Source organism: Streptomyces angustmyceticus, assembly GCF_019933235.1.
In the GTDB taxonomy this organism is placed as follows: domain Bacteria; phylum Actinomycetota; class Actinomycetes; order Streptomycetales; family Streptomycetaceae; genus Streptomyces; species Streptomyces angustmyceticus.
Genome location: NZ_CP082945.1, coordinates 4,828,225 through 4,943,567 on the forward strand (window position 1 = coordinate 4,828,225; position 115,343 = coordinate 4,943,567).

Below are 115,343 nucleotides of genomic sequence, written 5' to 3' on the forward strand. Positions count from 1 at the left end.
CCGCGGTTCTGTTCGGCTGGATGCCTACCGGTACGGGTTGTCCTCGTTGCAGCCCGGGACGGCACCCTCGGTCAGCATCTCCAGGTCCTCCAGGAGGACGACTCCCTCGGGCTCGTCCTGGGCCTGGGGCCGGGGCGTGATCTCCACCGTGACAGTGGTCATTGCGCTTCCTCTCTTCCGTGCCGGCAGTAGGTGTTCAGTGGTGCCTTCGCCTCCTGGTAGGCCTTGGCGAGCGGTCGGCAGACCCGGCAGGTGCCGGAGAGCTGACAGCCGCCGCAGCCACCGGTGCGAAGCATCTGGGCATCAGCGATGCCGGGCAGGCGGAGGAATCCGTCCATGCCCTCGGTCATGAGGTCGATGGGGTTCTCGCGGCCGACCTTGCACATGGTCGCCAGGCCGTGCGGATCGACGTGGAAGAAGGTGTGGCCGGCGGGGCAGCCCTTGAAGACGCTGGTGCCGTTCAAGAAGCCCGGGGCCTGCGCGGCCAGGGGGTCGGGGGTGCCCGAGTACGTCGGGGAGATTGTCCCGTACTCGGTGCGGCCGGCCCCGTACCGGTCGGCGAGGGCTCGCATGGCGTCCAGCTCGTGCGCGTTGTGCTTGGTGATGATCAGAGCCAGTTCGAGGGCGATCCCGGCCTTGCTCGCGGCGCTGAGCCCTTTCTCGACCAGCTTGAACGCCCCCTTCTTCCGGGTGAGGGAGTCGAAGCTGTCGGACGTCGCGCCGTAGAGGGAGACGGTCACCTTGTGCGGCGGAAGCTCCCGCAGCATCTCGATGACCTCGGACCGGTGAAGCCGGGAGCCGTTGGTGAGGATCTCGATCAGCATCCCGGACCGGTGCGCGAGCACGTACGCGTCCATGAAGTCGCGGTCGATCAACGGCTCGCCGCCGGTGAACTGCAACCACAGCACCCCGGCATCCCTCAGCAGGCGCAAGAGCCGGGCCTTGCCCTCCCACGGCAGGCCCTCGAACTTCCGCTCCGCGAGGTAGCAGTGCTCGCAGTTGAAGTTGCAGCCTTTGTTGATCTCGTACGTCGCACGGCCGTAACCGAGCCGGGTCTCCGGGCGCACCAGGACTGCCTCCCGCATGGGCACGCCCGCCAGGTCCAGACCCCACGCGGTTCGGGCGCCGTCGAGAAGCCAGTCGGGCAGGGAGCTGCTGCTCCCAGCGATCGAGGCGAGCTGCGCGTACATCGCTCGGGGGATTTGCATGCCGGCCCGGGCGCCGGGCCGGGCGACGAGGAACGTGCCGTTGTGCGGACTCGCGATCAACTGGTGCACGAGGCCTCCTCCACGGTGTCTTCCCAGGTGTGCTGTTCGGAGTGGTCGGCGAACAGACAGCAGCCCTCCCGGTCAGGGCCGGGGCCGGTCACCGGACAGTCCGGCAGCACGACCAGATCCACGTGGGCACCGCCCCAGCGGAACCACAGCGCGGTGCCGTACTCCAGATCGTCGAGCAGGCCGTAGTGCTCGCCGTCCTCGTGTGCGCACAACTGGCACTGAACGGCACTGTCGACGCATTCCGTGGCCGACCTCCCCCGCGCTTCCCGCGCCAGGCCCAGTGGCAGTCGGCGCCGGTGCGCGCACCTCATCACGACACCACCCGAGGGGAAGCTCCGACGCGCGGCTTATGACCGGTGCAGCGCCGGCACATACATGGTGGGAACCGGCCAGGGTTGTCGAATGTCGCCGGATGTTCTTCCTCCCGCACCTCCCTCACCGGGCCCCACGTCCGGCCGGAGTCATGGGAGATCCTGAGTGTCATGAGGACGCGCTGTTCGGTACCCAGGCCCGGAATCCGCGCATCGTCGTCCGGCTCGTGCGTCAGAATCTCGCCGCTCGTGGTCATGACCGAACTCCTCTGTGGATCTGTGCTCGTTCGGGGCAACATCCAGAAAAGCCGGAGGAGTTGGAGTTCTCCACGGCATCGGTGCGGCAGTCTTGACGCAGATCCGTGCACGGACTTCGAACAGGCCGGACTACGGGAAGGGCCGATCATGGGACTGGCGAGAAGGCGCAGGACCCTGGGCTACAGTCAGGAGAAATTGGCCCAGTTACTCGGCGTGGACCGCACAACGGTCGGACGCTGGGAGAGCGGCAGAATCGCCCCTCAACCACCCCAGCGACGAGCCTTGGCCACCGCCCTTGACGTCAGCCTTCACGAGCTGGATGCCCTCCTGATGCCGCCAGGAGCAACAAGCAAGGAGAAGCCGGGGCAGCAGCCCAGTGACCCCCCGAACGCGGGAGAGCCTGACGACATGATCCGCCGCGAATTCCTGCGCATACTCACCGTCAGCGGAGCTCTGGCCGCTCTCCCGGCCGAGGAGGCGGAAGCCCTCACCGCAGGAGTCTGCCGGGGAACTCCCGCCGATTTCGCCCGCATGAACAGCCACCTCTGGCAGGTCTACCAACTCGCGCGCACCAAGGGTTCCGTCTACCCCGTCGTCCGCGAGCAGCTGACGACGCTCAACGAAGCCCTGGCGGGGAAGCGCGGCAACGCCCGTCCGCTCCTGAACGCGGCAGCAGATCTCTTTCAGCTGGCCGGCGAGGTGGCATTCGACGCGAACCGGTACGCCGAAGCCGCTGCCTCATATGCGCTCGCGGCATCGATCAGCAAGGACACCGGAGCGTACGACCTGTGGGCCTGCGCCCTGGTACGGCACGCCTACGTCGACATGTCGGAGCACCGATACCGCCAGGCGGCACAGATGCTCGGCGTGGCCGAGAGGCTCGCCGGGCGTGGGGACAAGACGCTCTCGACCCGTCATTGGGTTGCCTCGGTCCAAGCGGAGGCGCACGCCGGCCTGGGCGATCTGCAAGCGTGTGAGCGCGCATTGGGGCGCGCTGAGGAAGTCCGGGAACTTACCCCGGACAGTGCCAATGGCGGATGGCTCAGGTTCGACGGATCCCGGCTCGCAGAGGAGCGTGGTGCGCGCTATGCCCGACTCGGGCGCCTGGACCTGGCGGAGGCAACGCTGCGGGAGGCCTTGCAGCACACGGCCTTGGCGTCCGGACAGTCGTTGCGGCGAAGGGGCGCGGTGCTGACGGACCTGGCGGCCATCGGCGTGAAGCGGCGCGATCCTGAGCAGGCGGTCTCCTATGGCAGAGAAGCGGTCGAACTGGCTCGCGCCTCATCTTCGGGGTACATCGCCCGTAGACTCCGAGACCTGTGCGACGAGTTCGGCCCCCTGAGCCGGGACCACCGGGTGGCCGAGCTGGGGGCGGAGATCGCCACGCTCAGCACGCCGTGACGAGAGGGGTTGGCATGTCGCAGACCGAAGGCGCACGACTGTTCCGGGAAGCCTGGATCGCGGGAGTGCACCAGCACTTCCCCGGCGAGCCGAAGGCCGGCTACGTGACCCCCTGGGCGGACACCCCGCAGTGGGAACGCGAGGCCGCCGGGTCCGTCTACGAGCAGGTGCGCCAGTTCGTCGAGGCCAGTGACGGGCGCACGTCCCGGCTGTCCCGGGAGCAGAAGAGCCGTTTCGTCGCGACCTGCTGGACGGCCCAGATGTTCAAGCACTTCGACGACCCCAAACCGGGATACGTCGCGGACTGGTCCGGCCTCCCGGCCTGGCAGCAGGAGACCGACGCCGACATCTTCGAGGCCATCGAGAAGTCGCTGAGCTGACCGCGCAGGGGCGGGGCCGGGGGCGACGGGCACCCGGTGATCGGGTCAGTGCGGGCCGCCGCCGGACCACGAACAAAGGGTGCTAAGCCGAACCCTCTGCCCCGACCTCGCCCTCGCTCCCGCCCCCGCTCCTCGCGGCGTCGGCCAGCACCCGGGCCACCACCTGCCCGGCCCGTACCGCGTGCTCCGCGGTCGTCGGGACGCAGCGGTCCGCCGCCGGGTCGTACGCGGTCATGATCACGCCCGCGTGGTCGCTGTCCAGTTCCTGGAGCGTCACGGTCCGGCCCGCCGACCGCAGCGTGTCGGCGAGGTCGCGGGAGTACCGGGCGTCCAAGACGGTGTCGCGGGCCCCGTGCACCAGGTGGACGGGCACGCCCGGCTCCCGCCCCGCGGCGAGATCGTCGAGCGGTGCGGTCCCGGTGGTCCGGGCGGTCAGGTCGTAGCGGCCCGCCACCCCCACCACCGCGTTCGGCCGCCACCCGCCCACGCTCTCGGGCCACAGCGCGACCCCCAGCGCGGCTCCGGCCCCCGCCGACCATCCGGCCAGCACCAACGACTCCCCGTCGCCGCCCAGCCCGCCCGCTTCCTCGCGGGCGAAGGCCAGCGACTCCAGCAGGTGCGCCCGGCCCCCGTCGGCAGCGTCCGAGCGCCAGTCCGGTACCAGGACCAGCAGGCCCTGCGCCGCCGCGGTGCGCCCCAGCGGTTCGAGGACGTCCCGCTCGTCGGGACCGATGCCATGCCACAGCAGCACGACGGGCAACGGCCCGGGCGCGCCCGCCGGCCGGTGCACATCCAGCCGCTTCCCGCTCGGGCCGTAGACCAGCCCGCGTACCGTCTCCACGGCTGTGCCCGCGGGGTCCGCCATGCCCATGTCCGGTGCCATGACGGCACGTTACAACGAGGGCGTGGAGTCTCAGGCGCCCGTGCTTGCTGTGGAGCACCCTCCGTGCATCCGGCACTGCCGCACACCGGGAACGGCTTCCCCGCCGAGGCAGTAGGGCCATCGGGCCATACGGCCGGTGCTATGCCCTGATTTGGCCGCGCAAGCGTGCAGGCTTCGATTGGCGCCATAACGCGTCGATATGCGCTAGCGAGATATGGCGTGAATGCTGTGCTTTCGCAGCCCGGTTGTTCAGAGGTTTTGCGTCGGCCGGTGCATGGCGGGCAGCATGTGGCGGGATTCATGGCGTCAACGGGGAAGGGCTACGTGTGGCTGACAGCGAGTCATTTCGTTGATCATGCTGAGCTGGTAAAGCTGGCAAAGAGTTTCGAAGGGCACTCCTACGACCTGGAGTCGACCCTCAAGAAGTTCGTCGCGGAAACCGGGGAAGAAGCCATCAGTGACGGTTTCGGCGTCCTGACCGAATCCGAAGAGGTCACCTCGGCGTACATCGAGTACTCCAGAGACGTCGCCAGTGCCATGAAGTCCATCTACGGCCACCTCGACGCCATCGGCGCAGGTTTGCGACAGGTCACCACGAACACGGACACCAATGACCAGGGTGTCGGTGCGCTCTTCGGCGAGCACGGGGCAAGTGATGAGTGGTAACGAGTCCGTCGGCGAGGAGATCGTCGAACTCGGAATTGAAATTGTTCATCCGGGAGGTCGACCGGACGAGCTGAGAGAGGCAGCCAGGCAGTGGCGTCACCTAAAAACCGAGGTCGAACACATCTTCGGCGCTCTGGACAAACAGGTGAACGCCACGGTCGGACACACCTGGCGGGGACCGGCTGCCGAGGCATTCCATAAGCACTGGAACGAGTGCAAAAAGGCCACAGATCACGTGACCGAGCACTTCGATGAAGCTGCCGAAGGTCTCGACAAGGCAGCGAAGGCCATCGAAGAGGTCAACAAGGAAATCGAGGACATCTACCTCGAGATCGGGATCTCCGTAGGTGTCTCGATCGGTATGTCCTTCCTGACCCTCGGTGTCTCCGCCGCGGTCGGTACGGCGCGGGTGGCGATGTTGGCCAAGAAGGCCGTGGACGCGGCCGGCATGCTGGGCCGGATGCTTCGGGCGGTTGCCAACGCGTACAAGGCGTTCAAGAGCATCAACACCTTCACGGCCACCGTTGCGAAAATGGTGTCGTCCTTCGCGCTGAACACCACGACCGGTACCGCCGGCGGCGTGGCCACGAGCCTTATCAGCGGCAAGGGCCCCGAGTGGCGGACGAACCTCATGGGCGGAATCGGGGGCGCGACCGTCGGTACCGGCGCGGGCGCGCTCGCCGGCCGTCTGGGTGCCGGCGAATTCGTCGGCGGGGCCGCAAGCGGCGCGGCCGGCGGTGTCGCCGGCGATGCCCTGGACTCCTGGCGCAAGGGCGAGGATCTCGACATGCGGCAGACTGCGATCACCGCCATCTCCGGCGGCGCGGCGGGTGGTGCCGGAGGCACGCTGCGCGGCGTCGACAAGGGCATGCGCGATATCGCGAACGATCTCAGGGGCACCCATACCCCCGAGAGCCACGACATCGGCAGGGACACCGCTTGGGGCACCACCGTCCCCATCGCCGGTGGTGTCGCGGCGAACGACGGCAAGGACGGCTGGGGAGACGTGGACGACCACAACAAGGATGTCCAGTCGGGCGCCGAGCAGGGCACCAGGACCCGCGATGAATCAGCGACCGACGAGGTGCGACATGTCTTCGGCTGACCCGACCACAACCGGCGCCGTGCCCGCCCTTCGCCGGGTGGGCACGGCGCCCCGGCGGGCCGGGGCATTGTTCGGCGCACTGGGGTTGGCAGCAATCCTGCCCGTGCTGCCGCTGTGGCTCTTCTGCTCGGATCCGGAACCGCGCCGGACGGCGATCCTCATCGCGCTGGGTTGCGCACTGGCCAGTCTCGGCGGCATCGCCCTTTTCCAGCGCGCGGCAGGGGGACGGCGGTCGTACGCCGAGGTCGCTGTCGCCGAGTTCTCGGCAACGACGGAGCCGGGCGGGCCGGGCGCCGCAGGGCCGGACCAACCGCCCTCGGTGCTGCCCTCACGCCGTGGCATGCAAGCTCGTTCCCTCGTCTGGTACTTCGGGGTCTGCACGGTGCTGGTGAGCCTTCTCGCCCTGGTGATGGGTGCGCCGCAGCGGCCGGAGCGTATGCAGCGGATCGTGGACGCCGGGGCCGAGTTCGCGAACGTGCCGGTCGAGAAGGTGAGCGACGTCCGGCTCCACGATCCGAGCAAGGGGCACGACTACTACACCTCGACCGTGGTCGTCCGGCTCGCCCCGGGCTCGGGCGCGGAGGGGGATCCGGTGACGGCCAGGGTCCACCCGGTGACGCACGACCGTCCGCACGTGGGCGGCAAGGTCTCGGTTCTCTACGCCCCGGACCGTCCCGCGCTGGGCGCCCTCGCGGGGAACGAGCGCAGCCTCGGTGACGCGTTTGAGGGCTCCACGATGACGACCGGTCGTACCTGGATCGTCGGCATCGCCTGGGCCGCCGGAATCGTCCTCTCGGTCATCGGTCTTTCCCTGCGCCATGGATTCCGTTCCTTCTCACGGCTGGGCGGCGCTGACATGGCCGTACGCGGGACATGTCTGGGGGCCGGTTTCTGGCAGCGGGACTCCCGTAAGGAGCAGTGCCTGAAAATCGTCACGGCGTCCTCCCGCACCGCCCACTTCCTGGTCCCTGTCACGGAGGATCAGGTACCCGCGTCCCTCAAGGGGCAGCATCTGTGGCTGTGCTGGGAAGCCCCACGCGGCGCCGAGAACGGACAGTCCGCCGCGGGCGGCACCGTGGCGGCACTGGTGTCCGACGACGGCTGGGTGATGCACGGGAAACTGAAGGCCGACGACGCGCGGATGATGGCCGCCGAGGGCGTCTCCGTCGACAAGGCCGCGGCAGGGCACAGCGAGTCCCGCGTCCTGCGGCTCTGGAATCCACACTCCGCATGGCCCCTTTACCTGGCACCGTCCGCCTTGGCGCTCGCGGCGGCGCTCATCGGCTGCGCCGCGCTGCTGACCCTCGACATCACGGGCACCTGGCGCTGGATGATCGGGCTGGCCGGAGCCGTCATCGGACTGACTCTCGCCTACGCCGCGATGAAGGCCCCGTACCTGTCGAATGCCGGAGACCCGGAAGCAGCGTCCTAGCCGCTCGCGACGGCGAACGACACCGCCCGGAAACGAGCAGCAGCCCGGAGCGGCCAGCAGGCATCCCCGCCGGGCAGTGCCCTTCCGCTCATGCCCACCACCGCCGTCAGGGCGGCCACGAAGGCGGCGGCGAGGGGAAGGCCCACGGCGACCCGGGCCACGGCGAACCCGTCACCCAGGGTGCCGTATCGCGCACGGAAGTGGTGGGCGGCGCCGGGGCATTGATCATGCGGGCCGCGCCAGGAGCGCCCGCAGCCCCGTCCGCCCGTGCGGATACTCATCTCCCGGCGGCCGTCCTCCCCGCGCCGACTAGGCTGGGCAAGTCGATCGATCTGACGTGCAGGTCGGAAGTGCAGGTCTGAGTGCAGGAGTGAGATGGCCGTCAACCTCGTCAATCTGGAAGCCGTCGGCAAGGTCTACGGAACCCGTGCCCTGCTCGACGGTGTCTCGCTCGGCGTCAACGAGGGGGACCGGATCGGCGTCGTCGGGCGCAACGGCGACGGCAAGACCACCCTGATCCGGATCCTCGCCAAGCTGGAGGGCGCGGACGACGGCCGGGTCACGCACAACGGCGGCCTGCGCCTCGGCGTCCTCACCCAGCACGACTCCCTCGACCCGGCGGCCACCATCCGGCACGAGGTCATCGGCGATCTCGCCGACCACGAGTGGGCCGGCAACGCCAAGATCCGCGACGTCCTCACCGGCCTCTTCGGCGACCTCCACCTGCCGGGCTTCACCCAGGGCCTGGACACCGTCATCGGCCCGCTCTCCGGCGGTGAGCGCCGCCGGATCGCGCTCGCCAAGCTGCTGATCGCCGAGCAGGACCTGATCGTCCTCGACGAGCCCACCAACCACCTCGACGTCGAGGGCATCTCCTGGCTGGCCGGGCACCTGCGCGCCCGCCGCTCCGCCCTCGTGGTCGTCACCCACGACCGGTGGTTCCTCGACCAGGTCTGTACGCGGATGTGGGACGTCCAGCGCGGCGCGGTCCACGAGTACGAGGGCGGCTACAGCGACTACGTCTTCGCGCGGGCCGAACGGGAGCGGATCGCCGCCACCGAGGAGGCCAAGCGGCAGAACCTGATGCGCAAGGAGCTGGCGTGGCTGCGGCGCGGCGCCCCGGCCCGTACGAGCAAGCCCCGCTTCCGCATCGAGGCCGCCAACGAGCTGATCGCGGATGTCCCGCCGCCGCGCGACAACGCCGAGCTGATGAAGTTCGCCAGCTCCCGCCTCGGCAAGACCGTCTTCGAGCTGGAGGACGTCAGCATCCAGGCCGGGCCGAAGGTCCTCCTCAAGCACCTGACCTGGCAGCTGGGCCCCGGCGACCGGATCGGCCTGGTCGGCGTCAACGGCGCCGGCAAGACCTCGCTGCTGCGGGCGCTGGCCGAGGCGGCCCGCACCCAGGGCGAGGCGCAGCCGGCCGCCGGCCGCGTCGTCGTCGGCAAGACCGTCAAGCTGGCGTACCTCTCCCAGGAGGTCGCCGAACTCGACCCGGCGCTGCGGGTGCTGGAGGCCGTCCAGCAGGTACGCGAGCGCGTCGACCTGGGCAAGGGCCGGGAGATGACCGCCGGCCAGCTCTGCGAGAAGTTCGGCTTCACCAAGGAGAAGCAGTGGACGCCGGTCGGCGACCTCTCCGGCGGTGAGCGCCGCCGCCTCCAGATCCTGCGCCTCCTGATGGACGAGCCCAACGTCCTCTTCCTCGACGAGCCCACCAACGACCTCGACATCGAGACCCTGACCCAGCTGGAGGACCTCCTCGACGGCTGGCCCGGCTCCCTCATCGTCATCAGCCACGACCGCTACTTCATCGAGCGCACCACCGACCGCGTGCACGCCCTGCTCGGCGATGCCACGCTGCGGATGCTGCCGCGCGGTCTGGACGAGTACCTCGACCGCCGCCGCGCGGTCATCGAGGCCGCGACACCGGCCCCCGCCCAGCAGACCGCGGCCCCCAAGAAGGCCGCCGCCGTCAACCGCGCCGCCCAGAAGGAACTCCAGAAGATCGAGCGCCAGTTGGACAAACTCGGCGACAAGGAGACCAAGCTCCACGCCCAGATCGCCGAGAACGCCACGGACTTCGAAAAGGTCGCCGGCCTCGACGCCCAACTCCGCGAACTGAGCGCGGAGAAGGACGAGCTGGAGATGCGGTGGCTGGAGTTGGCGGAGGAGGCGTAGGGGCAGTCTTGAGGCGTTCCACAACACCTCCGTGGTGCCTGCCGCGCCGCGGCCGGTGTCCGGTACCTGGGGGCCGGCAACCAACCTGGTTCCGGCCAGATCGTCGAGCTTCCAGTGGCTCGTGGGACGAGCGGCAGCACCGAGCCGTGTGATGCCTGGCGCCCGCTCCTTCCCGCATCGCGAATGCCCGCGCCGCCCCGCACCCCCCAGGACGCCCATCGGCCCCGAATGGCCGGGATTCCAGCATTCCGGGGGGCTTCTTCCCGGTAGGGGGCGCGCTATCGCAGCCGAGCGTGTAGCTTCCCGGGGACGAGCGGCCCGGTCGGGGGCCGCGCCGGGGCCCGCCGGGGTGGAGGGGGTTGCTCGATGGGCGTGCGGCTCATGGTGGTGGACGATCACCGTCTGCTCGCGGAGGCGCTCGCTTCGGCGCTGAAGCTGCGTGGGCACCGCGTCCTGGCGGCGGCCGCGCCGAGCGCCGGGGCCGCGGAGCTGGTGGTGAGCCGGGCGCCCGAGGTGTGCCTGCTCGGTACCGCCGCGCCGGCCAGGCCGGGCGCCTTCGACCCGGTCGTACGGATCAAGAAGGAGCGGCCGCAGGTCGCGGTGGTGGTGCTGGGGCCGGTGCCCAGTCCGCGGGGGATCGCCGCCGCGTTCGCGGCCGGGGCCTCCGGGTACGTCCGCAACGACGAGCGGATCGAGGGTGTGGAGCGCGCCATGATGAAGGCGCGGGCGGGGGAGTCGGCGGTCGCCCCGCAGTTGTTGCAGCAGGCCTTCGAGGAGCTGCTGCACCCCGCGGCGCAGCCGGACGATGAGGGGGCACGGCTGCTGGAGCTGCTCACCCCGCGGGAGGTCGAGGTGCTGATGCGGGTCGCGGACGGCGAGGACACCCGGCTGATCGCGGCGGGGATGGACATCGCGCCGAGCACCGCGCGGACGCATGTGCAGCGGGTGTTGATGAAGCTGGAGGTGGGGTCCCGGCTGGAGGCCGCCGCGCTGGCGGCCCGCACCGGACTGCTGGACCGGGCGGCGGGCGGCCGCGCCGCGCGCACCGCGGCGGGAACGGAGGCGGCGGAGGGGGCCATGGCGGGGCCGGGCCGGTTCACGGTGGGGCCGGACCACACCACGGCGGGGCCGCATCAGGCCGATCCGGCCCCACCCCCGCAGTAACAACCCCGGCCCCCGTAAACAACCTCCGTGCCCCGCATTAACCACCCCGCTCAGCCCCCGCTGAGCCCCCACTCGCCCCCGCTCACCCCTCCCCGGATTCCTCCCCCGCCCCGGCCCGTAGTTCCTCGGCCGTCGGCGGGACCGCCGGGCGCAGCTTCAGCCAGACGAGGAAGAAGAGGCCGAGGGCGAGCATGCCCATGCCCGTCCAGAGGTTGATGTTGATGTCCTGGGCCTTCTTGAGGTCGGCGTCCGAGGCCGTCAGGCCGGCGATGGTGACGATCACGCCGTAGACGACGAACAGGCCGCCGATGATGCGCCGTACGTCGAAGAGCCGCGCGGCGGTCGCGGACTCGCGCTCCAGCTCCTCGACCTCGTGCTGGTAGTCACTCATGGTGCGTCAACTCCGCTGGTTCAGGCAGGTTCAGAAGGAGAACGGGATGTAGCAGACGGCGGCGAGGATCAGCGCTCCCCAGCCCAGCAGGGCCGGCTTGCGGTACCACGCGTCGTCGCCCTCGGCCGGCAGGTCCTCCATGCCGGGGGACCGGGAGCCGTAGACCAGGCCCGCCAGCGACGCGGCCGGCTTGGGCTTGGTGACCAGGGTGACGAGCACCATCACCAGCGCGCCGACGACGAACGCCACGATCGAGGAGACGAAGTTGGCGCCCTGCTCGGAGGGGATCGCGATGACGCCCTGCTTGTAGAGCCCGAAGTAGTTGACCATCGCGGCGAGCGTGCCGGTGAGCAGGCCCCAGAAGCCGGCCGCCGCGCTGGTCCGCTTCCAGAACATGCCGATGATGAAGACGACGAACAGGGGCACGTTGAAGAAGGAGAACAGCGTCTGGAGGTAGTTCATGATGTTGCTGAAGGACGAGGCGATGAAGGCCGTGCCCATGCCGATCAGCACGCCGACCGCGGTGACCACGCGGCCGGTCTTGAGGTAGTAGCGGTCCTCGCGGCCCTTCTTGAGGTACGCCGCCCAGATGTCGTTGGTGAAGACGGTGTTGAAGGACGAGACGTTGGCGGCCATGCCCGCCATGAACGCCGCCAGCAGACCGGTCACCGCGATGCCCAGCACGCCGTTGGGCAGCAGGTCCCGCATCAGCACCGGGATCGCGTCGTTGTACTGCAGCCCGTCCTTGGACTTGCCCAGCGTCGGCTCCATGACCAGCGCGATCAGGCCCGGGACGACCACGACGAGCGGTATGAAGATCTTGGGGAAGGCCGCGATCAGCGGGGTGCGCCGGGCGGCGGAGAGGTTCTTCGCGGACAGCGCGCGCTGCACCTCGGCGAAGTTGGTGGTCCAGTAGCCGAAGCTCATCACGAAGCCGAGGCCGAGGACGATGGTGAGCCAGTTCGCGCCGAGCGGGTTGGCCTCGCCGATGCCGGTGCCCTTCCAGGCGGTCAGGAACGCGTCGCCGTGCGAGGCGTCGAGCGAACTGGTCAGGCCGTCCCAGCCGCCGACGCGCTTGAGCCCGACGATGGTCAGCGGGATCAGCGCGGCCAGGATGACGAAGAACTGCAGCACCTCGTTGTAGATCGCCGAGGAGAGGCCGCCGATGGTGATGTACGCCAGGACGAAGACGCCGGCGACGACGATCGCGACCCACTGCGGCCAGCCGAGCAGCGCCTGCAGCACGATCGCCATGGCGTACAGGTTCACGCCCGCGATCAGCACCGACGACACGGCGAAGATGACCGACGAGAGCAGGTGCGAGGAGGGGCCGAAGCGGTGCAGCAGGAACTCGGGCACCGAGCGGACCTTGGAGCCGTAGTAGAACGGCATCATCACCAGGCCCAGGAAGACCATGGCCGGGATGGCGCCGATCCAGTACCAGTGCACGGTGTAGGCCCCGTACTGCGCCCCGTTGGCGGCCATGCCGAGGATCTCGGTGGCCCCGAGGTTGGCGGCGACGAAGGCGAGGCCGGTGACCCAGGCGGGCAGCGACCGCCCGGAGAGGAAGAAGTCCAGGCTCGTCTTCACGCTGCGTTTGGCCGCGAATCCGATGCCGAGGACGACGACGAAGTAGATGGCCAGGATCGTGTAATCGAGCCCGTTGGTGGGGAGCCGTAGCCCCTCGGCCAGGGTGATCATGGGCGACTCTTTTCGCGGGTCGGGAGCGCGGCCCCCGGAGGACACATCTTTGTGCGATCGGAACGCACAAAAAGCTACGCGCGGACCTCAGGAAACTGAATACTTTTGTTTGGTTCAGTTTCGCTTTCGTGAGCGAGGCATCCCCTATGTCAGGAATGTCCGGGCGCACTTCGCCCGGAACTCGCCCTGGGGCCCGGCGTTGACGCAACTGTTTAGTTGTGCTTCATTGTGTTTGTTTGTGTTTGGTCGCAGGGTGAGGAGCGCCCGTGAAGAAGACGTCGACCCGGCTCGCGGACGGCCGGGAGCTCATCTACTACGACGCGCGCGTCGACGTCGTACGCGATGCCGTCGACCGCCGCCCCCTCGACCCCGTGGCCACCGCCTCCGAGATCCGCCACGACCGGCTCCTCGGCGACGACGTCGCCATCGCCTCGCACCGCCAGGCCCGCACCTACCACCCGCCGGCCGACGAGTGCCCGCTGTGCCCCTCCCGCGAGGGCCGCCACTCCGAGATCCCCGCCGCGGACTACGACGTCGCCGTCTTCGAGAACCGCTTCCCCTCCCTGGCCGGCGACAGCGGCCGCTGCGAGGTCGTCTGCTTCACCTCCGACCACGACGCCTCCTTCGCCGACCTCACCGGCGAGCAGGCCGCCCTGGTCCTTACGGCGTGGACCGACCGCACCGCGGAGCTGTCCCAGCTCCCCGGCGTGGAGCAGGTCTTCTGCTTCGAGAACCGCGGCGCCGAGATCGGCGTCACCCTCGGCCACCCGCACGGCCAGATCTACGCGTACCCCTTCGTCACCCCGCGCACCGCGCGCATGCTCACCTCGCTCGCCGCCCACCGCGCCGCCACCGCCGGCGGCAACCTCTTCGACGAGGTGGTCGCGGACGAGCTGGCCGACGGCCGCCGGGTCGTCCTCGACGCCGAACACTGGGTGGCCTTCGTCCCTCACGCCGCCCACTGGCCCTACGAGGTGCACCTCTACCCCAAGCGCCGGGTCCCCGACCTGCTCGCCCTCGACGACGCCGCGCGCACAGAGTTCCCACAGGTCTACCTGGAAGTCTTGCGGCGCTTCGACCGGATCTTCGATACGGGGACGAGCCCGGGACCCCGGGCGGCCGGCGCCGCCCGCACGCCGTACATCGCCGCCTGGCACCAGGCGCCGCTGCGCGCCGAGCACCGCGAGGAATTCGCACTCCACCTCGAGCTTTTCACCATCCGACGCACTTCCGGCAAGCTGAAGTTCCTCGCGGGTTCCGAATCCGGCATGAACGTGTTCATCAATGATGTGCCGCCGGAGGCCGCGGCCCAGCGACTGCGAGAGGTAGCGAGCGAGTGAGCAAGAAGTACCTGGTCACAGGTGGCGCGGGATACGTCGGAAGCGTCGTCGCGGCACATCTGCTGCAGGCCGGTCACGAGGTGACCGTGCTGGACGACCTGTCCACCGGCCACCGCGAGGGCGTCCCCGCCGGAGTCCGCTTCATCGAGGGCCGCATCCAGGACGCGGCGAAGTGGCTCGACGCCTCCTACGACGCGGTGCTGCACTTCGCCGCCTTCTCCCAGGTCGGCGAGTCCGTCACGGACCCCGAGAAGTACTGGCGCAACAACGTCGGCGGCACCATGGACCTGCTCGCCGCGATGCGCGACGCCGGTGTCCGCACCCTCGTCTTCTCCTCCACCGCCGCCACCTACGGCGAGCCGAAGACGACCCCGATCACCGAGTCCGCCGAGACCGCGCCCACCAGCCCGTACGGCGCCAGCAAGCTCGCCGTCGACCACATGATCAGCGGGGAGGCCGCGGCCCACGGCCTGGCCGCCGTCTCGCTGCGCTACTTCAACGTCGCCGGCGCCTACGGCACCTGCGGCGAGCGCCACGACCCCGAATCGCACCTCATCCCGCTCGTCCTCCAGGTCGCCCGGGGCAAGCGCGAGGCGATCTCCGTCTACGGCGACGACTACCCCACCCCCGACGGCACCTGCGTCCGCGACTACATCCACGTCGCCGACCTCGCCGAGGCCCACCTCCTCGCCCTGGACGCGGCCACCGCCGGCGAGCACCTGATCTGCAACCTCGGCAACGGCAACGGCTTCTCCGTCCGCGAGGTCATCGAGACCGTCCGCAAGGTCACCGGACACCCCATCCCCGAGATCACCGCCCCGCGCCGCGGCGGCGACCCGGCCGTCCTGGTGGCCTCCGCCCGGGCCGCGACCGACCGCCTCGGCTGGCGCCCCAGCCGCGCCGACCTCGCCGACATCGTCACCGACGCCTGGCGGTTCGCGCAGCACCTCGACCGGACCAAGGAGTCCTGATGGCCGCACACGGAACCGCCGCCCCGACCACCGGGCGCCCGCACGGCGCCCGGCACACCGCCGAGACCTTCGCCGCGGTGTACGGCGCCGCCCCCTCGGGCACCTGGGCGGCGCCCGGCCGGGTCAACCTGATCGGTGAACACACCGACTACAACGACGGTTTCGTGATGCCGCTCGCCCTCCCGCACACCACCCTCGCCGCCGCCTCGGCCCGCACCGACGGGGTGCTGCGGCTGCACTCCGGCGGCGCCGACGGCGGCATCGTCGAACTGTGCCTGGACGCGCTGCGGCCGGCGCCCCAGGCGGGCTGGGCCGCGTATCCGGCCGGGGTCGTCTGGGCGATGCGGGAGGCCGGGCTGCCCGTCGGCGGCGCGGACCTGCACTTCGACAGCACGGTGCCCACCGGCGCCGGACTCTCCTCGTCCGCCGCTCTGGAGATCGCCACCGCGCTCGCCCTCAACGACCTCTACGCCCTCGGGCAGGAGCCGCAGCACCTGGCCCGGCTCGCCCAGCGGGCCGAGAACGCCTTCGTCGGCGTGCCCTGCGGGATCATGGACCAGACCGCCGCGGCCTGCTGCACCCAGGGCCACGCCCTCTTCCTCGACACCCGCGACCTCGGCCGGCGCCAGATCCCGTTCGACCTGGCGGGGGAGGGCCTGCGGCTCCTCGTCGTGGACACCCGGGTGAAGCACGAACTCGGGGACGGCGCATACGCGGAGCGCCGCGCCGGGTGCGAGCGCGGCGCGCGGGCGCTCGGGGTGCGGGCCCTGCGCGACGTGCCGTACGCGCAACTGCCCGCGGCCCTCGCCCGGCTGGCCGACGAGCCCGCCGTCCAGGCACTCGTCCGCCACATCGTCACCGAGAACCGCCGTGTCGAAGAGGTCGTCGCCCACCTCGACGCGGGCCGCACCCGCGCCATCGGCCCGCTCCTGACGGCCGGTCACGCCTCGCTCCGCGACGACTTCAAGATCTCCTGCCGGGAGCTCGACCTCGCCGTCGACACCGCCAACGCGGCGGGCGCCCTCGGGGCCCGGATGACCGGCGGCGGCTTCGGCGGCTCGGCGATCGTGCTCGTCGAGGAGGCCGCCGCCCCCGCCGTCGGCGCCGCGGTCACCGCCGCCTTCGCGGCCGCCGGCCACGCCGCCCCGCGGATCTTCGAGGCCGTCCCCGGCCCGGGAGCGCACCGCGTCGAGTAGGGCGCACCCGGCGGCGCGCGGCCACCGGACGGGCCTCGGACGGCCCGGGTGGAGGGGCAGTTTCGTCAATCACCTTCCCTTGCCGCAACCCGTCCGTACGCTGGGATCCTGCACCGGTGGGGGCCGGTGCCGATCAGGGGGCGAGACCGTTCGGGTACGGCGCCCGGGGTGGAGCAGCCATGTCGGCACGGCGGCGGCCGTGCGGCTGAGGCGATCTTCAATCCGGGCGTCGTGCCCGCTATGGTCCGTTCACCGAGACAGGGGGTCTCTGTGCAACGCATCCGGGTTCTGGTGGTCGACGACCACCGCATCTTCGCCGAATCCCTGGCGGCCGCGCTCGCCGCGGAACAGGACGTGGACGTCGCGGCCGCGGGCAGTGCCCCCGCGGCGCTGCGCAATCTGGACCGGGCGGTCACCGACGGCCGCCGGTTCGACGTGCTGCTCGCCGACGCCGACCTCGCCGCGCCGCTGCTCGCGGTGCCGGCCCAGGGAGCGGTCCGCGAGGCGGTGCCGCGGGCCGTGCCGCGCGACGGCATCGCGCTGGTCTCCGGCCTGCGCACCAGCCATCCGTATCTGCGCACGGTCGTCCTCGCCGACCGCGACGACCCGCGCCGCGCGGCCGCCGCGCTGCAGGCCGGCGCCTCCGGCTGGGTCGCCAAGGACTGCTCGCTCTCCCGGCTGCTCGCGGTCATCCGCGGCGTGCTGCGCGACGAGACGCATCTGCCGCCCGCGCTGCTGACCGGCGTCCTGCGGGAGCTGACGGCGGCCCGCAAGCACCGCTCGGAGAGCGAGCGGCTGGTGGAGTCGCTGACCCCGCGCGAGCGCGAGGTGCTGCGCTGCATGGTGGCGGGCCTGGGCCGCAAGGCGGTCGCCGAGCGGCTGTTCCTCTCCCCGCACACGGTCCGCACCCACATGCAGAACGTGCTCGGCAAGCTCGGGGTGCACTCCACCCTCGCCGCGGTCGCGCTGGCCCGCCGGGCCGGGGTCGGCCAGGTCGAGCTGGAGGCGGCGGCCGCGGCGGCTTCGGTGCCGGTGCCGTGAGGGGCTGAAGCGCTGCGGGGCGAGGCGCCGGCGCCCGGTGCTCCTACGTGCCGGGATCCGTCAGGACCGCCACGCCCCGGGGCCTCAGCGTGACCCGCCCGACGGCTCCGCCCGCCGCGCCCGCCCCGTCCACCGCCGCCAGCGCGTCCCGCATCGGCGCCGGCAGCGCGACGTCCACGGCCTCCGCCCCGTGGTTGAGCAGGAAGACGTACCGGCCGCCGGCGCCTTCGCGGACGGTGGCCTGGACGCCCGCCGGCAGTCCCGGCAGCACGGGCGCGACCCCGGCCGCCGCCCGTACGTCGTCCAGCAGGGCCCGCATCAGTGCCGGGGCGAGCCGGGTGCCCGCGTACCAGACGGTGCCCCGCCCGTAGGAGTGCCGGGTCAGCGCGGGGCGGCCGGCGAGGTCCCCGTCCGTGAAGCGGGCGAGCGCCTCGGCCCCTTCGAGGTCGATCGCCTCCGACCACAGGTCCGCCCGCCCCGTGTAGGCCCCGCCGCCGACGCCCACCGACCGGCCCTCGTCCAGCGGCCAGAACTCCTCCACCCGCAGCCCCAGCAGCTCCCGCAGCGCCCCCGGATACCCGCCGGGGTGCACTCGGTCGTGCGCGTCGACGATCCCGGAGAAGAACGACACCAGCAGGTGCCCGCCGTCGCGGACGTAGGCGGCCAGCCGCTCGGCGTCGGGGACGGCGAGCAGGTACAGGTTGGGCGCCACGACCAGCCGGTAGCCGGACAGTTCACGCCGCGGCGGCACCACGTCGCAGGCCACGCCCGCTTCGAACAGCGGCCGGTAGTGATCCAGCGCGATCCGGGAGTGGTCCAGCGCGGTCGACGGCTTGGAGTCCAGCTCCAGTGCCCACCAGCTGTGCCAGTCCGCCAGCAGCGCCACCGCGGCCCGCGACCGGGTCCCCTCGATGCCCGGCACCGCCGCCAACTCCCGCCCCAGCTCCGATACTTCGCGGAAGACGCGGGTGCCGGTCCCGCCGTGCGGCAGCATCGCCGAGTGGAACTTCTCCGCGCCGCCCAGCGACTGCCGCCACTGGAAGAACAGCACCGCGTCCGCGCCCTGGGCGACGGCCTGCCAGCTCCACAGCCGCATCGCGCCGGGCGGCTTGGGGCCGTTGCGGGGCCGCCAGTTGACCGCGCCGGGCGCCTGTTCCAGCAGCATCCAGGGCTGTCCGGAGCGCGCCGAGCGCATCAGGTCGAAGACGTAGCCGGCCCGGACGTGGTCGTCGCCGGCGTACGGGTCCTGGTAGAAGTCCAGCGCCATCGCGTCCAGGTACGGGGACCAGGCGAACGCGTCGACGGGCTTGTGCTGCGGCATCAGATTGGTGGTGACCGGAATGGCGGGGGTCAGGCGCTCCAGCACCTCCTTTTCGGCCAGATAGCAGGCGCGCAGGGCCGCGTCGCCGAAGCGCAGGTAGTCCAGCTGCTGGGCGGGGTTGGGGAAGGTGGGCGCGGTGCGGGGCGGCAGCACCTCGTCGAAGTCGCCGTAGGTCTGCGACCAGAAGGCCGTCGACCAGGCGGCGTTGAGCGCGTCGATGCCGCCGTAGCGTGCGCGCAGCCAGCGCCGGAAGTCCTCGGCCGACACATCGCAGTAGCACTGCCGGGTGTGGCACCCGTACTCGTTGCCGACGTGCCACAGGGCCAGCGCCGGGTGGCCGGCGTAACGGGCGGCGAGCTGTTCCACCAGGCGTACGGCGTGCGCGCGGTAGACGGGGCTGGAGGGACAGTAGTGCTGCCGGCCGCCGGGCCAGCGCCGCCGCCCGTCGGCGTCCTCGGGCAGGATCCGGGGGTGCGCGCGGGAGAGCCACGGCGGCGGTGAGGCGGTCATGGTGGCCAGGCAGACGGCGATCCCGGCGCCCGCCAGCCCGTCCATGACGCGGTCGAACCAGCCGAAGTCCCATGCCCCGGGCCGGGGTTCGACCCGGGCCCAGGAGAAGATCCCGGCGGTGACCATGGTGACGCGGGCCGCCTTCATCAGCTCCAGGTCCTCGGCCCACACCTCCTCGGGCCACTGCTCGGGGTTGTAGTCGCCGCCGAATTGGATGCCCATGGATCCCCCAAGGATCGAAGCCCGGACGGGGCACTGCGCCCCGCCGTCAGCAGGACCGGCTCACGAGGAGTTCTTGTACACGCTCCAGCCGCCGTCGACGACGAGGCTCGCGCCCGTGACGAAGGACGCCTCGGGGGAGAGCAGAAAGGCGATGGCGGCGGCGACCTCCTCCGGCCGCCCCAGCCGCCGCGCCGCCGTCTGCGCGGCGCTGGCCCGCCGTTCCTCCTCCCCGATGCCGTCCCACGCCGCCGTCAGCACGGGCCCCGGCAGCACGCTGTTGACCCGCACCTGCGGCCCGTACTCGACGGCCAGCTGGCGCCCCAGCCCGGTCAGCCCGGCCTTGGCGGCGGCGTACGCGGGGCGCCCCGGCAGCCCGATCAGCGCGTGCACCGACGAGGTCAGCACCACCGCGCCGTGGCACGCCCGCAGATCGTCCAGTGCGGCGCGCACACCGAGGAACGAGCCGGTGAGGTTGACCGCCAGCTGCCGCTCCCAGTCCGCGAGCGGGGTGTGCCCCGCGGACGCCACGAACGGCAGAAAGGCGTTGCTGACCAGCCCGTCCACCGGGCCGTAGCGCCGCCGCGCCGCCTCGACCGCGCGCTGCCAGTCGTCCTCGACGGCCACATCGCAGTGCTCGTAGGAGGCGTGGCCGCCGGCCGTCCGGATGCGCCGCGCGGTGTGTTCGCCGCGCGCGTCGTCGATGTCCAGCAGCAGGACGCCGGCGCCCTCGGCCGCCAGCCGGTCGGCGGTGGCCGCCCCGATGCCCCCGGCGGCCCCGGTCACCAGGACCGTACGGCCCTCGAACCGCTTGCCGTACGGCCCGTTCGCCCGGTGCGGTGCGCGCTGCTGGCTCATGGCGCGATCCAAGCCCACGGGGCGAGTGGCGGGCAAGGGGACAGGGGAGCAGAGGGGCGCGTGCGGGCCCAGGGGGCGCGCGAGCCGCTCACGCGTCGTCAGATATGGCGCGGGCCGCTTCCCGGCGCACGGTTTCCGGCCGCGGACGGAAACCGGCCGGCGGACGGCAGTGCTCGCGGGGCGGGCGGAGCCGGGCGGCAGGCCCTAGCCGGGGATGTTGTCGAACGGGCCGGTCAACCGCCGCAGCAGCCCGGCCAGTTCCCCGCGCTGCTGGCGGGAGAGCTCGGCGAGGATGGCGCGCTCCTGGATCAGCAGTCCGGCCAGCGAGCGGTCGGCCTTGTCCCGGCCCTCGGCCGTCAGCCTGACCAGCACCCCGCGCCGGTCGCTGGGGTCCGGCAGGCGCTCGACCAGGTTCTTCTTGGCGAGCCGGTCGATGCGGTTGGTCATCGTCCCGGAGGTGACCAGGGTCTGGGTCAGCAGCGCCCCGGGGGAGAGCTGATACGGCGCCCCGGCGCGCCGCAGCGCGGTGAGCACATCGAATTCCCAGGGCTCCAGGCCCACCTCGGAGAAGGCGATGCGGCGGGCCCGGTCCAGGTGTCTGGCCAGCCTGGAGACACGGCTGAGGACCTCAAGTGGCTCCACGTCGAGGTCCGGGCGCTCGCGACGCCAAGCTGCGACCAGTCGATCGACCTCGTCCTCCATGACGATCAGTGTAGAGGGTCTGTCGACATGAAGTCTCTTGACGTCGAGATATATTTCGCTGGACTATGGGGCATCGTCGGCGGGGGCTCGGTTTCCAGCCGAGACGGCCCGAATCCGACCGTGCCAGCTTTGCATCAGCCCTGCATCGACAAAGGGGTTTCGATCATGCATGACGCACCAACCTGGGATCCGCAGCAGTACCTCCGCCACTCCGGGCACCGCACCCGCCCCTTCCACGACCTCCTCGCCCGGATACCGGACCTGCCCCGCCACGGCCGCTCCGCCCGCATCGGCGACCTCGGCTGCGGCCCCGGAAACGTCACCGCCGAGCTCGCCACCCGCTGGCCGGACGCGCACATCACCGGATACGACAACTCCCACGAGATGCTCAAGGAAGCCGAGACCTACGCCGGACCCACCCCGGGCGGCGGCCACCTCGACTTCGCCCTCGCCGACGCCGCCGACTGGGCACCCGAGGAGACCTACGACCTGATCGTCTCCAACGCCGCGCTGCAATGGGTCCCCAACCACCCGGACTCCTTCGCCCGTTGGATCGACGCCCTCGCCCCCGGCGGCACGTTCGCCTTCCAGGTCCCCGGCAACTTCACCTCCCCCAGCCACGCCCTCCTCGGCGAGCTCTGCGACGCCCCCCAGTGGCGCGAACGGCTCCCCACCCACGGCCGCCGCTACGTCCACATCCTCGAACCGGCCGGATACCTGGAACTCCTCGCCGACCTCGGCTGCGCCACCGACGTGTGGGAGACCACCTACGTCCAGCTCCTGCAGGGCGACGACCCGGTCCTCGACTGGGTCAAGGGCACCGCCCTGCGCCCCGTCCTGACCGCCCTGGAGGACGACCCGGCCGCCCGCGAGGCGTTCGTCGCCGAATACCGCGACGCGCTGCGCCGGGCCTACCCCACCGGCCCGCACGGCACGGTCTTCCCCTTCCGCCGCATCTTCGCCGTCGCCCGCAAGCCCGCGGCCGGCTGACGCCCCGGCCCGTCGCCCCGCCACCGCCCTCCGGCCCGACCCTCCGAGGTGACAACGCCGTGATCACCGGCCTCGACCACATCCAGCTCGCTGCACCCCCCGGCACCGAGGACGCCCTGCGCGCCTACTACGCGGACGTCCTCGGCATGACGGAGGTCCCGAAGCCCCCGGCGCTGGCGGCCCGAGGAGGATGTTGGTTCGAGGCCGGCACGGCCCGCCTTCACCTGGGCACCGACCCCGGCTTCCGCCCCGCCCGCAAGGCCCACCCCGGCCTCCGCATCCACGACATCGACACCTTCGCCACCCGCCTGACCGCCGCCGGCGCCCCTGTCACCTGGGACGACCACCTCCCGGGCCACCGGCGCTTCTACTCCGCCGACCCGGTGGGCAACCGGCTGGAATTCCTGGAGGCGGCCGACGGGAAACAGACGGGACCGGCCGGGGAACGGACGGAACCGGCCGGCACCTAGGCGCGGCCGGGAACGCGCCACCGGGAGCGCACGCCGGACACCGTCGTCACCGGGGTCCGGGCCCGTCCGCCCCCTCAGTTCTTCCGATGCCCTATCAACCGCGGCCTCGCCTCCAGGTTGCCCAGGCCGTGCCAGGCGAGATTGACGAGGTGGGCGGCGACCTCGGCCTTCTTCGGTTTGCGGGTGTCCACCCACCACTGGCCGGTGAGGGCGACCATGCCGACCAGGGCCTGGGCGTAGAGCGGGGCGAGTTTCGGGTCGAAGCCGCGGGCCTTGAACTCCAGGCCGAGGATGTCCTCGACCTGGGTGGCGATGTCGCTGATGAGGGAGGCGAAGGTGCCCGTGGACTGGGCCACGGGGGAGTCGCGGACCAGGATGCGGAAGCCGTCCGTGAAGGTCTCGATGTAGTCGAGGAGCGCGAACGCGGCCTGTTCGAGGAGCTCACGGGGGTGGCCGGCGGTCAGCGCGCCGGTCACCATGTCCAGCAGCTGCCGCATCTCGCGGTCCACGACCACCGCGTACAGACCTTCCTTGCCGCCGAAGTGCTCGTAGACCACCGGCTTGGACACCCCGGCCTTCGCCGCGATCTCCTCCACCGAAGTGCCCTCGTAGCCCCGCTCGGCGAAGAGCGTGCGACCGATGTCCAGCAGCTGCTCCCGTCGCTCCGCGCCGGTCATCCGGACCCGGCGGGCCCGCCGGGTGCCCGCGGCCGGGGAGGGCTTGCCCTTGCTGTTGCTCGTGCTGCTGCTGTCGATCGCCACCCGTCAATGATGCCTTCCCCGCCTACCGCCGGGAGGTACCCCCGGTGGCCGGCTCCGCGCGTCGGGCCTCGATACGGGACGCGTCCGGCCACCGGACGTCGTACGCCCAGCCCGCCTTCTCGAACCAGCGGATCAGCCGGGCGCTGGAGTCCAGCTGCCCCTTCATCACGCCGTGCCGGGCGCAGGTGGGGTCCGCGTGGTGCAGGTTGTGCCAGGACTCGCCGCAGGACAGCACGGCCAGCCACCACACGTTCCCGGACCGGTCGCGGGACTTGAAGGGGCGCTTGCCGACCGCGTGGCAGATGGAGTTGATCGACCACGTGACGTGGTGCAGCAGCGCGACGCGGACCAGGGAACCCCAGAAGAACGCCGTCAGCGCGCCCTGCCAGGACCACGTCACCAGGCCGCCCACCAGCGGCGGGATCAGCAGCGACACCGCCGTCCACAGCACGAACTGTCGGGAGACCCGGCGGATCGCCCCGTCCTTGATCAGGTCCGGCGCGTACTTCTGCTGCGGCGTCTGCTCCTCGTCGAACATCCAGCCGATGTGCGCCCACCACAGGCCCTTCATCAGGGCCGGCACCGTCTCGCCGAAGCGCCACGGCGAATGCGGGTCGCCCTCGGCGTCGGAGAACTTGTGGTGCTTGCGGTGATCGGCGACCCAGCGCACCAGCGGACCCTCGACGGCCAGCGACCCCATGATCGCGAGCGCGATCCGCAGCGGCCGCTTCGCCTTGAACGAACCGTGCGTGAAGTAGCGGTGGAAGCCGATCGTGATGCCGTGGCAGCCGATGTAGTACATCGCCGCCATCAGCCCCAGGTCCAGCCAGCTCACCCCCCATCCCCAGGCCAGCGGGACCGCGGCGACCAGTGCCACGAACGGGACGGTGATGAACAGCAGCAGCGTGATCTGCTCCAGCGACCTGCGCTGCTCGCCGCCCAGCGTCGCGGACGACGTCCCGGCGGCCGGAGGGGCAGAGGTATCGGCAGGAATCGGGGGATCTTCTACGGCTTCAGGACCAGCGGTCATGGTGTCCCTCGTCGGGGGGCTCGGGGGCACGGCTACGGCTACGGAACCGTAACCTACGGTCTCGTAAGTATGGCAGTGCCGCCGTCACGGGCAAGGCCGTGACAGGCGCCACACCCACCCCCTGTGACGCATCTGCCCACCCAGCGGACGGTGTGATCTGCTGACGCTGGGCAGACCTATCCTGGGGACGTCGGACAGCGCGGTCCGCAACCCGCCCGCATCAGACCTGCCCAACCCGTCGCCGCCGGCCCCCCTCCCATGAGCCGCGGTACGACGCCCCTGATCGCTGCAAGGAGCCGCACCTGTGAGCAGTGCCGACCACACTCCGGCCGAGACCGCGTCCATCGAGAGCCTCGACCCCGGTTCGAGCGACAACGTCGCCCTGCGCGCCGACATCCGCCGCCTCGGCGACCTCCTCGGCGAGACCCTCGTCCGCCAGGAGGGCCCCGAGCTCCTCGACCTCGTCGAGCGTGTCCGCGCGCTGACCCGCTCCGACGGCGAGGCCGCGGCGCGGCTCCTGGGCGACACCGACTTGGCCACCGCCGCCAAGCTGGTGCGCGCCTTCTCCACGTACTTCCACCTCGCCAACGTCACCGAGCAGGTGCACCGCGGCCGCGAGCTGGGCGCCAAGCGCGCCGCCGAGGGCGGCATCCTCGCCCGCACCGCCGACATGCTCAAGGACGCCGACCCCGAGCACCTGCGGGAGACCGCCCGCAACCTCGGTGTGCGCCCCGTCTTCACCGCGCACCCCACCGAGGCCGCCCGCCGCTCCGTCCTCACCAAGCTCCGCAAGGTCGCCGAGCTGCTGGACAGCCCGGACGCCGAGCGCCGCCGCGCCGACCTCCGCCTGGCCGAGAACATCGACCTCATCTGGCAGACCGACGAGCTGCGCGTCGCCCGCCCGGAGCCCACCGACGAGGCCCGCAACGCCATCTACTACCTCGACGAGCTGGGCCGCGGCGCCGTCGGCGACGTCCTGGAAGACCTCGCCGCCGAGCTGGAGCGGGCCGGCACCGAGCTGCCCGCCGGCACCCGCCCGCTCACCTTCGGCACCTGGATCGGCGGCGACCGCGACGGCAACCCCAACGTCACCCCCCAGGTCACCTGGGACGTCCTGCTCCTCCAGCACGAGCACGGCATCACCGACGCCCTGGAGCACGTCGACGAGCTGCGCGGCGCGCTGTCCAACTCCATCCGCAACTGCGGCGCCACCGAGGAACTGCTGGCCTCCCTCCAGCACGACCTCGACCTCCTCCCCGAGATCAGCCCCCGCTACAAGCGGCTGAACAGCGAGGAGCCCTACCGCCTCAAGGCGACCTGCATCCGCCAGAAGCTCGTCAACACCCGCGAACGCCTCGCCGGCGACACCCCCCACGTCCCCGGCCGCGACTACCTCGGCACCACCGAGCTCCTCGACGACCTGGCCCTCATCCAGACCTCGCTGCGCGAGCACCGCGGCGGCCTGGTCGCCGACGGCCGCCTGGAGCGCACCCTGCGCACCATCGCCGCCTTCGGCCTGCAGCTCGCCACCATGGACGTCCGCGAGCACGCCGACGCCCACCACCACGCCCTCGGCCAGCTCTTCGACCGCCTCGGCGAGGAGTCCTGGCGCTACGCCGACATGCCGCGCGACTACCGCCGCAAGCTCCTCGCCAAGGAGCTGCGCTCGCGCCGCCCGCTGGCCCCCACCCCGGCCCCCCTCGACGAGGCCGGCGCCAAGACCCTCGGCGTCTTCCGCACCATCGGCAAGGCCAAGGAGACCTTCGGCCCCGAGGTCGTCGAGTCCTACATCATCTCCATGTGCGCCGGCTCCGACGACGTCTTCGCCGCCGCCGTCCTCGCCCGCGAGGCCGGCCTGATCGACCTACACGCCGGCTGGGCCAAGATCGGCATCGTGCCGCTGCTGGAGACCACCGACGAGCTGAAGATCGCCGACCAGCTGCTCGACGAGATGCTCTCCGACCCCTCCTACCGGCGCCTGGTCGCCCTGCGCGGCGACGTCCAGGAGGTCATGCTCGGCTACTCCGACTCCTCCAAGTTCGGCGGCATCACCACCTCCCAGTGGGAGATCCACCGCGCCCAGCGCCTGCTGCGCGACGTCGCCCACCGCCACGGCGTCCGCCTGCGCCTCTTCCACGGCCGCGGCGGCACCGTCGGCCGCGGCGGCGGCCCCTCCCACGACGCGATCCTCGCCCAGCCCTACGGCACCCTCGAAGGCGAGATCAAGGTCACCGAACAGGGCGAGGTCATCTCCGACAAGTACCTGGTGCCCTCGCTGGCCCGGGAGAACCTGGAGCTGACCGTCGCCGCCACCCTCCAGGCGTCCGCCCTGCACACCGAGCCCCGGCAGTCCGACGAGGCCCTCGCCCGCTGGGACGCCGCCATGGAAACCGTCTCCGAGGCGGCCCACGGCTCCTACCGGCGCCTGGTCGAGGACCCCGACCTGCCCGCCTACTTCTTCGCCTCCACGCCCGTCGACCAGCTCGCCGAACTCCACCTCGGCTCGCGCCCCTCGCGCCGCCCCGACTCCGGCGCCGGCCTCGACGGACTGCGCGCCATCCCGTGGGTCTTCGGCTGGACCCAGTCCCGCCAGATCGTGCCCGGCTGGTTCGGCGTCGGCACCGGCCTCAAGGCCGCCCGCGAGGCCGGACTCGACAGCGTCCTCGACGAGATGCACGAGCACTGGCACTTCTTCCGCAACTTCCTGTCCAACGTCACCATGACGCTGGCCAAGACCGACCTGCGGATCGCCCAGCACTACGTCGACACCCTCGTGCCCGACGAGCTCAAGCACGTCTTCGACGTCATCCGGGCCGAACACGAACTCACCGTCGCCGAGGTCCTGCGGGTCACCGGGGAGAAGACCCTCCTCGACTCCAACCCGGTCCTCAAGCAGACCTTCCACATCCGCGACGCCTACCTCGACCCGATCTCCTACCTCCAGGTCTCGCTGCTGGACCGCCAGCGCGGCGCCGCCGAGCGCGGCGAGGACGCGGACCCGGTCCTCGCCCGTGCCCTGCTGCTCACCGTCAACGGCGTCGCCGCCGTCGTGCGCCTACAGCGCGGCGAACGCCGCGCCCAGCAACACCGCCCCCAACAACCCCATCACCCACGCCGTACGCCGCAGCCGCATGCCCCCGGCCACCACCAGCGCCGCCAGCAGCAACGACCCCGCGAACGGCACCCACGCGTGCAGGATCCCCGCCGGCCCGATCCGCACCGCACGCGCCGTCCCCGGCTCGACCGTCACCTCGACCCGCTCGCCCTCGTCCGGCGCCGCCGCCTGCGCGATCGTCACCTTCGACCGCGGCCGGCCGTCACCCCCCGCCGGCACATACCCACCGGTGCACCGCTCGTCCTCACACGCCGACACCGTCATCGTCCCGCGCTCCCGCGCCTTGACGAGCATCGCGTACTGCGCCGTGTGCCACGACGTCCACACCCCCGCCACCAGCAGCAGCAGCGCCAGCAGACCCATCACCCCCGTCCGGGCGAGCAACAGCGCTCCATAGGCACTCTCACCGACCCGCCGGGTACGACTCCGTCTGACCGCCTTGGCGCGCGTACTGCTTCTGGGCATGGCGGCGATCCTTGGCCATAACCCGCACCCGGTCAACCTCGGACCACGGTTCGTCAGAGCCTGACCCCCGCCGTCCCATTCAGGAGTTGTACGTGCTCTGCGCCCGTTCCAAACCGTCCACGATCAGCGTCTCCACCGCATCCGCCGCACGGTCCACGAAATAATCCAGCTCGCGCCGCTCCGCCGACGAGAAATCCTTCAGCACGAAATCCGCCACCTGCATACGACCCGGCGGACGGCCGATCCCGAACCGCACCCGGTGATACTCCGCACCCAGCGACTTCGTGATCGACTTCAGACCGTTGTGGCCGTTGTCGCCGCCCCCCAGCTTCAGCCGCAACGCACCGTAATCGATATCCAACTCGTCATGAATCGCCACGATGTTGCCGACGGGCACCTTGTAGAAATCCCGCAACGCCGTCGTCGGCCCGCCCGACAGATTCATGAACGACAACGGCTTCGCCACCACGACACGACGACCCGACGGACCCGGCGCGCCACAACGCCCCTCCACCACCTGCGCCCGCGCCTTGTGGGCCTTGAAACGGCCCCCCATCCGCTCCGCCAGCAGATCCGCCACCATGAAACCCACATTGTGGCGATTACGCGCATACTCCGGGCCCGGATTACCCAGCCCCACCACCAGCCACGGATCAGCGTCCGCCATCTCAGCCACTCCCACATCCGCCGGCGACTGCGCACCGGCCCCGACCACAACTGCCCAGGAAACAGGCCAACCGCCACCCCGCACCCCAAGGCGCGCGGCAGCGGCTGGACCACTCGCCGAGAAAAACCCTCAGCGGAAAACGACTCAGGCCTCGGCGCCTTCGCCCTCACCCTCGGCGGCCTCCTCGGCCGGAGCCTCGGCCTGCGCCGCGACAACCTGCAGCACGACCGCGTCGTCCTCGACGGCCAGCGCCGAACCCGACGGCAGGGCGATGTCCTTGGCCAGCACCGAAGCGCCCGCCTCCAGGCCCTGGACGGACACCGTGACCGACTCGGGGATGTGGGTGGCCTCGGCCTCGATGGGCAGCGCGTTCAGCACGTGCTCCAGAACGTGCTGGCCCGGCGCCAGGTCGCCCTCGACGTGGATCGGCACCTCGACGGAGACCTTCTCGCCCTTCTTCACGGCCAGGAAGTCCACGTGCACCAGGAACTGGCGGATCGCCTCACGCTGCACGGCCTTGGGGATGACCAGCTCGCTCTTGCCGTCGAAGTCCAGACGGATCAGGGCGTTCGGCGTCTTCAGCGCCATCATCAGCGCGTGGTTGTGGATCGCCACGTGCTGCGGCTCCGCGCCGTGACCGTAGATGACAGCCGGAACCAGGTCGGCGCGGCGCGCACGACGGGCGGCACCCTTACCGAAGTCGGTACGAACCTGGGCGGTGAGCTTGACCTCAGCCATAACGGCACTCCTCGTATCGCAGAAAACATCTGGTGGGCGTCACCCGGCCCACGACAGACCTGCTACGAAGAGCGCGTCGATAACGGACAGCCACCACAAAAGGGCGGCCTCCCTCGCCGAGCAACTCGATGAGTCTACCCGGCCGGAAGGCCGCCCCAAAGTCGATCAGCCCCGTACTACCTCACAGGGCCGCCCGAGAACCCGCGCTCACTGCTCCTCGAAGAGGCTCGTCACCGAACCGTCCTCGAACACCTCACGGATCGCACGGGCGATCGTCGGCGCCATCGACAGCACCGTGATCTTGTCCAGCTCCAGCTCCGAAGGCGTCGGCAGCGTGTTCGTGAACACGAACTCGCTCACCTTCGAATTCTTCAGCCGGTCCGCCGCCGGACCCGACAGCACACCGTGCGTCGCCGTCACGATCACGTCCGACGCACCGTTCGCGAACAGCGCGTCCGCCGCCGCACAGATCGTGCCACCGGTGTCGATCATGTCGTCGACCAGGACACACACCCGGTCCTTCACATCACCGACGACCTCGTGCACCGTGACCTGGTTCGCCACGTCCTTGTCGCGCCGCTTGTGGACGATCGCCAGCGGCGCACCCAGACGGTCGCACCAGCGGTCCGCGACCCGCACCCGGCCGGCGTCCGGCGAGACCACCGTCAGCTTGTCGCGGTCCACCTTCGCGCCCACGTAGTCCGCGAGGACCGGCAGCGCGAAAAGGTGATCCACCGGGCCGTCGAAGAAGCCCATGATCTGATCCGTGTGCAGATCCACGGTCACCACACGGTCCGCACCCGCGGTCTTCATCAAATCCGCGATCAGCCGCGCCGAAATCGGCTCACGGCCCCGGTGCTTCTTGTCCTGCCGCGCATAGCCGTAGAACGGCACGATCACCGTGATGCTCCGGGCCGAAGCCCGCTTCAGCGCATCAATCATGATCAGCTGTTCCATGATCCACTTATTGATCGGAGCCGTGTGGCTCTGAATCAAAAAGCAATCCGCGCCACGCGCCGACTCCTGATAGCGGACATAGATCTCACCGTTGGCGAAGTCGAAAGCCTTCGTCGGGACCAGGCCCACACCCAGCTGATGCGCGACCTCCTCCGCCAGCTCGGGGTGGGCGCGGCCGGAGAAGAGCATCAGCTTCTTCTCGCCGGTCGTCTTGATCCCGGTCACAGCAAATCTCCTCGAATCACAGTTTGCGTGCGCTCATCACGGTACGCCCCGCACGGCGCACCCCTTGCACGGTCACCGCTCGCCCTCGGAATCCTGGCGAGCAGCCGAAGCCGCCTGCGCGGCGGCGCTTCCGGGCCGCTTCCGCGCGACCCAACCCTCGATATTCCGCTGCTGGCCACGCGCGACCGCCAGCGAACCCGGGGGCACATCCTTGGTGATGACCGAGCCCGCCGCCGTATAAGCGCCGTCCCCGACCGTGACCGGAGCCACAAACATGTTGTCCGACCCCGTCTTGCAATGCGACCCGACCGTCGTGTGGTGTTTCGCCTCACCGTCGTAGTTCACAAAGACACTCGCCGCACCGATATTGGTGAACTCACCGATCGTGGCATCTCCCACATACGAAAGATGCGGCACCTTCGTGCCCTCGCCGATCGACGCGTTCTTCATCTCCACATACGTGCCGGCCTTCGACTTCGGACCCAGATCCGTACCCGGCCGCAGATACGCGTACGGACCGACACTCGCCCCCGCACCGATCCGCGCACCCTCGGCCACCGTGAACGACACCACCGCGCCCGCACCCACCGACGTATCCGTCAACCGGGACTGCGGACCCACCTCGACGCCCGTCGCCAGATGCGTGGCACCCCGCAGCTCCGTGAACGGGTGCACCGTCACGTCCGGCTCGAACGTCACCGACACATCCACCCACGTCGACCCCGGATCCACCACCGTCACACCGGCCAGCATCGCCCGCTCCAGCAGCCGGTCGTTCAGCAGCCGGCGCGCCTGCGCCAGCTGCACCCGGTTGTTGATCCCCAGGATCTCCCGGTGATCCGCGGCCACCGCCGCACCGACCCGGTGCCCGGCCTCCCGCACGATCCCCAGCACATCGGTGAGGTACTCCTCGCCCTGGCTGTTGTCCGTCCGTACCTTGCCGAGCGCGTCCACCAGGAGCTGCGCGTCGAAGGCGAAGACCCCCGAATTGATCTCCCGGATCGCCCGCTGACCCGCCGTGGCGTCCTTGTGCTCCACGATCGCGGTCACCGCGCCGGTGCCCGCCTCGCGCACGATGCGCCCGTAGCCGGTGGAGTCCGGGACCTCGGCGGACAGCACCGTCACGGCGTTGCCGTCGGCCGCATGCGTCTCGCTGAGCAGCCCGAGCGTCTCGCCGGTCAGCAGCGGGGTGTCGCCGCAGACGACGATGACGGTGCCGTCGAGGGCGACACCGCTGTCGCGCAGCTCCTCCAGGGCCGTACGGACCGCGTGCCCGGTGCCCTTCTGCTCGTGCTGCACCGCGGTGCGCGCGGCGGGATCGACCTCGGAGAGGTGCGCCCGCACCTGCTCGCGGGCGTGGCCGACGACCACGACGAGATGCTCGGGATCCAGCTCTCGGGACGCGGCGACGACATGGCCGACGAGAGAGCGGCCGCAGAGGGCGTGCAGGACCTTGGGGGTCGCCGACTTCATGCGGGTGCCCTCACCCGCTGCGAGAACGACGACGGCTGCCGGGCGGTTGGCGCTCACGGGGATGCCCTTCGGCTTCTTGGCTACTTCGGGTGGTGGTCATCCGAAGGATACCGGTGCGTATAGCAGCCGAAACGCGGGCGGGTCCCGACGAGGTGGTCGAGACCCGAAATGTGCCCGGTGGATGGTGGCTCCCCCGAGAGGACTCGAACCTCTAACGATCGGACCAAAACCGACTGTGTTGCCAATTACACCACGGGGGATAGTAAAGAGGATCAAACCGGACATCGTGTCAGGCTGATCGCTCAGCACCCAACACTATGCCGTACCACCAGCCTTCGATGCGACGGTATAGCTCCGCGCTTTGTGAAACGTGGATCATCAGGCAGCCGTGGTAGTCCTCCCCGACGTTCTTGCGGACCGTCTTGGGGTTGTGCTTCTTGAGTGTGGTCTTGCCGAAGGACGACGGGTCGACGCCCGTCAGGTCGGCCCAGAAGCGCTCCGCGGCCGCTACGTCGGCGGACTCGTGGATGTGCACATAGAACCGCAGCCGCTCACCGGCCACGCCCAGCAGCCGGAGCCACGCGAGGTAGACCCGGATCATGTCGGGGTCGCTGTTGATGAAGATGGCGCGCTCGCTACGGCGGTGGGGCTTGCTCTTGCTGCCCTCCGACCAGTACAAGCCGACGCCGATCAGGAACAACTCCCGGTCGGTGAGCGTGCCGATCTCGCTCGTCGCGGCCTGCTTGGTCCGCTGCCGTTCCTCCTCGCGCCGCTTGAGCGTCGCCTCCCAGCCGCGGCGGGCGATGGCCGAAGCCTCCTCCGGGGTGCGCGGCGGCGGTTTCGGCAGGTCCCGGACCCACAGGGAGATCGAGCTCTTCGAGCAGCCCAGTTCGATCTGGATCTCGTCGTAGGTCCGGCCCTGCCTGCGCAGTTCGCGGGCGCGGGCGCGCAGGTCGTCCTTGGCGTTCGGGTGGCGGGGCCGGTCGGGGGCCGGGGCGCCGTCGAGGAGGCGGTTGAGGATGTCGTTGTTGTGGACGTGGAGCCGGTCGCGGATCTGGCGGCGGCTGAGGCCGGCGCGGCGCAGGGCGACGACCTGGGGACGTAACGCTTCGTAGTCGGAATGGTCCCGACGGGTGTGCGGCATGGGAACAGGTTGCCTGGTGGAGGTGTGGGGAAGTGTCGAAAATGTGGGCGATTCAACAGTTCGAGGAGTAACCCCAGGTAAGGGCTGGTAATGGGCCTGGTCTATGACTCGATATGGGGCGGGGAATCGGGGGCGGGCGCCCGTAGGCTGGGCGGTATGACCGCGACGGGGGCAAGTGAAGGTGTGGGCGCGCGGGGTGCGCCGGTGAGTAACGGGCCGTGGTGGTGGGCCCGGCGGCGGAGCGCCGTGCTGGACGTGTTCCTGGCGGCCGCTTCCGCGGTGGAATGTGTCGTCGAGGGCTCGGCTTTCGCGCACGAGGCGCAGGTGCCCGAGCTGCTGGGGATGCTGCTCGGCCTGCTGGCGGGGCCGGTGCTGCTGGTGCGCCGGCGGTGGCCGGTGGTGGTGGTGCTGGTCTCGATCGCGGTGATGCCCGCGGAGATGGGCGGCCTGCTGAGCGTGGTGGGGCTGTACACGCTGGCCGCGTCGGATGTGCCGCGCCGGATCACGGCCCTGCTGGCGGGCATGACCGTCACGGGGACGCTGGTGACGACCTTCCTCAGCCTGCGCGAGGACGTCGCCACCCAGCAGGACTTCCATTCGCCGATGTGGTTCGTGCCGTTGACGGCGCTGGCGGTGGGGCTGGTGCTGACGGCGCCGCCGGTGCTGTGGGGGCTGTACATCGCGGCCCGGCGGCGGCTCGTGGAGAGCCTGCGGGAGCGGGCCGACGGTCTGGAGCGTGAGCTGTCGCTGCTGGCGGACCGGGCCGAGGAGCGGGCCGAGTGGGCGCGCAACGAGGAGCGGACCCGGATCGCGCGGGAGATGCACGACGTGGTCGCGCACCGGGTGAGTCTGATGGTGGTGCACGCGGCCGCGCTCCAGGCGGTGGCGTTGAAGGACCCGGAGAAGGCGTCGAAGAACGCGGGCCTGGTCGGCGACATGGGGCGCCAGGCGCTGACGGAGCTGCGGGAGATGCTGGGCGTGCTGCGTACGGCCGAGGGGGCGGCGGGGCGCGGTGTCTCGGCGTCGGGTGCGCCGGAGCGGCTGGCGGCGGTGGCGTCGCAGGCGGGGGCGAAGGCGACGGCGCGGGTGCCGGCGCCGTCCGCGGACGGGAAGCCGGCGTCGGCGCCGGCCGGTGGTTCGGCTTCCGTTGCGGTTTCCGGCTCCGGTTCCGGCTCCGGTTCCGGTTTCGCGGCGGCGGACGCGGACGCCGAGGGGCCGTCTCTGACGGAGCTGGCGGATCTGGTGGGCCAGTCCCGGGCGGCCGGGATGGTGGTCGAGCTGATGGTGGACGGCACCGCCGAGGAGGAGTCGGACGCGGGGCGCCGGTACGCGGCGCGGGTGGAGCGGACCGTGTACCGCGTGGTGCAGGAGGCCCTCACGAACGTGCACAAGCATGCGCCGGGGGCGCGGGCGCGGGTGCGGCTGGCGCACCGTGACGGTGAGCTCGCCGTCCAGGTCGAGAACGGGCCCTCCGAAGGTGGTGCGGCCGATGCGGGGTTGCCTAGCGGCGGCAATGGCCTGGTGGGGATGCGGGAGCGGGTGACGGCGCTGGGCGGCGTCTTCGTTTCCGGGCCGACCGAAGCGGGTGGGTTCCGGGTCTCGGCGGTGCTCCCGGCCGCAAGGCCGGCCATCGGTTGAGGGGACGCCCCCCACGGTGCCCGCCTGTCGGCGGGGTGGGTTGTGTGGGGTGGGGCCCCGCGTTTGTGGTGGGTGGCGGGTTCGGGGCCTGCGGGGTGGGTTGTCGGACTGCTTCGCTTTACGTCCGACAACCCACCCCTCCGGCCCCGCCCCCTCCCGCCGTTTGTGGGGCCCCACCCCGGTGGGGGTGCAGCAAAAACAAGAGACCAGTAGCTCGGCCCGCAGCACGATGCGGGCCGGGCTACTGGTTTTGAAGACCTTCACCCCCACTGGGCGGGGGTCGCTGTCCGGGCGGGGAGGTGGTGGGCCGGAGGGGCCTGTGTGGTGGACGTAAAGCGAAGCAGTCCACCACACAGGCCCCGGAGGCCCGCCACCGGCACCCACCGCACAGCAGAAGCGGCCCCGCCCGAACAACCCCACCCCCGCCGGAGGCGGGACCCGTCCACGACCACCTCCGCTCCCGCCGAAGGCAGGGAAGACCCCACAGACGAACCGCGCCGCGTCAGTCGGCAACGTGCGCTGTAATCCCGAGCCGCAACGGCCGAGTGCCCAGCACCAACGTCCCCAGGGCCGTATCGAGGTCGGGCCCGAGGTACCAGTCGCCGGTGTGATCGAGGCTGTAGACGCGGCCCTCGGCATCGATGGCGAGGGTCGCCTGGGTGTAGGTGGTGCCGTCGGTGGTGAGCTCTTCGCGGCCGAGGGGGGCGACGTCGGTTTCCAGGGCGCGGCCGAGGTCGCCGAGGGTGCGGGCGAGGTGGAGGCCGTGGAGGGGGTTGATGGCGAAGGGGGTGGGGGCGATGTGGCGGCCGGGTCCGGGGCCGGTGAGGTGGAGGTCGCCGAATTCGGCCCAGGCCTCGACGGCGGCGGGGAAGACGGTGTGGCGGTGTCCGGCGGGGGAGGCGTGGGCGCGGAGGGTGTCGGCCCAGTGTTCCGCCTGCTGTATGTCCCAGCGGCCGGGCTGCCAGCCGGCTTCCTGGAGGGCGACGTCGACGGCGGCGGGGAAGCGGGTCGAGTCGGCGCGGTCGTGGGCGGGGGTGCGGGGGCCGGGGGTGGTGGGCGGCATGGTGGCGGTCAGCTTCCTGTGGGCGTGGTGCCGCTGATGGGCATGACGCCGAAGTGGGCGAGGAGGGCGTCGCAGGAGCGGCAGGGCGGGGCGTAGCTGCCGTGCTGGGGGTCGCCGTCCTCGCGGATGTGGCGTGCGGTGATCTTGGAGTGTTTCAGGGAGCGGCGGGCTTCGCCGTTGGTGAGGGGTTTGCGGGAGGCGCGTTTGCCGCGGTTGCCCTCGACGGCGGTGAGGTGGCGGGAGAGCAGGACGGCTTCGGGGCAGCGGCCGGTGAAACGTTCGCGCTGTGCGGTGGCGAGGGTGTCGAGGAAGTCCTGGACGAGCGGGTGCAGGACGGGGGGCTGTTCCGCCTTGCTCGCGGTGCAGGTGAGGGTCTGTCCGCGTACGGAGAGGGCGGCGCCGACGGTGGGGAGGATGCCGTCGCGGCGGTGGTGGAGGGCGGGCGCGCGATCGGCGTCGGCGGTGCCGCTCCAGCCGATGCGGGGGTCGCCGGCGGCGGTGCGGGGGTCGCCTGCGGCTGCGTTGTGGTGGTGTGCGGTGGTGCTCATGGTGGTGCTTTCCCTCCCCGAATCCCCGTTGTGCTGGGGGTCCCCCCGCCGAAGGTGGGGGAGGGTCAGCCTGCCAAATGTGCTGGGTGTTGCGGTAGTCGGGCGGCCTGTCGGCGATGTCACGGTGAGCTGACGGGGCGTCGGCCGGGGCGGAACGGGGCTGGTCGGCGGGGTGGTGCGCGGGGGGCTCGGGGGTGGTGTGCCGGCGGGTGACGCCGGTGTGTCGCGGGGCTGACGTGTGGGGGCGGGCGGGCGGGGGCGGGTGTTGCGGTACGGCATAGGCTGTGCCCCAAAGCCAGCTTCAGCCAGGGGGCAACCGCGATGACGACAGGTCGGCAAGGGCTGGGGGCACACCCCGGCCCCCAGGTGGCGGGGGACACCGCCCCACCGAATGCGGCCTATGCCGGACAGGTCGTGCATTTTCCGGACCCGGTCCGTGCCACGCGGTACCCCGCCGGCGTGCGGATGGACGCGCGCGGTTTCCCGGAGTTCTCGCCGTACGCGCGTGCCGCGGCGGAGATCGCCGAGCCGCCGGAGGGCTTCGGGGTCGACGAGCTGCGGCTGACGGACTATGTGTCGGCGAACGCGGCGCTGCACGCGCAGGGCCACGAGCTGTGGATAGACGTGCCGGCCGTGGCGACGCCGCACGGCTGGACCTGGCATCACGTGGCCGGCACCCGGCGGATGGAGCTGATCCCGGTCGAGGTGAAGGCGCTGCTGCGGCATCACGCCGGGCTGGCGACGGCCGCGGTGGCGCACGACAGGCGCGGTACCCGGCCGTTGCAGGAGACCCGGCCGGTGCACTTCGGGCTGCCGCACCGCGACCTGTCGGTGGGTGAGGAGCAGGTGGCGCAGGCCGAGGAGGCGCTGGGCTATCGGCTGCCGGGGGCCTACCGGTCGTTCCTGAAGGCCGCGGGCGGCTGTGCTCCGGTGGGCGCGGCGCTGGACGCGGAGTTGGGGCTGCTGGTCGACCAGCCGTTCTTCACGGTGCGCGACGACGCGGCGGTCAACGATCTGATCTATGTGAACAAGTGCCTGCGGGACCACTTCACCAAGGACTACCTGGGCGTGGCGTTCGTCCAGGGCGGTGTGATCGCGGTGAAGGTGCGCGGCGAGGCGCTCGGTTCGGTGTGGTTCTGCGCGTACGACGATGCGCGGGACCGGGACGGGTGGACGGTGCAGGAGCGGGTGGAGCGGCTGTTGCTGCCGTGCGGCGCGGACTTCGACGATTTTCTGCAGCGGCTGGCGGGCAATCCGCCGGAGCTGGACACCGTGGCGAACCTGATGGTCGACGGCGGTTTCGCGTACGCGGTTGCGGTGGGGGGCTGAGCACGGTGGTGACGTTCGCGCAGGCGCAGGAGCGCGCGGAGCGGTGGGTGAACGGTGACGTCCCGGCGCCGCTGCACCGTGAGGTGCGGGTGCGGGAGTTCGATCTGGGCTTCGTGGCCTGGGCCGAGGACCGGGAGGGCGGCCCGACGACGGAGGGCGGCCGGTCCCGGCTGGTGATCGCGCGGGACAGCGGGGAGGCGACGCTGTGGCCGGGGCTGCCGGTGGGTGAGGTGATCCGGCGCTTCGAGGAGGAGTACGGCGCCCCCGCGGACGGCGGGTACGCGCCCGAGGTGCCGCCGCAGCGGATCGACCTGGAGGCCACGTCGTTTCTGCTGACGCCGCCGGAGTGGCTGCAGGAGGCGGCGGACACGATCGGCGGGGCGGTCCGGCCCCGTGCCGGGGGCACGGGGGCCGGGAGTTCCGCGGGCCCTGTGGGATCTGCCGGTGAGGCCCCGGGGGTGTCGGCGGCTCCTGCTGCCGCTGCGTCCGCGCCCGCTGCCGGGGCGTCGGCCTCGGATGCCTGGGCCGAGGTGAGTGTGAACGGCACCGGCGGCGGGGCGGCCGGTGCCGGTGCGCAGGCGGGCGCCGGTGTGTCCGGCGCGCCGGAGCCGTGGGCCGGGGCGGACACGACCGACGGTGCGGGGAGCGAGGACCGGTCGGTGGGGCTGCCCCAGACGGTCTTCGCGCCGCCGCTGGCCGGTTCCGACGAGGAGGACGACGCCGCGCGCACGCCGCGCGTCCGGCCCGAGGCCAGGACCGAACTGCTGCAGGGCGGCAGCCAGTTGCCGCGTACGCAGGTGGCGCCCGCGCTGGACGTGCCGGACGGGGCCGGGCAGGAGCGCCCGGCCGGCGGGCCGGCCGGGGTTCCGCTGCCGCCGCCGATGCCGCCCGCGCCGCCGACGGGCGCGGGGCTGTCGGATCTGCCGCCGCCGTCGGGGCCGCCGGTTGTCGACGTACCGCCGCCCCCGGGTGTCGCCGTGCCCGGTGCCGGTGCGCCCGCCGCGGCCGGACCCGGCGTGCCCGGTCCCGGGACGCCGCCCGCGGCCGGTGGGGTGCACGCCGCGGCCACGATGCTGGCCGACGGTTCGGCGCTGCCCGGGAACGCCGCCGCGGGACCGCCGCCTCCGGGCGTGCCGGGTCCGCCCGGCGCGGGCCCGGACGGTGTGCCGCAGGACCCGCCGCAGGCCGCGCGGGACGGGGCGGGCGGCCCCGTGGCGTCCGGCCCGGGTGCGTCCGGTGCGCCGGCCGGTGGCTACGTACCGACGCAGATGGTCTCGCAGCTGGACGCGGTGGATCTGGATCTCAGCGCGGTGGACGGGCCGGGCGGGACGGGTGCGGCCGGTGGTACCGACGAGGCCGGTGCCTCGGGTTCCGGTTCCGGCGGCACGGATGCCTCCGCTTCCGGCCCTGCCTCCGGCGGCCCCGGCCCCGGTGGGGTGCACGCCGCGGCGACGATGCTCGCCGACGGCGCGTCCCTGCAGGCCGGGCTCGCGGGCGCGGCGGGGCCGGACGGCGCGGCCGGCGGCCCCGGCGTGGCGCCGCCCGGTCCGCCCGGCCCCCCTGGCGCGCCCAGGCCCCCCGGTCCGCCCGGTCCCCCCGGTCCGCCCGGGGCTCCCAAGCCGCCCGGTCCGCCCGGCAGGCCCACCGCGTCCGCGGGCGGCCGGGGCTCCGGCGGCCAGGACGGTCCGCCGCCCCCGCCCTCCGCACCGCCCGCCGCCGGCGGCACCGGTGGCGGGGTGCATGCCGCGGCGACCATGCTCGCCGGTGGCGCGGCGCTGCCCGGCGACGGTCCGGGCGGCCCCGCCGTGCCCCCGTCGGCCGGTCCCGCCGCCCCGCCCCAGGCCCCGCCCGGTCAGCCCGGCCCGCCGCAGGCTCCGCCGGGCCCGCCCGCCGCGCAGGGCGGCGGCCAGGCGCCCGGTGGCGGCTACGGCTATCCGCAGGCGCCCGGCGGTCAGCCGACGGTCGGCCCGGGCTACATGGCCGTGCTCAGCTACCGCGCGCCGGACGGCTCCGAGCAGAAGATCGTGCGGCGTTCGGCGCCGGGTACGCCGCATCCGGAGTGGCAGCTGCTGCACGAGCTGCGCGGGATGAACGTTCCGCCGCAGCAGGTGCTGGAGCTGCACACGGAGCTGGAGTGCTGTGATCTGCCGGGCGGCTACTGCGCCCGGATGATCCGGGACAACTGGCCGCAGGTGCGGATCAGCCACACCGCCGCGTACGGCAGGGACCACGCCTCGCGCCAGCAGGGCGTACGGCACCTCGTCGAGCACCAGGGCGAGTTGCACCAGGTCGCGGACGGTCCGGCGCGGCCGGCTCCGGTGCGGGCGCCGTTGCCGCATCCGTCGCAGGTGCAGCCGGTGCCCCCGGTGCCGCCGCAGCTGATCGGGCAGGAGCTGGAGCAGGCGTTCGGGCCGCAGGGGATCTTCCGGTTCGACCAGCGGGCGGTCTCCCGGCACGGGGTGCCCGACGTGGTGGCGCAGACCCTGGTGTGGTCCGGGCTGCCGGTCGACTTCGGGCCGTTCTTCTGGGCGCAGGCGCAGCCGGGCCGTCCGGTGCCGACGCTGGCCGAACTCGCGGCGGAGCGGATGGTGCAGCCCGCCTCGGACGCCGGGTCGTACCTGGTGATGGGCAATGACTTCGGCCGTCAGCTGTGTGTGCAGTACGGGACCGGGCACATCGTGGCGGTGCCGTTGGAGGCCGGTCCGGGCGGTGTGCCCGCGACGCCGCAGTTCGTGAACTCCGGGCTGCCGGAGTTCGCGCGGTGTCTGGCGATGCTGGGGCGGATGTGGCGGCTGCGCTACGGGCTGACGCCGGAGCAGGCGGGCCGCTGGACGGTCGACTTCCAGGCGCAGCTGGTCGCGCTGGACCCGCCGGCGCTGGGGTCGCCGGAGACCTGGTGGTCGGTGCTGCTGGAGCAGATGTGGGACGGGCTGCTGTAGGAGCGGCGGAGGAGGGCGGCCGGGCCCGCTGAGGGGCCCGGCGCCGGCGCGCTCGACCTGCGGGACGGGGCGGGTGCCCCGACCATGCCTGTATGGGCCGCCCGATACCCCCGCTGTCGCAGTCGTCGCCCTCGACGACCGCGTACGGTCCGGGGCGCCCGCGCTGGTGGCACCGGCGGCGGACGGCTCGGTCGTTGCGCGGGCCGGGCCCGCCCCGGCGGCGCTGGGCGTGGCTGGTGTGGCTCCTGGTGGCGCTGCTGGTGCTGGTCGTCGCGGTGGTGGCGGTCGGGGCCTGGCTGTACGCCTCGGCGGGGCGGCAGTTGCGGCACATGGACGCCCTGGGCGACTACCCGGGGCGGCCGTCCGCGGGCAAGGGCACGAACTGGCTGCTGATCGGCTCGGACAGCCGTACCGGGCTGACCCCGCGGCAGCGCAGGGACCTGCACGTCGGCAACAACGACGTCCGCAACACCGACACCATCATGGTGCTGCACTACGGCGACCACGGGCCGACGCTGGTCAGCCTGCCGCGCGACAGCTACGTCCCGATACCGGGTCACGGCAACCGGAAGATCAATGAGGCCTTCGCGGACGGCGGGCCCCAGCTGCTCACCCGAACGGTGGAGCAGGCGACCGGTCTGCGGATCGACCACTACGCCGAGGTGAACTTCCTGGGCTTCGTGCGGGTCGTGGACGCGGTGGAGGGGGTGCGGCTGTGCCTGGACAAGCCGCTGCGGGACGAGCGGTCGGGGGCCGACTTCCCGGCGGGCTGCCGGCGGATGAACGGCACTCAGGCGCTGGCGTACGTACGGGCCCGGTACGCGGACCCCGAGGGTGACCTCGGACGGGTGAAGCGCCAGCGGCAATTGCTCGGTGCGGTTGCCGACGAGATGGCCTCCCCGGACATCCTCCTGGACCCGACGCGGCTGCAGCGCGTGCTGGACGCCTCGCTGGCGGCGCTGCGGGTGGACGACGGCACGGACCTGGCGCGGGTGCTGGATATGGGCTGGTCGATGAAGCAGATCGCCGGGGGCGAGGGGAGTGCGACGACGGTTCCGGTGCTGCGTCCCGGGGTGATGGTGAGCGGTGTCGGGTCGGTGCTGCGGTGGGACGGGACCGCGGCGAGTCGGCTGTTCCAGGCGCTGCGCGCAGATGATCGGATTCCGACTTCTGACACCAAATAACGCATCCTGGTGGGTGGACGGGGTGGAGTGCCGTGAGCGTGCGGCGTCGGCCCGGTCCCGGCGAGTGCGCGTCACGGCACGGTGCCGCACGGAAGCACGCGGATGGAAGCGGAACGCTGCGGGTCGCGCGCCTGCTGTGCGCGGCGGAGAGGGGCTTGAGGGATGAGTGCATCGGTTTCGCCTCACGGGTTCGAGACCGTACGAGGGCGTGGCTACCGGCCGGAGGACGTGGACCGCCGGGTCACGGGGCTCTCGATCGACCGCGACTCCTGCTGGGAGCGGGCCGCACGGCTCACCGTCCTGTCCAACGAGATGGAGGCCGAACTCGCGCGGCTGCGCGCCTATCTGGCGCAGCAGCCGCCGCAGACGTACGAGTCGCTCGGCCGCGAGGCGCGGCTGATCCTGACGACCGCGGAGTCCGAGGCGGCGCGGCTGCGGACCGAGGCGGAGGAGGCGGCCGGGGAGTTGCGGGACGCGGCGGCCGGGCACGCGGACGAGGTGCGGGACGCGGCCGAGCGGGCGGGCGAGGAGGTGCGGGCCGAGACGGAGACCCGGGCCCGGCGGACGGACCGGGCGGCGCGCGGCGAGGCCACGGAGCTGGCGGCCGTGGCGGCCGAGGAGGCCGAACGGCTGCGGAGCGAGGCGGCCGAGGGGCTGGCGGAGGTGCGCCGGCGCACCGCGCAGTTGCTGAGCGACCAGGAGAAGCGGCAGACGGAGGAGTGGGAGGCGGCCGGGCGGGAACTCGCGGCGCTGGAGGAGGAGACGGACCGGCGGGTCGCGGAGCTGGACGCCCGCGGGAAGGCGGTCCGCGCCGACGCCCGGCGGCAGTACGCGGAGGCGGAGGAGACCGCCCGGCACCGCCAGGAGGACGGCGAGGACCGCGCCGCCGGGCTGCTGGCGCGGGCCCGTGCGGAGGCGGAGCGCCTGGAGCGGGGCACGGAGCGGATCCTGCGCGCCCACGAGACGGAGCGCGAGGAGGTGCGGGTCCATATGACGCACGTCCGCAACAGCCTGGCGGTGCTGACCGGGAAGGCGCCGGTGGCGGAGGAGGACGAGGAGGGCGCCGGGGAGCCGCGGGACGGCGCCGCCGATGAGGCGGACACCCTGGAGACCCAGCTGCCCCGCCGGGGCGGCGGACCGGACGCCTGAGGTCACCGGCCGCCGCGCGGCGCCGGCTTCCCGGCGGGCTCGCCGTCGTCCGTACCGCGGGCGTCGGCGTGCACCGGGAAGCGGCGCGGCGCGAGCAGCAGCAGGGCGGCCAGGGCGAGGGCGGCGGCCGCGGCGGCGCCCAGGTAGACGTGGTCGACCGTGGTGGCGACGGCGCCGCGGAGGTAGTCGGTGGCGCGGGCGGTGAGGGCGCCGGGGTGCTGGAGGGTGTGCGAGACCGCGTCGAGGTCGCCGGGCAGGCCGGGGCGGATGTCCGAAGGGGCGTGCGCGAGGCGGTCGTTGAGGGTGGCGTTGGCGAGGGCGCCGAAGAGCGCGGCGCCCAGCGACTGGCCGACCTGGCGGCAGAAGAGTATGGAGGCGGTGGCGGTGCCGCGCTCGGCGTAGCCGACCGAGGACTGGACGCCGATGATCAGCGGGAGCTGGAAGAGGCCGAGGGACGCGCCCAGCGCCAGCATGATCAGGGCGGGCTGCCAGGCGGCGCCGGGGTGGGGCAGCAGGGGAAAGGCGAGCAGGACCAGCCCGGCCGCGCCGATGCCGAGCGCCGCGCAGGTGCGGATGCCGAGGCGGTTGTAGACGTGGCTGCTGAGCGCGGCCGAGACCGGCCAGCTCAGGGTCATGACGGAGAGCACGAAGCCGGCCGCCGTCGGGCCCAGGCCCAGTACCGCCTGGGCATAGGTCGGCAGGAACACGGTGGGGGCGACCATCAGCAGGCCGAGGGCGCCGAGCGCGACGTTGACGGCGGAGATGGTGCGGCGGCGCCAGACCCAGCCGGGGATGATCGGCTCCGCGGCGCGGCGCTCGATGAGGACGGTGAGCGCGGCGCACAGCGCGCTGCCGGCGAACAGCAGCAGCGACGGCGCGGAGTGCCAGGACCAGGCCACGCCGCCCTGGACGAGGGCGGTCAGCAGCAGCCCGCCGCAGGCGAAGATCGCCAGCGCGCCGGGCCAGTCGACGCGGGGGCGGCGGGCCGCGGCGTCCGCTGCTTCCCGGGCCGGTTCGGAGAAGTGCCGCACGATCAGCCAGAGGGCCACCCCGCCCACCGGCAGGTTGACCAGGAAGATCCACCGCCAGCCGGCGTAGGCGGCGAGCAGACCGCCCAGGGCGGGTCCGGCGACCGCCGAGGCGGCCCAGACGCTGGAGATCCTGGCCTGGATCTTGGGGCGTTCCTTCATCGGGTAGAGGTCGGCGGCGATGGTCTGGATGGTGCCCTGGAGGGCGCCGCCGCCCAGGCCCTGGACGATGCGGAAGGCGATCAGCGAGGCCATGTTCCAGGCGCCCGCGCAGGCCAGGGAGCCGGCCAGGAAGAGCGCGATGCCGGTGAGCAGGACGGGCTTGCGGCCGAAGGTGTCGGAGAGCTTGCCGTAGACGGGCAGGGTGACGGTGACGGCGAGCAGGTAGCCGGAGAAGAGCCAGGAGAAGACCGCGAAGCCGCCGAGGTCGCCGACGATCTGCGGGATGGCGGTGGCGATGATCGTCGAGTCGAGGGCGGCCAGCGCCATGCCGAGCATCAGGGCGGCGACGACGGGGCGCCGCCGTGGGTCCGCGGGCGCCGGGCCCGTCGTCCGTACGCCGTCGCGTTCGCTGTGGCCGGCAGGTCGCGCGCTGTGGCTCACCGTTCCCCCTCCGCAGGTCCTTGTACGGTGCACCCTTCCATGCGGCGGCGGACTGCGGAACCGCGCCGCCGGCCGCGGGGCGGCGCGACGGGCGCCGCGGCGCGGTGGTCCGGCGCCCGCGGGCGGGGCGTGCGCCACCTCACAGCGGGGCCGGGCGCCGGGGATCCGGGGTGTCGAGGCCGTGGTCCCGGCGCGTGCCCGGCCGACGCGTGGGGGCCGCTGCGGGCTTGTGGCCCGCTCGGGTGACGGCCGGGCGTACGCTTGGCAACCCCGGCCCGTGCGACGTGTCGGGCTGCTGTGTTGTTCGCCTCGCTGGGACGGGAACCTTCTGATGAGCCTGACTGGTCTGCTCGACGCCGTCGTACGGGACCCGGCGCTCGCCGAAGCGCTGCAGGCCGCGGCCGACGGCAACCGGCCGCACGTGGACCTGGTGGGCCCGCCCGCCGCCCGCCCGCTCGCGCTCGCCGCGCTGGCCCGCCGGGCCGGCCGCCCGGTGCTCGCGGTGACCGCCACCGGACGCGAGGCGGAGGACCTCGCCGCCGTCCTGCGCAGCCTGATGCCGGCCGGCGAGGAGCACTCCGTCGTGGAGTTCCCGTCCTGGGAGACGCTGCCGCACGAGCGGCTCTCGCCCCGCTCGGACACCGTCGGCCGGCGCCTCGCGGTGCTGCGCCGGCTCGCCCACCCGCGCGCCGACGACCCGACGGCCGGCCCCGTCTCCGTCGTCGTCGCCCCCATCCGCTCGGTGCTCCAGCCGCAGGTCAAGGGGCTGGGCGACCTGGAGCCCGTCAGCCTGCGCACGGGGCAGACCGCCGACCTCGAAGAGATCGTCGACGGTCTGGCGGCGGCCGCCTACGCCCGCGTCGAGCTGGTCGAGAAGCGCGGCGAGTTCGCGGTCCGCGGCGGGATCCTGGACGTCTTCCCGCCGACCGAGGAGCACCCGCTGCGGGTGGAGTTCTGGGGCGACGACGTCGAGGAGATCCGCTACTTCAAGGTCGCCGACCAGCGGTCCCTGGAGGTCGCCGAACACGGCCTGTGGGCGCCGCCGTGCCGTGAGCTGCTGCTGACCGACCCCGTCCGGGAGCGGGCCGCGGCGCTCGCCGAGCAGCACCCCGAGCTGGGCGAACTGCTCGGCAAGATCGCCGAGGGGATCGCCGTCGACGGCATGGAGTCGCTGGCCCCGGTCCTGGTGGACGACATGGAACTGCTGCTGGACGTGCTGCCGGCCGGGAGCATGACGGTGGTGTGCGACCCGGAGCGGGTGCGCACCCGGGCCGGCGACCTGGTGGCGACCAGCCAGGAGTTCCTGCAGGCGTCCTGGGCGGCCACTGCCGGCGGCGGCGAGGCGCCGATCGACGTGGGCGCCGCCTCGCTGTGGGGCCTCGCGGACGTCCGGGACCGGGCGCGCGAGCTGGGCATGATGTGGTGGTCGGTGAGCCCCTTCGCGGCCGGCGAGGCGCTGGAGGGCGACGGCGACACCCTCAAGCTGGGCATGCACGCCCCCGACACCTACCGCGGCGACACCCAGCGGGCGCTGGCCGACACCAAGCAGTGGCTGGCGGACGGCTGGCGGACGGTCTTCCTCACCGAGGGGCACGGCCCGGCGGCCCGCACCGTCGAGGTCCTCGGCGGCGAGGGCATCCCCGCCCGCCTGGACGCCGACCTCCCCGAGCTCTCCCCGTCCGTCGTCCACGTCTCCTGCAGCTCCCTCGACAACGGCTTCATCGACCCGGAGCTGCGCCTCGCCGTCCTCACCGAGACCGACCTCTCCGGCCAGAAGGCGGCCGGCAAGGACGGCGCCCGGATGCCGGCCCGCCGCCGCAAGACCATCGACCCGCTGACCCTGGAGGCCGGCGACTTCATCGTGCACGAGCAGCACGGTGTCGGCCGCTACATCGAGATGGTGCAGCGCACGGTCCAGGGCGCCACCCGCGAGTACCTCCTCGTCGAGTACGCGCCCGCCAAGCGCGGCCAGCCCGGCGACCGCCTCTACATCCCCACCGACCAGCTCGAACAGGTCACCAAGTACGTGGGCGGCGAGGCCCCCACCCTGCACCGGCTCGGCGGCGCCGACTGGACCAAGACCAAGGCCCGCGCCAAGAAGGCCGTCAAGGAGATCGCCGCCGACCTCATCAAGCTCTACTCGGCGCGGATGGCGGCGCCCGGTCGCACCTTCGGCCCGGACACCCCCTGGCAGCGCGAGCTGGAGGACGCCTTCCCGTACGCGGAGACGCCCGACCAGCTCTCCACCATCGCCGAGGTCAAGGAGGACATGGAGAAGTCGGTTCCCATGGACCGGCTGATCTGCGGCGACGTCGGCTACGGCAAGACCGAGATCGCGGTCCGCGCCGCCTTCAAGGCCGTCCAGGACGGCAAGCAGGTCGCGGTCCTCGTCCCGACCACCCTCCTCGTCCAGCAGCACCTGGGCACCTTCACCGAGCGCTACGGCCAGTTCCCGGTCAATGTCCGGGCGCTGTCCCGCTTCCAGACCGACACCGAGGCCAAGGCCGTCCTCGAAGGGCTGCGCGACGGCTCCGTCGACCTCGTCATCGGCACCCACCGGCTGTTCTCCTCCGAGACCAAGTTCAAGGATCTGGGCCTGGTCATCGTCGACGAGGAGCAGCGCTTCGGCGTCGAGCACAAGGAGCAGCTGAAGAAGCTGCGGGCCAACGTCGACGTCCTGACGATGTCCGCCACCCCCATCCCGCGCACCCTGGAGATGGCGGTCACCGGCATCCGCGAGATGTCGACGATCACCACCCCGCCCGAGGAGCGCCACCCGGTCCTCACCTTCGTCGGCCCCTACGAGCAGAAGCAGATCGGCGCCGCCATCCGCCGGGAACTCCTGCGCGAGGGCCAGGTCTTCTACATCCACAACCGCGTCGAGTCGATCGACCGGGCCGCCGCCCGGCTCCGCGAGATCGTGCCCGAGGCCCGCATCCAGACCGCGCACGGGCAGATGGGCGAGTCCCAGCTGGAGCAGGTCGTCGTGGACTTCTGGGAGAAGAAGTTCGACGTGCTGGTCTCCACCACCATCGTCGAGTCCGGCATCGACATCTCCAACGCCAACACCCTGATCGTCGAGCGCGGCGACAACTTCGGCCTCTCCCAGCTCCACCAGCTGCGCGGCCGGGTGGGCCGCGGCCGCGAGCGCGGCTACGCCTACTTCCTCTACCCGCCGGAGAAGCCGCTGACCGAGACCGCCCACGAGCGGCTGGCGACCATCGCCCAGCACACCGAGATGGGCGCGGGCATGTACGTCGCCATGAAGGACCTGGAGATCCGCGGCGCGGGCAACCTCCTCGGCGGCGAGCAGTCCGGCCATATCGCGGGCGTCGGCTTCGACCTCTACGTACGGATGGTGGGCGAGGCGGTCGCCGACTACCGCGCCTCCCTGGAGGGCGGCGTGGAGGAGGAGCCGCCGCTCGAAGTCAAGATCGAGCTGCCCGTCGACGCGCACGTCCCGCACGACTACGCCCCCGGCGAGCGGCTGCGCCTCCAGGCCTACCGCGCCATCGCCTCCGCCTCCTCGGAGGAGGACATCGCGGCCGTCCGCGAGGAGCTGGTCGACCGCTACGGCAAGCTGCCCGAACCCGTCGAGAACCTGCTGCTGGTCGCCGGACTGCGGATGCTCGCCCGCTCCTGCGGCGTCACGGACATCACCCAGCAGGGCTCCAACATCCGCTTCGGGCCCGTGGAGTTGCGCGAATCGCAGGAGCTGCGGCTCAAGCGGCTCCACCCCCGTACGGTCCTCAAGCCGGCCACCCACCAGATCCTGGTGCCGCGCCCGGCCACCGGCAAGATCGGCGGCAAGCCGCTGGTCGGCCGCGAACTGCTGTCGTGGGTGGGGGAGTTCCTGGCCACCATCCTCGGCTCGTAGGGCAGGGCCCGTGGCGCGCGGGGCGTAGGCCCGGGGCCGGCGGGAGCAACGGCCGGGCGGTGGTCCTTCGATACGGATCGACGGGCCGCCGGCCGGCCGTTACGCGTTCTGGCGCGGGCGCCGATTGTCAGTGGTACCGGCGAGAATGGTCGGTATGACGCGGACGGTTCGCACGGAAGCCGGACGCCGTCCCCCGCGCGCCCGCGGGGGCGGCGGCCATCGCCTTTCCATCGATTCTTCCGCCGATGTCCGACCGTGTCTGAGTATCCGTCACTCTCCTGCGCCGTTGGCGGATGATGCACCGTCAACCCCTTCGTCATCGCAGGTCAGTTGGTGTCTGCTGAGGTCGGGAAGAGTCCCGCGAACTAGGTACGACTACTCATGCGGGGCCGCTCGCGGGGATGTGACGGTGGTGGTGACGGGGGAGCGGGACCGGCGCGGGACGACACGGACCGGCCGGTGCGAAGAGTCCGGGGCGGCGAGGAGCCGCCCGGCACCGCGCCCTCGGCGGAACACCGGGAGACAGGAGGTGCTCCCGGCGAAGGAGGCCCGGGTGTGGCGGCACCCGGGCGCGCGACAGCGGCAGTGGGACGGGACGGGGCCCCGGACCGGGGGACGGTGCCGGACCACTGACGCGCCATCAGGGCCGGGCGCGGCGGTGTTCCGCCGTGCCGGGCCCGGACCAGGGGGAAAAATGAAGACGTCCTTGCGCGCAAGGAACGGCATGCCGTGCCCGTACCAGGAGTCGGACGACGGCCCGCTCGAAGGGCCGGTGGATCTCAGCCGGCTGACCGCACGGGAGCGGCAGGTGCTCCTGCTTCTCGGCGGCGGCCCGTCCAACGGGGAGTTGTCCCGGCGGCTGAGGATCTCCGAACGCACGGTCAAGGCGCATATCTCGCGCATCCTGATCAAGACCGGTCAGAGCACCCGGCTCCAGGCCGCCATGGTCTCCGCACTCCATCACGATCAGCTGTGCCCGTCGCCGGACTGCCGCTGGAGCCTCGCGGCGGGCTCGCCGCCCCATGACCCGGGGGCCGGCGAGGTGTCCGCCGCCTGACGGGTTCCCCGGCCGGACGCGGGCAGTCCCCTCGCCCGAGGGGGCGTCCGGTCCGGCCAGACCGGGGCGGGGGAAGGCGTCAGCGGGCGGAGGTCCGGTGCAGGACGAGGAGGTCGGAGGCGCCGCCGAGGATGACGTACGTGGACCGGGGGTGGCGGGCGGTGGCGTCCGCCAGTGCCTGGCGCGGGGTGTGGCCGTCGCGCAGCTGCACGGCGACGTAGTCGGGCGCCAGCCCCCCGGTGTCGCCGGTCCAGAAGACCCGGGTACGGCCGGTGAGGCGGCTCAGCGGCCGGATGTCGGACTCCACGCTCGCCCCGTCCGGGATCCGGTCCAGCAGCTTCCCGGCGGCGACGGCGTCCGGCGGGGTGCGGTAGGTGGCGGCCTCGGTGAGGCGGGCCAGCGGCAGCGTGGTCGTCAGCGCGAGGGCCACGGACACCACGGCGGCCGGCAGGTGGTGGGCGTAGGAGCGCAGCCAGGGGCGGGCGGAGACCCGGGCCCGGGGCAGGGCGTCGATCAGGGCGAGGAAGACCACCGGCATCAGCACGGCGTTGTAGTGCCAGTCGATGCCCCAGTAGTGGGGTTCGTGGGACAGGAAGCGCCAGCCCAGGGTGGGCAGCGCGACCAGGAGGAGAGGGGAGCGCAGCGCGAGCAGGCCGGTGGTGGGCAGCAGGACCCACAGAGTGGTGCGCAGGGCCGTGTCGAGCGGGATGGTGAGCCCGCCGCCGTCGGCGCCGAACTTGCTCCAGTAGTCGTACGAGCCGGAGCCGTTGAACCCCGGTATGAGCACGCCGAGGGTGACGGCGGTGGCGGTGATGCCGAAGGCCACCAGGGCGATGGCCAGCGGGCTGGCGCGCCGGGTGCGTATCAGGGCGAGCGCCCCGATGACGGCCGCGGTCACCCCGAGATCCTCCTTGACCAGCACCAGGGGCGCGGCCCAGCACACCACCGCCGTCCACCGTCCGCGCAGCACCGCTTCGAGGGCGAAGGCGATCAGCGGCAGCGCGAAGGCGATCTCGTGGAAGTCGAAGTCGACGGCCTTCTGCACGCCCCAGGACGTGCCGTAGGCGAGGCCGATCGCCAGGCCGGGGACGCGGCCCAGCGTGCGGGCGGCGGCGCGGGCGACCGGTATCGCGGACACCGCGAACAGCGCGGCCTGCGCGATCAGCAGGGTCAGCGACGAGGGGAACAGCCGGTAGAGGGGGGCGAGCAGGATCAGCACGGGGCTGAAGTGGTCGCCGAGGATGTTGGTGCCGGGCCCCTTGAGGTCCACGATCGGGGCCTGGAAGTGGGCGTAGCCGCGTATCGCCTGCTCGAATATCCCCAGGTCCCAGGAGGACGTGGACAGCGTACGGAAGCGGCAGACGGCCAGCACCGCGTAGGCGACGAAGAAGAGGCCCGCCGTCCAGTAGGGGTCGAGGCGAGGGGCGCGCAGGGGAGCGGTCCGGGTGCGCAGGCGGTGCGCGGCGCGGCGCAGGCGTCCGGGCAGGTCCGGCGGAGGTGTGCCGGTGCCGGCCGTCTCGGCGTCGTCCGGCCCGGCGGACCGCGGCGCCGGTACGGTCCCGGCCGGGGCGGCGGTCCGGGGCGGTGGCACGGCGCCGGTGTCCTCCCCAAGAATCCGTCCGGGGGCACCCCCGGCCGTTACTGCGGCCGTGTCCATGCGGATCCTCACTCTCAACTGTCGAAAAGATACTCGAAGCGGAGCCCCGGACCGCCCGGCGGACGAGGTGCTGCGACGGCGGGGTGGCAGTGGGTCAGACGCCGGTGCGGGCCGGTCCGTTCCCCGGGAGGGAAGGGCGGCGGGTGGCAGGGGAACGGCGGGGTACGGCGCGGTGCGGCGGTCGACCGGGACGGGCCGGCGGACCGGAATCGGCACCTCCGAGCACCAGAAACCGAGCCCGCCCCAGATCGTTGGCCGAAGCAGTGGCCTGGGCCACGCCGACTCCATAGCATCGATCCACCAAGGTCGAGACTCCGTCGCACGATCTGCCGGGAGGCCATGTGTTCCGCCGTAGGACAGCGCTCTCCGTATCCGCCACCGCCGCCCTGCTGGGCGCGGCCCCGTTGCTCGCGGCCTGCGGCAGCGACGCCCACCCCGGGGCCGCGGCCCTCGTGGACGGGAAGCGGATCACCGTCTCGCAGTTGCAGGCGAAGGTGAAGGACGTGCGCGCCGCGCAGGCCAGGTCCCCGCAGGGCAGCCAGCTCATCATGAACACCGGCCGGCTCAGCCTGGCCACCCTCAACGGCATGATCTTCGACGAGGTGCTGGCCCGCGGCGCCCGGGACGCCGAGGTGACGGTCACCCGGGGCGACGTCCAGCGCTGGCGGGCGCGCGCGGAGCAGCAGGCCGGCGGCGCCGCGCGGCTGAAGGAGATGTGGCTCCAGCAGGGCGTCGCCCCCGACGAGATCGACGCCATGGTCCGCAACCAACTGCTGCTCGACGGCGTCGCCCGGCACCTCGGCGCGGACCGCGGCAAGCCGCAGGGCCAGCAGAAGCTCGCCCGCGCACTGGCCAAGACCTCCCGGTCCATGGGAATCGACGTCAATCCGCGGTTCGGCAAGTGGGACGACCAGCAGGTCATCCTCGGCGAGACCAAGGACCCGTGGATCACCCGGGAGTCCGCGAAGCAGCAGGCCTGAGAGGAGGTGGCCGGGGCCGGCCGGGGGCGGCCCGTACGGGGCGGGCGGCGCGGCGAACAGGGCGTGTCCGGGCCGTCGCCCACCGGCGCCGGGCCGTCCGGCGGGGTGCGTTACGTTCGAGACGTGAACGCTGACGCCTCTGCCGCCGACACCGGCGCCGAAGCCCGCCCCGAGGGCACCGGCACCGGACGCCTGGTCCTGCTCACCACCAGCCACCGGGTCGCCCCCGGGCTCCTGTCCTGGCCCGCCTGGCAGATCCTGCGCGGGGCGGACCGTGTGCTGTGCGCCGACCCCGACCACCCGCAGCTGCCGTATCTGCGGGAGGCCGGCATCGCGGTGGAGACGGCCGCCCCCGCCGCCCGCGAACTGGTCGACTACTGCGTGCCGGGGGGCCGTACGGCCGTCGTCCTGACCTCGGCGGACGGCGAGAGCACGCTGACCGACGGCCTGGCCAGGCTGGCCGGCTCCGGCCGCGAGACCATGCCGGACCTGGAGCTGCTGCCCGGCTCCTACGACCTGCCCGGCGCCCGGCTGCTCGACCTCGTCCAGGTCATGGACCAGATCCGCGCCGCCTGCCCCTGGAGCGGCATCCGTACGCACCGCGACCTCGCCAAGTACGGCATCGAGGAGGCGTACGAGCTGGTCGAGGCCATCGAGGAGGGGGACCGCGAGGCGCTGCGCGAGGAGCTGGGCGATGTCCTCCTCCAGGTCGTCTTCCACGCCCGGATCGCCCAGGACGACCCCGACGAACCGTTCTCCCTCGACGACGTCGCGGGCGGCATCGTCGACAAGCTGATCCACCGCCACCCCCATGTCTTCGGCGACGCGGACGCGGCGACCCCGGACGACGTCCGGGCGCACTGGCTGCGGACGAAGGCCGAGGAGAAGCGGCGCGACTCGGTGACCGAGGGCATCCCGCTGGCCCAGCCCGGCCTGGCGCTGGCGGCGAAGCTCTCCTCCCGCGCCCGCACGGCCGGACTCGATGTCGCGCCCCCGGCCGGGGAGGGCATCGGCTACGAACTCCTGGCCCTGGCGGTACGGGCCGAGGCGGACGGTGTGGACCCGGAGGCCGCGCTGCGGGCGGCGGCCCGCGCCTACCGGGACGCGGTGATAGCCGCCGAGGGCGGCGCCGGCGCGTGAGGCTCCGGAGCGGCGGGGGCGCGTTCCCCGCCGCGGGGCCGGGGCGGCATCGCGGCGGCGGCGCCTGACCGGGCTCGGGGTGGATGCGGCGTGGTGCGGCGCCCGCGGGGGCCCGGCAGGTGCGCGGGCGCGCTCCGGCGCGCCCACCGGTTACGGTCGGAAGGTGCACGACAAGCCCCACGCCCCCGCCGCCGACGCCCCCGCGGGCTGCCCCGCAGCCGCGCCCGCCCCCGCCCTGTTCACCTGGGAGTTCGCCGCCGACCCCTACCCGGCGTACGCCTGGCTGCGGGAGCACGCGCCGGTGCACCGGACCGAGCTGCCCAGCGGCGTCGAGGCATGGCTGGTGACCCGCTACACCGAGGCGCGGCAGGCGCTCGCCGACGGCCGGCTGTCGAAGAATCCGGTGCACCACAGCGAGTCCGCGCACGGCAAGGGCAAGGTCGGCATCCCCGGCGAGCGCAGCGCGAACCTGATGACGCATCTGCTCAACATCGACCCCCCGGACCACACCCGGCTGCGCCGGCTGGTCTCGAAGGCTTTCACCCCGCGCCGGGTCGCCGCCTTCGCCCCGCGCGTCCAGGAGCTGACCGATCACCTCATCGATCAGTTCGCGGCGAAGGGCGAGGCCGACCTCATCCACGAGTTCGCCTTCCCGCTCCCGATCTACGCGATCTGCGACCTGCTGGGCGTGCCGCGCGAGGACCAGGACGACTTCCGCGACTGGGCGGGCATGATGATCCGGCACGGCGGGGGACCGCGCGGCGGGGTCGCCCGGTCCGTGAAGAAGATGCGCGGCTATCTCGCCGAGCTGATCCACCGCAAGCGCGAGTCGCTGGGGGACACCCCCGAGGCGGACGAGGACCTGATCTCCGGCCTGATCCGGGCCTCGGACCACGGCGAGCACCTCACCGAGAACGAGGCCGCCGCCATGGCCTTCATCCTGCTCTTCGCCGGTTTCGAGACCACCGTCAACCTCATCGGCAACGGCATCTACGCGCTGCTGCGCCACCCCGCCCAGCGCGAGCTGCTGCAGAAGTCGATCACTGCGGGTGACACCGGCCTGCTGACCTCCGGCATCGAGGAACTGCTCCGCTACGACGGTCCCGTGGAGCTGGCGACCTGGCGGTTCGCGACCCAGGAGCTGACCCTGGGCGGGCAGCGGATCGCGCAGGGCGACCCGGTCCTGGTGGTGCTGGCCGCCGCCGACCGCGACCCGGCGCGCTTCGACGAGCCGGACGTGCTCGACCTGACCCGCCGTGACAACCAGCACCTGGGGTACGGGCACGGCATCCACTACTGCCTGGGCGCCCCCCTCGCCCGGCTCGAAGGGCAGACGGCTCTGGCGACCCTGCTGACCCGCCTCCCGGACCTCCGGCTCGCCGCGGAACCCGACGCGCTGCGCTGGCGCGGCGGGCTCATCATGCGCGGATTGCGGTCGCTGCCGGTGGAGTTCCCGCCCGAGCGCCCTGACCAGCGACAAGGTCAGAAGTGACGCAGAGTCAGGTGCGTGACCTTTACGTGATCCGCGCTACACCGACTTGTGACTACCCGTGACCCCGGCTACCTTTCCACCGACGATCGACGGGCTTCACCCGATCGGCCGAAGCGGTGATGTGGGGGACCGGTAGAACGGTGCGCCTCGTGCGCGTCGGCCGGGCGGGTGACCCGTCGAGCAGCTCGACGAGCTCGTCGTACAACTCAACCGCCGCGCGAAAGGCATCCGCATGCGTTCCGGGACCGGCCGACACCGTCGCCCCCGTCAGGCACCGGCCATCTTTGTCACGGCGGGAGTGACCGGCGCAGGGTTCGCCCTGCCGCTGCTCGCCGCGAGCGGCGCGCACGCCGCCGACACCACGACCTGGGACAAGGTCGCCCAGTGCGAGAGTGCCGGCGTCTGGAGCGCGGCCTCGGGCAACGGCTACTACGGCGGGCTGCAGCTCACCCAGGAGATGTGGGACACCTACGGCGGCGCGGCCTACGCCTCGCGCCCCGACCTCGCCAGCCGCTCCCAGCAGATAGCGGTCGCCGAGTCGATCCTCGACCACCGCGGCCCGGAGGTCTGGTCGGGCTGTGCCGACGGCGCCGGCCTGGTCAAGGACGGCCGCGCGCCCGAGGTCGACCCGGGCAGCACCGCCACTCCCTCCCCCGCCCCGTCGGACGACTCCGCCGACCCCTGGGACTCCTCCGGCACGCCGGGCGGCCAGGGATCCGCCGGTCAGGACTCCGGCCAGGACTCCTCCGGGGCGCACGACGAGACCGGCGGCAGCCAGGCCGATCCGGCGCCCTCGCCCGAGCCTTCGGACTCCGCCGGCTCCGACGACGGCCCCGGCAGCCGGCAGCCGTCGGGCTCCGCGACCCCGGGCGACCGGGACGAGGACCCGTCGCCGTCCGCCGACCCGTCCGAGGGCGGCAGCCGTCCGGACACCACCGGCACCCCGCACAAGGCGCCCACCCAGGGCAAGCACCGCGGCGACGCGGGCGACCAGGGCGCCGGCGACGACGACGGCCGGTCGGCCGGGGGCCGGCACGCCTCCCGCGGCGACGGCGCGCGGACGGACCCGGCGGCGGACGGCGCGTACACCGTGCGCCCCGGTGACACGCTGTCAGCCATCGCCTCGGCGCACCGGCTGCCCGGCGGCTGGCCCGCCCTCTACGACCGCAACGAGGGCGTCATCGGCACCGACGCGGACCTGATCAAGCCGGGCCAAAAGCTCGATCTCGGGCACAACGAAGGGTAATTCGCCTCCCTTCGCCCTCTTTTGGGAAAGTGAGACAAGGGTCTCGTTGACCGCGCTGAACCCCGGTGCGTCCGCCCTCGGCAAACCGGGGTTCACCTGCGGGTATGTGTCCGATCCGTGATCAAAAACGGTCAACTTGGTTCAGATGATGGGGTTTGAACCCCAAGGGCATTACTGCTTAACGTCAGGACCGCTCGCCAAAGCGGGCCCTTCGATCACACGCCGAATCCTGCCGGTGGTCGGAGGCAGCTGACGCGCAAGCGCCGAAGGCAGGAGCGGGGGACCCAAGGTACGTGCCGGCCCCGCCCGTGAAAGCGGGTCAACCGGCTTGGGGTGAAGCCACGTGCGCACGCGCACGCGGCCGGGCGATTTCTCACAGCCCGAACCCGACAGCTCACCTCGTAGGCGTCGGTGAGGAAACGAACGAACCATGCTGATCATCAAGGGCAAGCACCGTCGTCCGTCCAAGGCCGTCCGCGTCGCCACCCTCGCCGGCATCGCCGGTGCTGCCGTGGCCGTCCCGCTGATGGGCGCCACCTCCGCCTCCGCCGCCTCCGTCGCCACCTGGGACAAGGTCGCCCAGTGCGAGTCCGGCGGCAACTGGTCGATCAACACCGGTAACGGCTACTACGGTGGCCTGCAGTTCTCCAACTCCAGCTGGGCCGCCGCCGGTGGCACCCAGTACGCCCCGCGTGCCGACCTGGCCACCAAGTCCCAGCAGATCGCCGCCGCCGAGAAGCTCCTCGCCATCCAGGGCCCGGGCGCCTGGTCCTGCGCCGGCGCCGGCAACCTGACCGCCGGCGGCCCGGCCGCCGACGTCGACACCTCCGGCTCCTCCGCGCAGACCAAGTCCGCGCCCCAGCAGGACCAGGGCTCCACCAAGGCCGAGACGAAGAAGGCCCCGGCCGCCCCCGAGCAGCACGCCTCCCGCTCCACCGAGCGCAAGTCCATGGGCCACGGCAACTACACCGTCAAGGCGGGCGACACCCTCGCCAAGATCGCCAAGGCGCACGGCAGCGACTGGAAGTCCGTCTACAAGGCCAACAAGTCGGTCATCGGCGGCAACCCGAACCTGATCTTCCCCGGTCAGAAGCTCAACGTCTGAGTCCATCCCTCACCGGGAGGTGAGCGGGCCCGAGAGCGGCGGGCCCCCTCGCTCCGTGAGACCGGCCCCGCCCGGCGCGCCCTTCCCCCGAGCGCGCCGGGCGGGGTTCTCGCGTCCGGGCCCGGTGACCGGCGCGGTTCCACGCCCTTTCCCGTTCGGCGAACAATGTCCCAAAGGTCCGGTGAGCTGGTCCTTTGGGCTCTTCATTCCGTAATTCCGTCCCACGGAGCGGGCCAAGCGCAGGCGGACGACCCCGGGGCCGTTAGGCTCATGCGCAGAACGCCAGACATCCACGAAGGAGACAACGTGCCGTCCATCGACGTCGTCGTAGCCCGCGAAATTCTCGACTCGCGAGGTAATCCCACGGTCGAGGTCGAGGTCGGCCTCGACGACGGCAGCACCGGCCGTGCCGCCGTGCCGTCCGGCGCCTCCACCGGCGCCTTCGAGGCCATCGAGCTCCGTGACGGCGACCCCAACCGCTACCTGGGCAAGGGCGTGGAGAAGGCCGTCCTGGCCGTCATCGAGCAGATCGGCCCGGAGCTCGTCGGCTACGACGCGACCGAGCAGCGGCTGATCGACCAGGCCATGTTCGACCTGGACGCCACCGACAACAAGGGCTCGCTCGGCGCCAACGCCATCCTCGGCGTCTCCCTCGCCGTCGCGCACGCCGCCTCCGAGGCCAGCGACCTCCCGCTGTTCCGCTACCTCGGCGGCCCGAACGCGCACGTCCTGCCCGTCCCGATGATGAACATCCTGAACGGCGGCTCGCACGCCGACTCCAACGTGGACATCCAGGAGTTCATGATCGCCCCGATCGGCGCGGAGTCCTTCTCCGAGGCGCTGCGCTGGGGCGCCGAGGTCTACCACACCCTCAAGAAGGTCCTGAAGGAGCGCGGGCTGTCCACCGGCCTCGGCGACGAGGGCGGCTTCGCCCCGAACCTGGGCTCCAACCGCGAGGCCCTGGACCTCATCCTGGAGGCCATCAAGCAGGCCGGTTACGCCCCCGGCCAGGACATCGCGCTCGCCCTGGACGTCGCCGCCTCCGAGTTCTACAAGGACGGCTCGTACGAGTTCGAGGGCAAGACCCGCTCGGCCGCCGAGATGACCGAGTACTACGAGGAGCTGGTGGCGGCCTACCCGCTCGTCTCCATCGAGGACCCGCTGTTCGAGGACGACTGGGCCGGCTGGAAGGTCATCACCGACAAGCTCGGCGCCAAGGTCCAGCTCGTCGGCGACGACCTGTTCGTCACCAACCCCGAGCGCCTCGCCCGCGGCATCGAGGAGGGCTCCGCCAACGCGCTGCTGGTGAAGGTCAACCAGATCGGCTCGCTGACCGAGACCCTGGACGCCGTCGAGCTGGCCCAGCGCAACGGCTTCAAGTGCATGATGTCGCACCGCTCCGGTGAGACCGAGGACGTCACCATCGCCGACCTCGCCGTCGCCACCAACTGCGGCCAGATCAAGACCGGCGCCCCGGCCCGCTCCGAGCGCGTCGCCAAGTACAACCAGCTGCTGCGCATCGAGGAGATCCTCGACGACGCCGCGGTCTACGCCGGCCGCTCCGCCTTCCCGCGGTTCCGCCACGGGAGCTGACCGACGGCGGCCCGCCGCCCCGCCGGACCGGGTCGGCAAGGGCTGAACGGGCGAGACAACCGCCCAGCACCCCGTACGTCCCCGGCAACGGTCCCGTACCGTTGCCGGGGACGCGTCTGCTTCAGCAGTCAGGCGTCCGTCAGTGAAGGGGAGACGACGTGCCCGCGGACCGGTTCTCGACCGCGACCCGACTCAAGGCGCTCGGCGAGCAGGCCGCCGCCCGCGTCTACCGAGCCCGCCCGCCCCGCCGCAACCGCCTCACCGGCCGTGCCGCCCTGCTGGCGCTGGTGATGTGCTCCCTGGTCGTTGCCCTCGCGTACCCGATAAGGCAGTACGTCTCCCAGCGCTCCGACATCGCCGACCAGCGCCGCAGGGCCCAGGACGCGGGCGCCGCCCTCGACCGGCTGCGCGAGCAGAAGGCCCGCTGGCAGGACCCGGAGTACGTACGCCAGCAGGCCCGCCGGCATCTGCACTACCTCATGCCGGGCGAAACCGGCTACATCGTCCAGGACGGCTCCCGCGCGGGCGCCGCGCCGAAGGGGCCGCAGGCGGCGCAGCGCCCCTGGTACGACAATCTGTGGGGCACCGTCGACGCGGCGGACAAGCGGTAGCCCCGGCTGCCCGTACCGCCGCCGGACGCCGGCCCGTAGTGTCGGGACCCGGCGGCCCGCCCCGCCCCGCCCCGCCACCTCACCACCCACCTCACCGAAAGCGCACATGGACACCCCCCCGCCCCAGACCGAGCCCACCGAGCCCACCGACGCGGACATCGCCGCCTTCAAGCAGCAGCTCGGCCGTCCGCCGCGCGGCCTGCGCGCCATCGCGCACCGCTGCCCCTGCGGGCAGCCGGACGTCGTCGAGACGGCGCCGCGCCTGGAGGACGGCACGCCCTTCCCCACGCTCTACTACCTCACCTGCCCCCGCGCGGCCTCCGCGATCGGCACGCTGGAGGCCAACGGCGTGATGAAGGAGATGACCGAGCGGCTGGCGGCCGACCCGGAGCTCGCCGCCGCCTACCGGGCCGCCCACGAGGACTACATCCGGCGGCGGGACGCCATCGAGGTGCTGCAGGGCTTCCCCAGTGCCGGCGGCATGCCGGACCGGGTCAAGTGCCTGCACGTCCTCGTCGGCCACTCGCTGGCGGCCGGACCGGGCGTCAACCCGCTCGGCGACGAGGCGCTGGCGATGCTGCCGGAGTGGTGGAAGAAGGGGCCGTGCGTGACCCCCTGCCAGGACACCTCCGAAGCCCAGGACGCCCCCGAGGGAGACGCCACGTGAAGCGGGTCGCCGCCATCGACTGCGGTACGAACTCCATCCGGCTGCTGGTCGCGGACGCCGACCCGGCGACGGGCGAGCTGAAGGACCTCGACCGCCGGATGCAGATCGTCCGGCTGGGCCAGGACGTGGACCGCACCGGGCGGCTGGCGCCCGAGGCGCTGGAGCGCACCTTCGCGGCCTGCCGGGAGTACGCCGCGGTGATCAAGGGCCTGGGCGCCGAGCAGGTCCGCTTCGTGGCGACCTCCGCCTCCCGGGACGCGGAGAACCGCGAGGACTTCGTCCGCGGCGTGGTGGACATCCTGGGCGTGGAGCCCGAGGTGATCACCGGCGACCAGGAGGCGGAGTTCTCGTTCAACGGCGCCACCAAGGAACTGCTTGGAATGGGGGCTGCAGGCGCGGAGCGACTTCCCGGGAAGGGTGGTGGCGGGCGACGGGTGGGCCTGGCGCGGCCGTTCCTGGTCGTCGACATCGGCGGCGGCTCGACCGAGTTCGTCCTCGGCGACGCGTCGGTGCGCGCCGCGCGCTCGGTCGACGTCGGGTGCGTGCGGATGACCGAGCGGCATCTGGTGCACGGGGGAGAGATCAGCGACCCGCCGACCCCGGGGCAGATCGACGCCATCAGGGCGGACATCGCCACGGCGCTGGACCGGGCCGAGGAGACCGTCCCGCTGGGCGAGTCCGCCACCCTCGTGGGCCTGGCCGGCTCGGTGACCACGGTCGCCGCGATCGCGCTGGGCCTCGACCGGTACGAGTCCGAGGCCATCCACCACTCCCGTGTCCCGCTGGCGAAGGTCCGCGAGATCACCGACCGGCTGCTGTCCTCCACCCACGCCGAGCGGGCGGCCATCCCGGTCATGCACCCGGGCCGGGTCGACGTGATCGGCGCGGGCGCGCTCGTGCTGCTGTCGATCATGGAGCGGACCGGCGCCGAGGAGGTCGTCGTCAGCGAGCACGACATCCTCGACGGCATCGCCTGGAGCCTGGCCGGCTGACGGCGCGTACCCACTCGGCGGAGGTCGGCAACGGCCTCTGCCGAGTGGCTTTTTGAGCGGGCGGTATGCCCGTCCGAGCGCCCTTCAGGGGGCTTCGGGAGGCCCCGCGGAGGGATCGGCGAAGAAAGTTCGTGAAATCCTTCACATGAAAAAGCCTCCCGTTGGGCGAACAATCTGATCGTCCGACCCTCATTCGAAGGCTCAGGGGCGTCTCGACCCGGAAAATGCCCGGCGGCTGTCGCGGGGGCCGCGCACTCGCCGAGGCGGTGGTCCGGCCGTCCGGCGGACGACAATCCCTGATCAACAGGGGTCTCCAACGCTCCGTGGCCTACGGTGGTTCCGCTTCACGCTATGGCGTCGGTCACGAAGGCGGCGGAGTGTAGCAGATGCCCCTTGCTTGCTTGTGAAGGGGCTCACGAGCGACCCCCCATGTGGGGGTGGATACTCGATTGCATGAGCACCACGGAGCGTCCCAGGATCCTCGTTGTAGGCGGTGGGTACGTAGGCCTGTACGCGGCACGCCGCATCCTCAAGCAGATGCGGTACGGCGAGGCGACCGTCACGGTCGTCGACCCGCGCTCGTACATGACGTACCAGCCCTTCCTCCCCGAAGCTGCAGCCGGCAGCATCTCCCCCCGCCACGTCGTGGTGCCGCTACGACGCGTGCTGCCCAAGGCGGAGGTCCTCACCGGCCGGGTCACCACCATCGACCAGGACCGCAAGGTCGCCACGATCGCCCCGCTGGTCGGCGAGGCGTACGAGCTGCCCTTCGACTACCTGGTCATCGCGATGGGCGCGGTCTCCCGCACCTTCCCGATCCCGGGCCTGGCCGAGAGCGGCATCGGCATGAAGGGCGTGGAAGAGGCCATCGGCCTGCGCAACCACGTGCTGGAGCAGCTGGACAAGGCCGACTCCACGACCGATGAGGACGTCCGCCGCAAGGCGCTCACCTTCGTCTTCATCGGCGGTGGCTTCGCGGGTGCGGAGACCGTCGGCGAGGTCGAGGACATGGCCCGGGACGCCGCGAAGTACTACAACAACGTGAAGCGCGAGGACATGCGCTTCCTGCTGGTCGACGTCGCCGACAAGATCCTCCCCGAGGTCGGCCCGAAGCTCGGTGCCTACGGCAAGGAGCACCTCGAGGGCCGCGGTGTCGAGGTCTACCTCAAGACCGGCATGGACTCCTGCGTCGACGGTCACGTGAAGCTCAACAACGGCCTCGAGGTCGACTCCAACACCATCGTGTGGACCGCGGGCGTCAAGCCGAACCCGGCGCTGGCCCGCTTCGGTCTGCCGCTCGGCCCGCGCGGCCACGTCGACACCGGCACCACCCTCCAGGTGCAGGGCACCGACTACATCTGGGCCGCCGGCGACAACGCCCAGGTGCCGGACATGGTCGGCCGCAAGAACGGCAACGAGAACGCCTGGTGCCCGCCGAACGCGCAGCACGCGCTGCGGCAGGCCAAGGTCCTCGGCGACAACGTGCTCTCCGGCATGCGGGGCTTCCCGCAGAAGGAGTACAGCCACGCCAACAAGGGTGCGGTCGCCGGTCTGGGCCTGCACAAGGGCGTCGCGATGATCGTCGTGGGCAAGATGAAGATCAAGCTCAAGGGCCGTCTCGCCTGGTACATGCACCGCGCGTACCACGGCATGGCGATGCCGACGTTCAACCGGAAGATCCGGGTCTTCGCCGACTGGACGCTGGCGATGTTCCTCAAGCGCGAGGTCGTCTCGCTCGGCGCCATGGAGAACCCCCGCGAGGAGTTCTACGAGGCCGCCAAGCCGGCGCCGGCCCCGCCGACCGCCGCCGAGGCCGGGGACAAGACCAAGGCCAAGGCTTCCTGAACCTCCGGTCGGGTACTCCGACCAGCCCGAAGGGCGTCCGCCATCCGTGGGGCGGGCGCCCTTTGGCGTGTCCGCAGGTGTGTCCACTCTGGCGCAAACCGTGCGGTGTGCGGTTCTCTTGCGTGTGAACGGGACTAACTGGGCGCCCCATTGGCGTTTACGTGGTGGGTGAAACTTCTTTGCCCGACTCGTCAACACGGAGGTGTGCGACATGGCCGACGCCGCGGGACGGCTCACCAAGCTCGCCGAGGAGGTGCTGGGGGTTCCGCTCCCGGTGCGTATCCGCGCCTGGGACCGCAGCGAGTCGGGCCCGCCGGGGGCACCCACGCTCGTCATCCGCCACCGCAGGGCGCTGCGCCGGCTGTTGTTCAAGCCGGGCGAGCTGGGCCTGGCCCGCGCCTGGGTGGCCGGCGACCTCGACATCGAAGGCGATCTCTACGAAGCGCTGGACCGGCTCGCCGGACTGATCTGGGAGCGCGGGGAGACCGCCAAGCCGCACCGCGCCGCCGCGCTGCGCGCGCTGGCCCGCCCCGAGGTCCGCGCCGCCGCCCGGGAGCTGCTGGCCCTGGCCGGCGCTCCGGTGCCGCCCACCCCGCCCGCGGAGGAGGTCAGACGCCGCCGCGGCCCGCTGCACACCCTGCGGCGCGACAAGGAGGCCATCAGCCACCACTACGACGTCGGCAACGACTTCTACGCGCTGGTGCTCGGCCCGTCCATGGTCTACTCCTGCGCCTACTGGGGGACCGCCGAGGACGGCGTCGCCACCCTGGAGGACGCCCAGCGCGACAAGCTCGACCTGATCTGCCGCAAGCTCGGCCTCCGCGAGGGACAGCGGCTGCTCGACGTCGGCTGCGGCTGGGGCTCGATGGTGCTGCACGCGGCCCGCGAGTACGGCGTGCGCGCGGTCGGCATCACCCTCTCCGAGGAGCAGGCCACCTTCGCCCGCAAGCGCATCGCCGAGGCCGGGCTGGCCGACCGGATCGAGATCCGGGTGCAGGACTACCGCGAGATCCACGACGAGCCGTTCGACGCCGTCTCCTCGGTCGGGATGGCCGAGCACGTCGGCCGGACCCAGTACGCGGAGTACGCCGCCGCCCTGTACGCGCTGCTCAAGCCCGGCGGGCGGCTGCTCAACCACCAGATCGCCCGGCGGCCGGTGCCCGACGAGGAGGCGTACCACGTCGACGAGTTCATCGACCGCTATGTGTTCCCGGACGGCGAGCTGGCGCCGATCGGCCGGACCGTCGGCCAGCTGGAGGAGGCCGGGTTCGAGGTGCGGGACGTGGAGGCGATCCGGGAGCACTACGCGCGCACGCTGCGGCAGTGGGTCGCCAACCTGGAGGAGCACTGGGACGAGGCGGCGCGGCTGACCTCGGTGGGCCGGGCCCGGGTGTGGCGGCTGTACATGGCCGCGTCCGCGCTGTCCTTCGAGCGCAACCGCATAGGAGTCAACCAGGTGCTGGCCGTCCGGACGCCGGAGCCCGGGGAGTCGGGCCTGCCGCTGCGGGCGCGCGACTGGCGCGCCGCAGGACGCGGCTGACCGCGGCCCGCCCGCCCGCTGCCGTGACGGAGCGGGCGGGCGGGGCGGGGGGCCGGTGCCGGGGGCGTTATTCGGCCTTGATGGCGGCCAGCGTGTTCAGCCGCGCCGCCCGCAGCGCCGGCCACAGGGCGGCCAGGACGCCGACGAGCGCGGCCAGGCCGAGGAAGACGCCCATCCGGGCCCACGGCAGCACCAGTTCGTAGGTGGGCAGGTGGGCGCCGATCAGCTTGCCGACCGCCCAGCCCATGAACACGCCGAGCCCGATGCCGAGCACCCCGCCGAACAGCGAGATGACCAGCGACTCCAGCCGCACCATCCGCTTGATGCCGCGCCGGTCCAGGCCGATCGCCCGCAGCATGCCGATCTCCTGCGAGCGCTCGAAGACCGACATCGCCAGGGTGTTGACGACCCCGAGCACCGCCACGATCACGGCCATGGCCAGCAGGCCGTAGAGCATGTTCAGCAGCAGGGTGAACATCGAGGCGATGGCGTTCGAGACGTCCTTCTTGTCCGCGACGGTGACCGCCGGGTTCTTGCCGAGCGCCTCGACCAGGTCGTTCTTGTGCGCGTCGGTGGCGCCGCCGGACATCTTGACCAGCAGCTGCTTGTCGCTGGGCTGCTTCTGGTGCGGTGCCAGGGTGCGGTTGTCCAGGAAGACGCCGTTGAGCATCTGGTTGCCCCGGTAGACGCCCGAGACGGTGAGGGTGGCGGCCTTGCCGTCCTCGAACGTCACCGGGAGCCGCGAGCCGGCCCGCCAGCCGTGGCGGGAGGCGGTGTCCTCGTCCACCAGGATCCGGCCGCCGCGCAGGGTGCCGAACGAGCCCTCGCTGATGTCGGGCCGCACGAGCGCGCCGAACCGGTCGCCGTCCACACCGGTCAGCGGGGTCGGCTGCCGGGCCGCGGAGCCGCTGCCGATCGTCGCCATGCCCTTGCGCAGCGGGGTGACGGCGGTGACGCCGGGGACCTCGCGGACCTTCTGCTCGGTGCTGGTGGGCAGTTGGGTGTCGCCCTGCATCGAGAGGGTGTAGTCGGCCTTCAGCGAGTCGACGGCCAGCTTGTCGATGCCCTTCTGGGTGCCGTTCGCGATCACCGTCATGCCGGTGATCAGGGTCAGTCCGATCATCAGCGCCGAGGCGGTGGTGGCCGTGCGGCGCGGGTTGCGCAGCGCGTTCTGCCGGGCGAGGAGGCCGGCGATGCCGAAGGCCCGCAGGACGGGCGCGGCCAGCGCGATCAGCGGCCGGGACAGCAGCGGCGTCAGGATGAACACCCCGATCAGCAGCAGCATCCCGCCGCCGCCCAGCAGGTACCGGCTGGTGCCGTCGCCTTCGTACCCGGCCGTGGCGACGAGCACCGCGGCCGTGCCGGCGCCCGCGACGAGCGCACCGAGGGTGTTGCGGATCAGCAGCGACTTGGTGGTGGCGACGGCGTGCACGCTGTTCATCGCCGCGACCGGCGGGACCTTCGCGCCACGCCGGGCGGGCAGCCAGGCGGCCAGCACCGTGATGACGGTGCCGATGCCGAGGGCGGTGACGGCCGTGGCGGGCGAGACCACCAGCGGCCCCTCGGGGAACTTCGCGACGAAGCCGTTCAGCAGCGCGCGCAGCAGGGCGGCGATGCCGATGCCGGCGGCGAGGCCCGAGACCCCGGCGATCGCGCCGACGACGAACGCCTCGGCCAGCACCGAGCGGGTGACCTGGCGCCGGCTCGCGCCGACCGCCCGCAGCAGCGCCAGCTCCTTGGTGCGCTGGGCGACCAGCATGGTGAAGGTGTTGGCGATGAGGAAGATGCCGACGAAGAGCGCGACGGCGGCGAACGCCAGCAGCGCGATCCGCATGCCCTGCGTGTTCTCGTCGATCATCTTGGCCTCGCGGTCGGCGAGTTCCTTGCCGGTGGCGGTGGTGGCGCTGCCGTGGGGGAGCGCCTTGTCGACCGCCTGGCGCAGGGCTGCCTGGGAGGTGCCGGCCGCGGCCTCGACGTCGATCTCGTGGTATCCGCCGGCCGTCTTGAACAGCTTCTGCGCGGTCCCGGTGTCGAAGAGGGCCAGCGAACCGCCGGCGGCGACCCGGCCGTCGTCGGTGGTGAAGATGCCGGTCAGCTTCTGCTCCCGGACCGGCCCGTCGGCGGAGATCCGGACGGTGTCGCCGACGTGGTAGCCGCCCTTCGCGGCGGTGCCCGCGTCCAGCGCGAACTCGCCGGCGCCGGTGGGGGCCGTGCCCTGCCGCATCGGGTAGCGGGCGTCCTTGCCGTTCTTGCCGGGGACGTAGTTGCTGCCGCGGCTGCTCCGGCCCTGGGCGATCGGCTTGCCGTCCTTGTCGCCGATCGCGGTGAAGCCTTCGACGGTGCCGGTGACGGAGGCGGCGCCGGGGAGCCGGGCCAGGGTGCCGAGCACCTTGCCGTCGAGCCGGGGTCGGGCGGCGCTGTCGGCGCGGGCGGCGCCGGGCCCGTCGGGGGACGCGGGCTGTACGGCGACGTCGACGTGGTCGAGGCTCTTGTGGGAGCTGGTGCGGAAGGCGTCGGAGATGGTCGAGGTGAAGACCAGGGTGCCGGAAACGAAGGCCACGCCGAGCATCACGGCGAGGACGGTCATCAGCAGCCGGGCCTTGTGCGCGAGCACATTGCGCAAGGCGGTACGGAACATGGTGGCTCAGTCCTGGAGGAGAGGTCCGAAGTGCGGGCGGCCGCTGGTCAGTTGGTACGGCCCTTGGCGTCGAAGCCCTTCATGCGCTCCAGCACCAGGTCGGAGGTCGGGCCGGCCATGTCGTCGACGATCCGGCCGTCGGCGAGGAAGACCACCCGGTCCGCGTAGGAGGCGGCGACCGGGTCGTGGGTCACCATCACCACGGTCTGGCCCAGTTCGCGCACGGAGTTGCGCAGGAAGCCGAGGATCTCGGCGCCGGAGCGCGAGTCGAGGTTCCCGGTGGGCTCGTCGGCGAAGATGATCTCGGGCCGGGAGGCCAGCGCGCGGGCGACCGCGACGCGCTGCTGCTGGCCGCCGGAGAGCTGGCCGGGCCGGTGCTTGAGCCGGCCGGCCAGGCCCACGGTCTCCACGACGCGGTCCAGCCAGGCGCGGTCGGGCTTCCGGCCCGCTATGTCCATGGGCAGGGTGATGTTCTCCAGGGCGCTCAGGGTCGGCAGCAGGTTGAACGCCTGGAAGATGAAGCCGATCTTGTCGCGCCGGAGCCGGGTGAGGTTCTTGTCCTTCAGCCCGTTCAGTTCGGTCCCGCCGATCCGCGCGGAGCCGCCGGAGATCGAGTCCAGCCCGGCCATGCAGTGCATCAGGGTCGACTTGCCGGACCCGGACGGGCCCATGATCGCGGTGAATTCGGCCTGCCGGAACTCGACGGAAACCGCGTCCAGGGCGACCACCTGGGTCTCGCCCTGTCCGTAGACCTTGGTGAGGTCCGTGGCGCGGGCGGCCGCCGTGGTGGTGCGGGGGGCGGTGGCGACGCCGGAGTGGGTGGTGGTCACGGGAAGGGTCTCCTGTCGGGACGAAGGGCGATCGGTCCGCGGCGGCCACGAGGGCGGCTGCCGCAGGCGGAAGCGGACCCTTCCATCGTGGGACAGCCCGGGGGACGTGGACGTCAACCCCTGTGCCCGTCCTGCGCCACACCTGGGAGGTAGCCGCGGGGTGCGGGTCATCCCTGGGGAGGAGCCGGACCCTGAGGGGCGCTACTGCGTACGGAGTGGCCGGGCGTCCGGCGCCGGGGCGGCGGAGGGGGTCCGGAGGAGGCGTCGAGTTTCCGTCAATTCGGGCACGGAATTGTGTTGCGGCGCGTCCTGGCGAAGGTGGGCTTCAGGCATGTGCCCGAGGCCCGTACCCGGCGCTGATGCTCCCTCAGTTGCCAATAAAATAAGACAACCTCGGGAAGAGCGGCCGAACCCTGTGGTGCGCTGCGGGCTACGCTCGTGCTGCCTCTTTGAGGTGGCATGGGGGATCCCAGGCCCGGATGGTGGAATGCAGACACGGCGAGCTTAAACCTCGCTGGCCTACGGGCCGTGCCGGTTCAAGTCCGGCTCCGGGCACTGCGCAGCCGCAGCTTTGAGACCTTGAACAAACAACCATATAGATCCGGGGCTCCTGCCGCTCGCCCGAACACGCGGAGAACGCATGTGCCTTTGACGGTGTGCGCGTGCGAGTCCGCGGTGGAATGCCGTGCCGGAAATATCATGGGTTACCGAGTGAAGTGCGGCGATGCCGTCCCCCGGAAAATGCTCCGGAAGTCCGCGGGCCCGTCCGGGCGAAACCGTCCGGACCTGCTGAAACAGTGTCAACTCGGCAGCATTGCACCGTTCTTCGCGAGGCGTTCCGGTAGTGCGGGGGGGTGGGGAAGTGCCGCAGGGGCGGCGGTCGGCCGCGCGGCGGGTTCCGGCCTTCGCGATGCGGTGTGCGCCTCGCGCGGACACCGAGCCGCCTACCCGGGATGCCTACCCGAGGTAACTTGAATTTTGGATTTTTCTGCCGCCGGTGCGTGCGGAAACCCAACGCGGCGCACTTCCTCTCCGACGCCCCTCGCCTGCCCGCCCGGCGGCTCCCCATTCTTTCGCCGTAAGCCGGCCCGTCGCCGGGCGGAATCCCCGTGAACGCACCGGGAGTCGCGCGCCGGGCGCCGCGTGCCGGGCGTCGCGCTTTCGTGAAGTTCCGCGGCGCGAAAGGAAAGTGCCGAATCGCGCTGAGGAGTGGCGCTGCGGCGGCGGGTGTGCGACGGAGAGGGCGCGCGGCGAGGGCGGTGGGCGAGGGCGCGAGTGTGCGCGGGGATAGCGGGATACGGGGCCGCGCCGCCGGAACGGACGGGCCGGGCACACTTCCGCCGGGCGTCCGGAACCCACGCGCGATTGTGGAATGCGTACAACTCCCCGACGCCGAAATCGGTCTGCCTCTCGCCTGTTTGCCGAGCTGATGACTGAGATGATCTCTGCGGGATCATCAAGGGTTTTTGTGCAGTTTCCATGAGATCAGAGGAGGCGGAGATGACCGAGAACGGTCAGGTGCTGGTGACGGGTGTCGGAGCGAGGACCCCCGTCGGCGCCGACGCGTCATCGTCCTGGTCGGCGCTGCTGGCGGGGAAGTCCGGGGTGCGCGCCCTGGAGGAGGAGTGGGCCGCGGACCTCCCGGTGAGCGTCGCGGCCGGACTCACCGAGGACCCGGCCGCCGCGCTGCCGCGTACCCGGGCCCGGAAGCTGGACCGCAGCGAGCAGCTCGCGATACTCACCTCCCGCGAGGCCTGGCAGGACGCCGGCGCGCCCGAGGTCGAGCCCGAGCGGCTGGCCGTGGTCATCGGTACCGGCACCGGTGGTGTGCTCACCACCCTCGGCCAGGACGACCTCTTCGAGCAGTCCGGGGCGCGCCGGCTCTCGCCGTTCGCGGTCCCGATGCTCATGCCCAACGGGCCGGCCGCCTGGGTGAGCATGGACCTGGGCGCCAAGGGCGGGGCCAGGACGCCGGTCAGCGCCTGTGCCTCCGGTGCCGAGGCGCTGGCGATGGGCCTCGACCTGCTCCGCGCCGGGCGGGTGGACGTGGTGGTCGCGGGCGGCGTCGAGGCCTGTCTGCACCCGTTCACCCTCGCCGCCTTCGCCCAGATGAAGGCGCTCTCCCCGCAGTTCGAGGACCCGGAGTCGGTGTCCCGTCCGTTCGACGTGGCCCGCAGCGGCTTCGTGATGGGCGAGGGCGCGGGGATCATGGTGCTGGAGCGTGCCGGCTTCGCCCGCGCCCGCGGCGCCAGGACGTACGGCGCGCTGGCCGGCGCCGCCGTGAGCTCCAGCGCGAACCACATCACGGCCTCCGACGCGGCGGGCCAGGTCCACGCCATCGAGACGGCCCTGCGGGACGCGGAACTGACCCCGCGGGACATCGGCCATGTGCACGCCCACGCCACCTCCACCGAGTCCGGCGACCTGGCGGAGGCCGAGGCGATCGGCCGGGCCGTGGGCACCCATGCCGCGGTCACCGCCACGAAGTCCATGACCGGCCACATGCTGGGCGCCTCGGGCGCGGTGGGCGGGCTGGCGGCGCTGCTGGCGCTCCGGGACGGGGTGGTGCCCGCCGTCCGCAACCTCGACACCCTCGACCCGAGGATCGAGCTGGACGTGGTGCGGGGCGAGCCGCGGACCGGCCGGTGGCACGCCGCGCTGGCCAACTCCTTCGGCTTCGGCGGCCACAACGTGAGCCTGGTCTTCACGGCGTGAACCGCGTGAACCGCGTGAACCGCGTGGCCGGGCGGCCGGGAGGTCACGCCCCCACGTGATCAAGCGGCCCTGACCACGCGGGAGCCGTCCGTGCGAGAAGGGCCGCCGGGGACGGCCCGGCGGCCCTTCTCGCACGTCCGCGGGCGCCCCGGCGCCCCGGGGCTCAGCGCTCCACGAGGGCGAAGAGGCTCTCCCAGCGGGCGACGACCTCGTCCGTGGAGAACCGCTGGATGTTCTCGCGGGCGGTGTCGCCCATGGTGTCCCTGAGGTCCTTGTCGGACATCAGGGTGTCGAGGTGGCGGGCGAACTCGGTGATGTTCCCCGGGGGAGCGAGGAGGCCGTCCACGCCGTCCGAGATGATCTCGTGGACGCCGGGCGCCACATCGAACGCCACACACGGCACGGCCGTCGCCATGGCCTCCATGGGGGCCAGCGGGAAGCCCTCGCCGCGGGAGCTGAGCGCGAAGACCGCGCTCTCCCGCAGGGCGCCGGGCACATCGGCCGTACGGCCCATCCAGGCGACCGAGTCGGCGATCCCCAGCTCGGCGGCCTGCTTGCGCAGCGCCTCTTCCTCCTCGCCGGAGCCGTAGATCCGCAGCGTCCAGTCGGGGTGCCGCGGTGCGACCTTCGCCCAGGACTCCAGCAGCAGGTCCACGCCCTTCTCCTCGTGGAGCCTGCCGATGCTGACCACGCACTTGCGGGAGCGGTCCGAGGGGACGTCGGGGAAGAACGGCAGCGGGTTCGGCATGAAGCCGACGTTGTCCATCCGCTGCCGGATCCAGCGGTCGGCGTCCTCCCGGGTGAGCGTCAGCATCCGGTCGACGTCCGCGTAAAACCGCTTGACCCGGCCGAAGCGCGACGACTTGCGGCAGGTGTCGAACGACTCATGGCTCATACCGATCACCGTCAGCCCGGCGGTGTCGGCCAGCGCGACCCATTCCATGGCCCACACCTGCGTGACGATCACCACGCCGCCCGGCTTCGCCGCCCGGAACAGCGCGCTCATCTTCGCCGCCTGCTCCCGCATGCCGGCCTCGCGGGCGGCGCGGCGGCGCTGCTCGACGAGGTTGAGCCGGCCCTTGAGGCCCCGCGCGGGGCGGACGGCCGGCGGATGCTCGGCGTAGAGGGTGGTCGTCCCGAACGGCAGGTCGTCCGCCAGCTCGTGGACCCGCCCCTCCGGCGGCGGCACCACACCGATGATGTGCACCCGGTGGCCCCGCTCGCTGAACAGGCGCGCCATCTGGTGCGACCAGCTGGTGATGCCGCCCATCTCGTTGACGCTGTTGGAGACGAAGAAGATGTCCCGCGGCTCGGCTGCGTACGACTCGGTCATCAACGGCTCCACTGCGCGAAGAACTGATCGACGATGCTCTGGGCGGCGTTGCCCTGGTCGAATTCGCCGAACTTGGCGACGAATTCCTTGCGGCTCCCGGCGTATTCCGCGGACTGCGACTCGAACGACTTGATCGCCTGGTGGAAATCCTCCTCGGTGCGGACCACCGGGCCCGGAGCGTGCTCCAGCAGATCGAAGTAGGTGCCCCGGCCCTCGTGCACATACTCGTCGTAGTCGTAGGTGAAGAACACCAGCGGCCGGTCGAGCAGCGCATAGTCGAACATCACCGAGGAATAGTCGGTGATCAGCCCGTCGGCCAGCTCCAGCAGCGGCGTCACATCGTGGTGCGCCGATACGTCGATGACCCGGCCCTCCACGGTCGGTGGCAGCACCACGTGATTGAGGTAGTGCGAGCGCACCAGGAGGACATAGCGGTCGCCGAACCGGTCGGCGAACCGCTCCACGTCGAAGGGCAGGGCGAAGCGTCCGTGCCGGCCGCCGGCCTTGCGGAACGTCGGTGCGTAAAGCAGTACGGTCTTGTCGGCGGGAATGCCCAACTCGGCAGCCAGCGCTCCGCGTTCGCGCTTTCCGAGGGCCGTTTCCCGCTCCCGGGCGCGGACCAGCGCGTCATTGCGAGGGTAGCCGACCCGCAGCAGGGTCTCCGGCTTGAGCCGGAAGGCCTTGGCGAGCGTGCGCACATCGTGCTCGGAGCGGATCAGGAACCGGTCGAAACGGTCCAGCGAGCGCTGCTGCTCCTCCTGCTGCCGACGGGTCTGCGCCTTCAGCGCCGGCTGGTCGAAGCCCATGTTCTTCAGCGCGGAGCCGTGCCAGGTCTGGAGGTAGGTGGTCTCCGGACGCTTGGTGAGCTTGAGCGGGTAGCTCTGGTTGTCCACCCAGAACTCCGCCTGCGCCAGCGCCTTGAGGTAGGGCAGCGACCAGCGCCGTACGAGCGTGACGCCCTTCGGGAAGTTCTTGGGGGACCCGGCGTACGACCAGATCGCCTCGAACTCCAGGCCCTGCCGGCGCATCTCCTCGTAGATCGCGCGCGGGCTGTCGCTGTACTGCTTGCCCAGGTGGCTCTCGAAGACCACCGTGCGCTTCTTGACCGGCAGCCGGCTGAACACCTCGTGGTAGGCGCGGAGCTTGTTGTCGCCGGAGGTGACCTTCTTGCGCAGCTCCTTCGCCTTGCGGTAGCCGGTCTTTGCCAGTGTCCCCGGCCTGCCGTGCACCCCGCGGGTGATCAGGTCCTGGACGCGCTCGGCGTTGCGGTTCTCGCTGACCAGGCGGAACGCCAGGTGGCCCTTGGCCGAGACATGCGGTTCGAGGTGGTCGGCGACCATCCGCGACAGCCGCGGCCGCACCGGCAGCCCGCCGGACAGCTCGGTGTCGGCGACGGTGAGCCGGGTCGTGGTGCGCACCCCGTCGACGTCCAGGCGCAGCCGGACGTCCCAGATGGTGTCCACGATGCCCAGCGGGCGCAGCTTGGCGGTGAGGTCGGCGGTGGTCTCCCAGTGGACGGTGTCGCCGTCGTGGCGCAGCATCCGCACCGGGAAGTGGAAGGACTGCAGGCTGCGCCGCCGGGCGCTGAACTCCAGCTCGCCCTTGAGCCGCGCTCCGGGCGGGATGATGCCGAGCGGGTTGGTGATCCGGCCGGTCAGTGACACGGACCTGCCGGACACGTCGAAGCCGGTGAGCTGGTTGCGCAGGAAGAGCTGGTTGACCGACTTCTCGTGGTAGCCGATGTCGGTCACGTCCAGCACGTCGCGCCCGAACGGGTCGTCGGTGTAGCCGTCGCACCAGAAGATCCGCCCGTCGTGCTCGGCGAGCGGCGAGGAGAGCTTGTCGCGGTTGATGAGCGTGTCGACGGCCGGGATCAGGTGGTCCCAGTCACCCTGCTGGAGCAGGTACGCACAGATGGCCTGTATCGGCTGCACCCGCTCGTACGCCTCGGGCGCGATGCTCGCGAGGTATTCGCGGGAGAGTTCGGCGAACTCCCGGCGGTAGGCATCGTCGCGGAACGGCAGGTCCCGCAGATGCAGCACCAGGTCGTGCTTGAGGAATTTGACGTCCTTGGCGAGTTTCATTTCGCTCAGCCCGCGGGCCGCCAGCAGGGCGTCGATACGCCGGTGGATTTCCAGCCGGTGGGCGTAGTTGCTCATTTCGTGGCGCCGGTTCGTCACCGACTTCACGGCGGCCCGCTCATGAACGTGCCAGAAATAGACCTGATTGGGGATCAGGGTGATGCGCCGGGCCGCCAGATATGCGTCGGCGATAAACATCAGGTCCTCGTAGAACATCCCCTTGGGGAATCGGAGATTGTTCTCGATGAGGAAATCGCGGCGGTAGCACTTGTTGGTGGAAAGGGTGTCCCACACGAACAGGTCCGGCAATTCCGTGACGGATTCCAGCGTACGGGTCGTGGAATACAGCCAGGCGTACCACTCGTCCCGCTTCTGGTTGCGGGTGTCCAGATGCAGCCGGACGCACAGACCGGAAACGATGTCCGACCCGGTTTCCTCGGCCGCCTCCAGCATATTCCGGCACGCATTGTGTTCCAGGACGTCATCGCTGTCCAGGAACATGACGTACCGGCCCTCGGTGTGCTGGATTCCGGCATTCCGCGGCTCGCCTCCCGCACCGCTGTTCTCCGGCAGCTGGAAGGCTCGGACCCGCCCGGGATGACCGGCCGCGAGGTGCTGCGCCACTTCGAAAGAACGGTCGGTGCTGCAGTCGTCGACGATCACCACCTCGACGTCCCGGAGCGTCTGGTCCAGCACGGACTGGACCGCGGTCGGCAACCGGTCGGCGTCGTTGTAGACGATGACGACTACTGAGACGTCAGGCACAGGCACCTCAACCCTCTTTCGCTACTGTTTCCCGCCAGAATAGCCCTGTCTGTCCCCCAGGATTACAACCGATCGCGTCCGTGACACTACGGACCGTGAGTCACGGAGGTATCGGGAAGGGCGCTTCGGCGTTCGGATCGTGACCACGCGTCAGCCTTGTGATCCGCCTGCCCGGGCAGGCTCCGGCCAGCAGGGAAGACGGGTGCCCCCGCGAATCGGTTGCCTGCCGGGCCCGGGTGGCGCGTGTTGCGATCAGACATTTATCGGATTCCGTGCGAAGCGAGCGGGAAGGCGCCCCCGGAGAAGCGGAAGGAAATGACAGTTCGAGCACGGGGGAAGCGTGCGACGGCAACGGAAGAGAACAGACACGGGCAAGGCGGCGGCAGGAGAGTGGCAAGCGGACGGCAAGAAGGCGGCAAGAGCGCGGTGAGAACACGGCGCGGCAACGGTGAGAGCACGGCCGGGGATCGAATTCCCGCAATGGCGGCGCCGGGGCCGCGCGACGGTGCAGTGGCAGGAGTGCCGGCCGGCCGCGCGCGCCGCCCCCGGCACCCGGCCGGGCACCTCTCCGCCCTCCCGTACGTCCTCCTCATGGAGGAGGTGCCGGCGCGAGTTCGGGGAAAGATCCTGCTCAAGAACTAGCGACGCCCCTTTGCCAAGCCATTACGCTTGCCGTCAAGGCCGCGCACGGCGGCCATGGAGGAGTGAGATGAGGAGCAGCAACCCGGTCTTCTCGCGTCGGGGGTTCAGCCGCGACACCGGCTACGCGGGCTTCAACGCGCCGCCGCAGGCCGGGGGCGCCGCGAACCCGTACGCCGGGACGAACCCCTACGCACAGGGCGGCAACCCGTACGCCCAGGACCCGCAGCAGGCCACCCAGGCGCCGCCGCAGTACGCGCCGCAGACCCGCCCCATGACGATGGACGACGTCGTCGCCCGTACGGGCATGACGCTCGGCACGGTCATCGCGGGCGCCACCGTCGGCTGGCTCTTCCTGACCGAGAACCTCGGCTTCGCCGTCGGCGCCGGTCTGGTCGCGATGGTGCTGGGCTTCGTCCAGTCCTTCAAGCGCAAGCCGTCGCCCGCGCTGATCCTGGCGTACGCGGCCCTGGAGGGAATCTTCCTCGGCGCGCTCAGCGGCTACATCAACCTGCTGCCGAACATGAACGGCGCCCCCATGCAGGCGGTGCTGGGCACGATGGCGGTGTTCGTGGCCATGCTGGTCGCCTACAAGACGCGGATCGTGCGGGTCACCGCCCGCTTCACCCGCTTCGTGATGATCGCGGCCCTGGGCTTCGTCCTGCTGTCGCTGGTCAACGTCCTGTTCATGGCGTTCGGCGGCGGTGAGGGCCTCGGCTTCCGCAGCGGCGGCCTGGGCATCGTCTTCGGCATCGTCGGCGTGGTCCTCGGCGCGCTCTTCCTGGCCCTGGACTTCAAGCAGGTCGAGGACGGCATCGCCTACGGCGCCCCGCGCGAGGAGTCCTGGCTCGCGGCGTTCGGCCTGACGCTGACGCTGGTGTGGATCTACATGGAGATGCTGCGGCTGATCTCGATCCTCCGGGGCGACTGACCCGGAGCGGCGCCGGGCACTCCGCGCGCCGCACGAGCCGTACGAAGGGCCCGCGGGCATTGCGCCCGCGGGCCCTTCGGCGTGGTGAAACGTGGTGAAACGTGGTGAAAGAGGAGTGTCCCGAGCCGGACCGGGGCGGGGCCCCGTCACCGGGGCTCAGAACTTGCGCGCTGCGCGCCTGAGATCGTGTTCATGGACGATTGCCTTGGCGTGCCCGTAGGCGAGATTGTGCTCGCCGCGGAGCCAGCTGACCTTTTCGTCGAAGCGGAAGAGAGCGGGACCCTCCTCAACGGTGCGGAGCCAGTCGGAGATTTCCCGGCCGGTGCAGTGCGGGATACGAGAGAGCATGTTCCGGTGGGTCTCTTCGGAGAAGAGCTGAGACATCGGCGCCTCCGGACGCGGTCGATGCTGGTTCTTCAGCCCACCGTGCCTGAGCGTTCGGGCGTTGGCAACCACCCCGGGGTGGCGCATAGGCTCACGGCGTGCTTGACGTGACCCCCTTGCAGACCGCCGTCGACGCCCTCGCCGACCGCCTCAGGTCGCTGCCGCAGAGCAGGCTCCACCGCGGTGCCGCGGCCGAAGGGCTGGCGCTGGCCCGGCGGTTGGCGACCCGGGCGCAGCTGATCGAACGGCCGGGGGAGCCCCCGCGCGAACTGCCGGACGCCGGCGTGTTCGCGGTCGGCGACCAGCTGGCCGTGGCCGGCCACGACCTCGTCGAGGCGCTGCGGGCCGCGGCGCTGAGGATGGCCGACGGAACGGGGGATTCTGACGCGAAAGCGGCCCCCGCCGACGAACTGGCGGAGGCCGTGCGAGAGGTCCGGGCGGCGGCGGAACGCTGCTGACGCGCGCCGCCGCGCCGGGTCAGAGCGAGGCGATGACGCGGTCCGCGAGGACGTAGACGCTCTCCTCGCGGCTCTCGCCCCAGGAGAAGGTCAGCGCGTACGCGCCGGAGATGCCGGAGCCGCCCAGCAGCACGGGGGCGTGCCCCGCGTGCAATGCGCCGGCCACGCGCTCCGCGGTGTCGCGCTGCCCCGGGGTCAGGCAGAGCGTGGTGCCGTCGGTGAAGACGTAGACGTCCAGGGTGCCCAGCGGGCCGGGGCGGACGTCCGCGAGCGGGGTCGCCTGCTGGGCAAGCTCCTCCAGGCGCGCGACGGTGCGCTCGTGATCGCTGACCGCCGGGGACGGGGAGAAGTCGGGGTGCGAGGGGTGGCGCCGGCGCGCGGCGGCCAGCTCGGCGGATTCGGTCTCCTCGACCGGCTCCAACTCCGGCGCGTCCAGGGCGTCCATGGACTCCAGCGCGTCCATCGCCTCCATGGCGTCCGGGCCCAGCAGCGGTTCGAGCCCGGCGAGGTCCGCCTGGCGGGGCAGGAACGGCTGGATGTCGAGCCGGTCGGAGTCGCGCTCGGGCAGGTCGCGCTGGTCGGCGCGGGCGTCGAGCAGTCCCTCGTCGCCGAGGCCGACGAGGCCGCCCAGCAGCGACGGGGCGTCGGCGGCGTCCCGCGCCTCCTGCGCGGCCCAGAAGGCGCGGGCCTCGGCGAGTTCGCGCTCCCGCTCCTCGGCCAGGGCGTCGGCGACGGCGGCGCGTATGTCGGCGAGCGGGGTCTCGGCGGCCGGGCTGGTGCGGGCGGCCGGGATGGCCGCCGCGGCCGGGTGCGCACCGGCGCCCGCGGCGGCGTCCTGGCGGGCCGCGCCGAGCTCGGCGTGCAGCTCGGCGATCTGGCGGCGCAGGGCGCGGGCGGTGTGCAGGGCGGCGGCGCCCAGCGCCACGGCGACGGCCGCGGCCACTAGCAGGACGAGGGTGGTGACGCTCATGCCGAAACCTCTCTCCGTTCGGTCCCGCATGCGCGAGACGCGCGCCGTTCGATGCCTCGCCGGTGGCGCTCGCTCATGCGTCCTCCCCACTTCGCTCGGCGGCCCTCTTCGCGCGGGCCGCGCATCGGTTCGCGGACCGGCCCCGGCCCGCGGCCGGGATGGCCCCCTTGATGCGCTCGCTCACGGGATCACTCCAGGTAGCGCGTCGCTGACCGGCGTACTCCCGTTAGCAGAATGTTCTCCGACTTCCTACATCAGGCTGCCGGGGGTCGGCGACCGCTCCGGGTGCGCTATGTCCCGAAAAGGCGGGGAGGTGGGGCTCCCCGCGCCGGGGCTTCCCCCTGCTGACCTGCAAGAACGCCTCTCCCCCAGGGCGTTGGTCACAATCCTGGGGGAGATTGGGTCGCGATCTCGTTAACGAGTGGCGCGGGTCACGCCGTGTCGCCGCCCGTATCCGGACGACAGCGAAGGGTGTGCGCCGGGCGGCAGTTGGTCCTTTTTGCCGCGCTCCGGTGTGAGCGGGGCGGGGGAGCTGCGATGGGGGAGGGGGTCGGGGTGCGCGGTACGCGGACCCCGACCCCCTCCGCTGCGGCTCAGCTCAGCCGCTCGTGTTCGTGGTCGCGCTGAGCTTCGCTTCCGCTGCGGGTAGGTGCCGGGTACTCGTACCTCGCACCCGCCCCCTACCCTCCGCTACAGCTCAGCTCAGCCGCTCGATGACCATCGCCATGCCCTGGCCGCCGCCCACGCACATCGTCTCCAGGCCGAACTGCTTGTCGTGCCACTGGAGGGAGTTGATGAGGGTGCCGGTGATGCGGGCGCCGGTCATGCCGAAGGGGTGGCCGACGGCGATGGCGCCGCCGTTGACGTTCAGGCGGTCCAGGTCGATGCCCAAGTCGCGGTAGGACGGAATGACCTGGGCGGCGAACGCCTCGTTGATCTCGACCAGGTCGATGTCGGAGACCGAGAGGCCGGCCCGCCGCAGCGCCTGCTTGCTGGCCTCGACCGGGCCGTAGCCCATGATCTCGGGGGAGAGGCCGGAGACGCCGGTGGAGACGACCCGGGCCAGCGGGGTCAGGCCCAGCTCGCGCGCCTTGGTGTCGGACATGACGACCAGCGCGGCGGCGCCGTCGTTCAGTGGGCAGCAGTTGCCGGCGGTCACCAGGCCGTCGGGGCGGAAGACCGGCTTGAGGCCGGAGACGCCCTCGACGGTGACGCCGGCGCGGGGGCCGTCGTCCTTGCTGACGACCGTGCCGTCGGGCAGCGTGACCGGGGTGATCTCCCGCTCCCAGAACCCGTCGTTGATCGCCTTCTCGGCGAGGTTCTGGGACCGGACGCCGAATTCGTCCATGTCCTGGCGGGTGACGCCCTTGAGGCGGGCGAGGTTCTCCGCGGTCTGGCCCATCGCGATGTACGCGTCCGGGATCAGGCCGTCCTCGCGCGGGTCGTGCCAGTCGGAGCCCTCCTGCTCGGCGCGGGCCGCGGTGCGGGCCTCGGCGTCGGCGAAGAGCGGGTTGTGGGTGTCCGGCAGGCCGTCGGAGCTGCCCTTGACGCTGCGCGAGACGGTCTCGACGCCGGCCGAGATGAAGACGTCGCCCTCGCCGGCCTTGATGGCGTGCAGCGCCATGCGGGTCGTCTGGAGCGAGGAGGAACAGTAACGGGTGATGGTGCAGCCGGGGAGGTGGTCCATCCCCATCTGGACGGCCACGATGCGGCCGAGGTTGTGGCCCTGCTCGCCGCCGGGGAGGCCGCAGCCGAGCATCAGGTCGTCGATGTCCTTGGGGTCCAGCTCGGGGACCTTGGCGAGGGCGGCCTCGATGATCTTCGCGGTCAGGTCGTCCGGACGCAGGTCCTTGAGCGAGCCCTTGAAGGCGCGGCCGATCGGGGAGCGGGCGGCTGAGACGATCACGGCTTCGGGCATCACACGGCTCCAAGTGCGCGGGAAAACGGCGGACTGTGAGGGAAGTTACCTGCACGTAGCGCTGAGGTCACGGGGTCCGCGCTGTGATGCGGGCCTCTTTTCTAAGCGCGCGCTTATGGCAACGGCGAGGGGCCGCGGGGTATTCCCGCGGCCCCTCGGCCGGTGATCGGGACGCCGCCCCGGGGCGGCGTCGGTCAGCCGGTGACCGACGAGGGGTCCGCCGGGTCCGGCACCGGCAGCTGGCGGCGCCTGCGGTGTTTGAGCAGGGCCCAGGGCGCACGGGAGGCGGTGACCTCCGTGCCGCCCTCGGACGCCGCCTCGGCGGCCGCCTGCTCGACCGGCAGCAGCCCCTCGCCGCGTGCGGGCTCCGGCTGCTCCTTCTCCGGCCACAGGCCGAGCGAGGCGCACAGCGTCGGCAGGACGGCCATCGCCGCGGTGGCGTAGCCCTCGGCCGACGGGTGGTAGTTGTCCGGTCCGAACAGCTCCCGCGGGTTCGCCTCGAACTCGGGGCCGAGCAGATCGCCGAGCGAGACCGTACGGCCGCCGCTCTCCACCACCCCGATCGTCTGGGCGGCGGCGAGCTGCCGGGAGAGCCGCCGGGCCACCCAGCGCAACGGCTGGTAGACCGGTTCGATGGTGCCCAGGTCGGGGCAGGTGCCGACGACCACCTCGCAGCCCGCGGCGCGCAGCGTGCGCACCGCATCGGAGAGGTGGCGCACGGACTGCGCGAGCGGCATCCGGTGGGTGACGTCGTTCGCGCCGATCATGATCACGCAGACGTCCGGGACGTCCGCGCCGTCCGCGAGCATCAGCTCCACCTGGCGGGGCAGGTCGTCCGACTGCGCGCCGGGCAGCGCCACGTTGCGGAAGTCGACGGGCAGCTCGGACAGCGCGGCCAGGCCCGAGGCGAGCAGCGCGCCGGGGGTCTGGCGGGCGCGGTGGACGCCCTGGCCCGCGGCGGTGGAGTCGCCGAGGAAGCCCAGCCGCAGCGGCCGGCGGTCGGTGCGGTGGTCGAAGGCGGCGCCGTAGCGGCCGTCGGCGCACGGCGGAATGTCGCTGGAGCCGCCGACCGTACGGCGCGCCAGCCGGACCTCGGTCAGCAGCACACCGACCGCGGCCACCCCGAGCAGCCCGATCCCGCCGCCGCCGACAGCGGCGGCGGTCGCGATCCGCCGGGCCACTCTGGCCCTGGACATCGTCATCGGCATGGGCCGGGCACCTCCCCGCGCAGTGCGGGCGCGCCCCGGCCCGCGGCCCGGACGCGCTCATCGATCGGCACGAACTCCTACAACAGGGTGTTGCCCGTTCCCGCACGGAACGCAACGCACCCTTCCTCTAACGGACCCGGGCAATAGGCTGGCCGCACGGGCGCAGGAGAGCGTGCCCCCGACCGCGGAGACCACCGTGCAGTTTTACGATTCGATGATTGAGCTAGTCGGCAACACCCCGCTCGTGCGGCTCAACAACGTGACCAAGGGAATCCAGGCCACCGTCCTGGCGAAGGTCGAGTACTTCAACCCCGGCGGGTCGGTCAAGGACCGGATCGCCGTGCGGATGATCGAGGCCGCCGAGCAGTCGGGTGAGCTGCAGCCGGGCGGGACCATCGTCGAGCCGACATCCGGCAACACCGGTGTGGGCCTGGCGATCGTCGCCCAGCAAAAGGGTTACAAGTGCATCTTCGTCTGCCCGGACAAGGTGTCCACGGACAAGATCAACGTGCTGCGTGCCTACGGTGCCGAGGTGGTGGTCTGCCCGACCGCCGTCGACCCCGAGCACCCGGACTCGTACTACAACGTCTCGGACCGGCTGGTGCGCGAGACGCCCGGTGCCTGGAAGCCGGACCAGTACAGCAACCCGAACAACCCGCGCTCCCACTACGAGAGCACCGGTCCCGAGCTGTGGGAGCAGACCGGGGGCCGGATCACCCACTTCGTGGCGGGCGTCGGCACCGGCGGCACGATCAGCGGCACCGGCCGCTATCTGAAGGACGCCAGTGACGGCAAGGTCAAGGTGATCGGCGCCGACCCGGAGGGCTCCGTCTACAGCGGCGGCTCCGGGCGCCCGTACCTGATCGAGGGCGTCGGCGAGGACTTCTGGCCGACGGCCTACGACCGCACCGTCGCGGACGAGATCGTGGCGGTCTCGGACAAGGACGCCTTCCAGATGACCCGGCGGCTCGCCAAGGAGGAGGGCCTGCTGGTCGGCGGCTCCTGCGGGATGGCCGTGGTGGGCGCGCTGGAGGTCGCGGCGAAGCTCGGCCCCGACGACGTGGTGGTCGTGCTGCTGCCGGACAGCGGCCGCGGCTACCTCTCCAAGATCTTCAACGACGAGTGGATGGCCGACTACGGCTTCCTGGAGGAGGGCGGCGCCGCCGCCCGGGTCGGCGAGGTGCTGGAGCACAAGGAGGGCGCGCTGCCCTCGCTGGTCCACATGCACCCGGAGGAGACCGTCGGCGAGGCGATCGAGGTGCTGCGCGAGTACGGCGTCTCGCAGATGCCGATCGTCAAGCCGGGCGCCGGGCACCCCGACGTGATGGCCGCGGAGGTCGTCGGCTCGGTCGTCGAGCGCGAGCTGCTCGACGCGCTGTTCACCCAGCGCGCCTCGCTGACCGACCCGCTGGAGAAGCACATGTGCCCGCCGCTGCCGCAGGTCGGCTCCGGCGAGCCGGTCGCCGACCTGATGGCGGTCCTGGAGAGCGCGGACGCGGCGATCGTCCTCGTCGAGGGCAAGCCGAAGGGCGTGGTCAGCCGGCAGGACCTGCTGGCCTACCTGGCGCGCGAGGCCGGCAAGTAGCGGCGGCTCCGGCGGCCGGGGCGCGGGGCGGCGACTGCCCCGCGCCCCGGCCGCCGGCCGTTTCGCGCACCCGGCGCGGCGTCAAGTGGCCGCCGGGAAACGGTCCGTCGGCGCACGGTGTACGGAGGCGTCATCTGCGCGCAGCACGGGCTTAACACGCGTCGGGCACAGTGAGGACACGGCGACAAGGACCTCCGGAGCGGCTCCCGGACCTCCGGTCGCCACCGGATGCGACGACCGGCTTCACCCCGGTACGCGTCCCTTGCGGGGACCGCCGTCGTCCCGCCCCCGGCAGCGCCGGGGTGCGGCGGTCCCCGCAACATCCGGCTCCCGCCGCGGACTTCAGCCCGCCGGGCCCCGCGGGTGCGGTGCCGCGCCGTCGCGGCTCGTGCCCGGGCGCGGCAGCCGGCGCGCGCCGCCGCTCTGTACGGCGTTGACGCCGACGATCCCGGCCCAGCACAGCAGCAGCCCCACGTCCCCGGCGTACGCCGCGGCGATCGCGGACAGCGGCACCGCCAGCACCAGCGAGAACGCGGCGAACCCGAAGCGTTCCCACATGCCCCGGGCGTCGCCGCCGGGGCGCGGCGGCCGGGCGCCGCGGGCCACCTGCACCTGCTGCTCGGCGAGTTGCCGGCGCACCCGCTGCTCGACGCCGCGGTCCAGCTTCTCCAGGAAGGACTCCAGGAGTTCCGCCTCGTACTCCGGCCCCAGCTCCTTGCGCGTCTGGAGGGTCGCGTCGAGTTCCTTGCGCAGCTCGGGGTCGTGTGTCGCCATGCCGCCGAGAATACGGACGCCGGGCGCCGGGCGCGGTAGGGCTAACCCCCGGATCCGACGGTGTGCGGGTCCTCCCGGGGCGCCGCCGGCCATGCGGTGCGCGCGGTGTCGCGGCGGGCGGTGAGCCAGTACAGGACGGCCGGCACGGCGAGCCCCACCAGCCAGGAGACGTCGGCGCCGCCGAGCGGTTCGACCAAGGGGCCGGTGTAGAAGTGCGTGGCCAGGAACGGGAGCTGGGCGAGCACCCCGGCGGCGTAGACCGCCAGCGCCGGGACGTTCCAGGCGCCGTAGCGTCCCGTGGGGTCGCTGAGCGCCGGGATGTCGTAGCGCTCCTTGGAGATCAGGTAGTAGTCGACGAGATTGACGGCCGACCAGGGCGTGAAGAAGGTCAGCAGGAAGAGCAGGAAGTCCTTGAAGGACGTCAGGAACGAGTCCTTGCCCAGGAGGGCGACCGCCGTGCCGGCCACCATGATCCCGGCGATGTACGCGGAGCGGCCGCGCGGGGAGAGGGTGCGCTGCCCGCGGAAGCCGCTGACGCTGGTGACCAGCGACATGAACCCGCCATAGGTGTTGAGGATGTTGATGGTGAGTTTGCCCAGGGCGATGACGAAGTAGAGGCACGAGGCGATCAGGCCGGTGCCGCCCAGGCCGACGAGGTAGCCGACCTCGTGCCCGACGAACGCCCCGGGCGCCGCGGCGGCGGCCAGCGCGCCGAACGTCATCGACCACTGCGAGCCGAGCACCGAGCCGGACAGCGTCCACCAGAACGTGGCGCGCGCCGAGGTGTGCCGCGGCAGGTAGCGCGAGTAGTCGGCGACGTACGGGCCGAACGCCAGCTGCCAGGAGGCCGACAGCGAGACGGCCAGCAGGAAGACCGGCAGCCCGAAACGGTGGTCGGCCAGGAGCGTGCCGAGGTCGGTGCGCTGCAGCAGCCGGATGCCGAGGTAGACGAAGGCCAGCGCGCAGATCAGGCCGGTGACCCTGCCGAGGGTGTGGATCAGGCGGTAGCCCACCGCCGCGGCGACGGCGGTGACCGCGGCGAACAGCACGATGCCCGGTGTCTCGCCGAGGTGCGTCAGCTCGCCGACCGCCTGCCCGGCCAGGACGCTGCCGCTGGCGAAGAACCCGATGTACATCACGATGACCAGCGCCAGCGGGACCACCGCGCCGCGCACCCCGAACTGAGCCCGCGAGGTGATCATCTGCGGCAGGCCCAGCCGCGGCCCCTGGGCGGAGTGCAGCGCCATCACCGCGCCGCCCAGGAGGTTGCCGAGCAGCAGCCCGATCAGCGACCAGAAGGCGTTCGCCCCGAAGACGACGGCCAGCGCGCCGGTGATGACGGCGGTGATCTGGAGGTTGGCGCCCAGCCAGAGCGTGAACTGGCTGACCGCGCTGCCGTGCCGTTCGTCGTCGGGGACGACGTCGATGGAACGCCTTTCGACCACACCTGCCATGAGCCCGCCTCGCGTCGCCGCTGTATGGATTCATGCAGGATCGATGGCGATGAATGGAAGGTCAATAGGCGGTGGCCGATTCGTGGTGACGGGGCCGGTCAGACCGTGGCCGGCCCGCCGGCCGGGCGGAGTTCGTCCGCGTACGAGACCGAGACCCGCCGCATCAGACCGTCCTCGGTGATGTCGTACTGGCCCAGCCGCCACAACGGCGGCGAGTAGGCGTGCACCGACACCGCGTCGTCGCTCGCGCCGGTCAGCCGGTGGATGTGGTCCGGGCCGAAGCAGAAGGAGGCGCCCGCGCCGACCGTGGTGGCCAGGTGCGCGCCGCCGATGCGGGGGTTGGACTCGGTCAGCTCGCCCTGGACCACGCGGACCGCCCCGGAGGAGAGGTCGTGGTCGTGCCAGCCGGTGTCGTTCCGCCGGGTCCAGCACAGCAGCCAGACGTCCACGAACTCGTCGCGGTGCAGGGAGGCGTAGTGGCGCTCGGTGTCCGAGAAGGCGACCTGTTCGCGCCACAGGTCCGGGCGGGTGGCGAGCGCCTCCACCAGGGCCTGCAGCTCGCGCTTGTCGAGGTTGCGTGCGGGCAGTGCGGAGAACGGCTCCTCGCCGTCGGGGACCTCGCGGGCGGTGGCGGCCAGGGAGGTGCGGTACGTCATGGGCGGGCTCCTTTCGTCGGGCCCAGCAGGCGGGCCGGGTTGGCGGTGCGCAGGGCGTGGAGGGCGGCCCGTGCCCCGAGGTCGGGGAGGACGGGCTCGGCGTAGGGGCGGTCGCTGCCGCTGACGACGACGTCGATGCCGGCGGCCCGGACGAGCGCGTCGACCGCGCGGGTGCCGTACGACGACGTCTCGTAGAACGCCCGGCAGTCCACCCGGGCGCGCTCCCGGCCGCCGCCGCGGGCCACCAGCCGCTCGCCGTGCAGCGGCGCCAGGCCCGCCAGGGCCGCGAAGCAGACCCGCAGCTCCGGGTGGCGCGGCCGGCCGAAGGCGCGGAAGGCGAACCAGGAGGCGTGCAGCTGCTGGACGTACGGGACCAGGGCCGGCCACCAGGCGGGCGCGTTCCCCTCGGCGGGCGGGGCCGGGCCGGGGTGGACGAACAGCGGCGCGTCCTGCTCGGCGGCGGCGTCCAGCAGCGGCGCGCAGCGGGCCCATCCGGCGGCGTCGAGCAGGGCGGTGGCGGGCAGTTGCAGGCCCACGCAGCCGCGGGCCAGCTCGCGCCGCAGCGCGTCGGCGTCCGGTTCCGGCGCGGACAGGCAGGCGGCGGCCCAGACGCCGAAGGGCGCGGGGAGGTCCAGCGCGCCGTCGTGGAACGCGGCGAGCAGCGGCGCGGCCTCCGCGGGCGGCAGGTGTTCGATGCCGAGCGGGCTGGAGAGCGAGATGAGGGCCAGGTCGAGGCCGTCGGCGCGGGCGAGCCGGGCGCGGGCCGCGATGTCGTGGTCGGCGGGGTCGACGGCGTACGGGGGTTCGCCCGGCAGGTGCAGCGTCCAGCCGTCCAGCCGCGGCGGCGCGCCGCGGGCCCGCAGCAGCGCGAGGAACTCGGGCGGCCAGAGGTGCTGGTGGACGTCGGTGGGCACGGGCCTCCCTCGGGGCGCGGGGCGGTCGTCGGGGTGGCGCGGGTGGGGTCTCCCGTGCCTTGAACCGTTTCACTTAACCGCTTAACTGATACGTTTAAGTGAAACGGTTAACCGAGGGTGCTGTCAAGGTCCTGCCGCGTCCCCGGGCGGGGCCGCCGGGGCCCCGCGCCGCCGGGGAGCCCGGATCGTGCCCGGCTGGCGGGCCCTCCTTGGGTAGGCTTCCGGGCATGGCCAGGCCCAACAAGCGCACCACCCTCCGCGAGGTGGCCGAGGCCACCGGCCTCTCCACCGCGGCCGTCTCCTACGCGCTGCGCGGCAAGCACGTCTCGAAGGAAACCGAGGAGCGGGTGCGCAAGGCCGCCGCCGAACTCGGCTACGAGGCCGACCCCATCGCCCGCGCCCTCGCCAGCGGCCGTACCAGCACGGTCGGGGTGCTCGCCGGCGATCTGCAGGACCTGTGGCAGCAGCAGCTGATGGCGGCGATAGGGCGGGAGCTGCTGGCCGGCAACCGCTACGCGCTGATCCTCGACGCGGGCGGCGACCCCGGACGCGAGCTGTCCCTCGCCAAGCAACTGCGCGACCAGCGGGTGGACGGCCTGCTGGTGTCGCCCGTCGACCCGTCCGCCGAGGGCTGGTCGAAGATCGCCGACGCCGTGCCGGTGGTGTCCATCGGCGACGCCCTGAGCCGGGCCCGTACGGCGGGCGAGGTGCTCTTCGACAACCGGGCCGGCATCGACGCCGTCCTCGACTACCTCCGCGGCCTGGGCCACCGCCGGGTCACCGTGCTGACCCCCACCGGCCCCTCCACCCCCGACCGCCCCGCCGACGTCTATGTGCGCGAGGCCGCCGACCGGCTCGGCATCGAGGCCGTGGTCCTGCCCTGCCCGCAGGAGCTGGGCGAGGCGACGGCGATGGCCCGCCGGGTCCTGACCAACAGCCCCGACGGCCGCCGGCCCGCCGGTCCCGCCCCGGCCACCGCCGTCTTCTGCTTCTCCGACTCCATCGCGTACGGCGTCTACGCGGCCGCCGCCGAGGCCTCCCTCACCGTCGGCCGCGACCTCTCCGTCGTCGGCTTCGACGACCACCCCGTCTCCCGGGTCCTCACCCCGCCGCTCACCACCGTCGACTGGGGCCTGACCGACATCGCCAAGGAGGCCGCCCGCCTGGCCGTCGCCGCCATCGAGGGCCGCCGCGTCCGCCGCAAACGCATCCTGTGCGCCCCCCGCCTCTCGGAACGCGGCTCGGCGGCGGCACCGCGGGGGTAGGGGCGTCCTCGCGCCGAACCCCCGTCCGGGCTCCGGTCCCGGCTGCGGGGCACCGGGCCGGGGAGCAGACTGGTGCCGGATGCTCCGGTAGCGTCGGGCGCGCGTGCCGGTGGTCGGCCGACGGGCGGAGGTGCGGGTCCTCGATGAAACGGTCCTCGACGAGCGGAACCACGGCGGACGGCGGGGCGGTGCCCGCCGACGGCGGCGCGGGGGGCGCGCCGCGGGAGCCGGTGGACCTGCTGGAGGCGTACCGCACCGAACTGACCGGCTACTGCTACCGGATGCTGGGCTCCGCGTTCGAGGCCGAGGACGCCGTGCAGGAGACGATGGTCCGGGCGTGGCGGAGCTACGACCGGTTCGAGGGGCGGTCCTCCCTGCGGTCCTGGCTGTACCGGATCGCCACCCATGTGTGCCTGGACCTGCTCAAGGGCAGTCAGCGCCGGGCCCGGCCGATGGACCTCGCCTCCCCGTCGAGCGTGGACACCCCGATCGGCACGGGGCTGCCCGAGACGACCTGGATCGGGCCCGTACCCGACCAGCGGGTGCTGGCGTCGGCGGGGGACCCGGCGGAGACCGCCGTCGCCCGGGAGACGGTGCGGCTGGCGTTCGTCTCCGCGCTGCAGCGGCTGGCGCCCCGGCAGCGGGCGGTGCTGATCCTGCGGGAGGTGCTCAGCTGGTCGGCGCGGGAGGTCGCGGAGCTGCTGGACAGCTCGGTGGCCTCGGTCAACAGCGCGCTGCAACGGGCCCGCGCGACCCTCGCCGCCTCCGGTGACACCGCCGCCGACACCGCGCCGCAGCCGCTGGACGACGCCCAGCAGGCGCTGCTGCGGCGCTATGTCGACGCCTTCGAACGGTTCGACATGGACGCGCTGACGGCCCTGCTGCACGAGGACTGCACGCTGTCCATGCCGCCGTACGCGCTGTGGCTGCGCGGCCGCGAGGACCTCGTGAAGTGGCTGCTGGGGCCGGGCTGCGGCTGCGAAGGGTCGCGTCTGGTGCCGGTCGCGGCCAACGGCCGGGCGGCGTTCGGGCAGTACCGCGCGGACGGCACGCCCTGGGCGATCCAGGTCATCGAGACGGCGGACGGCCGGATCGGTGCGCTGCAGTGCTTCCTGGACACCGAGCGGCTGTTCCCGCTGTTCGGACTGCCGGCGCGGTACGGCGGCCCGCCGCCCGCGTGAGGCGCGCGGCGGCGCCGGGCCTCAGCCGGCCACGTGCTTCTTGAGCCAGGCGTCGGCCACCCGGTCCGGGTCCTGCTTCTCCTTGTCGACCAGGCGGTTGAGCTCGGTGAGGTGGGCGGTGGTGAGGGTGTTGCCCAGGCGGGCCAGCGCCTTGCGGACCTTGGAGTCGGCCTTGCGGGCGGCGATCAGCGGGACGATGTGCTGCGCCGGGATCAGGTGCTCGGGATCCGCCAGCAGGACCCAGCCGTTCTCCGCGGTGTCGACGTCGGTGGTGAAGACGTTGCCGACGTCGATGTCGCCCTTCTTCAGCGCGCCCTTGACCAGCGGCCCGGAGGAGTCCAGCGCCTTGAACTCCTTGAATTCCACGCCGTAGGCGTCCTTGAGACCGACCAGCCCGACGACCCGCTTCTTCATCTCGGCGGCCGCGCCGAACACCAGCTTGCCGTTGACCTTGCGCAGGTCGGCCAGCGTCTTCAGGCCGTAGCGGTCGGCGGTCGCGCGGGTCACCGCGAAGCTGTCACGGTCCTCGGCGGCCGCGTACGGCAGGACTTCGAGACCGTCGGGGAGCACGGCGGCCAGCGCGTTCTGCATCGCGCCCGCCTCGGTCTCGGTGGCCTTCTTGTCGAGGTAGAGCAGCAGGCTGCCCTGGTACTCGGGGAGCAGGTCGATGTCGCCGGAGCGCAGCGCGGGGACCACGATCTCGCGGGAGCCGAGGTTGGGCTTGACGGTGGCCTTGACCCCGGCGGCGGTCAGCACGCCCGCGTAGAGGTAGCCGAGGATCTGGTTCTCGGTGAAGTTGGCGGTGCCGATGACCAGCCCGCCGGAGCTGCTCCCGCTGTCGCCGCCGGCGCCGTCCCCCTTGAGGGAGGTGATGCCGGAGGAGCAGGCGGCCAGCAGCGGGGCCGAGGCGCCGGCGAGGAGGGTGGTCAGGGCGGTACGGCGGTTCATGGGCGGGCTCCTCGGTGCGTACGTAGGGGCGGGGCGGCGGGCGCTCAGCGGGCGGTGGCCGGGCGGCCGCGGAACAGCAGCCGCGTCAGGCCGCCCAGGGCCAGGTCGGCGACCACGGCGAGCACGGCGACCAGGGCCGCACCGCCGAGCACCTGCACCAGGTCGCGCTGCGCCAGCCCGTCGAAGACATAGCGGCCCAGCCCGCCGAAGCTGACGTAGGCGGCGATGGTGGCGGTGGCGACGACCTGCACGGTCGCCAGCCGCACACCGGTCATGATCAGCGGGAGGGCGAGCGGGAGTTCCACCTGCCACAGGACCTGGTGGCCGCGCAGCCCCACGCCCTTTGCGGCGTCCTTGACCTCGGGGTCGACGGCGGCCATCCCCGCGTACGTATTGGTGATGATCACCGGCACGGCGAGCGCGACCAGCGAGACGTACACCGGCCACACGCTCAGCCCGCCCGCGAGGAACACCAGGGTGACCAGGCCGACGGTGGGCAGCGCCCGGCCGAAGGAGGAGAGGTTGACGGCGAGGAAGGCGCCGCGGCCGGTGTGCCCGATGAGCAGGCCGACGGGCAGCGCGATCACGGCCGCGGCGAGGGTGGCGAGCAGCGAGTACTCCAGGTGCTCCAGGACGCGGGCGGCGATGCCCTCGGGGCCCGACCACTGGGCCGGACTGGTCAGCCAGGTGAGGAGGTTCTTCAGCAGTTCGAGCATCGGTGCGTCACGCCGCCTTCCGCCGCATGAAGGTGCGCTGCCGGGAGGTGCCGCGCCGCCAGGGCGTGCACAGCCACTGGACGGTCACCAGCAGCGCGTCGGCGACCAGGGCGAGCAGCAGGGTCAGGGCCACCCCGGCGACGACCGGGGTGGGGAAGTTGCGCTGGAAGCCGTCGGTGAAGAGCTGGCCGAGACCGCCGTAGCCGATGTAACTCGCCACGCTGACCAGGGAGATGGACATGACGGTGGCGACCCGTACGCCCGCCATGATCACGGGGAGGGCGAGCGGCAGCTCGACGGTGAGCAGGGTGCGCAGCGGCCGGGTCCCCATGGCCCGGGACGCCTCACGGACCTTGGCGGGCACCGCGTCCAGGCCCTCGACGGTGTTCCGCACCAGCACCACCAGGGTGTACGCGGTCAGGCCGACGATCGCGGTGGTGCGGGTGAGGCCGGTGACCGGCAGGAGGAGGACGAAGAAGGCGAGGGAGGGGATGGTGTAGAGGATGTTGGACGCGCCGAGGATGACGCCGCGCAGCGGCCGTACCCGGTGTGCGAGGACCGCCAGGGGCAGGGCGATCAGCAGGCCGAGGACGACGGCGGGGACGGCGGTGGCGAGGTGGTCCGCGGTCAGGCGGGCCATCTCGTCGGCGTGGTCGGGGAACCAGCCCCATTCGAGGGTCATGCGGGGCGCTCCGTGGCGGCGGAGGGGGAGGCCGCGCCGGGGGCGGTGTCCTCGGGGGCGGTCTCGGACGCGGTTTTCGCGACGGGTGCCGTGGGGGCGGCGTTCGCGGTGGCCGCGGCCCGGCCCGCCTCTGCCCGGCCCGCCTCCGCGTGGCTGCGGCCCGCCCGGTCGTGGATGGCGTCGCGGGAGGTGAGGCCGGTCAGGACGCCGTCCTCGGTGACCCGGGCGACCGCGGCGGCGGGGGAGGAGACCGCCTCGTTGAGCGCGGAGAGCAGCGAATCGCTGTCGCGCAGCGGCCGTACGTCCTCCAGCGGGGCCTCGCCGGCCGTCCCGCCGGCCGGCAGCGCGTCGGTGTCCAGCCACCCCAGCGGCTCCCCGCGCGGGGAGGTCACCAGGCGCCAGCGGCCACCGTTGCGGGGTATCCCGCCGACCGGCTCGTCCGCGCGTATCGCCCGGCCGGGGGCGTACGGGACGTCCGCGAGGGTGGTGAGCGAGAGCAGCTTCAGGCCGCGTTCGGCGCCCAGGAAGCCGGCGACGAAGTCGTCGGCGGGGCGGGCCAGCAGCTCGGCGGGCTCGGCGCACTGGACGAGCCGGCCGCCGGTGCGGAAGACCGCGATCCGGTCGCCCAGCCGGACGGCCTCGTCGATGTCGTGGGTCACGAAGACGACGGTCTTGCGCAGCTCCTCCTGGAGCCGCAGCAGCTCGTTCTGCAGCTGGGTGCGGACGACCGGGTCGACGGCGCCGAACGGCTCGTCCATCAGCAGCACGGGCGGGTCGGCGGCGAGCGCGCGGGCGACGCCGACGCGCTGCTGCTGGCCGCCGGAGAGCTGGTGCGGATAGCGCTTGCCGGCGTCGGCGGGCAGTCCGACCAGCTCCAGCAGTTCGGCGGCGCGGGCGCGGGCCTTGCGCTTGCCCCAGCCCAGCAGCAGGGGGACCGTCGCGATGTTGTCCAGGATCGTACGGTGAGGGAAGAGACCGGACTGCTGGATGACGTAACCGATGCCGCGACGCAGCTCGGCGGCGTCCGCCTCCAGGATGTCGCGGCCGCCGACGCTGATCCTGCCGGAGGTCGGCTCGACCATGCGGTTGACCATCCGCAGGGTGGTGGTCTTGCCGCAGCCCGACGAGCCGACGAGGACGGTGACACCGCCCTCGGGGAGGTCCAGGGACAGCTCGTCCACGGCGGTGGTGCCATTCGGGTATCGCTTGCTGACTGCGTCGAACTTGATCATCCGCTGCCCCTTGCCCGGCCTGCATAGTGTCATGCAGAGTCATAGGCGCGTGAATAGAAGTCAATAGGCGGAAGTGAATCGCCTGTTACCTCGCCTGTTGGTTCGACTCACCGTACGGAACGAGGTGTCGGACTTCGATCCACAAAGCGCGTTATAAGAGGGAGTTGAGCCCCTTGGTTTCCCACATGCTGGACAGCGGCCCCCGCACGGGCCGGCGCGTCACGCTCGACGGCACCGGTCTGCACAGCGCCGACATCGCCGCCCTCGCCCAGCGCACCGCGCATCCCACGGCGCCCGACCCCAAGGCCCTCGCCCGCGCCGAGGAGTCCTGGGAGACCGCGCGCCGCCTGGCCGCCACCGGCCGGGTCTACGGACGCAGCACCGGCGTCGGCGCCAACCGCACGGAGGACGTCGGCGCCGCGGACGCCGACCACGGACTGCGGCTGCTGCGCAGCCACGCCGGCGCGATCGGCGACCCGCTGCCCGCCCGCGAGGTCCGCGCCATGCTCGCGGTGCGCGCCAACCAGCTGCTGGCGGGCGGCGCCGGCCTGAACCCCGCCGTCATCACCTCCCTGCTCGCCGCCCTGGACGCCGGCGCGCACCCCGTCGTCAACGAACACGGCGCCGTCGGCACCGGCGACCTGGCCGCGCTCGCCCAGACCGGACTCGCGCTGGCCGGCGAACACCCCTGGCACTGCGCGTCCGGCGGCCGGGCCCCCGCCCCCATCACCCTCGACAACAACGACGCCCTCGCCCTGATCAGCAGCAACGCCCTCACCCTCGGGCAGGCCGCGCTCGCCCTCGACGAACTGCGCCGCCTGCTGGCCGCGGCCCTCCCCGTCGCCGCCCTCTCCCTGCTCGCGGTCGGCGGCTCGTACGAGCCCTTCGCCGAGCCGGTCATGCTCGCCCGCCCGCACCCCGGCTCCGCGGCCGCCGCCACCCGGCTGCGCGCCCTGACCGGCGTGCCGCCCCGCCCGGCCCCGCCCCTCGGCCGCATCCAGGACCCGTACGGCTTCCGCTGCATCCCGCAGATACACGGCCCGGCGCTGGACGCCGCCGACACCCTGGACGGGGTGCTGACCGTCGAGGTGAACGCGGCCGCCGAGAACCCCCTGATCAGCATCGAGGACCAGGCCGCCTACCACCACGGCAACTTCTACGCCGCCCACGTCGCGCTCGCCCTGGACGCCTTCCGGCTCGCCGTGCTGCAGACCGCCCAGCTGTCCACCGCCCGGCTCGCCGCGCTCTCCGAGCCCGACTTCACCCGGCTGCGGCCCTTCCTGGGCGACCCGGCGCCCGCCAGCTCGGGCGTGATGATCCTCGAATACGCGGCCGGCGCGGCCCTCGGCGAGATGCGGGCGGTCTCCCAGCCGGCCACGCTCGGCCACACCGTGCTCTCCCGCGGCGTCGAGGAACAGGCCAGCTTCGCCTCCCTCGGCGCCCGCCAGACGCTGCGCGCCTGCACCTCCTACCGCCAGATCCTCGCCTGCGAACTGGTCGCCGCCGTACGGGCCCTGCGGATGCGCTCCCTGGAACCCGACCCGGACGCTCCGCTCGCCGCCGTCTACGCCGTCGCCGCCGACGCCCTCGACCCGCGGATGGAGGACCGCCCGCTGACCGACGACGTGGCGGTGGCGGCGGGGCTGCTGGACGGGGTGGCGGGGTGGTGAGGTGAGGCCCGGAGTGGGAGAGGGGGACGGCCGGATCGCGTCGCGTAGCGCGGGCCGGACCGGGCCAGGAATTCCGTACAGTCGGTCGACACAGGACAAGGCCCCCGACCGGGCCGGGAAGAAGAGGCGATGAGCGGGGACGGGGACAACGGCGCCGGTGCCGCCGGCACGGCCGGCGACGAGCCGAGGAACACCGGCGGCGCGGCCGGCGAGGGCACGAACGCCGCGGGCGGGCCCGGGAACGGCGGGTCCGGGAACGGTGCGCGCGGCAAGGGCGCGGGGAGCGACGGCGCGCGGGGCGACGACGTGCGCGGCGGCGGGGCGAGCGGCGAGGCGGCGGCGGGTGATGCCGCCGGCGGCGCGGACACCGGTACCGCCGCCCGCCTCCAGAAGCTCTTCGAGGGCCACCGGCTGACCCCGACCCAGCGCCGGATCGCCCACTGCATGGTGCGCCGGGCCGCCGACGCGCCCTTCCTCTCCAGCGTCGAACTGGCCGAACTGGCCGGCGTCAGCCAGCCGTCCGTCACCCGCTTCGCCGTCGCCCTCGGCTTCGACGGCTACCCGGCGCTGCGCCGGCACCTGCGCGAGGTCGCCCCCACGGACAGGTCCGGCGACACCGGCTCCGCGAACGAGTACCAGCAGGCCGTCCAGGCCGAGATCGACAACCTCCGCCAGCTCGCCGCCGCCTTCGCCGACCCCTCGCCGGTCATCGAGGCCGGCCGCCTCCTCGCCGCCTCCCGGCCGCTGCCCGTCCTCGGGCTGCGCGCCGCCACCGCCCAGGCCGCCGGCTTCAGCTACTTCGCCCGCAAGGTCCACCCCGACGTCCGTCTCCTGGACGAGGGCGGCACCATGCTCACCGACCGCATCGACGCCGCCGTACGGGCCGGCGCGGACGCACTGCTCTGCTTCGCCCTGCCTCGCCACCCCCGCGAGGTGGTCGACGCCCTCGACTACGCCCGTACGGCCGGCCTGACCGTCGTCACCGTCGCCGACAGCGCCTTCGCCCCCGTCGCCCACCACACCGACCTGCTCCTCCCGGCCCCCGTCGGCACCGGCCTGGCCTTCGACACGGCCTGCGCCCCCATGCTCCTGGGCCGCGTCCTGCTGGAGGCGATGTGCGACGCCCTCCCGGACGCCCAGGCCCGCCTGGAGGAATTCGACGCGGGGGCGGCGGCCCGGGGGCTGTTCGTGGAGTGAGGTGTGCCGCACGGGTGCGCCGCACGGATGTGCCGCACGGGTGCGCCTGGTGGGAACGGAGCGGTCTCGGGGCGAGGAGGTCTGTCGTGGGGCACGGGGCGTATGCGCTGGCGCGGGTGGCTGTGGTGGTGCGGGCGCCGGCGGGCTGGCTGTGGTGGCCGGGGCTGCTGGCCGCCGGGATCGGGGCACTGGTGCCCGGGCTGACCGGGCGGACGGTCGGGCTGGCGGCAGGGGCGGCGCTCTGCGCGGCCGCGGCCCTGGTGGTGTTCCTGGCCCGGCGCGGCCGGTACGCGGCGCTGGCGCGGGACGCGTCACGGGCCGGCAAGGCCGTCATCCTCCAGGACCGGGCGGTCACCGTCCGGGTCTGGCGGCGGGCGCACCGCTGGTGGCTGCTGGGCGCCTTCCTTGCGGCGGTCGGCACGTCGTGCGCGCTGCCGGCGGCCGGCGGGCTGTTGATGGCCGGGGCCGCGCTCGGCCTGTGGGGCAAGGCACTGTGGCTGGGCCGCTGGGAGCGGGAACACGAGACGCTGCTGTGGGTACGGACGGAAGCCGCCGGACGCGGCGGCGCGGCGGGCAAGGACGTCCGCGCCTACGCCCTGACCGGGACGGCCGCGGGCGATGCCCGGCCCGGCGGGGCCCGGCGCGGCGGAGCCCGGCGTGGCGAAGCGGCGGGAGCCGCCGGTCGGCGGACCGGGGGATTGCGGGCCGGTCGCTGAGGGGCACGGCCGGGGGGTACGGGCCGTACTTCGTTGAGGATTACGTGCCGGCCGTTGGGTGGCGGCGCGGGCGGGCCGGGAGAGGCTTAGTGGCGCCTGACCTGAGCCGGGCAGCTGAGCTGTGCCCGGGGCCGCAGCTGCGCCTGAGCCGGGGCCCGGCGGGCGCAACCGGTCCTCAGCTACCGCCGCCTGCTACCGCCCCCCGGCCGCCATCCCTCGGTTACCGCTGGCGGCCGGGCCGCCCGGCTACCGCTGCCCGAGCTCGTCCAGCGACCGTGTGTGCGCGCCGCCGCTCTCCGCGGTGAGTTCCTCCAGGGTCTGCGGGGTGCGGACGGTCGCGAAGCGGACGGTGCCGTCCGGGTCCGCCGCGTAGCCGTAGATCCCGGGACGGGGAAGGGAGTTGTAGGCGAAGTGGGTGGAGAAGTAGTAGGCGCCGGTGTCCAGCAGGGCGGCATGGTCGTCGGCCTCCAGGCGCGGAAGCGGACGGTTCTCCGCGACCAGGTCGCCCGCGAAACAGCACGGTCCCGCGACGTCCTGGGCGACCGGCGGGCCCGTCTTGGGGCGTCCCGGAGCGTCGTAGGCCGCGACCCGGATCGGCCAGGCGTCGGGGACGAAGACCGTACGGGTGGCGATCTGGGCGCCGGCGTGAGTGACGGCGATCGGCCGGCCGCCGGCCGACTTGGCGTACTCGACCCGGGCGAGGACCGTGCCGTGCTTGGCCAGCAGTGAGCGCCCGAACTCGGTGACGATCCCGTAGCGCCCCGACAGCAGACCGGGGACGGTCCGGTGCAGCAGCGCGGCGTACTCGCGGTAGGTCGGAGTGGTGGCGTCCGAGGAGAAGTTGACCGGCAGGCCGCCGCCGATGTCGAGGGTGTCGATCTGCTGGCGGCCGGCCTGCTCGTTGATCTCCTCGGCGAGGTCGAACAGCTCCCGTACGCCCGCCGCCATCAGCTCCAGGGGCATGCCCTGGGAGCCGACGTGGGCGTGCAGCCGGGTCAGCCAGGGGCGCGCGAGGACGGCCTGTACGACCCAGTCGCGGGCGCCCTCGTCACGCAGCCCGACGCCGAACTTCGAGGTGTCCGTGGCCGTGCTCATCGCCCCGATGCTGCCGCCGCCGATCTGGGGGTTGACCCGCAGGCCGATGGGCGCGCGGCTCGGCGCGGAGGCCATCAGCGCGTCGATACGTGCGAGTTCCTCGGCGTTGTCGGCGTTGACGGCGATACCGAGGGCCAGCGCCTCACGCAGTTCGGCGAGGGTCTTGGCCGGCGAATCCAGGACGGTCCGCCCGACCGGCACGCCGGCGGCACGGGCCAGGGCCAGCTCGCCGGGGCTCGCCACCTCGCACCCGAGCCCCTCCTGTGCGAGCAGCCGCAGGACGGGGACGAGCGAGGCGGCCTTCACCGCGAAGGCGTGCAGCACAGGGGTGCCCGGTGCGGTGAACTCCGCGAAGGCGGCGCGGAGTTCGGCCGCCGACCTTCGGATCCCGGCGATGTCGAGCAGCCCGGCAACGGGCTCCCCGGGGCCCACCAGCCCGCGCGCGACGGCTGCCTCTACGGCACGGTCTCGCTCCGTGAAGTTCATGGGTCAACTCCATCATTGGGTGGGGGCATCACGCCAACCGGGAGCCTGCCCGGAAGAGCCCGCGTCTGCCCGGACGCGCCTGTGTCTGCCCGGACGCGCCTGTGTCTGCTCGGAGGGGCCTGCGCCTGCCTGGACCGCCCGTGAGTGCCCGGTCCGCCGTGCACGCCCCAAACCGCCCGCGTGCCGGGGCAGTGCCGCGCCTGGCCGGGACGACGCCGCACGGGGCCGGGCAGCCACCGCGCCACCGGGTGGCGCTACACGGAGCCGGACAGCGTCGTGACTGCCCGGGCGGCGCCATGACTGCCGGTGCGGCGTCATGACTGCCGGGGTGTGACTGCTGGGGCACTCCGCGGCTGTCCGGGGACCGCCCGCCCCCTGTCCGGACGGTCCGGGCAAGGCCGGCTGCCGCTCAGGCCGTCCGGCCGCCGCTCCACCCCGCCTTGCGATGGCGTTCGGAGAGGCGGGAGCCGGATTCGCGGCGGGCCGCGCGGCGCAGCAGCGGTACGGCGAGCAGGAAGCCGAGGACCGCCCAGGCGGTGAGTATCAGCGCCACGGTCGGCAGCTCCCAGGAGCCGGCCGGTTCCGCGGCCCGCGCGGCGTCCGGCAGGAGGGCCGAGCGCAGTCCCTGGGCCATCCACTTCAGCGGGAAGACGGAAGCGATCTTCTGCACCAGCACGGGCAGCGAGCCGAGCGGGAACATCGCTCCCGAGGTGACCAGCAGCGCCATCGTCGGCAGCATGATCAACGCGAGCGCCTCCCGGGGGTTCGGCAGCACCGCGCCGATGGCCGCCCCCAGCGGTACGACGGCGAGCAGCCCCAGCGCGCTGACCCACAGCAGCGTCAGCCACCCGCCGGGCCCGTGCGGCAGCGGCCCGTCCACCAGCAGGGCGGCGGCCCCCAGCAGGAGGGCCAGGGTCCCGAACGCCATGACGACCACCAGCAGCGACTTGGCGATGAGATAGGCGGGTATGCCGCCGGGAGTCGCCCGCAGCCGCAGCAGAGCGCCCTCCTCGCGCTCGGTCACCAGGATCTGCGGGAGATTGACCAGCCCGATCTGGAACAGCAGGTAGGCGGCAAAGCCCGCGAGCGCCAGATGGGCCATCGGGACATGGGTGCCGGGCACCTTGTCGCTGATGTATCCGGCGAGCAGCAGCGCCACGACGACGTTGATCAGATGGCCGCTCATCTCCTTGGGGTTGCGGACCAGGTGGCGGAGCTCGATCCCGCCGCGGAGGAACCCGGCGCGCCAGTGCCGAAGCCGGGCCCGCGGCCGCGACCCGGCCTTCCCCCCGGCCACAGGCTCCGTGGCCCCCGCGCCCGCCGTCGCTGCCGGGTCGCTCCCGCGGAGCGTGCCGGCCCCGCGGGCGGCCTCCGCCCCCTGAGCCGCCTCTACGCCTTGAGTCACCTCTGCCCCTTGCTCCGTCCCCGCCGGCTGCGCCGTCCCGGCCCCCTGGACCGGTTCCGTCGCCCCTGCCCCCGCGCCCGCCGTCGGTTCCGTCACCGCTGTCACTCCGCTCCCCCTCATGCCTGCTGCTCCCTGCCCGAGACCGCCGTCCCGCCCCTGCTCATGCCCCAGCCTCGCCCGAGGTCCCGACCCCGCTCGACACCCCTGCCAGGGTCCCGTCCACGCCGTCCCCACCAGCGTCATCCGCCCCCGGCCCGTCCCCGTTGCCCCGGTGCACCATGTGCAGGTAGGTGTCCTCCAGCGTCGGGCGGCGGACCTCCAGGTCGGGTACCGGTCCGCCGGTGTCCCGGTGGAGGTCCCAGACCAGCTGGGAGGGGTCGGCGGTCCGTTCCCGGCGGGCGGTGCCATCGGGCGCCGTCCAGCGGACCTCTGCCTGTGCGGCGGCCCGGCGGGCCAGTTCCGCCGGGGTGCCGCCGGCCCGGATCCGGCCGTTGACCAGCACGGCTATCCGGTCGGCCAGCCGCTCGGCCTCCGCCAGGTCATGGGTGGTGAGCAGGATGGTGACGCCCTCGTCGCGGGCGAGCCGTTCGACCAGGTCGTGGAAGTCGCGCCGGGCCTCGGGGTCGAAGCCGGTGGTCGGCTCGTCCAGGAAGAGGAGTTCCGGGCGGCCGACGATCGCCAGTGCCACGTCGAGGCGGCGGCGCTGCCCGCCGGAGAGCCGGTCGACCTGCGCTCCGGCCTGCGCGGTGAGGCCGACCAGGGCCAGCAGCTCGGCGGGATCGCGGGGAGACGGGTAGTACAGGGCGAAGTGCCGCAGCAGCTCGGCCACCTGCCAGCGGCGGTGGTCGCGCCAGGACTGCAGGACCAGGCCGATCCGGGCGCGCCAGGCGTCGTCGCCGCGCGCCGGGTCCGCCCCCAGGACGGTGACCTCGCCGGCGGAGCGCTGCCGGAAGCCCTCCAGGATCTCGACGGTGGTGGTCTTCCCCGCGCCGTTGGGGCCGAGCAGCGCGAAGATCTCCCCGCGCCGGATGTCGAGATCGATGCCGTGCAGGACGTCGGTGCCGCCGTACGACATCCGCAGGTCGCGCACCCGGATGACGGGCGGGACGGATCCGGCCGGAACGGTGGCCGCTGTGGCTGTGGCTGTCGCAGCCGCTGCCGCTGCCGCAGCCGCCGCCGCGGTCGTGGGCGCGGGGCCGGTCGGCTCGGTGGTGGTCATCGGCCTGCCTCCGCGCGCTGCTGCTGTTGCCCGGCTCCTGCTGCCGCAGCGGACTCCGGCGATGCCCCGGCCTGCGTCCGGGGTGCGGGCGCCGCAGCGGGCCCCGCGCCCTCGACGATAGCCCGGAGCGCCGCCACATGGCCCTCGAAGGCGGTCCGGCCGCGGCCCGTCAGCCGTACCTTGGTGCGTCGTTTGCGGCCGCCGCCCTCCTTGCGGATCTCCAGGTACTCCGCCTCTTCCAGCGTGTGCAGCTGCTTGGAGAGCGCGGAGTCGCTGAGCGAGAGGCTGTCGCGGATGAAGGGGAAGTCGGCCCATTCCGTCGCGGCGAGCAGCGCCACCACGGACAGCCGGGTGGCGGGGTGGATCAGTTCGTCGAAGCCGCTCGGCGTGCTCATCGGCCCGCTCCCTTCCGGAGGTCTGACGTACCGCGGTCGCGCAGGGAGCCGACCGCCCAGCGGTTGGCCGGCCCGATGAAGAGGACGAAGGCGCCCGCGGAGACGGTGGCCCGGATCAGGCTGCCGTACGGGAGCGCCAGCCAGTCGACCAGCAGGCCGGAGCCCAGGATGGCCACGGCGGTCACCGCCATGCCCGCGAAGAAGGCGGCGACGGACCGCCAGCTGTGGCGCGAGCGGTGCAGCCGCATCCGGGTCCTGCGGTTGTAGATCACGGCCAGCGAGCCGAGCAGGGCGACGTAGGCGGTGAGTACCAGCCCGAACGCCCACCCGGGCAGATCGAGACCGGAGACGGCGAGGAACACCCACATGATTCCGGCCGTGGTGTACGTCGCCCTCGGATCGCCCTCGGCGCAGCGCTCGATCTCGTCGTACACCCGCTCCTGCGGTACCCGGATGCGCTGCAGGTCCTGCCATGCCTGTTCGGCGTTCACCGGTGTGCTCATGTCCCTCGCCTCCCCAAGGCGGTCCGGACGGGGCGGGTCCGGACGATCCCCGTTGACTTGCCCACTGGGAAAGTTAGCGCAGACTTTCCCGGTGGGCAAGTCGAAAGCGCGAGTGAGTCGAAAGGGCGGGCAAGCCGCAAGCGCGGCCAGGTCGATCGAAGATCCGGAGCGGGCCGGCCCCTCGGCGCGTCGGCCGGATCGTGCGGGTCGCGGCGCATGGTGCCCCGTGCCCTGTTGACTAGCGCTATTCAGCAACCTCAATATGTGAATAGCTCAATCCAATCGACGTCAGGGAGGCACGGCCCATGTCGGGACCGCGACCCGTGCGGGCACCGCGCGGAACGGAGCTGAGTGCTCGGGGATGGCAGCAGGAAGCCGCGCTGCGCATGCTGCAGAACAACCTCGATCCGGAGGTGGCCGAACACCCGGACCAGCTCGTCGTCTACGGCGGCACGGGCAAGGCCGCGCGTGACTGGCGCTCCTTCGACGCGATGGTGCGCACGCTCACCACGCTCAAGCAGGACGAGACGATGCTCGTCCAGTCCGGCCGGCCGGTCGGCGTGATGCAGACGCACGAATGGGCCCCGCGGGTGCTCATCGCCAACTCCAACCTCGTCGGCGACTGGGCCAACTGGGAGGAGTTCCGGCGGCTGGAGGCCCTCGGCCTGACCATGTACGGGCAGATGACCGCCGGTTCGTGGATCTACATCGGCACCCAGGGCATCCTCCAGGGCACCTACGAGACCTTCGCCGCCGTCGCCGCGAAGAAGTTCGGCGGCACGCTCGCCGGGACGATCACCCTCACCGCGGGCCTCGGCGGCATGGGCGGCGCCCAGCCGCTCGCCGTCACCATGAACGACGGCGTCGCGATCTGCATCGACGTCGACCCGCGCGCCATCGAGCGCCGGATCGAGCACCGCTACCTGGACGTGCGGGCCGACAGCCTCAAGCACGCCCTCGAACTCGCGGTCGAGGCCCGCGACCGGCGCAAGCCGCTCTCCATCGGCCTGCTCGGCAACGCCGCCGAGCTGCTGCCGCAGATGCTCGCCGAGGGCGCGCCGATCGACATCGTCACCGACCAGACCAGCGCCCACGACCCGCTGGCCTACCTCCCGGTCGGCATCGACTTCGACGACATGGCCGCCTACGCCGCCGAGAAGCCCGCCGACTTCACCCAGCGGGCCCGCGAGTCCATGGCCCGGCACGTCGAGGCCATGGTCGGCTTCATGGACGCCGGCGCCGAGGTCTTCGACTACGGCAACTCGATCCGCGGCGAGGCCCAACTCGCCGGGTACGAGCGCGCCTTCGCCTTCCCCGGCTTCGTCCCCGCCTATATCCGGCCACTGTTCGCCGAGGGCAAGGGGCCGTTCCGCTGGGCCGCGCTGTCCGGCGACGCCCGGGACATCGCCGCGACCGACAAGGCGATCCTGGACCTCTTCCCCGAGAACGAGTCGCTGGCCCGCTGGATCAAGATGGCCGGCGAGCGGGTCCACTTCCAGGGCCTGCCCGCCCGGATCTGCTGGCTCGGCTACGGCGAGCGCGACAAGGCCGGTGAACGCTTCAACGAGATGGTCGCCGACGGGACGCTCCGGGCCCCGCTGGCCATCGGCCGCGACCACCTCGACTGCGGCTCCGTCGCCTCGCCCTACCGCGAGACCGAGGCCATGAAGGACGGCTCGGACGCGATCGCCGACTGGCCGCTGCTCAACGCCATGGTCAACGTCGCCTCCGGCGCCTCCTGGGTCTCGCTGCACCACGGCGGCGGCGTCGGCATGGGCCGCTCGATCCACGCCGGCCAGGTCACCGTCGCCGACGGCACCCCGCTGGCCGGCGAGAAGATCCGCCGGGTGCTCACCAACGACCCCGGCATGGGCGTCATCCGGCACGTCGACGCGGGCTACGAGCGCGCCGACGAGGTGGCCGCCGAGCGCGGCGTCCGCATCCCGATGCGCGAGGGCGAGGGCGGGGACGCGTGACCGCCTCGTTCCACGAGATGTGGGAGGAGCTGCGGCCCCTGGGCCGCGACTCCTCCTCCGGGGGCTACCGCCGCTACGCCTGGACCGGAGCCGACGCCGACTGCCGCGCGTGGTTCCGGGCGCAGGCCGAGGCCCGCGGGCTCGCCTGCGAGCTGGACCGCAACGGCAACCAGTGGGCCTGGCTCGGCGCCACCGGCCACCAGGACGTGGCCCCGGGCGACGCCGTCGTCACCGGCTCGCACCTGGACTCCGTGCCGGACGGCGGCGCCTTCGACGGCCCGCTGGGCGTCGTCTCCTCCTTCGCCGCGCTGGACGAACTCCGCCGGAGAGGAGTGGAGTTCACCAAGCCGCTGGCGATCGTCAACTTCGGCGACGAGGAAGGCGCCCGCTTCGGCCTGGCCTGCGTCGGCTCCCGGCTCGCCGCCGGCGCGCTGACCCCCGAGGCCGCGCACCGGCTGCGCGACGGCGACGGCGTCACCCTCCCGCAGGCCATGGAGCGCGCCGGGTACGACCCCGACGCCATCGGTCCGGACCCCGAACGGCTCGCCCGGATCGGCGCGTTCGTCGAACTCCACGTCGAACAGGGCCGGGCCCTGGACCTCTCCGGCGACCCGGTCGGCATCGCCTCCGCCATCTGGCCGCACGGCCGCTGGCGGTTCGACTTCCGCGGCGAGGCCAACCACGCCGGCACCACCCGCCTGGAGGACCGCCGCGACCCGATGCTCAGCTACGCCGCGACCGTGCTCGCCGCCCGCGAGCAGGCCCGGCTGGCCGGTGCCCTGGCCACCTTCGGGAAGATCAGCGTGGAGCCGAACGGCGTCAACGCCATTCCCTCGCTGGTCCGCGGCTGGCTGGACTCCCGCGCCCCCGACCAGGACACCCTGGACACCGTGGTCGCCGGGATCGAGCGGGCCGCCGCCGAACGGGCCGCCCGCGACGGGGTGGACCTGAGCGTCGTGCGCGAATCCTTCACCCCGGTCGTGGAATTCGGGCACGCCCTGCGCGACGAACTCGGCGCCATCCTCGGCAAGACGGCGGAGCGGCCGGTGCCGGTCCTGGGCACCGGCGCCGGGCACGACGCCGGTATTTTGTCCGGAACCGTCCCCACGGCGATGCTGTTCGTCCGCAACCCCACCGGCGTCTCGCACTCACCCGCCGAGGCGGCGGCCGAGGACGACTGCGTCGCGGGGGTCACCGCACTCGCCGACGTACTGGAAGGGCTGGCGTGCCACTGACGACACAGGCAACACCGACGACGTACTGGCTCGAACACGCCTGGCTCGGCACTCATGTCGAGCCAGGCGTGGCCCTGGACACCGCGGACGGGCGGATCACGGCGGTCCGCACCGGGGTGGACACCCCGCCGCCCGGCGCGACCGTGCTGCGCGGCCTGACCCTCCCCGGCCTGGCCAACGCCCACTCGCACGCCTTCCACCGCGCGCTGCGCGGCACCGTCCAGGTCGGCTCGGGCACCTTCTGGACCTGGCGCGAGATCATGTACAGCGTCGCCGACCGGCTCACCCCCGACACCTATTACGCCCTCGCCCGCGCCGTCTACGCCGAGATGGCGCTGGCCGGCATCACCTGCGTCGGGGAGTTCCACTACCTCCACCACGCGCCGGGCGGCACCCGCTACGACGACCCCAACGCCATGGGCGAGGCGCTGGTCAGCGCCGCCGAGGACGCCGGGATCCGCATCACCCTGCTGGACACCGCCTACCTCTCGGCCGGCTTCGGCGCCCCGCCGGACGCCCACCAGCTGCGTTTCTCCGACGGCACCGCCGAGCGCTGGGCCGAGCGCGCCGACGCCCTCAAGGAGCGCGCGCACGCCCGCCTCGGCGCCGCCATCCACTCCGTACGCGCCGTCCCCGCGGACCAGCTCGGCACCGTCGCGGACTGGGCCCGCGAACGCCGGGCCCCGCTGCACGTCCACCTCTCGGAGCAGACCGCCGAGAACGACGCCTGCCGCGCCGCCCACGGCTGCACCCCCACCCGGCTGCTGGCCGACCACGGCGCGCTGGGCCGGCACACCACGGCCGTGCACGCCACCCACCTCACCAGCGAGGACATCGAGCTGCTCGGCGACTCCCGCACGGGCGTGTGCATGTGCCCCACCACCGAGCGAGACCTCGCCGACGGCATCGGCCCGGCCGCCCGCGTCCAGGGCCGCGGCAGCCCGCTCTCCCTCGGCAGCGACAGCCACGCCGTCATCGACCTGCTCGAAGAGGCCCGCGCCATGGAGCTCGACGAACGGCTGCGCACCCGCACCCGCGGGCACTGGACGGCCGCCGCCCTGCTGCGCGCCGCGACCGCCGACGGTCACGCCGCCCTGGGCTGGGACGATGCCGGCACCCTGGAGGCCGGTGCGCTCGCCGACCTCACCACGATCGCACTGGACTCCGTACGCACCGCCGGACCAGTGCCCCGCCTGGCCGCCGAAACGGCGGTATTCGCCGCCTCCGCGGCGGACGTTCGGCACACCGTCGTCGCCGGCCGGCAGATCGTCCGCGACGGTGCGCACACCCTTGTCCCCGACGTACCCACCGCCCTCGCAGAGTCCATCGCCGCGGTACGCGGCTGAAGGAGAACACCCCCGCGATGACGACGACTTCCACGCCGACCACCACCGCCATCACCCACATCTCCCAGCTCGTCACCAACGACCCCTCCCTCGGTGAAGGCCCCCTCGGCCTGATCCAGGACGCCGCGGTCGTCATCGACGGCGACCGCGTCGCCTGGGTCGGTGCCACCAGCAAAGCACCCGCCACCGACAACGCCGTCGACGCGGGTGGCCGGGCGGGCCTCCCCGGCTTCGTCGACTCCCACTCCCACCTGGTCTTCGCCGGCGACCGCACCGCGGAGTTCAACGCCCGGATGTCCGGCCGCGCGTACTCCGCCGGCGGCATCCGCACCACGGTCGCCGCCACCCGCGCCGCCACCGACGAGGCCCTGCACGCCAACGTCGCCCGCTACCTCGCCGAGGCGCTGCGCCAGGGCACCACCACCCAGGAGACCAAGTCCGGCTACGGCCTGACCGTCGAGGACGAGGCCCGCGCGCTGCGCATCGCCGCCGAGCACACCGACGAGGTCACCTTCCTCGGCGCGCACATCGTGTCGCCCGACTACGCCGACGACCCGGCCGGCTACGTCGACCTGGTCACCGGCCCGATGCTGGACGCCTGTGCCCCGCACGCCCGTTGGGTGGACGTCTTCTGCGAGACGGGCGCCTTCGACGGCGACCAGGCCCGCGCCGTCCTCACCGCGGGCAAGGCCAGGGGCCTGGTGCCGCGGGTGCACGCCAACCAGCTCGGCCACGGCCCCGGCGTCCAGCTGGCCGTCGAACTCGGCGCCGCCTCCGCCGACCACTGCACCCACCTCAGCGCGGCCGACATCGACGCCCTCGCGCAGTCCGACACCGTCGCCACCCTCCTGCCGGGCGCCGAGTTCTCCACCCGCGCCCAGTGGCCCGACGCCCGCCCGCTGCTCGACGCCGGCGCCACCGTCGCCCTGTCCACCGACTGCAACCCCGGCTCGTCCTTCACCAGTTCCATGCCGTTCTGCATCGCGCTGGCGGTCCGCGACATGGGGATGACCCCCGACGAGGCCGTGTGGTCGGCGACCGCGGGCGGGGCCCGCGCCCTGCGCCGCACGGACGTCGGCCGGATCGCTCCCGGCGCCCGCGCCGACCTCGCCCTCCTGGACGCGCCCTCGCACGTCCACCTCGCCTACCGGCCGGGCGTCCCGCTCGTCTCGGCCGTGTGGCACAAGGGCGTACGCGTCTGACGGCCGCACGGCGCACCCGAGGCCCGGTCCGGCTCCCCGAGCCGGACCGGACCGCACGGCCCGTGGCACCGGACGCCGACAGCGGACGTCCGTGACACCGGACGCCCGTGGCGGCAGCAAAGGAGGGCCCGTCCCGAGCGATCCCGGGGCAGGCCCTCCTTTGCGCGGGCGACTGCCGGCCGCACGGGCCGGCAGGGACCGCGGTCCCTCACTCCTCGATCATGAGCCCCTTGCGGAGCCGCACGAGGGTGCGGGAGAGCAGACGGGAGACGTGCATCTGCGAGATGCCCAGCTCCTCGCCGATCTCGGACTGCGTCATGTTGGCGACGAAGCGCAGCGAGAGGATCTTCCGGTCGCGCGGCGGGAGTTCGGCGATCAGCGGCTTGAGGGACTCGACGTACTCGATGCCCTCGAGTCCGTGGTCCTCGTAGCCGATGCGGTCCGCCAGCGCGCCCTCGCTGTCGTCCTCCTCGGGCTGGGCGTCCAGGGAGCTCGCGGTGTAGGCGTTGCTCGCGGCCATGCCCTCGACGACCTCGTCACGGCTGATGTCGAGGCGCGCGGCGAGCTCGTGCACGGTGGGGGCGCGGTCCAGCTTCTGCGCCAGTTCGTCGCCCGCCTTGGCGAGGTCCAGGCGCAGCTCCTGCAGCCGCCTGGGCACCCGCACGGACCAGCTGGTGTCGCGGAAGAAGCGCTTGATCTCGCCGATGATGGTCGGCATCGCGAACGTCGGGAACTCGACGCCGCGGCCGATCTCGAAGCGGTCGATCGCCTTGATCAGGCCGATCGTGCCGACCTGGACGATGTCCTCCATGGGCTCGCTGCGGGAGCGGAACCGGGAGGCCGCGAACTTCACCAGCGCGAGGTTGAGCTCGACCAGGGTGTTGCGGACGTACGCGAATTCGTGGGTGCCTTCCTCGAGCGTTTCGAGACGCTCGAAGAGGGTCTTGGACAGAGCCCTCGCGTCCACCGGGCCCACCTCGTCGAACGGCGGGATCTCGGGCAGCCCCTCGATCTCAGTCGGTGCCGCCAGATCGGATTCGGCGGCGAGCGACTGGGAAGGGATCTGTCCGGTCGGGTCGGACGGGGGTGTCGACGATGCGGGCTGCCGGGTGTCGTCGGTGCGCAATTCGTCGAGCCGGGGTGACATGGTCTCCTCCATCGTTCTCGGCATATGGCTGCCGATGCCTCTACGCGAAGCTGCGGTGTGCGGCGCCTCCAAAGCCGGCCGTTTCGAATGTGTAGCTCTACGCCTACCTGGCTTTGCATGAAGATGGCAAGTACGTGTTGTCCATATATTGGGCAATACGCGGATTGTTCAGCTACCGGGAGGCGTCGTGAAGGCGTAGGGTTCGACGAGCGCAGTCGGTAAGCAAACAGTCGTCTAGACAGCAAGAGGGGTGCGCGCGCATGGACCGCGGGACGGTCGGCAGTGCAAGCCGGGGCCGGCTTCATGTCGAGATCCGCCATCACGGCGCCAGCGCGGTCGTGACGGTTTCGGGTGAGCTCGATCACCACACCGCGGATCTGTTGCGTGAGTCACTCGAAGGCTGTGTGGACGACGGGTACGCACGCCTGGTGGTGGACTGCTCACCCCTTGAGTTCATGGACTCCACCGGGCTCAATGTGCTGCTCGGCGCCCGCCTGAAGGCGGAGGCCGCGGGGGGCGGGGTTCATTTGGCGGGGATGCAGCCGGTGGTGGCCCGGGTCTTCGAGATCACCGGGGCGGAAGCGGTCTTCACGGTGCACGACTCCGTCGACGCGGCCCTGGCCGGCTGACATGGCGGCAGTGCCCGGAACGTTGCATTCCGGGCACGTAGTACGTGTCACAACTTCCGTACCCAAGAAGTGGGTGTTCTCACCGTCCGGTCGGGCAGGAGACATCTGAATCCGTTGAATCAGTCAGTATCTGTTTTCCGTGAACAGGCGAATCGGTGAGGTGAAGCGCTGATGAGCACCACCCGGCCGTATCCGCCGGGCGATCTCGGCCCGGAGTCGGGCGGCGCGGGCGCTTCCGCCGCCCCGGCCGCCCCCGCCCCGGTGGGCCAGATCCGCCGGCTGCGCCTGGCGGGCACCCGTGGGGCCGTGGCGCGCGGCCGCGACTTCGCCAGGGAGGCCCTGCACGACTGGGGCTGGCTGCCGGCCGGGAGTGCCGACCGGCGTGCCGCGGCCGAGGATGTGCTGCTCGTCGTCTCGGAACTGGTCACCAACGCCTGCCTGCACGCCGAGGGGCCCGAGGAGCTGCGGTTGCGCTGCGCCGGCAAAGTGCTGCGCCTGGAGGTCAGCGACCTCGGCACGGGCTCGCCGGCGCCCCGCAGCCCGCACCGCCCGGGGCGTCCCGGCGGCCACGGCATGTTCATCGTGCAGCGCCTGTGCCTGGACTGGGGCGTGGTGCGCAACGCCGACGGCGCGGGCAAGACCGTCTGGGCGGAGCTCGCCGCGCCGTCCTGAGCGGCGGAAGCGAACGCCGGGAGTGAGCTGAGCGCGGGCCTGCGGGCCCGCGCTTCGTCGTGTCCGGGCAGTCGTCCCGCGGCGGCCCGGTCGCCGTGGGGCGCGGCCGGATTTCCCTCACGGCGCGCACCCGGGCCGATCGGGGCTGTGCTGTGCCTTCCCTCGGCACGGTCCCCGGCGTACCTTGAGCGGCCAATCTGATGTGCCGTCAGAACGCGCGGCGGTGCGCTCACCGGGAGAAGGGGATTCCGAGGTGGCCCGCTTCTACGAACAGCACGGCAGGCGCCCGGGCCGGGCGGCCGGCCTCGCCGCGGCCGCGGCGATGGCGGCGGGGTCCGCGGTGATGCTCACCGCACCGGCTGCCCATGCCGACGTCGTCGACGTCAACTACCAGTGCAAAACGCCGATCGGCAACAAGGGCGCGGTCTCGCCCATCGACATCAAGGGCACTCCCAGCGGCGGTGCGTACAAGCTTGTCATGTCCTTCCAGAAGGGCGTCTCCTCCAGCCCTGTCGAGCTGGGCAAGGGCGCCATGAAGCCGAGCGCGCTGATCCGGCTGGGCGGCGCGGAGAGCGGAACGGTGCAGGTCACCGGGCCGCCCAACGACCAGGCCATACCGGCCAACACCCCCATCAAGATCAGCGACTTGAGCGGGACGTACACCCCCAAGGGCAGCGGCAAGGTCACCCTCACGGCCTCCACGCTCACCATCAAGGCGCTGGGCACCACCACCACCTGCACGCCCGGCAACCACCCCAAGCCCTCGCTGTCCCTCGACGTGAAGGGGGCCGGCGGCTCCGGCGGCGCCTCGGGCGGCAGCGGCTCCTCCGCGGCGGGCGGCGGCTCCTCGGGCGAGCAGTTGCCGCAGACCGGACCCGCGGACTCCGCCGTCGCGCTGGGCACCCTCGGCGGCACCGTGCTGCTGGCCGGGGCGGCCGGTGCGCTCTGGCTGACCCGCCGCCACCAGCGGGGGTGACGCGCCGCGCGGGGCGCCGGGTCCCGCACGGCGCCGCCCCGCCGCCCGTACGTCCCCGTGTCCGGCCGGCACGGGGAGCTGCCCCCTTGCGCCAGGAGCCGCCGATGCCGTTCCGTACCCGCACCGCGGCCCGTGGTGCGGTCCTCGCGACCGCCGCCGTGCTGCTGTGTTCCGCCGCGTCCTGGGTCCGGCCGGACGCCGCCCCGGCACCGCCCGGCTGGTCCGCCGCGCCCGCGCCGGGCCGGGCCCTGCGGGCCCGGCCCGGCGCCGAGCCGGGCCCGCAGGACCGCCCGTACTTCTATCTGGAGGGCGCGCCGGGCACCGTCCTGAGCGACCGGCTGTCCCTCGGCAACCCCACCGGCCACGCCGTCACCGTACGGCTGCGCGGCACCACCCCGGGCGGGTGGCTCAGCCTCGCCTCGGCGCGGGTGACGGTTCCGCCGCACACCCGGGCGAGCGTGCCGTTCACGGTGACCGTGCCGCGCGACGCCGCCCCCGGTGCGCACTCCGGCTCGCTGGTCGCCACCGGCGGCCGGGGGAGCGGCGCGCAGGGGCGGGACGCCGTACCGGTCCATCTGCGGGTGACCGGGCGGCCGTTGTCCGCGCTGACCGTCGAGAAGGTGTCGGTGCGCGGCCGGGGCGATGCGGCGCTCATCCGGTACACGCTGGTCAACCGCGGCAACACGGTCCTCGCGCCGCGCCTCGCCGTGCGCGCCGACGGGCTCCTCGGCCCCGTGCTGCGGCGGGCTCCCCGCGCCCTGCCGACCACGCTGCGGCCCGGCCAGGGCGTCGATCTGACGGAGCGGTGGCCCGATCCGCCCCGCCTGGACGCGGTGGACCTCCGGCTCACGGTGACGGCGGACGGCGGCGCCCGCGGGTCCGCCACCGCCACGTACACCACGGCCCCCTGGGGGGCGGTGGCCGGCGCGGCGTTCCTCCTGGCGGCGGGCGTGGGCGGCCCGGTCGCCGTCCGCCGACGGCGCCGGGCGCGGGGCGCGGGTGAGGCGCCGGGCGCGGACGGGGTGCCGGGCGCGCGCGGGGCGGAAGGTGCCGGGAGCGTGGGCGGGGCGGCCGGTGACGGGCCGCCGTCCGGCGGCGACCGGGCGGACGCGGCGGGGCAGTTGGCGGGCACCGGACCGGGAGCGCGGTCATGACCGGCGCCACCGGGCGGTTCCGCACCGGCCCGGCCACCCGCACCGGCCCGGCCACCCGCACCGCCCGCCCCACCCGTCCTGTCCGCCCCGCCCGACTCCCCGTCCGGCAGCGGGCGGTGGCCCTGCTGCTCCTCTGCCTGGCGCTCGCGGCGGCTCCGCTCCCGGCCGCCGCCGCGCCCGCGGCCCCGTATGCCGCCGCGGACGGCGCGCCCGCGGTCCACCTCTCCCGGAAGGAGGCCGGCAAGGGCGGCACCCTCACCGTCACCGGCCGCGGCTGGCGGCCCAAGGCGCTGCTCACGCTGCTGATCTGCGGGCAGAACATGATCGGCGGCACCAACTCCTGTGCCAACGGCGACGGGCGGGCGGTCACCACCGACGCCCACGGCGCGTTCCGCAAGCGCCTGCCGGTCGCCGAGCCGCCCAAGCCCTGCCCCTGCGTGGTGCACGCGGCGACGGTGACCGGCGCGGCGGCCGAGGCGGACGCCGCGTTCACGGTGGCGGGCCACCCGGTGGCGCCGCTGCCCGCCCGGGCCACCGGCGGCCGGCTGACGGTGCTCGCCCAGCCCCGGCTGGCGGGCAGCAGCGGCCTGCTGACCTGGTTCGGTGCCCCCGCACAGCGCCGGCTGACCCTCACGGTCGGCAACCTCGGCTCGGCACCGGCCAGGGACCCCGTCTTCCGGGTCGGCACCTCGCACGGGGTGTTCGCGCCCCAGTGGGAGGAGCAGCAGTGGCGGGGAACCATCCCCGCCGGGAAGAAGGCCGAGGTCACCCTGCCGGTCGAGCTGCCGGCGGGCGCCCACGGGGACTACCTGGTCTCGCTCGGGTACGGCGGCAAGGTGCTGGCCGAGCAGCCCTGGGGAGTCGGCAGGCCCTGGGGCGTGACGCTCTTCTGGGTGCTGCTCTGCGTGGTGCTCCCGACGGCGGTGTTCCGCATCGGCATGGCGCTCGTGGACCGGGTCCGCCCGCGCCGTACGGGCGGACGCGGGCACCCCGCACGGCACACGCCCGCCACCGGACGCGCCCGCGCGGCCGGCACCCGACCGCACCTCAGGAAACGGACCGCACGCGAGGGTTCCGCCGTCGGCCCCGGTACGCCGGGCGACGGTGCCGCGCTGCCGTGGTTCACCCCGGACACCGCACCGTCCACCACCACATCAACCGAACGACCGACGTCGAAAGGTTCAGCGTGATGAGGCAACGGAGGAGAGCCGCGGTGGCCCCGGTGGCCGCGCTGGTGCTCGCGGGCGCGGGCATCGTGGCAACGGCCGGGACCGCCCAGGCGGCCGAGGTGTCGTACAAGACGGAGTGTCTGCCGCCACCGATATCGGGGCTGCCGCCGGTCGAGGGCACCACGAAGGTGGCCGTCACCGCGCCCGCGACCGCGAAAGTGGGCGACGAGATCGAGGTGGTCTGGAAGACCGTCGAAGGGGCCTCCAAGAACCCCGACATCCTCGACCTGGGCGAGAACACCGTCCAGCCGACCGGCACGATCAAGGTGGCCGGGGCGCAGACCGGTGACCTGGCCATGCAGGGGCCGCGGGAGAACCCGCCGATCCCCAAGGGCAGCCCGATGAAGCTGTCCGACATGAAGGGCAGGCTGAAGCTGCAGAAGCCGGGCGAGGTCACGCTGACGCCCGGCTTCTACAACATCAACGTCAACCAGCCGATCTCGACGGACACCAAGTGCTCGCCCAAGGAGACCGTGAAGCCCGCGGTCACCATCAAGGTGACCGACGGCGGGAGCAGCTCCGGCGGCACCACGAGCGGCACGACCGGCGGCACCACCTCGGGCACCACCGGCGGCACCACGAGCGGGACGACCTCGGGCACGACCGGCGGGAGCACGTCGGGCACGACCGGCGGGAGCACCGCCGGGACGTCCGGCACCACCTCCGGCACCACGACGGGCACCACCGGCGGCACCACCACCGCCGGTACGTCCGGCGGTACGACCACCGGGGGCTCCGGCGGCGACCCCGACGGCACCGCGTACAAGGGCAAGCAGATCGACGTCCCGTACGCCTGCAAGACGCCCATCGGGGACAAGAAGGCGACCTCGCCGGTCCAGATCAACGCCGTGAAGAAGGGCGGCGGTTACGACCTGACGGTGAAGTTCGGCAAGTCCGTCATGGACAGCCCGGCGGACATCCCCAAGAACTCGGTCAAGCCGTCGATGGACGTCAAGGTCGGCGGCGCGGACAAGGGATCGGTGAAGACCGAGGGGCCGACCAACGCCGAGCCGATCAAGTCGGGACAGCCGATCACCATCCCCGACCTGAAGGGCACCTACAAGCCGGGCGCCACCGGCAAGGCCACGCTCACCCCGGGCGTGCTCACCGTCAACGCCCTGGGGACGACCACCACCTGCACCCCGGAGAAGGACCCCGGGGTCTCGCTCGCCCTGGACACCTCGGCGCAGCAGGGCGGCACGTCCGGCGGCAGCGCGGGCGGTTCCTCCGGCGCGGCGGGCTCCGGCGGCAGCGCGGCCGGAGGGGCCAGTGCCTCGGGCGGCAGCGGCGGCCTCGCCGAGACCGGCGCGAGCGACCGGGGGGCGCTGACCGCCCTCGGCCTCGTCGCGGGCACGATCGTCCTGCTGGGCGGGGCGGTCTTCACGTTCCTGCCGCGGCGCCGGGCGCGGACGCGCTGACGCGGCGCGGCCACGGGACGCACGAAGGGGGCGTCGCACCGGCGGTGCGACGCCCCCTTGTGTGGTCCGGGGCCGGCAGGCGTCAGTTGACGCCGCCCATCAGCTCCTTGATCCGCTTGCGGGACAGCCAGATGCCGAGTCCGGCGACGACCGCGAAGGCGGCCTCGACGGCGACCGCGGCCGAGGTGTTCAGATCGACGTTCAGCTGCGGCGACGTCAGCAGGCCCGCCACGGAGTCGCCCGCGGTGACCGCGAGGAACCAGACACCCATCATCTGCGAGCTGTACTTGGCCGGGGCCATCTTCGTGGTGACCGACAGGCCGACCGGGGAGAGGCACAGCTCACTGACGGTCTGGATGAAGTAGATCGCCACCAGCCACATCGGGCTGACCCGGCCGCCGCCCGCGGCGGTGTCGAGCAGCGGGATGAGGAAGACCGCGAACGAGATGCCGATCAGCGCGAGGCTGGACGCGAACTTGACCGCGGTGCTGGGCTCCTTCTCGCGCCGGTTCAGCCACAGCCACGCCGAGGCGACCAGCGGGGCGAGCGCCATGATGAAGATCGGGTTCAGCGACTGGTACCAGGACGTCGGGAAGTGGAAGCCCAGCAGGTCGTTCGTCGTGGAGTGCGCGCCGAAGATCGAGAGGGTGGAGCCGTTCTGGTCGTAGATCATCCAGAAGACGGCGGCGACGGCGAAGAACCACATGTAGCCCGAGAGCTTGGACTGCTCCAGCTCCGTCAGCTCCTTGTCGCGCTTCATGCGGACCAGGACCGCG

At 72.6% G+C, this 115,343-nt stretch carries 95 protein-coding genes, 2 tRNA genes, 1 pseudogene and 1 riboswitch (1 of these 99 running past the window's edge); of the genes and pseudogenes, 52 read left to right on the top strand and 46 right to left on the bottom strand.

Annotated features, from left to right (window positions below; all coding sequences use genetic code 11):
• Positions 1–24: 24 nt before the first annotated feature.
• Genes K7396_RS21790 through K7396_RS21800 form a run of 3 tightly spaced genes read right to left on the bottom strand, consistent with a single transcriptional unit; the run spans position 25 to position 1,489 of the window.
• Positions 25–162 (bottom strand): hypothetical protein, encoded by a 138-nt coding sequence (locus tag K7396_RS21790; protein WP_167392801.1) that lies wholly within the window; start codon positions 160–162, stop codon positions 25–27.
• Positions 159–1,277 carry a radical SAM protein gene (locus K7396_RS21795; RefSeq protein ID WP_086719547.1) on the bottom strand — a complete coding sequence of 373 codons (1,119 nt, stop codon included), beginning with the start codon at positions 1,275–1,277 and terminating at the stop codon, positions 159–161. The genes K7396_RS21790 and K7396_RS21795 overlap by 4 nt, the downstream gene beginning before the upstream one ends.
• Positions 1,265–1,489, bottom strand: a complete 225-nt coding sequence (locus tag K7396_RS21800; RefSeq protein ID WP_308686916.1) for a hypothetical protein — start codon at positions 1,487–1,489, stop codon at positions 1,265–1,267. Before K7396_RS21800 ends, K7396_RS21795 begins: the two co-directional genes overlap by 13 nt.
• Positions 1,490–1,993: 504 nt before the next feature.
• Here K7396_RS21800 and K7396_RS21805 point away from each other — a divergent pair.
• Together K7396_RS21805 and K7396_RS21810 are read left to right on the top strand one after the other, a co-directional pair.
• Positions 1,994–3,247 carry a helix-turn-helix domain-containing protein gene (locus K7396_RS21805; RefSeq protein ID WP_086719544.1) on the top strand — a complete coding sequence of 418 codons (1,254 nt, stop codon included), beginning with the start codon at positions 1,994–1,996 and terminating at the stop codon, positions 3,245–3,247.
• 14 nt (positions 3,248–3,261) lie between these two features.
• Positions 3,262–3,627 (top strand): hypothetical protein, encoded by a 366-nt coding sequence (locus K7396_RS21810; protein ID WP_086719543.1) that lies wholly within the window; start codon positions 3,262–3,264, stop codon positions 3,625–3,627.
• Positions 3,628–3,709: 82 nt separating this feature from the next.
• Here K7396_RS21810 and K7396_RS21815 read toward each other — a convergent pair whose 3' ends face one another.
• A complete protein-coding gene (locus tag K7396_RS21815; protein ID WP_152104891.1) occupies positions 3,710–4,510 on the bottom strand; it encodes an alpha/beta hydrolase in 801 nt (266 codons plus the stop codon).
• Between the two features lie 219 nt (positions 4,511–4,729).
• On the opposite strand from K7396_RS21815, the gene K7396_RS21820 reads away from it, so the two are divergent.
• Genes K7396_RS21820 through K7396_RS21830 form a run of 3 tightly spaced genes read left to right on the top strand, consistent with a single transcriptional unit; the run spans position 4,730 to position 7,713 of the window.
• A complete protein-coding gene (locus tag K7396_RS21820; RefSeq protein WP_223660159.1) occupies positions 4,730–5,176 on the top strand; it encodes a hypothetical protein in 447 nt (148 codons plus the stop codon).
• Entirely contained in the window at positions 5,166–6,281 is a 1,116-nt protein-coding gene (locus K7396_RS21825; protein ID WP_158101100.1) for a WXG100 family type VII secretion target, read from the top strand. The genes K7396_RS21820 and K7396_RS21825 overlap by 11 nt, the downstream gene beginning before the upstream one ends.
• Complete coding sequence (locus tag K7396_RS21830; RefSeq protein WP_143589056.1) at positions 6,268–7,713, top strand: hypothetical protein; 1,446 nt, start codon at positions 6,268–6,270, stop codon at positions 7,711–7,713. The genes K7396_RS21825 and K7396_RS21830 overlap by 14 nt, the downstream gene beginning before the upstream one ends.
• On the opposite strand, the gene K7396_RS21835 is transcribed toward K7396_RS21830, so the two are convergent.
• The gene (locus K7396_RS21835) at positions 7,710–7,994 is read right to left on the bottom strand and encodes a hypothetical protein (RefSeq protein WP_086716690.1); all 285 of its coding nucleotides are present in this window, start codon (positions 7,992–7,994) and stop codon (positions 7,710–7,712) included. The two genes, K7396_RS21830 and K7396_RS21835, sit on opposite strands and share 4 nt — an antisense overlap.
• A 94-nt stretch (positions 7,995–8,088) precedes the next feature.
• Here K7396_RS21835 and K7396_RS21840 point away from each other — a divergent pair, with 94 nt between their 5' ends.
• Complete coding sequence (locus tag K7396_RS21840; protein WP_086716689.1) at positions 8,089–9,888, top strand: ABC-F family ATP-binding cassette domain-containing protein; 1,800 nt, start codon at positions 8,089–8,091, stop codon at positions 9,886–9,888.
• A 366-nt stretch (positions 9,889–10,254) separates the two neighbouring features.
• Positions 10,255–11,052, top strand: a complete 798-nt coding sequence (locus K7396_RS21845; protein ID WP_223660160.1) for a response regulator transcription factor — start codon at positions 10,255–10,257, stop codon at positions 11,050–11,052.
• Positions 11,053–11,134: 82 nt separating this feature from the next.
• Here K7396_RS21845 and K7396_RS21850 read toward each other — a convergent pair whose 3' ends face one another.
• Complete coding sequence (locus K7396_RS21850; protein WP_152104890.1) at positions 11,135–11,443, bottom strand: hypothetical protein; 309 nt, start codon at positions 11,441–11,443, stop codon at positions 11,135–11,137.
• A gap of 30 nt (positions 11,444–11,473) precedes the next feature.
• Entirely contained in the window at positions 11,474–13,144 is a 1,671-nt protein-coding gene (locus K7396_RS21855; RefSeq protein ID WP_086716881.1) for a sodium:solute symporter family protein, read from the bottom strand.
• Positions 13,145–13,410: 266 nt separating this feature from the next.
• Here K7396_RS21855 and galT point away from each other — a divergent pair, with 266 nt between their 5' ends.
• The 4 genes from galT (at position 13,411) to K7396_RS21875 (ending at position 17,692) form a co-directional block, all read left to right on the top strand.
• Complete coding sequence (gene galT / locus K7396_RS21860) at positions 13,411–14,484, top strand: galactose-1-phosphate uridylyltransferase (RefSeq protein WP_086716880.1); 1,074 nt, start codon at positions 13,411–13,413, stop codon at positions 14,482–14,484.
• Positions 14,481–15,455 (top strand): UDP-glucose 4-epimerase GalE, encoded by a 975-nt coding sequence (gene galE / locus K7396_RS21865; RefSeq protein WP_086716879.1) that lies wholly within the window; start codon positions 14,481–14,483, stop codon positions 15,453–15,455. Before galT ends, galE begins: the two co-directional genes overlap by 4 nt.
• Positions 15,455–16,651, top strand: a complete 1,197-nt coding sequence (gene galK, locus K7396_RS21870) for a galactokinase (protein WP_086716878.1) — start codon at positions 15,455–15,457, stop codon at positions 16,649–16,651. The genes galE and galK overlap by 1 nt, the downstream gene beginning before the upstream one ends.
• Positions 16,652–16,921: 270 nt before the next feature.
• A complete protein-coding gene (locus K7396_RS21875; RefSeq protein ID WP_086716877.1) occupies positions 16,922–17,692 on the top strand; it encodes a response regulator transcription factor in 771 nt (256 codons plus the stop codon).
• 43 nt (positions 17,693–17,735) lie between these two features.
• Here K7396_RS21875 and K7396_RS21880 read toward each other — a convergent pair whose 3' ends face one another.
• The 3 genes from K7396_RS21880 to K7396_RS21890 all read right to left on the bottom strand — a co-directional run bounded on the left by K7396_RS21880 (position 17,736) and on the right by K7396_RS21890 (position 21,302).
• Positions 17,736–19,745 (bottom strand): beta-galactosidase, encoded by a 2,010-nt coding sequence (locus K7396_RS21880; RefSeq protein ID WP_152104889.1) that lies wholly within the window; start codon positions 19,743–19,745, stop codon positions 17,736–17,738.
• Between the two features lie 60 nt (positions 19,746–19,805).
• Positions 19,806–20,600, bottom strand: a complete 795-nt coding sequence (locus tag K7396_RS21885) for an SDR family NAD(P)-dependent oxidoreductase (RefSeq protein ID WP_086717195.1) — start codon at positions 20,598–20,600, stop codon at positions 19,806–19,808.
• Between the two features lie 204 nt (positions 20,601–20,804).
• The gene (locus K7396_RS21890; protein WP_086717196.1) at positions 20,805–21,302 is read right to left on the bottom strand and encodes a MarR family winged helix-turn-helix transcriptional regulator; all 498 of its coding nucleotides are present in this window, start codon (positions 21,300–21,302) and stop codon (positions 20,805–20,807) included.
• Between the two features lie 165 nt (positions 21,303–21,467).
• Between K7396_RS21890 and K7396_RS21895 the strand changes: the two genes are divergently transcribed.
• On the top strand, positions 21,468–22,292 hold the full coding sequence (locus K7396_RS21895) for a trans-aconitate 2-methyltransferase (protein WP_086717197.1): 825 nt from the start codon (positions 21,468–21,470) through the stop codon (positions 22,290–22,292).
• A gap of 59 nt (positions 22,293–22,351) precedes the next feature.
• Entirely contained in the window at positions 22,352–22,762 is a 411-nt protein-coding gene (locus tag K7396_RS21900; RefSeq protein WP_086717198.1) for a VOC family protein, read from the top strand.
• A gap of 74 nt (positions 22,763–22,836) precedes the next feature.
• Here the strand turns inward: K7396_RS21900 and K7396_RS21905 are convergent, their stop codons facing one another.
• Positions 22,837–23,523: a TetR/AcrR family transcriptional regulator gene (locus tag K7396_RS21905; RefSeq protein ID WP_086717199.1), complete on the bottom strand. Its 687-nt coding sequence runs from the start codon at positions 23,521–23,523 to the stop codon at positions 22,837–22,839.
• Between the two features lie 22 nt (positions 23,524–23,545).
• Positions 23,546–24,553: an acyl-CoA desaturase gene (locus tag K7396_RS21910; protein WP_086717200.1), complete on the bottom strand. Its 1,008-nt coding sequence runs from the start codon at positions 24,551–24,553 to the stop codon at positions 23,546–23,548.
• Between the two features lie 304 nt (positions 24,554–24,857).
• On the opposite strand from K7396_RS21910, the pseudogene ppc reads away from it, so the two are divergent.
• Positions 24,858–27,608 (top strand): annotated as a pseudogene (ppc, locus tag K7396_RS21915) (phosphoenolpyruvate carboxylase); the annotation flags it as partial.
• Here ppc and K7396_RS35995 read toward each other — a convergent pair.
• The 7 genes from K7396_RS35995 to K7396_RS21950 form a co-directional block, all read right to left on the bottom strand.
• Positions 27,609–28,133 (bottom strand): hypothetical protein, encoded by a 525-nt coding sequence (locus K7396_RS35995; protein ID WP_086717205.1) that lies wholly within the window; start codon positions 28,131–28,133, stop codon positions 27,609–27,611.
• Between the two features lie 79 nt (positions 28,134–28,212).
• Positions 28,213–28,800 carry an aminoacyl-tRNA hydrolase gene (gene pth, locus K7396_RS21925; RefSeq protein WP_086717206.1) on the bottom strand — a complete coding sequence of 196 codons (588 nt, stop codon included), beginning with the start codon at positions 28,798–28,800 and terminating at the stop codon, positions 28,213–28,215.
• Positions 28,801–28,944: 144 nt separating this feature from the next.
• Positions 28,945–29,538 carry a 50S ribosomal protein L25/general stress protein Ctc gene (locus K7396_RS21930; RefSeq protein WP_086717201.1) on the bottom strand — a complete coding sequence of 198 codons (594 nt, stop codon included), beginning with the start codon at positions 29,536–29,538 and terminating at the stop codon, positions 28,945–28,947.
• A gap of 207 nt (positions 29,539–29,745) precedes the next feature.
• Positions 29,746–30,720, bottom strand: coding sequence for a ribose-phosphate diphosphokinase (locus tag K7396_RS21935; protein ID WP_046927657.1), 975 nt, complete (start codon positions 30,718–30,720; stop codon positions 29,746–29,748).
• 72 nt (positions 30,721–30,792) lie between these two features.
• Complete coding sequence (glmU, locus tag K7396_RS21940) at positions 30,793–32,250, bottom strand: bifunctional UDP-N-acetylglucosamine diphosphorylase/glucosamine-1-phosphate N-acetyltransferase GlmU (protein WP_086717202.1); 1,458 nt, start codon at positions 32,248–32,250, stop codon at positions 30,793–30,795.
• A gap of 128 nt (positions 32,251–32,378) precedes the next feature.
• Positions 32,379–32,453, bottom strand: a tRNA-Gln gene (locus tag K7396_RS21945).
• A 29-nt stretch (positions 32,454–32,482) separates the two neighbouring features.
• Positions 32,483–33,337 carry a hypothetical protein gene (locus K7396_RS21950; protein WP_086717203.1) on the bottom strand — a complete coding sequence of 285 codons (855 nt, stop codon included), beginning with the start codon at positions 33,335–33,337 and terminating at the stop codon, positions 32,483–32,485.
• Between the two features lie 156 nt (positions 33,338–33,493).
• On the opposite strand from K7396_RS21950, the gene K7396_RS21955 reads away from it, so the two are divergent.
• The gene (locus K7396_RS21955) at positions 33,494–34,975 is read left to right on the top strand and encodes a sensor histidine kinase (RefSeq protein ID WP_152104888.1); all 1,482 of its coding nucleotides are present in this window, start codon (positions 33,494–33,496) and stop codon (positions 34,973–34,975) included.
• Positions 34,976–35,477: 502 nt separating this feature from the next.
• Here K7396_RS21955 and K7396_RS21960 read toward each other — a convergent pair.
• Positions 35,478–36,038 carry an SUKH-3 domain-containing protein gene (locus K7396_RS21960; protein ID WP_152104887.1) on the bottom strand — a complete coding sequence of 187 codons (561 nt, stop codon included), beginning with the start codon at positions 36,036–36,038 and terminating at the stop codon, positions 35,478–35,480.
• Positions 36,039–36,046: 8 nt separating this feature from the next.
• Positions 36,047–36,586 carry a YwqJ-related putative deaminase gene (locus K7396_RS21965; RefSeq protein WP_152104886.1) on the bottom strand — a complete coding sequence of 180 codons (540 nt, stop codon included), beginning with the start codon at positions 36,584–36,586 and terminating at the stop codon, positions 36,047–36,049.
• Positions 36,587–36,907: 321 nt separating this feature from the next.
• On the opposite strand from K7396_RS21965, the gene K7396_RS21970 reads away from it, so the two are divergent.
• The 4 genes from K7396_RS21970 to K7396_RS21985 all read left to right on the top strand — a co-directional run bounded on the left by K7396_RS21970 (position 36,908) and on the right by K7396_RS21985 (position 43,187).
• Positions 36,908–37,915, top strand: coding sequence for an HNH endonuclease (locus tag K7396_RS21970; protein WP_086721609.1), 1,008 nt, complete (start codon positions 36,908–36,910; stop codon positions 37,913–37,915).
• Between the two features lie 5 nt (positions 37,916–37,920).
• Complete coding sequence (locus K7396_RS21975; protein WP_170314299.1) at positions 37,921–40,854, top strand: SUKH-4 family immunity protein; 2,934 nt, start codon at positions 37,921–37,923, stop codon at positions 40,852–40,854.
• 248 nt (positions 40,855–41,102) lie between these two features.
• Positions 41,103–42,038, top strand: coding sequence for an LCP family protein (locus tag K7396_RS21980; RefSeq protein ID WP_174886976.1), 936 nt, complete (start codon positions 41,103–41,105; stop codon positions 42,036–42,038).
• Between the two features lie 162 nt (positions 42,039–42,200).
• Positions 42,201–43,187 (top strand): coiled-coil domain-containing protein, encoded by a 987-nt coding sequence (locus K7396_RS21985; RefSeq protein ID WP_086718215.1) that lies wholly within the window; start codon positions 42,201–42,203, stop codon positions 43,185–43,187.
• A gap of 2 nt (positions 43,188–43,189) precedes the next feature.
• On the opposite strand, the gene K7396_RS21990 is transcribed toward K7396_RS21985, so the two are convergent.
• Positions 43,190–44,818 carry an MFS transporter gene (locus K7396_RS21990; protein ID WP_373866954.1) on the bottom strand — a complete coding sequence of 543 codons (1,629 nt, stop codon included), beginning with the start codon at positions 44,816–44,818 and terminating at the stop codon, positions 43,190–43,192.
• Positions 44,819–45,149: 331 nt separating this feature from the next.
• Between K7396_RS21990 and mfd the strand changes: the two genes are divergently transcribed.
• On the top strand, positions 45,150–48,695 hold the full coding sequence (mfd, locus tag K7396_RS21995) for a transcription-repair coupling factor (protein WP_086718216.1): 3,546 nt from the start codon (positions 45,150–45,152) through the stop codon (positions 48,693–48,695).
• Between the two features lie 724 nt (positions 48,696–49,419).
• Positions 49,420–49,752 (top strand): helix-turn-helix domain-containing protein, encoded by a 333-nt coding sequence (locus K7396_RS22000; protein WP_086718217.1) that lies wholly within the window; start codon positions 49,420–49,422, stop codon positions 49,750–49,752.
• 79 nt (positions 49,753–49,831) lie between these two features.
• Here the strand turns inward: K7396_RS22000 and K7396_RS22005 are convergent, their stop codons facing one another.
• On the bottom strand, positions 49,832–51,409 hold the full coding sequence (locus K7396_RS22005) for a DUF2079 domain-containing protein (protein ID WP_086718218.1): 1,578 nt from the start codon (positions 51,407–51,409) through the stop codon (positions 49,832–49,834).
• Positions 51,410–51,750: 341 nt separating this feature from the next.
• Here K7396_RS22005 and K7396_RS22010 point away from each other — a divergent pair, with 341 nt between their 5' ends.
• The 11 genes from K7396_RS22010 (at position 51,751) to K7396_RS22060 (ending at position 64,620) form a co-directional block, all read left to right on the top strand.
• Positions 51,751–52,389: a SurA N-terminal domain-containing protein gene (locus K7396_RS22010; protein WP_086718219.1), complete on the top strand. Its 639-nt coding sequence runs from the start codon at positions 51,751–51,753 to the stop codon at positions 52,387–52,389.
• A 123-nt stretch (positions 52,390–52,512) separates the two neighbouring features.
• Positions 52,513–53,529, top strand: coding sequence for a nucleoside triphosphate pyrophosphohydrolase (locus K7396_RS22015; protein WP_086718220.1), 1,017 nt, complete (start codon positions 52,513–52,515; stop codon positions 53,527–53,529).
• Positions 53,530–53,692: 163 nt separating this feature from the next.
• On the top strand, positions 53,693–55,021 hold the full coding sequence (locus K7396_RS22020) for a cytochrome P450 family protein (RefSeq protein WP_152104885.1): 1,329 nt from the start codon (positions 53,693–53,695) through the stop codon (positions 55,019–55,021).
• Between the two features lie 298 nt (positions 55,022–55,319).
• Entirely contained in the window at positions 55,320–56,267 is a 948-nt protein-coding gene (locus K7396_RS22025) for a transglycosylase family protein (protein WP_308686915.1), read from the top strand.
• Positions 56,268–56,518: 251 nt separating this feature from the next.
• Positions 56,519–56,690, top strand: a riboswitch (cyclic di-AMP (ydaO/yuaA leader).
• A gap of 7 nt (positions 56,691–56,697) precedes the next feature.
• A complete protein-coding gene (locus K7396_RS22030) occupies positions 56,698–57,372 on the top strand; it encodes a transglycosylase family protein (RefSeq protein WP_086718223.1) in 675 nt (224 codons plus the stop codon).
• A 270-nt stretch (positions 57,373–57,642) separates the two neighbouring features.
• Positions 57,643–58,965 carry a phosphopyruvate hydratase gene (eno, locus tag K7396_RS22035; protein WP_086718224.1) on the top strand — a complete coding sequence of 441 codons (1,323 nt, stop codon included), beginning with the start codon at positions 57,643–57,645 and terminating at the stop codon, positions 58,963–58,965.
• 158 nt (positions 58,966–59,123) lie between these two features.
• Positions 59,124–59,576 (top strand): FtsB family cell division protein, encoded by a 453-nt coding sequence (locus K7396_RS22040; protein WP_086718225.1) that lies wholly within the window; start codon positions 59,124–59,126, stop codon positions 59,574–59,576.
• 106 nt (positions 59,577–59,682) lie between these two features.
• A complete protein-coding gene (locus K7396_RS22045) occupies positions 59,683–60,243 on the top strand; it encodes a DUF501 domain-containing protein (protein WP_152104884.1) in 561 nt (186 codons plus the stop codon).
• Positions 60,240–61,235 (top strand): Ppx/GppA phosphatase family protein, encoded by a 996-nt coding sequence (locus K7396_RS22050; protein ID WP_086721916.1) that lies wholly within the window; start codon positions 60,240–60,242, stop codon positions 61,233–61,235. The genes K7396_RS22045 and K7396_RS22050 overlap by 4 nt, the downstream gene beginning before the upstream one ends.
• A 453-nt stretch (positions 61,236–61,688) precedes the next feature.
• Complete coding sequence (locus tag K7396_RS22055; protein ID WP_086721915.1) at positions 61,689–63,080, top strand: NAD(P)/FAD-dependent oxidoreductase; 1,392 nt, start codon at positions 61,689–61,691, stop codon at positions 63,078–63,080.
• A 211-nt stretch (positions 63,081–63,291) separates the two neighbouring features.
• Entirely contained in the window at positions 63,292–64,620 is a 1,329-nt protein-coding gene (locus K7396_RS22060) for an SAM-dependent methyltransferase (RefSeq protein WP_086721914.1), read from the top strand.
• A 67-nt stretch (positions 64,621–64,687) separates the two neighbouring features.
• On the opposite strand, the gene K7396_RS22065 is transcribed toward K7396_RS22060, so the two are convergent.
• Both K7396_RS22065 and K7396_RS22070 read right to left on the bottom strand, forming a co-directional pair.
• Positions 64,688–67,258, bottom strand: a complete 2,571-nt coding sequence (locus tag K7396_RS22065; RefSeq protein ID WP_152104883.1) for an ABC transporter permease — start codon at positions 67,256–67,258, stop codon at positions 64,688–64,690.
• 47 nt (positions 67,259–67,305) lie between these two features.
• A complete protein-coding gene (locus K7396_RS22070) occupies positions 67,306–68,088 on the bottom strand; it encodes an ABC transporter ATP-binding protein (protein WP_086721390.1) in 783 nt (260 codons plus the stop codon).
• Positions 68,089–68,561: 473 nt separating this feature from the next.
• On the opposite strand from K7396_RS22070, the gene K7396_RS22075 reads away from it, so the two are divergent.
• Positions 68,562–68,643 (top strand) — tRNA-Leu (locus K7396_RS22075).
• 945 nt (positions 68,644–69,588) lie between these two features.
• On the top strand, positions 69,589–70,803 hold the full coding sequence (locus K7396_RS22080) for a beta-ketoacyl-[acyl-carrier-protein] synthase family protein (RefSeq protein WP_086721391.1): 1,215 nt from the start codon (positions 69,589–69,591) through the stop codon (positions 70,801–70,803).
• Between the two features lie 163 nt (positions 70,804–70,966).
• On the opposite strand, the gene K7396_RS22085 is transcribed toward K7396_RS22080, so the two are convergent.
• Together K7396_RS22085 and K7396_RS22090 are read right to left on the bottom strand one after the other, a co-directional pair.
• Positions 70,967–72,136, bottom strand: coding sequence for a glycosyltransferase (locus K7396_RS22085; RefSeq protein WP_086721392.1), 1,170 nt, complete (start codon positions 72,134–72,136; stop codon positions 70,967–70,969).
• Positions 72,136–74,982, bottom strand: a complete 2,847-nt coding sequence (locus K7396_RS22090) for a bifunctional glycosyltransferase/CDP-glycerol:glycerophosphate glycerophosphotransferase (RefSeq protein WP_086721393.1) — start codon at positions 74,980–74,982, stop codon at positions 72,136–72,138. Before K7396_RS22090 ends, K7396_RS22085 begins: the two co-directional genes overlap by 1 nt.
• A gap of 709 nt (positions 74,983–75,691) precedes the next feature.
• On the opposite strand from K7396_RS22090, the gene K7396_RS22095 reads away from it, so the two are divergent.
• Positions 75,692–76,552: a Bax inhibitor-1/YccA family protein gene (locus tag K7396_RS22095; protein ID WP_086721394.1), complete on the top strand. Its 861-nt coding sequence runs from the start codon at positions 75,692–75,694 to the stop codon at positions 76,550–76,552.
• Positions 76,553–76,708: 156 nt separating this feature from the next.
• Here K7396_RS22095 and K7396_RS22100 read toward each other — a convergent pair whose 3' ends face one another.
• Positions 76,709–76,936 (bottom strand): DUF4287 domain-containing protein, encoded by a 228-nt coding sequence (locus tag K7396_RS22100; protein ID WP_030088455.1) that lies wholly within the window; start codon positions 76,934–76,936, stop codon positions 76,709–76,711.
• A 98-nt stretch (positions 76,937–77,034) separates the two neighbouring features.
• Between K7396_RS22100 and K7396_RS22105 the strand changes: the two genes are divergently transcribed.
• Positions 77,035–77,394, top strand: coding sequence for a hypothetical protein (locus K7396_RS22105; protein WP_086721395.1), 360 nt, complete (start codon positions 77,035–77,037; stop codon positions 77,392–77,394).
• A 19-nt stretch (positions 77,395–77,413) separates the two neighbouring features.
• On the opposite strand, the gene K7396_RS22110 is transcribed toward K7396_RS22105, so the two are convergent.
• From K7396_RS22110 to K7396_RS22120, 3 genes are all read right to left on the bottom strand, one after another.
• Positions 77,414–78,364, bottom strand: coding sequence for a hypothetical protein (locus K7396_RS22110; RefSeq protein WP_152104882.1), 951 nt, complete (start codon positions 78,362–78,364; stop codon positions 77,414–77,416).
• Between the two features lie 697 nt (positions 78,365–79,061).
• Entirely contained in the window at positions 79,062–80,282 is a 1,221-nt protein-coding gene (locus K7396_RS22115) for an acetyl-CoA C-acetyltransferase (RefSeq protein ID WP_152104881.1), read from the bottom strand.
• Positions 80,283–80,476: 194 nt separating this feature from the next.
• Positions 80,477–81,490, bottom strand: a complete 1,014-nt coding sequence (locus tag K7396_RS22120) for an SGNH/GDSL hydrolase family protein (protein WP_086718986.1) — start codon at positions 81,488–81,490, stop codon at positions 80,477–80,479.
• A 196-nt stretch (positions 81,491–81,686) separates the two neighbouring features.
• On the opposite strand from K7396_RS22120, the gene K7396_RS22125 reads away from it, so the two are divergent.
• Positions 81,687–83,075 carry a cystathionine beta-synthase gene (locus tag K7396_RS22125; RefSeq protein WP_086718988.1) on the top strand — a complete coding sequence of 463 codons (1,389 nt, stop codon included), beginning with the start codon at positions 81,687–81,689 and terminating at the stop codon, positions 83,073–83,075.
• A 342-nt stretch (positions 83,076–83,417) separates the two neighbouring features.
• Here K7396_RS22125 and K7396_RS22130 read toward each other — a convergent pair whose 3' ends face one another.
• From K7396_RS22130 to K7396_RS22145, 4 genes are all read right to left on the bottom strand, one after another.
• Positions 83,418–83,849, bottom strand: a complete 432-nt coding sequence (locus K7396_RS22130; RefSeq protein WP_086718985.1) for a hypothetical protein — start codon at positions 83,847–83,849, stop codon at positions 83,418–83,420.
• Positions 83,850–83,890: 41 nt separating this feature from the next.
• Complete coding sequence (locus tag K7396_RS22135) at positions 83,891–85,303, bottom strand: purine-cytosine permease family protein (protein WP_086718984.1); 1,413 nt, start codon at positions 85,301–85,303, stop codon at positions 83,891–83,893.
• A 98-nt stretch (positions 85,304–85,401) separates the two neighbouring features.
• On the bottom strand, positions 85,402–85,959 hold the full coding sequence (locus tag K7396_RS22140; protein WP_086718983.1) for a cysteine dioxygenase: 558 nt from the start codon (positions 85,957–85,959) through the stop codon (positions 85,402–85,404).
• Positions 85,956–86,873 (bottom strand): amidohydrolase family protein, encoded by a 918-nt coding sequence (locus K7396_RS22145; RefSeq protein ID WP_086718982.1) that lies wholly within the window; start codon positions 86,871–86,873, stop codon positions 85,956–85,958. The genes K7396_RS22140 and K7396_RS22145 overlap by 4 nt, the downstream gene beginning before the upstream one ends.
• Before the next feature lie 227 nt (positions 86,874–87,100).
• Between K7396_RS22145 and K7396_RS22150 the strand changes: the two genes are divergently transcribed.
• A complete protein-coding gene (locus K7396_RS22150; RefSeq protein ID WP_152104880.1) occupies positions 87,101–88,138 on the top strand; it encodes a LacI family DNA-binding transcriptional regulator in 1,038 nt (345 codons plus the stop codon).
• A gap of 143 nt (positions 88,139–88,281) precedes the next feature.
• On the top strand, positions 88,282–89,319 hold the full coding sequence (locus K7396_RS22155; RefSeq protein ID WP_152104879.1) for a sigma-70 family RNA polymerase sigma factor: 1,038 nt from the start codon (positions 88,282–88,284) through the stop codon (positions 89,317–89,319).
• Positions 89,320–89,340: 21 nt separating this feature from the next.
• On the opposite strand, the gene K7396_RS22160 is transcribed toward K7396_RS22155, so the two are convergent.
• Genes K7396_RS22160 through K7396_RS22175 form a run of 4 tightly spaced genes read right to left on the bottom strand, consistent with a single transcriptional unit; the run spans position 89,341 to position 92,897 of the window.
• Complete coding sequence (locus tag K7396_RS22160; protein WP_086721042.1) at positions 89,341–90,267, bottom strand: ABC transporter substrate-binding protein; 927 nt, start codon at positions 90,265–90,267, stop codon at positions 89,341–89,343.
• A 44-nt stretch (positions 90,268–90,311) separates the two neighbouring features.
• Positions 90,312–90,983, bottom strand: coding sequence for an ABC transporter permease (locus K7396_RS22165; protein WP_086721041.1), 672 nt, complete (start codon positions 90,981–90,983; stop codon positions 90,312–90,314).
• Positions 90,984–90,990: 7 nt separating this feature from the next.
• The gene (locus K7396_RS22170; RefSeq protein WP_086721040.1) at positions 90,991–91,665 is read right to left on the bottom strand and encodes an ABC transporter permease; all 675 of its coding nucleotides are present in this window, start codon (positions 91,663–91,665) and stop codon (positions 90,991–90,993) included.
• Entirely contained in the window at positions 91,662–92,897 is a 1,236-nt protein-coding gene (locus K7396_RS22175) for an ABC transporter ATP-binding protein (protein ID WP_152104878.1), read from the bottom strand. The genes K7396_RS22170 and K7396_RS22175 overlap by 4 nt, the downstream gene beginning before the upstream one ends.
• A gap of 173 nt (positions 92,898–93,070) precedes the next feature.
• Here K7396_RS22175 and K7396_RS22180 point away from each other — a divergent pair, with 173 nt between their 5' ends.
• The 3 genes from K7396_RS22180 (at position 93,071) to K7396_RS22190 (ending at position 96,480) form a co-directional block, all read left to right on the top strand.
• Positions 93,071–94,567 carry an aromatic amino acid ammonia-lyase gene (locus K7396_RS22180; RefSeq protein ID WP_373866953.1) on the top strand — a complete coding sequence of 499 codons (1,497 nt, stop codon included), beginning with the start codon at positions 93,071–93,073 and terminating at the stop codon, positions 94,565–94,567.
• A gap of 129 nt (positions 94,568–94,696) precedes the next feature.
• Entirely contained in the window at positions 94,697–95,764 is a 1,068-nt protein-coding gene (locus K7396_RS22185; RefSeq protein ID WP_223660161.1) for a MurR/RpiR family transcriptional regulator, read from the top strand.
• An 86-nt stretch (positions 95,765–95,850) separates the two neighbouring features.
• The gene (locus K7396_RS22190) at positions 95,851–96,480 is read left to right on the top strand and encodes a hypothetical protein (protein WP_086717799.1); all 630 of its coding nucleotides are present in this window, start codon (positions 95,851–95,853) and stop codon (positions 96,478–96,480) included.
• 246 nt (positions 96,481–96,726) lie between these two features.
• On the opposite strand, the gene K7396_RS22195 is transcribed toward K7396_RS22190, so the two are convergent.
• The 5 genes from K7396_RS22195 to K7396_RS22215 all read right to left on the bottom strand — a co-directional run bounded on the left by K7396_RS22195 (position 96,727) and on the right by K7396_RS22215 (position 101,583).
• Entirely contained in the window at positions 96,727–98,061 is a 1,335-nt protein-coding gene (locus tag K7396_RS22195) for a type III PLP-dependent enzyme domain-containing protein (protein WP_086717797.1), read from the bottom strand.
• Between the two features lie 409 nt (positions 98,062–98,470).
• Positions 98,471–99,358: an ABC transporter permease gene (locus K7396_RS22200; protein WP_152104877.1), complete on the bottom strand. Its 888-nt coding sequence runs from the start codon at positions 99,356–99,358 to the stop codon at positions 98,471–98,473.
• A 268-nt stretch (positions 99,359–99,626) separates the two neighbouring features.
• On the bottom strand, positions 99,627–100,541 hold the full coding sequence (locus K7396_RS22205) for an ABC transporter ATP-binding protein (protein ID WP_152104911.1): 915 nt from the start codon (positions 100,539–100,541) through the stop codon (positions 99,627–99,629).
• 140 nt (positions 100,542–100,681) lie between these two features.
• A complete protein-coding gene (locus K7396_RS22210) occupies positions 100,682–101,080 on the bottom strand; it encodes a transcriptional regulator (RefSeq protein ID WP_086720365.1) in 399 nt (132 codons plus the stop codon).
• Positions 101,077–101,583: a hypothetical protein gene (locus tag K7396_RS22215; RefSeq protein ID WP_086720366.1), complete on the bottom strand. Its 507-nt coding sequence runs from the start codon at positions 101,581–101,583 to the stop codon at positions 101,077–101,079. Before K7396_RS22215 ends, K7396_RS22210 begins: the two co-directional genes overlap by 4 nt.
• Before the next feature lie 305 nt (positions 101,584–101,888).
• On the opposite strand from K7396_RS22215, the gene hutU reads away from it, so the two are divergent.
• Genes hutU through hutI form a run of 4 tightly spaced genes read left to right on the top strand, consistent with a single transcriptional unit; the run spans position 101,889 to position 107,342 of the window.
• Entirely contained in the window at positions 101,889–103,559 is a 1,671-nt protein-coding gene (gene hutU / locus K7396_RS22220) for a urocanate hydratase (protein ID WP_086720367.1), read from the top strand.
• A 17-nt stretch (positions 103,560–103,576) separates the two neighbouring features.
• On the top strand, positions 103,577–104,794 hold the full coding sequence (locus K7396_RS22225) for an allantoate amidohydrolase (RefSeq protein WP_223660410.1): 1,218 nt from the start codon (positions 103,577–103,579) through the stop codon (positions 104,792–104,794).
• Positions 104,785–106,140, top strand: coding sequence for a formimidoylglutamate deiminase (locus tag K7396_RS22230; RefSeq protein WP_167392816.1), 1,356 nt, complete (start codon positions 104,785–104,787; stop codon positions 106,138–106,140). The genes K7396_RS22225 and K7396_RS22230 overlap by 10 nt, the downstream gene beginning before the upstream one ends.
• 17 nt (positions 106,141–106,157) lie before the next feature.
• Positions 106,158–107,342 (top strand): imidazolonepropionase, encoded by a 1,185-nt coding sequence (gene hutI, locus K7396_RS22235; RefSeq protein WP_086720369.1) that lies wholly within the window; start codon positions 106,158–106,160, stop codon positions 107,340–107,342.
• Positions 107,343–107,550: 208 nt separating this feature from the next.
• Here the strand turns inward: hutI and K7396_RS22240 are convergent, their stop codons facing one another.
• The gene (locus tag K7396_RS22240) at positions 107,551–108,489 is read right to left on the bottom strand and encodes an RNA polymerase sigma factor SigF (protein WP_086720370.1); all 939 of its coding nucleotides are present in this window, start codon (positions 108,487–108,489) and stop codon (positions 107,551–107,553) included.
• 260 nt (positions 108,490–108,749) lie between these two features.
• Here K7396_RS22240 and K7396_RS22245 point away from each other — a divergent pair, with 260 nt between their 5' ends.
• From K7396_RS22245 to K7396_RS22270, 6 genes are all read left to right on the top strand, one after another.
• Positions 108,750–109,118 (top strand): STAS domain-containing protein, encoded by a 369-nt coding sequence (locus tag K7396_RS22245; protein WP_086720371.1) that lies wholly within the window; start codon positions 108,750–108,752, stop codon positions 109,116–109,118.
• 171 nt (positions 109,119–109,289) lie between these two features.
• On the top strand, positions 109,290–109,790 hold the full coding sequence (locus K7396_RS22250) for an ATP-binding protein (protein WP_086720372.1): 501 nt from the start codon (positions 109,290–109,292) through the stop codon (positions 109,788–109,790).
• Positions 109,791–110,043: 253 nt separating this feature from the next.
• Positions 110,044–110,766 carry an LPXTG cell wall anchor domain-containing protein gene (locus tag K7396_RS22255; protein ID WP_086720373.1) on the top strand — a complete coding sequence of 241 codons (723 nt, stop codon included), beginning with the start codon at positions 110,044–110,046 and terminating at the stop codon, positions 110,764–110,766.
• A 104-nt stretch (positions 110,767–110,870) separates the two neighbouring features.
• The gene (locus K7396_RS22260; protein WP_152104876.1) at positions 110,871–111,920 is read left to right on the top strand and encodes a COG1470 family protein; all 1,050 of its coding nucleotides are present in this window, start codon (positions 110,871–110,873) and stop codon (positions 111,918–111,920) included.
• On the top strand, positions 111,917–113,110 hold the full coding sequence (locus tag K7396_RS22265; RefSeq protein ID WP_223660162.1) for a hypothetical protein: 1,194 nt from the start codon (positions 111,917–111,919) through the stop codon (positions 113,108–113,110). Before K7396_RS22260 ends, K7396_RS22265 begins: the two co-directional genes overlap by 4 nt.
• The gene (locus K7396_RS22270) at positions 113,110–114,567 is read left to right on the top strand and encodes a hypothetical protein (protein WP_086719786.1); all 1,458 of its coding nucleotides are present in this window, start codon (positions 113,110–113,112) and stop codon (positions 114,565–114,567) included. Before K7396_RS22265 ends, K7396_RS22270 begins: the two co-directional genes overlap by 1 nt.
• Positions 114,568–114,649: 82 nt before the next feature.
• Here K7396_RS22270 and K7396_RS22275 read toward each other — a convergent pair whose 3' ends face one another.
• Positions 114,650–115,343, bottom strand: the 3' end of a protein-coding gene (locus K7396_RS22275; RefSeq protein WP_086719785.1) for a peptide MFS transporter. It continues 812 nt past the right edge of the window; only the last 694 of its 1,506 coding nucleotides appear in the window; its start codon lies off the right edge, out of view — the gene reads right to left on this strand; the stop codon is at positions 114,650–114,652.

Excerpts from the sequence above, each read along its gene's own strand:
- K7396_RS22115 (WP_152104881.1), bottom strand. The coding sequence starts at position 80,282 with ATGCCCGAAGCCGTGATCGTCTCAGCCGCCCGCTCCCCGATCGGCCGC.
- K7396_RS22260 (WP_152104876.1), top strand. The coding sequence starts at position 110,871 with ATGCCGTTCCGTACCCGCACCGCGGCCCGTGGTGCGGTCCTCGCGACC.
- K7396_RS21985 (WP_086718215.1), top strand. The coding sequence starts at position 42,201 with ATGAGTGCATCGGTTTCGCCTCACGGGTTCGAGACCGTACGAGGGCGT.
- K7396_RS22205 (WP_152104911.1), bottom strand. The coding sequence starts at position 100,541 with ATGTCGTACGGCGGCACCGACGTCCTGCACGGCATCGATCTCGACATC.
- K7396_RS22135 (WP_086718984.1), bottom strand. The coding sequence starts at position 85,303 with ATGGCAGGTGTGGTCGAAAGGCGTTCCATCGACGTCGTCCCCGACGAC.
- K7396_RS22240 (WP_086720370.1), bottom strand. The coding sequence starts at position 108,489 with ATGTCACCCCGGCTCGACGAATTGCGCACCGACGACACCCGGCAGCCC.
- K7396_RS21895 (WP_086717197.1), top strand. The coding sequence starts at position 21,468 with ATGCATGACGCACCAACCTGGGATCCGCAGCAGTACCTCCGCCACTCC.
- K7396_RS21830 (WP_143589056.1), top strand. The coding sequence starts at position 6,268 with ATGTCTTCGGCTGACCCGACCACAACCGGCGCCGTGCCCGCCCTTCGC.
- K7396_RS21790 (WP_167392801.1), bottom strand. The coding sequence starts at position 162 with ATGACCACTGTCACGGTGGAGATCACGCCCCGGCCCCAGGCCCAGGAC.
- K7396_RS22120 (WP_086718986.1), bottom strand. The coding sequence starts at position 81,490 with ATGCCGATGACGATGTCCAGGGCCAGAGTGGCCCGGCGGATCGCGACC.
- K7396_RS21885 (WP_086717195.1), bottom strand. The coding sequence starts at position 20,600 with ATGAGCCAGCAGCGCGCACCGCACCGGGCGAACGGGCCGTACGGCAAG.
- K7396_RS22030 (WP_086718223.1), top strand. The coding sequence starts at position 56,698 with ATGCTGATCATCAAGGGCAAGCACCGTCGTCCGTCCAAGGCCGTCCGC.
- K7396_RS22095 (WP_086721394.1), top strand. The coding sequence starts at position 75,692 with ATGAGGAGCAGCAACCCGGTCTTCTCGCGTCGGGGGTTCAGCCGCGAC.
- K7396_RS22210 (WP_086720365.1), bottom strand. The coding sequence starts at position 101,080 with ATGAGCACGCCGAGCGGCTTCGACGAACTGATCCACCCCGCCACCCGG.
- K7396_RS35995 (WP_086717205.1), bottom strand. The coding sequence starts at position 28,133 with ATGCCCAGAAGCAGTACGCGCGCCAAGGCGGTCAGACGGAGTCGTACC.
- K7396_RS22110 (WP_152104882.1), bottom strand. The coding sequence starts at position 78,364 with ATGAGCGTCACCACCCTCGTCCTGCTAGTGGCCGCGGCCGTCGCCGTG.
- K7396_RS21835 (WP_086716690.1), bottom strand. The coding sequence starts at position 7,994 with ATGAGTATCCGCACGGGCGGACGGGGCTGCGGGCGCTCCTGGCGCGGC.
- K7396_RS21930 (WP_086717201.1), bottom strand. The coding sequence starts at position 29,538 with ATGGCTGAGGTCAAGCTCACCGCCCAGGTTCGTACCGACTTCGGTAAG.
- K7396_RS22165 (WP_086721041.1), bottom strand. The coding sequence starts at position 90,983 with ATGCTCGAACTGCTGAAGAACCTCCTCACCTGGCTGACCAGTCCGGCC.
- K7396_RS22055 (WP_086721915.1), top strand. The coding sequence starts at position 61,689 with ATGAGCACCACGGAGCGTCCCAGGATCCTCGTTGTAGGCGGTGGGTAC.
- K7396_RS22155 (WP_152104879.1), top strand. The coding sequence starts at position 88,282 with ATGAAACGGTCCTCGACGAGCGGAACCACGGCGGACGGCGGGGCGGTG.
- hutU (WP_086720367.1), top strand. The coding sequence starts at position 101,889 with ATGTCGGGACCGCGACCCGTGCGGGCACCGCGCGGAACGGAGCTGAGT.
- K7396_RS22080 (WP_086721391.1), top strand. The coding sequence starts at position 69,589 with ATGACCGAGAACGGTCAGGTGCTGGTGACGGGTGTCGGAGCGAGGACC.
- K7396_RS21840 (WP_086716689.1), top strand. The coding sequence starts at position 8,089 with ATGGCCGTCAACCTCGTCAATCTGGAAGCCGTCGGCAAGGTCTACGGA.
- K7396_RS21825 (WP_158101100.1), top strand. The coding sequence starts at position 5,166 with ATGAGTGGTAACGAGTCCGTCGGCGAGGAGATCGTCGAACTCGGAATT.
- K7396_RS22045 (WP_152104884.1), top strand. The coding sequence starts at position 59,683 with ATGGACACCCCCCCGCCCCAGACCGAGCCCACCGAGCCCACCGACGCG.
- K7396_RS21955 (WP_152104888.1), top strand. The coding sequence starts at position 33,494 with ATGACCGCGACGGGGGCAAGTGAAGGTGTGGGCGCGCGGGGTGCGCCG.
- K7396_RS21960 (WP_152104887.1), bottom strand. The coding sequence starts at position 36,038 with ATGCCGCCCACCACCCCCGGCCCCCGCACCCCCGCCCACGACCGCGCC.
- K7396_RS22245 (WP_086720371.1), top strand. The coding sequence starts at position 108,750 with ATGGACCGCGGGACGGTCGGCAGTGCAAGCCGGGGCCGGCTTCATGTC.
- K7396_RS22130 (WP_086718985.1), bottom strand. The coding sequence starts at position 83,849 with ATGGCGACACACGACCCCGAGCTGCGCAAGGAACTCGACGCGACCCTC.
- K7396_RS21845 (WP_223660160.1), top strand. The coding sequence starts at position 10,255 with ATGGGCGTGCGGCTCATGGTGGTGGACGATCACCGTCTGCTCGCGGAG.
- K7396_RS22140 (WP_086718983.1), bottom strand. The coding sequence starts at position 85,959 with ATGACGTACCGCACCTCCCTGGCCGCCACCGCCCGCGAGGTCCCCGAC.
- K7396_RS22185 (WP_223660161.1), top strand. The coding sequence starts at position 94,697 with ATGAGCGGGGACGGGGACAACGGCGCCGGTGCCGCCGGCACGGCCGGC.
- K7396_RS22000 (WP_086718217.1), top strand. The coding sequence starts at position 49,420 with ATGCCGTGCCCGTACCAGGAGTCGGACGACGGCCCGCTCGAAGGGCCG.
- K7396_RS21880 (WP_152104889.1), bottom strand. The coding sequence starts at position 19,745 with ATGGGCATCCAATTCGGCGGCGACTACAACCCCGAGCAGTGGCCCGAG.
- K7396_RS22170 (WP_086721040.1), bottom strand. The coding sequence starts at position 91,665 with ATGACCCTCGAATGGGGCTGGTTCCCCGACCACGCCGACGAGATGGCC.
- K7396_RS21970 (WP_086721609.1), top strand. The coding sequence starts at position 36,908 with ATGACGACAGGTCGGCAAGGGCTGGGGGCACACCCCGGCCCCCAGGTG.
- hutI (WP_086720369.1), top strand. The coding sequence starts at position 106,158 with ATGACGACGACTTCCACGCCGACCACCACCGCCATCACCCACATCTCC.
- K7396_RS21815 (WP_152104891.1), bottom strand. The coding sequence starts at position 4,510 with ATGGCACCGGACATGGGCATGGCGGACCCCGCGGGCACAGCCGTGGAG.
- K7396_RS21850 (WP_152104890.1), bottom strand. The coding sequence starts at position 11,443 with ATGAGTGACTACCAGCACGAGGTCGAGGAGCTGGAGCGCGAGTCCGCG.
- K7396_RS21805 (WP_086719544.1), top strand. The coding sequence starts at position 1,994 with ATGGGACTGGCGAGAAGGCGCAGGACCCTGGGCTACAGTCAGGAGAAA.
- K7396_RS21810 (WP_086719543.1), top strand. The coding sequence starts at position 3,262 with ATGTCGCAGACCGAAGGCGCACGACTGTTCCGGGAAGCCTGGATCGCG.
- K7396_RS21965 (WP_152104886.1), bottom strand. The coding sequence starts at position 36,586 with ATGAGCACCACCGCACACCACCACAACGCAGCCGCAGGCGACCCCCGC.
- K7396_RS22085 (WP_086721392.1), bottom strand. The coding sequence starts at position 72,136 with ATGACCGAGTCGTACGCAGCCGAGCCGCGGGACATCTTCTTCGTCTCC.
- K7396_RS21890 (WP_086717196.1), bottom strand. The coding sequence starts at position 21,302 with ATGGAGGACGAGGTCGATCGACTGGTCGCAGCTTGGCGTCGCGAGCGC.
- K7396_RS22270 (WP_086719786.1), top strand. The coding sequence starts at position 113,110 with ATGAGGCAACGGAGGAGAGCCGCGGTGGCCCCGGTGGCCGCGCTGGTG.
- pth (WP_086717206.1), bottom strand. The coding sequence starts at position 28,800 with ATGGCGGACGCTGATCCGTGGCTGGTGGTGGGGCTGGGTAATCCGGGC.
- K7396_RS22160 (WP_086721042.1), bottom strand. The coding sequence starts at position 90,267 with ATGAACCGCCGTACCGCCCTGACCACCCTCCTCGCCGGCGCCTCGGCC.
- K7396_RS22215 (WP_086720366.1), bottom strand. The coding sequence starts at position 101,583 with ATGAGCACACCGGTGAACGCCGAACAGGCATGGCAGGACCTGCAGCGC.
- K7396_RS21950 (WP_086717203.1), bottom strand. The coding sequence starts at position 33,337 with ATGCCGCACACCCGTCGGGACCATTCCGACTACGAAGCGTTACGTCCC.
- K7396_RS22065 (WP_152104883.1), bottom strand. The coding sequence starts at position 67,258 with ATGTTCCGTACCGCCTTGCGCAATGTGCTCGCGCACAAGGCCCGGCTG.
- K7396_RS21910 (WP_086717200.1), bottom strand. The coding sequence starts at position 24,553 with ATGACCGCTGGTCCTGAAGCCGTAGAAGATCCCCCGATTCCTGCCGAT.
- eno (WP_086718224.1), top strand. The coding sequence starts at position 57,643 with ATGCGCAGAACGCCAGACATCCACGAAGGAGACAACGTGCCGTCCATC.
- K7396_RS22150 (WP_152104880.1), top strand. The coding sequence starts at position 87,101 with ATGGCCAGGCCCAACAAGCGCACCACCCTCCGCGAGGTGGCCGAGGCC.
- K7396_RS22100 (WP_030088455.1), bottom strand. The coding sequence starts at position 76,936 with ATGTCTCAGCTCTTCTCCGAAGAGACCCACCGGAACATGCTCTCTCGT.
- galK (WP_086716878.1), top strand. The coding sequence starts at position 15,455 with ATGGCCGCACACGGAACCGCCGCCCCGACCACCGGGCGCCCGCACGGC.
- mfd (WP_086718216.1), top strand. The coding sequence starts at position 45,150 with ATGAGCCTGACTGGTCTGCTCGACGCCGTCGTACGGGACCCGGCGCTC.
- K7396_RS22195 (WP_086717797.1), bottom strand. The coding sequence starts at position 98,061 with ATGAACTTCACGGAGCGAGACCGTGCCGTAGAGGCAGCCGTCGCGCGC.
- K7396_RS22175 (WP_152104878.1), bottom strand. The coding sequence starts at position 92,897 with ATGATCAAGTTCGACGCAGTCAGCAAGCGATACCCGAATGGCACCACC.
- K7396_RS22250 (WP_086720372.1), top strand. The coding sequence starts at position 109,290 with ATGAGCACCACCCGGCCGTATCCGCCGGGCGATCTCGGCCCGGAGTCG.
- K7396_RS22225 (WP_223660410.1), top strand. The coding sequence starts at position 103,577 with ATGTGGGAGGAGCTGCGGCCCCTGGGCCGCGACTCCTCCTCCGGGGGC.
- K7396_RS21855 (WP_086716881.1), bottom strand. The coding sequence starts at position 13,144 with ATGATCACCCTGGCCGAGGGGCTACGGCTCCCCACCAACGGGCTCGAT.
- K7396_RS22265 (WP_223660162.1), top strand. The coding sequence starts at position 111,917 with ATGACCGGCGCCACCGGGCGGTTCCGCACCGGCCCGGCCACCCGCACC.
- K7396_RS22060 (WP_086721914.1), top strand. The coding sequence starts at position 63,292 with ATGGCCGACGCCGCGGGACGGCTCACCAAGCTCGCCGAGGAGGTGCTG.
- K7396_RS22005 (WP_086718218.1), bottom strand. The coding sequence starts at position 51,409 with ATGGACACGGCCGCAGTAACGGCCGGGGGTGCCCCCGGACGGATTCTT.